The organism is Thalassolituus maritimus (assembly GCF_900156675.1).
GTDB lineage: Bacteria > Pseudomonadota > Gammaproteobacteria > Pseudomonadales > Oceanobacteraceae > Thalassolituus > Thalassolituus maritimus.
This window is the reverse complement of the sequence record NZ_FTOH01000005.1, coordinates 1-115,343: the sequence shown is the minus strand read 5'-3', so window position 1 is coordinate 115,343 and position 115,343 is coordinate 1. Positions and strand designations below refer to the sequence as shown.

Here is a 115,343-nt window from a genome sequence, read left to right as displayed (position 1 = left end):
GAAATGTCGGAAGAAATGCAGGCAATGTGCTTCTTTGCCGGGGCTAACTCCATTTTCTATGGTGAGTGCTTACTGACGACTCCTAACCCGGCTGCTAACAAGGACCAGGACCTGTTCCGTAAACTGGGAATCAACTCAGAGCATCGGGTTACCAAGGCCCCGCAGGAACTTGACGAGATATTGGCGCAACCTGAGCAGAATGCCGATCTTTTTTATGACGCTTCTCAGCAGTCAGCACAAACTCACTGATTTATATAAAAAATCAGTCTAAACGCCATCCTATCCGGGATGGCGTTTTTGTTTCTGCTTTGATTAAATAATGATCAGGAACATTTGTTCAGCAGAGGTCGTTATGAATATAGGATCAACAGCAGGTTCGACGTTCGCCACCGCAGCATATGGTGTCAGTCAGGGAACCGATCAGGTTGCTAAGGCTGCTCAGACCGTCGTTGAAACTACAACCGAGCGTCCCGTTGAGGGGACCGGAGATCTTGCGTCTGCGATGACAGACATGAAGCAGGGTCAGCAGGCTACTGACGCGAACGCGAAAGTACTGCAGGCAGCCGACCGTCAGCTGGGTTCTCTGATCGATACGCAGGCGTAATCCCCTGAGGGCGTTATATGCAGATAGCGTCAGGTGTACTCTTCACCGCTCCTGAGCCCGCTTATTCTTCGCGGGCTGAGAGAAGCCCCCCAAATACCAACATAGGCACTGATGCAACGACAGACGTCGGTGCCGACTCCCCGGTAAATGCCGCTCCCGAAGCGGGGAAGACCGTTGATGGCGCCTCTTCATCCGTTCGCCAGCCTGACGCTGACATGCGTAAGCAGCAGGAGGATGCTGACCTCGTACGGCAACTACAGAGCCGGGATATTGAAGTTCGGAACCATGAAAGAGCCCATCAGGCAATTGGTGGGCAGCTGGCGAGTGCACCGACGTACAGTTTTACCAAAGGCCCTGATGGTCAGCGGTATGCGGTATCGGGGGAAGTCAGTATTGATGTCTCGGACGTGCCGGGAGATCCCTCCGCGACTTACGAGAAGATGGCGCGTGTCCGGCGGGCAGCGCTGGCACCTGCGGAACCATCTGCTCAGGACCGTCAGGTCGCTGCCATGGCGGCACAGAAAATGGCCGAAGCTCAGGCCGATATTGCTCAGCAGCAACGCGAAGACCTGAGCGCAGAAGCAGAATCGAGAGATCAGAAGCGCGATGACATGCGTGCAGAGATCGAAGCGGCGCGACAGGCTCAGTCAGGCTCCGATGAAGACGAAGACGAGGGTTTCGTCTCCGTCGCTGAGCGCTTCGCTGAATACAACGCCAGACTTCGTCAGATCAACGAAACATTGCTGCGCATAAGCTCTCCGAGCCTTCCAACCTCCGGGACTCTCTTCGACGAAGAAGCCTGATTGGCTTAATCGGTCATAACCCTTTCTTTTCAATTTCTATGCGATCAATCCCCGATGTTGCGTTCCTCTCAGGCTTGACAATTCCATTGTGCGAACGTATGTTTCAAACACTTGTTTGAATCTGGATTGTATATCCTGATCGAAATTGCGTCCTGCCAGGCTTTTGGTCTGCGGGAAAATAATCAGGCAGCCTAGCTGCGCTAACAAATAACGGCAACGAGGTCATCCCTATGCCAGAGTATAAAGCTCCCCTCCGTGACATTCAGTTTGTAATGAACGAACTGCTGGATATGCCAGGTCATTACGCAAACATCCCAGCTTATGCTGAGGTTGCAACGCCTGACATGATCGACGCCATTCTGACTGAAGGTGCAAAATTCTGTGAGCAGGAGCTGGCTCCTCTGAATCGTACTGGTGACATCGAAGGTTGTACCCGCCACGATGACGGCTCTGTAACCACGCCAACTGGCTTTAAAGAAGCTTACGCCAAGTACGTTGAAGGCGGCTGGCCTTCACTGGCGCACGAAGAAGACCATGGCGGTCAGGGCCTGCCAGAATCTCTGGGTACTGTTATCTCTGAGATGGTGGGTTCATCTAACTGGTCATGGGGCATGTACCCGGGTCTGTCTCACGGTGCGATGAACACTCTGGACCTGCACGGTACGCCAGAACAGAAACACACCTACCTGAGCAAGCTGGTTTCAGGTGAGTGGACTGGTACCATGTGTCTGACCGAATCACACTGTGGTTCTGACCTCGGTATCCTGAAGACCAAAGCGGAAGCAAACGCTGACGGTTCTTACGCCATCACTGGTTCTAAAATCTTTATCTCTGCTGGCGAACACGACATGGCAGAGAACATCGTACACATTGTACTGGCTCGTCTCCCAGGCGCTCCAGAAGGTACCAAGGGTATCTCTCTGTTCATCGTTCCTAAGTTCCTGCCAAACGAAGATGGCACTCCGGGCGAGCGCAACGGTGTTGTATGTGGTTCTATCGAACACAAAATGGGTATCCACGGCAACGCGACCTGTGTGATGAACTTCGACGGTGCTAAAGGCTGGCTGATCGGACCTGAAAACAAAGGTCTGAACTGCATGTTCACCTTCATGAACACTGCCCGTATCGGTACTGCTCTGCAGGGTGCATCTGCGGCTGAAGCGTCTTTCCAGGGTGCACTGGCGTACGCGAAAGATCGTCTGGCTATGCGCTCTCTGACTGGTGCTAAAGCGCCTGAGAAAGCAGCTGACCCAATCATCGTTCACCCAGACGTACGTCGCATGCTGCTGACTCAGAAGTGTTTCGCAGAAGGTGGTCGTGCGCTGGTTTATCTGGCGGCACAGCAGAACGACATCGTTAAGAAAGCGGAAAGCGAAGAAGAGCGTAAAGCTGCAGACGAACTGCTGGGCTTCCTGACTCCAATTGCGAAAGCTTTCCTGACTGAAGCTGGCTACGAAGCGACTAACCTGGGTGTTCAGGTATTCGGTGGTCACGGCTTCATCGCTGAGTGGGGTATGGAACAGCTGGTACGTGATACTAAGATCGCTTGTATCTATGAAGGTACTACTGGCATCCAGGCGCTCGACCTGCTGGGCCGTAAAGTACTGATGACTCAGGGTGCGTCTCTGCGTAACTTCACTAAGATCGTTCACAAGTTCTGTCAGTCTGTTGAAGGTGACGAACAGATGGCTCAGTTCGCAGCGCCTCTGGCTGAAGTGAACAAAGAGTGGGGCGACCTGACCATGAAGATCGGTATGACTGCTATGAAGAACCGCGAAGAAGTGGGTGCTGCATCGGTTGATTACCTGATGTACTCTGGCTACGCGACTCTGGCATTCCTGTGGGCTCGTATGGCTAAGGTTGCTCAGGATGCAATCGCAGCAGGCACCAGTGAAGAAGACTTCTATAAAGCGAAAATTCAGACCGCTAAGTTCTACTTCGCACGCGTACTGCCACGCGCTAAAGGTCACGCTGCAGCCATGGTTGCCGGCGCTGACAGCATGATGGATCTGGACGCTGAACACTTCGCGTTCTGATGTGTCTGACTAAGAAAAACCGCGCCACGGCGCGGTTTTTCTGCGTTATATACAAAGCTATTTTGATTGAATTTCTGAACGTTCCGGATGTGCGTTCTGTACCAATATAAATGAGGTGAGTCATGCCAGAATATAAAGCTCCGTTACGCGATATGCGCTTTGTTCTGAATGAAGTTTTTGATGCGGGTTCAATGTGGGAATCCCTTGCTGGTCTGCAGGGTGCTGTGGACATGGAAACCGCGGAAGCCATCCTGGAAGAGTGTGGGAAAATCGCAAGCCAGGTTCTGGCACCGATCAACCGTGACGGTGATGAGAACTCATCTACCTGGGAAAACGGTGAAGTGACTGCCGCTCCAGGCTTCAAAGACGCCTACCAGACTTACGTTGAAGCGGGACTGAACGGTCTGGGTGGTAACCCTGACTTTGGCGGTATGGGCATGCCTAAGACTCTGGTTGCCCAAGTTGAAGAGATGGTTCAGGGCTCGAACATGGCGTTCGGTCTGGCGCCAATGCTGACCGCTGGTGCGTGTCTGTCTCTGAATGCTCACGGTTCACAGGAACTGAAAGAAAAGTACCTGCCGAACATGTACTCGGGCGTATGGTCTGGCGCGATGGACCTGACCGAACCTCACGCGGGTACTGACCTGGGTATCATCCGTACCAAAGCTGAGCCAAACGCTGACGGTTCTTACGATATTACTGGCACCAAGATCTTTATCACTTGGGGCGAGCATGACATGGCAGAGAACATTATCCACTTGGTACTGGCGAAACTGCCGGATGCACCAGCTGGCCCTAAGGGTATTTCTCTGTTCCTGGTACCTAAATTCCTGGTGAACGAAGACGGTTCTCTGGGTGAGCGCAATGCAGCTTCTTGTGGTTCGATCGAGCACAAGATGGGTATCAAAGGTTCGGCGACCTGTGTAATGAACTACGACGGTGCAAAAGGCTGGCTCGTAGGCGAAGAAAACAAAGGTCTGGCGTGCATGTTCACCATGATGAACTATGAGCGTCTGGGTGTGGGTATCCAGGGGCTGGGCGTTGCCGAGAACTCTTACCAGAACGCTGTTGCTTATGCTCGTGACCGTATCCAGAGCCGTGCGCCAACTGGTGCAGTCGCGAAAGACAAAGCAGCTGACCCAATCATCGTACACCCTGATGTACGTCGTATGCTGATGACTATGCGTGCGTTCAACGAAGCTGGTCGTGCGTTCTCTACCTACGTAGGTGCGTGGCTGGATACTTCTAAGTACAGCGACAACGCAGATCAGGCGAAGCACGCTGAGCAGATGGTTGCTCTGCTGACGCCGGTTGCGAAAGCATTCATGACTGACGTAGCTCTGGAAAGCGCGATCGCAGGTCAGCAGATCTTCGGTGGTCACGGCTTCATCCGTGAGTGGGGCCAGGAACAGCATGTTCGTGACCTGCGCATCACTCAGATCTACGAAGGCACAAACGGGATTCAGGCGCTCGACCTGATGGGCCGTAAGATTGTTGGTACCAACGGCTCTCTGTACAAAGTATTTGAGCAGGACGTTAACGACTTTGTCGCGTCACAGGCGGGTAACGAAGCTGCGGCTGAGTTCATCGAGCCTCTGAAGGCAGCGATGGAGAATCTGTCTGATCTGACTCAGTGGGTTATCGATCAGGCTCAGAGCAACCCGAACGAGATCGGTGCGGCGTCTGTTGAGTACCTGCACGTATTTGGCTACGCGGCGTACGCTTATATGTGGGCGAAGATGGCGGTTGTTGCTCTGCCTAAGCAGGATGACAGCTTCTACAAGGCGAAAGTGGAGACTGCACGTTTCTACGTTAAGCGTCTGCTGCCTCGATACATAGGTTTGTCAGCAACCGTTAAGGGTGGCTCTGAGTCACTGTACGGTCTGGACGACGAGATGTTCGAGACTGCCTGATACTGACATTGTCAGTATGAGCGTAAAGAAACCGCCTCCGGGCGGTTTTTTTGTGCCCGAAGTGTCAGGCCATCTTCTTCCTGGTGATAAGTTCATGTACACTTGTGCCAATCTGTATATTTATAAGAAAAACTCATCAATCTGTAGGGGGCGCTGTGGCCGCTGCGAAGGAACTGGATAAACGGGTAGAACGATCTCGCCGCCTGTTGGTTAATACACTACTCAAACTGATGGCAGAGAAACCATACTCAAAGCTATCGGTAGCGAACATTTGTGAGCACTCAGGCGTGGCCCGTCCGACATTCTATCTGCACTTCCGGTCGAAGGATGATCTGCTGCGTTATTACATCGAGCAGATGTTCCTGGAGTTTGCCGAGCAGATTGACCCAATTCTCACCCGGTCACCTAACGTCGATCCTGAGATTGCGGTACTGATGTTCCGTCAATGGCAGTTGCATTCTGACGTGGCTAAGTTGCTGGTGGCCGAAGATGTTGAAGCGATCCTGTTAAATGAGTTTAAGACCTATGTCGGGCGCACGATTGAGCGCTACATCGAAGCCCACAAGCTCAACATTGCCAGCAACAGTCGCATTCACTATGTGATTGATTATCTGGCTGGCGCGTCATTTGCGGTCATTGTTCGCTGGATTCGTGAAGACTTTAACGAAAGCCCGGAAGAATTGGCGTCACTGTATTCTGATCTTTCCCGTCCTGGCTTATTGCAGGTGCTTCTTAGCGGCAAGCTCTAGTCCGAGCTTCGTGTTTAAGAAAACCAATGAAATGAAAAGGGGGCCTTATGGCCCCTTTTTGTTTGTACTGTCGTTTTCAACTCTATCGATCAGTGCATTCTGCGCTTGCTGTCGATGCGCTTGTTGTGAATTTTACCTATCTTTCGCTGTGCTTTTTCAAACGCGTCACGCAGAGCAACGTACATATTTTCATGCTCTGATTTATCGTGATGGTCGTGGGTGATGGCAACGGTTTCGCCGGGAAGTCCGACCTCCAGAGAGATATGGGCAATGTTGCCTTTCTGGCTGTGGTTGTGGGGTAAGCCAACAACGGCTCGGATTCCTGTTATTTCATCGTAGCGGGAGGCCAGTTTGCTGGCTTTTTCGCGGATCTGGTACTCAATAGCGTCAGAGTGTTCGATATCACGGAAAGAAATTTCCAAACCTTTCATAGTCGCTCCTTTTCACAGTGGCGAGACGCCGCTTAACTGCGCCGTCTTGATTAAGGATGGGCTATTCACACTACGCCTGTGGTGACTCAGGTCAATCCTGGAAACGTGGCAAAATGTAATTTGTCACATTTCTGAAGTTTCTTTGTGCTCGCGCCTTTACAATCGGGACACTATGGTCAGCGCTGCCGTGTGGTAGTCTGTAGGTCGAAGGAGGACGGAATGAAGGTCTATGATGTCCCGGTCGTTTTCTTTGACCTTGATGACAGCCTGATTAACAAAGACGCCAACAGCTTATGGATTCGCTGGCGCTTCCGCCGTGATCGTTGGGCTATGGTGGAAGGTGTACAGGCATTGTTGTCATTGTACCGCGCCTATAAGAAAGGCCGCGTCACACATACCCGCTTGTCCAATTATTATCGAACCCGCACCCGCGGAATGACCCTTGCCGATTACCAGTCGTCCGTCGAACGTTTCTTCAATGAGCGCGGTCAGCTTCATATTTACCCGCAGGCGGCCTCTCTGTTATTTGCCTATCAACGTCAGGGAACCCGGATCGTGATGATCACCGGCGCTGATGAGGTTGTCGCAGAGGCATACGGCCGCGAGCTGGGCATTGGAGATGTCATCAGTAATCGTCTGGATGTCGCCGAAACTCAGATCAAAGGGCTGCAGAAACCCCTGTGTTACGGGATTGGCAAAGTAGATATGGCGCGACGTTTTTTGAGTGGTTCGGGCTATGGCCTGGATCAGGCAGCCTTCTATTCTGATAGTCATGCTGACCTGCCATTACTTGAGCAGGTCGGGTTTCCGGTGGTTCTGAATCCGACTCAAATTCTTGCCGATGTCGCACGGGAGCGTAGCTGGCCGGTACTGGATTGGCGTGAGACCGTTTCATAGTACGCAAATTCAGGAGAGGTCTTGCTCCTGCGGCGGCCAGCCGTTATATTCAGCCGTATCTCTCAATTATTCTCCGGAGCAAGCGGTGTTCTTCCAATACAGCCGCCCACAACAACAGGGTCAGCACCTGACCCGTCGATGGTGTTAAGCGCCAGAATTTTCTACGTCTTTATTTTTACGCGCTTAACAATCTGAAGGTTTTATATGACTCCGCAATCTTTTGCTGCTTTGGCTGAACAGGGCTATAACCGTATTCCGGTCGCACGTCAGGTACTGGCTGACCTTGATACACCTCTGTCTACGTATCTAAAACTGGCCGACCAGCCATACACCTACTTATTCGAGTCTGTGCAGGGCGGCGAGAAGTGGGGGCGTTATTCCATGATTGGTTTGCCAGCCCGTGAAGTTATCCGGGTATGCGGTTACACCGTGCAGCACCTGCGCGATGGCGAGATCATTGAAGAGCACGAGGTGAATGATCCTCTGGCATTCATCGAGGAATTTCAGGGGCGCTTCCGGGTGCCAGAACTGGAAGGTCTGCCGAAGTTTGATGGTGGTCTGGTGGGGTACTTTGGTTACGACACTATCCGCTATATCGAACCGCGCCTGAAAGACAGTTGCCCTGAGGATGAAATCGGTACGCCGGACATACTCCTGATGGTCTCCGAAGAGGTCGTCGTTTTCGACAACCTCAGCGGCAAACTGCACCTGATTGTGATGGCCGACCCGTCTGTGGAGAAGGCTTTCGAAAAAGCCGAACAGCGCCTGGATGAACTGCGCGAAACTCTGCGTGCGCCTTATCGGGGGGAAGTTGGTCAGCTTCGTACGGCAACGGAAATTACCGAAGAGGATTTTCGCTCGTGTTTTGGTGAGCAAAAATTCATGGATGCCGTCGATCAGATCAAAGAATACGTATTATCTGGCGACATCATGCAGTGCGTGATTTCTCAGCGTATGCGTATTCCTTTTGATGGTAACCCTGTTGATGTATACCGGGCTCTGCGCACGTTAAATCCATCGCCATATATGTATTGCCTGAATCTCGGTGATTTTCATGTGGTGGGGTCATCACCAGAGATTCTCGCCCGGCTTGAAGATGGTGAAGTGACCGTGCGCCCGATCGCTGGCACGCGCAAGCGGGGTCATACCGAGGAAGAAGACAAAGCCTTCGAAGAAGAACTTCTTGCTGACCCGAAAGAAATAGCAGAACACCTGATGCTGATCGATTTAGGCCGCAATGATGTAGGCAGAATTGCAAAATCTGGTCAGGTGAAAGTAACCGATCAGATGGTTGTTGAACGTTACAGCCATGTTATGCATATCGTGTCTAATGTGACGGGTAAAGTAAAAGACGGTATCACGGCAATGGATGTCTTACGGGCAGCTCATCCTGCCGGTACCTTGAGCGGTGCTCCGAAAATTCGTGCGATGGAAATTATCGATGAATTCGAATCCACAAAACGTGGTGTATACGGCGGAGCGGTGGGCTATCTGAGCTGGAATGGCAACATGGATACCGCTATTGCTATCCGCACTGCTGTGATTAAAGACGGCACCCTTAACATTCAGGCTGGTGCCGGCGTCGTTGCGGATTCTGTGCCGCGTCTGGAATGGAAAGAGACGATGAACAAAGGCCGTGCCGTATTCCGTGCAGTCGCAATGGCGGCTGCAGGGCTGGATCAGTAAAGGAGAAATAGCATGCTGGTAATGATCGATAATTATGACTCCTTTACCTACAACGTTGTTCAGTATTTCACTGAGCTCGGAGCCGAAGTAAAGGTATTCCGCAATGATGAAATTACCGTCGAAGAAATCGAAGCGCTGAAACCCGAGCGCCTGGTTATTTCACCGGGGCCCTGCACGCCGAATGAAGCGGGCATATCTATGGAAGCGATCCGCTATTTTGCCGGAAAAATTCCAGTGCTGGGTATTTGCCTCGGGCACCAGAGCATCGGCCAGGTATATGGCGGTGATATCATTCGTGCCGGGCAAGTTATGCACGGCAAAACCTCGGATGTTTATCACGCAGGTCAGGGTGTTTTTTCAGGGTTACCCAATCCTTATAAGGCGACCCGCTACCATTCTCTGGTGATAGATAAGCAGAATCTTCCGGACTGTCTGGAAATTACTGCATGGACTCAGAATCCTGACGGCAGTATGGAAGAAATTATGGGTGTCCGACATAAAGAGCTGGCCGTCGAAGGTGTTCAGTTCCATCCGGAATCTATCTTGACGGAGCATGGGCACGAATTATTGGATAACTTTCTAAAAACGACGCTTAACCGCGACTGACAGGAGAAACTCATGGAAATTAAAGAGGCACTGGCTCGCGTTGTTGAGCGTCAGGACCTGTCTACCAACGAAATGATCGACGTCATGCGTCAGATTATGACGGGTCAGTGTGACGATGCTCAGATCGGTGCTTTTCTGGTTGCGCTGCGTATGAAAAGCGAAAGTATCGATGAAATCGTGGGTGCTGTTACCGTCATGCGCGAACTGGCTACGGGCGTTTCTGTTAAGGCTGAAAATGCGGTTGATATCGTGGGTACCGGCGGTGATGGTGCGAACCTTTTTAACGTATCAACGGCGTCATCGTTTGTTGTCGCGGCGGCTGGTGGCACAGTTGCAAAACACGGTAACCGCGGGGTTTCTTCAAAATCCGGCAGTGCGGATCTGCTGGAAACCGCAGGGGTCAACCTGACGCTTACTGCAGAGCAGGTTGCGCGTTGCATTGATGAGCTCGGTGTTGGCTTCATGTTTGCGCCATCACACCACAGTGCAATGAAGCACGCCATCGGCCCAAGAAAGTCGCTGGGCATGCGTACCATTTTTAATATCCTTGGGCCAATGACCAACCCAGCGGGTGTTGCGAATCAGGTCATTGGTGTTTTCTCACAGGCGCTTGTGCGCCCTGTTGCCGAAGTATTACAGAGAATGGGCGGTGGTCATGTATTAGTCGTGCACTCAAAAGACGGACTTGATGAAATCAGTCTGGCCACTGAGACATACGCCTGTGAATTAAAGAATGGCGAGTTGCGTGAGTTTGTTATTACTCCAGATGAGCTCGGTATTGAGTCTCAGCCACTAAAAGGACTGGACGTTGAAAGTGCTGAGGCGTCCCTGACCTTAATTAAGGATGCCTTAGGAAAGCGTGAAACAGCCGAAGGCCAACGTGCTGCAGATATGCTCGCATTAAATGCAGGCGCCGCGATCTACGTGGCTGGTCTTGCGACAAGCCTGAAAGAGGGCGTCGCCATGGCAGATGATGCTATTTGTTCTGGCCTTGCGCTGGGCAAACTCAATGAACTGGTCAGCTTCTCCGGACTGCTGGCGGAAGACAACGACCGCTGAGCGGCACGAAAGAATTGCTATGAATACTCCGACCATTCTGAAAAAAATCATCGATACCAAAGCCGTAGAAGTGGCTCAGCGCAGTGCGAACCTTCCATTGAATGAGCTCAAAGCTCAGGCACTCGATATGGACAAAGACGCACTGCGTGGTTTTTACCGCTCAATGAAGGCGAAAGTCGACGCTGGCCTGCCAGCAGTGATCGCCGAGATCAAGAAAGCATCGCCATCGAAAGGCGTACTGCGCGAAAACTTTATCCCGCAGGAAATCGCAGAATCCTACGAGAAAGCCGGCGCTGCGTGTTTGTCTGTACTGACTGACCGTGATTATTTCCAGGGCCACGAGGACTTCCTGAAGGCGGCACGCAAAGCCTGCAGCTTGCCGGTGATCCGAAAAGACTTTCTCGTTGACCCTTACCAGATCTACGAAGCTCGCGCTATTAATGCTGATTGTGTGCTGTTGATCGTTTCTGCTCTGAGCAAAATGCAGCTTCAGGACCTTGAAGGCATTGCCCACGAACTGGGTATGGATGTACTGGTTGAAGTTCACGACGGCGAAGAGCTTGAAACTGCGCTGACTATGCAGACACCTCTGGTTGGTATCAACAACCGTAACCTGCACACCTTCGATCTGACGCTTGAAACAACCTTCGGTCTGCTGGACAAAGTACCATCTGATCGCCTGCTGGTTACTGAGAGCGGTATTCTTGGGCCAGAAGACGTTGCTGCCATGCGTGAGCGGGATGTTCATGCGTTTCTGGTTGGTGAAGCCTTTATGCGGGCGGATGATCCGGGCGAGGAGCTCGCCAAGCTGTTTTTCTGACCTGACGGTCGGTTTGTAGCCACCTTCGGTGGGCGGACTTTTTCGGCTGCCCCCGGGCCTTTGTTTTTCTGCAAGGGGCAGGCCCCTTCCGATCCCCTTTTCCGGCGTGATGCCCTGATCCTTGTCTCTTGATACCGATTGGGGCACGCCTGCAGCGGCCATCCATGGCCGCGGGCAGGCTTAACAGGCGTCCTGCCGGTTAGCACCCATCGTTATCTACGATCCTGCGGGGTCATCACAAGCCGGGCTTCATCAGCGCTTCGCGGCGAGGTTGAATAATATTTATGTAGGCCTTTTGGTGGGTAGTACCCACCCTACGGTAGGGTGGGCATTGCGCACCATGAGAAGAGCACGGTTTCGCGGATTCAAATGCGCCTCTGGGGGCGCCGGGATTTACGCCAGCTTTGCAGGTAACGTGAGGCAGGATGCCGAACGAGGCTCCATACGGGCATGGATGCCCGCCGGAGCCGGTTGCCGGAAAAGCCAGTAAATATCGGGTTCACGGCCCAGAAAGCGCGAAAGCAGGGGGATGGGCCGCCCGCCCGGGGGACAAGGTCCCCCAACAAGGGCATAGCAACTCGGCGGCAGCCAAAAGAACCTCTCTGCCGAAGGCAGCTATAAACCTCACATACAAAAACGCCCGGTAAACACCGGGCGCTTTCAAAGAAATCAGTACTCAGCGAGTACCAAACACCACAATCGTCTTACCAGACACGCTGATCAGCCCTTGTTCTTCAAGAGACTTGAGTACGCGCCCAGCCATCTCGCGGGAACAACCAACAATGCGGCCGATTTCCTGACGGGTGATTTTTATCTGCATGCCGTCCGGGTGGGTCATGGCGTCTGGCTGTTTGCACAGGTCCAGCAGGGTGCCTGCGACACGACCGGTTACGTCAAGGAAGGCGAGGTCGCCAGCTTTGCGGGTAGTACGGGTCAGGCGCTCAGCCATCTGGCGGAAGATACGGAATACGAGTTCAGTATCGGAGTCTGCCAGTTCACGGAAGCGGGCATAAGAAATTTCAGCGACTTCGCAGGGGGTTTTGGCGCGGACGCACGCTGTGCGCGGGCTGTTTTCGTCGTCGAACAGGCCCATTTCTCCAAAGAAGTCGCCTTCGTTGAGATAAGCCATGATCATCTCACGGCCTTCGTCGTCCTCAATGGTGACGCTCACAGACCCTTTCATCAGGTAGTACAGGGTGTCGCTTTCTTCACCTGCATGGATGATGGTGGTCCGGGCCGGATAGCGCTTCTTATGACAGTGCGTCAGGAAGTGTTCCAGCGGCGCGTGCATTGATGGAATACGAGGGATGATCATTTGTTATTGTCCTTAATCGAATCTCTTTTGATTATTACGCATCGCCGGCGTGAGTTGAACCCGGCATTGGGGCCATTTATGCCGTTTGCCTTTGTTTTTCAGGCTTTTATTGATTTTTCTCGCTGTCATATTATCGGTCTGGCCCGTCTGTGTTAAGCTCCGCGTTTTTACCAGCCGGAGTGAGCGCAGATGAAAACGCGGGTTAAATGGGTCGATAACGCTATGTTTCTCGGGGAGTCGGGCAGCGGTCACTCGGTGGTGATGGATGGGCCTGAAGATCACGGCGGCCGTAACCTCGGTGTGCGCCCGATGGAGATGTTGCTGCTGGGGCTGGGTGGTTGCACGAGTTTTGATGTCATGAGCATTCTGCGTAAGCAGCGTCTGGATGTGACGGACTGTGTTGCCGATATCGACGCTGAGCGCGCAGATGCCGTTCCTGCTGTATTTACTAAAATCCACGTCCACTTCACTGTGACGGGGAGAAGCCTGAAGGAATCGGCTGTGGAGCGGGCTGTGAAGCTGTCCGCCGAAAAATACTGTTCTGCTTCCATTATGCTGGAACAAGGCGGTGTTGAAATTACTCATAGCTATACTGTCGCCGAAGCTGAATAAATCCTGGCTAGGCATTTGAGGTTACCGATTTGAATAATAAGCTGCGCCTGCATGGCTTTAACAATCTGACGAAGACGCTGAGCTTTAACATCTATGATGTCTGCTATACCAAGACCGAGAAAGAGCGTCTTGAGTACATTGAGTACATCGATGAGCTCTATAGTGCCGACCGATTGACCAAGATTCTGACGGAAGTTGTCGACATTATTGGTGCTCATATTCTGAATATTGCGCGTCAGGACTACGAGCCAGAGGGTGCCAGTGTCACCATGCTGATTGCTGAGCATGAGGTACCACCGCCGGAGGATATGGTTGAAGAGAAGCCAGGCCCTCTGCGTGACTCCGTAGTCGCTCACCTGGATAAGTCTCATGTCACCGTGCATACCTATCCTGAAAGTCACCCGCATGGTGGTATTTCGACTTTCCGGGCAGACATTGATGTGTCTACGTGTGGGCTTATTTCACCGCTGAAGGCGTTGAATTATCTGATCCACTCACTGGATTCGGACATCGTGACCGTTGACTACCGCGTCCGTGGCTTTACTCGTGACGAGGACGGTGTGAAGCATTACATCGATCACGACATTAACTCGATTCAGAACTACATGACCGAAGACACTCGTAATGCCTACGAGATGATTGATGTTAACGTGTATCAGGAGAATCTTTTCCACACAAAGATGATCCTGAAAGATTTTGAGCTGGATAATTATCTGTTTGGAGAGCGCTCCAAAAATATGAGCGCCGAAGAGCGTGCTGAAGTAGAGGCTAAGGTGCGTAAAGAAATGCTCGAAATCTTTTACTCAAGAAATATGCCGTAACCTTGAGGTTGTTGGCCGTCAATGTAAAACGCTGAGCTATGCTCAGCGTTTTCGTATGGGGTAAACGGCGAGAACACGCCCACGGGAATCCTTCGACTGGCGTAATGCACAGGTGAGCAATCCGCCCACAATAATCACTCCGCTGAGAACGGCGTAGGTAAACAACATCTGAAACGTCTCCTGGTCCTTATGGTCAGTGTCTGTTTCAGAGTAGCTGCTTCAGTGGATTATGCGAGTAGCCCTTTCAGCCAAGAGCGTGAAACCATGGATAAGGCCGGGAAAGCTACTCCATGGGAAGTAGCGATCGTAAAAACTACGTCTGATTGGTTATTTTGGGTCAGATGCGCAGATAAGTTTAAAGCCGTTTCTCTGAACCATCACCTCTGCACTTCTGAATGCTTCGCTGGCCCACTCTTCGTAGGCGAGGTGCCGGTTGGCCACAATCCACAACTGTCCGTCGCGTGTCATGTGTTGTCTGGCATCACGGAAAAGTCGTAAGGCGAACTCGTAATCGGTACGCTTTCCCTGATGAAATGGAGGATTACTGAATATGTAATCGAAACGCCCTTCGACACTCTTTAACCCATCGCTGGCTATTGTTTCTGCACTCAGTCCGAGACGGGCGGAGTTCAGTTCTGCACTTCTCAGTGCCATTGCATCAACGTCGCTCAGGGTGACGTCGAGAGCAGGGCTACGTGATTTCATGGTTAGCCCAATGACTCCAGAGCCGCATCCCAGATCCAAGATCTTGCCGTGGGCCGGAGCGGGTACATGTTCCAGCAACAAGGCTGTTCCCTGATCCAGCTTTCCATGACCAAATACGCCCGGCAGTGTCATGAAGCTGAGCTCACCTGACTGAAAAGAGCTGGCGAAGCGTAACCAGTTAGCCGCACCCTCCAATTTTTTCAGACGAATATTCCATAACGAGCAGTGTCGGGCACTGTCCATCTTTGAACTTTCACTGGCGTGGTCTTTGAGGGCATTTCCGATACTTTTACCACCCGCATCATTAGCGGCGACGACATAGCAGCTGTCTAGTTGCTGACTTAGCATGCTGATCAGAGCCTGACCTGCCGCTTTGGCTTTCGGCCAGAGCACAATCACGAGGCGGCCAGATAGCCCAGAAACGTCAGGAACACCGAACTGAATATGTCGAGGTTCTTTCTCTGCCTGATAGGCCTTAGCGGTCAGCCAATCGGCTGTCATAACCTGAACATTATGCTCCTGCACATGCTCAACCCATCCAGCTGGTAAGCGTGCTTCTGAACCAATAATTGTGGTGTTGGCAGTCAGCAGCATCGGGTGGCGCTGCAGCAGTTCGTATACGTTGCTCATTCGTTAACGCCGGTCAGTACATCTCTTACTGTGAGAGCATCCTGTTGTGGGTCGCGGTTCAGTGCCACGAGGCCGCGCTCCCGTAACGTACTCGCCTGAGAGACATTCTGCCCACTGCAGAAAATCAGCTGCCCCGTTTCAGCAGCCAGGTTTCTTAAACTCTGCAGTTGGCCGGGCTCAGGTGAGTCGGCAACACCCAGTACCGCGCCCTGGAGGTTCTGAGTGCGGATTAACTCTGAAATTTCCTGAGGCGTAGATAAGCCAGCCAGACGGATAACCCGTATGCCGAATTGTTTCAGTAGTATGCCCAGCAGAAGGAGTTCCAGGTCGTCACTGTAGACGGTGTTTGCAAGCACCAGAGTTACCTTCATGGACTGCTCTGAAGACTCGCTCAGGCGCATGCTGAGGCGCCCCTGCAGGAAGCCGGCGAAGAACTGCAACCGCGCAGATCCGAGTGGCTCGGTAATCTGTTCTCTCAGTTGCTGGTGCAGTGGCAGTAATAGAAAGCGCAGGGCGATGTCGACTGGAAAGAAGCCGGTTACCTCGTCCATGACCCGCGCAATTTCAACGTCGTCGAAGTCCCGTATCGCGCTAGCGAGGCGGGCTCTGTACTGTGACCATTGCGACGGTTGACTGGTCTGCACATTAATATCGGGCTCAGGCTCACCATTTTCCAGCATCGCCTTAGCTTGAGAAATAGGAATACCACGCTGTAAAAGCGATACAACTTTACGTATAAGTTGTATGTCTGCTTCGGTATACAGACGATGTCCCTTGGCGGTACGTTTAGGAGTAATGAGCCCGTAACGTCGCTCCCACGCACGCAGAGTAATCGCGTTAACACCGGTTTCGTTCGAGACTACCCGTATCGGATAGTAGGCAGCCTGAGATTCAGAGGGGGCGGACATGACGAATTTATTTCCAGAACTATACAAAGCAGTCCAAATTCTATAAGTAGTTGTACATAATGTAAAAGAAACCAAAAGGCTGATACGCTCAGTCTTGATCTGAATGATATGAAAAGCGACTCTGATCACAGTCAGAGAGCCGGCGACAGAGAGTAACAGCGGAGACGATCGATGGTCACAGACCTGAATGATGAGCAGGGCCCTATCAATCTTGAACTTCTGAAGAAGGCAGTTGATGCCTCAAACGACGGCATCGTGATTGCCGAGCAGGAAGGTGACGATAACATTCTGATTTACGTCAATAAGGCGTTTGAGCGCCTGACAGGCTATATCGCTGACGAGATCCTCTATCAGGATTGTCGCTTTCTGCAAACCGGTGACCGTGAGCAGGAGGGATTGAAGGAAGTACGTGCGGCTATCAAAGAAGGGCGCAGTACCCGGGTAGTTCTGAGGAATTATCATAAAGACGGCACAATGTTCTGGAATGAGCTGAGCTTGTCTCCTATACGCAATGATCAGGATCAGCTGACGTATTACATCGGTATCCAGAAAGATGTCACCGCACAGATCGAAGCCGAAGCCCGCGCCCGTGCGGCGGAGGAAGAACTTGCTGCGCTGAAGGCCAGCAAAGCCTGACAGTACTTATAATCAGGCATCAAAAAAGGGAGCTGACAGCTCCCTTTTTTGTTCACGCCAGAATCAGGCGTTTTTATAGGCTTCGGCAGAGTCCAGGATCATCTGACGAGCTTCGTCAGCGTTACCCCAGCCTTTCACTTTCACCCATTTACCTTTCTCGAGGTCTTTGTAGTTCTCGAAGAAGTGACCGATCTGATCGCGCAGCAGCTGCGGAACGTCGTCGATGTCTTTTACATCGTTATACAGCTGGGTCAGCTTCTCGTGTGGAACAGCGACCAGTTTTGCATCTTCACCAGCTTCGTCTTCCATGTTGAGAACGCCAACTGGACGTGCACGGATCACTGAGCCAGGAGCCACTGGGTAAGGAGTTACGACGAGCACATCCAGTGGGTCGCCATCGTCAGCCAGGGTGTCTGAGATGTAACCGTAGTTCGCTGGGTAGAACATCGGCGTCGCCATGAAACGGTCTACCATCAGGCAGTCCATGTCTTTGTCGATTTCGTATTTGATTGGGGCGTGGTTCGCCGGAATTTCAATCACAACGTAAACGTCATTTGGCAGGTCTTTGCCAGCAGTAATCGCGTTATAGCTCATGGTATTTCCTGTAACGTGAGAGTTTTTAACAGATGGCGCGGATTATAGACCTATCTAATGTGTCCTGTCAGTTCCACCAATGGAGAAAGACTCTATAATCGGGACAGTACAGAATGAGAAGAACAGAGAGGGTGCAATGAAGGGCTATTTGGGCTCAATGGTCGCAATTCTGGCCACGGCAATGAATGCAGCAGTTGCAGAAGACTTGTTTCTGCCTGATGCGGGCCTTGACGCGGAATTGTCGGGCTTCACAGTGGTACCGGAAGTGCTGACAGCGACACGGTTGAAGCAGCCCAGGTCGGAGGTGCCGGGCAGCATGACCGTGATCACAGCAGAGAATATCGAACAGTGGGGTGTTCGCACACTTCCCGAGCTTTTCAGGTTTGTCCCGGGCATGTTCGTTAAGCATGGTGACCAGGACTCTATTGCCTATCACGCGTCCAATCCTAATCTGATGCGTCGTATGCAGGTTTTGATCGACGGTCGCTCGGTGTATCGCGCGGGTATCGCCTCTGTGGTCTGGGAAGATATCCCGGTTGCGCTGGAAGACATTCAACGCATTGAAGTGTTCCGTGGACCAAACGCCTCTTCATACGGCGCCAATGCCTTTATGGCAGTCATTAACATCGTGACTTTCCATCCTGCCGATACTCTTGGTACGCGAGCGTTTGCCCGCTCAGGTCACCAGGGAGTACGTGACTACGAGGTCAGTCATTCGGCTGAACTTGGCGAATGGGTGTATCGTGCGACCGTATCCCGCAAGCATGATGATGGCTTCGATGGTAATGAGCGTCTCGGCCAGGAGACTGTTCAGCCAGGGGACAACCTACATGACGGTAGCCGCGATAGCTTTATCAGCCTGAATGCAACGACTCAGTTCTCCGATCAGAGTCGGCTTCTTGTCGAAGCGGCATACAAAGATGGAAAACAGCGTGTCCGTCAGCGTCGTGGGGAAGATGAGATTGCCCCGGTCGACGACAACCAGAGCGGCTTCGTGATGGCTCAGTGGCAGTATGATTTCTCTACAACACACACTTCACAATTGCGAGCCTACTGGCAGAAGGAGAAGCGCCTCACTGAGTTCCGGAAGTGTGCGCCCGCGGTTGTGCTGTCTCCATTATTGGGTCAGTTGTATCGCGAAGACCCTTACTGGGCAAATGTGATCGGGCGCTTTGAGCTGCCCGAAGAATTGTTCTTGCCGATAGCAGGAGGCACTGCGAATCCAGAAGATGTAGAAGCCCTGCTCGAAGAAGAGTTGGACCGCAATTACGATATTTCGCAGTCTGATCTTGATCAGGTACAGACCATATTTGCTCAGGCAGGCTTTGATGCTGTTAATCTGTCGAGTATCACCTGCGGCGAGTACGATCTTGATTTCGACGAGCAGAGAATTGATGTTGAGTTTCAGGATACTGTGCAATGGAATGATATTCTGCGTACCGTTGCTGGGGTTAGCTTCCGCCGAGATCAGGTCACTTCTCAAACCTATTTCGACGGCACTGTCAGTAACGATCTGATGCGTGTGTTTGCGAATGCTGAGATACGTCCACTGGACAAACTGATTTTCAACCTCGGCGGTATGTACGAAGACGAGGATAAAAATAGCGCTGTCTTTTCACCTCGTGTCGCCGCCAACTTTCTTGTTGCTCCTCAGCACAGTCTGCGGCTGGTTTACTCAACGGCCGTACGGTCCCCAGATCTGCTGGAGCAGGAGCCAGATTACAGCCTGCAGATTACGAACCTGACCGAGAACTATCTTGGGTTAAGCGAAGGCACCTTGTACGCGACTCAGACGGGAGCATATGGTGATCTGGACCATGAACGTATTACCAGTTGGGAACTGGGCTATTATGGCCGCTTACCAGTACAAAACCTTGAAATGGATATCAAGGTGTATCGCGATCATCTTTATCAGTTGATTTCGGATCCTATTAACCTGAATACGCCGGACGTAAGTTCAAATTCCACGATGAATCTTCAGGGTGTCGACTGGCAGTTTACGTGGACTCCAGTGAGGGATCATTCCTTCTGGTATTCGGGGGCTTATCTGGATGCCGATGTCCGTGTCGGAGAGTCTCCTAATCTGTCTGACAATGAGGAAAGTAATCTCAAGCGGGTTGAAACTCGTCTCAGTTCTGAGTTCAGCCACAACCTTAGCTGGAGTGCGGCCTTAGGTAGTTGGCGTTTTACCCAATCTTACTTCTGGCACCGCAGCTATAACAACAGTTCTGGCGCGAAGTCTTCTCCGTACCGCCGATATGAAGTTCATTTGAAAAAAGGATGGATCTTTAACAGTTGGGAACTTGAGACGAGTGCCTTCCTGCATCATTTGATTGATGAGAGCCCGATCGCGTACAACACCAACCGCATTGAAGATAAGTATCTCGGATTCCTTCAGGTAGGTGTTAAATTCTGATGCGCATAGCAGGATTTTTCATCCTGCTTTTCGGCGCGGCCCTGGCCCGCGCCGAGGTTCTGCTATTGTCTGAAAACCATTCGCCCGCGCTATTAGCGCTGGCAGAGGGAGTGTCCACTGCGCTCGGAAAGCCCGTACGGCAGGTCCATTCTCAGAGCCAGATAAAGGAGCAGGATCTCGTGATTATCGCGGGAGATGGTATGGTCAGAAACTGGGATGGTAACCAGAAGAGCATTGCCGTGTGGAGCAGGCGTGAGGCTATTGAAGCGAATAGGAGCAATATTGATAGCGCCGTGTTCTCAGAACCTCCTCTACAGCGGCAGTTGGATCTTACACGCCTGCTCTTTCCTGATTCCCGGGTAGCAATTATAGTGTCTGATGAGGTGCCCACATGGGTGGCTGTTGAAATGAATCAACTTCAGGGCGATGACTTTGAGGTATTTACTAACAAGCCGGAAGAGAGTCTGAACCGCACCCTGAAAGCCGCTCTGGCTAAGCACGACGTGCTGTTAGGGACCCTCGACAGAGGGGTATACAACCCATCGACCATCAAGAATATCCTTATCACTGCGTATCGCCAGAATATTCCATTGATTGGGCCTCATCAGGCATACATTCGTGCAGGTGCAATCGCGACGACCTATAGCTCACTTGCTGATACAGTTAAGCGCCTTGTGGAGCTTATTGAAGCTGATGTACTACCTCCACCGGGGTATAACCCTTACTTCTCGGTCACAATGAACGAGCAGGTAGCGCGCTCACTGGATATTCTGTTGCCGTCGGACACTTCAGAACTTACTTCTCAATTGCGATAGTCTGAGCTTTCTTTATCCTGTTCGTTGCGACCCCCGCCTTATTTCTGGTAATCCGATCCGTCCCCGTAATTTTATGCCATTTAGCCGCTGATTCTATTGAGTATTCATTTGTATAGATAACAGCGTTTGATATCAGGAAGCGCTATACTGGACTAAGGACATCATCAAGGCAGAGATACACGCATGGAAGCAGTTGTCAGGACATGTTGGGCGTTATTGCTGTATTGCAGCATGATTGCCGCGCATGCTGATATTGCGATGATTGCGCCTTCCTCAACGGTTCAGGCGCAGAAATTCGCACAGATGTTGGAAGCATCTCTCAAAGATACTTCTGTGTCTGAACAGGTGGACCTTCTGGATCTGAACACAGAGGCTAGCCTGGACAAATACCGCCTGATTATTACTCTCAGTGGCAGTACCTTACGTCAGTTAATTGCTGATAACAGACTCCCCGATAATATTCCTGTTATCGCGTCTTATCTCTCTAAAGCCGAGTATCGTCAATATAGGTCGCATGTTACCAGTGCGATATATTCTGAGGCGCCTCTGCAGCGCCAGCTTGCACTCGCTGAAGCCATATTTGGCGCCAATGAAGTATTTGGCGCTCTGGTTGCCAAAGACGCCAGCGCATTAGTATCAGCAGAAAATCTACGTGTTTATCCCATAGCCGAGTACGACAGTCTCAATCACGCGTTAGTCGAACTCCTGGGATCAAGTAAGGCTCTGGTCGGTGTGTATGATCCGGAGCTCTACAGTGCAGAAAACATCAAGAGTATTCTGATTACCTCCTACCGGCACAACCGCCCATTGATTGGTCCAACACAGGCTTATCTTAAAGCTGGAGCTCTGGCGTCGACCTACAGTACACCCGAAGATGTTGTGAGGCGTCTGTCTGAAGTCGTCACTGAAGGTCTGGGTGCACAGGGAGCCTTTCCGGCTCCTGGCTACAATCCGTATTTCAGTGTTGGCTTTAATCGCCAGGTGGGACGCTCTCTCAACCTTCTGCTTCCTGATCCTGCTGATGTCGCTGAACGTATACGCGCTCAGGAGGTGGACCGATGAGGATAAGCCACTGGTCGATCCGTCGCAGGGCCATTGTGCTTGCGGCTGTGCCGGCATTCCTGACCGTCGTTCTGTTAACAGTAATGCACATGTCGCAGCGCTGGTCTGATGCTGGTGAGAACAGCGAATCCATTGTGCGCCTGATGGTTGAGAGCATCAGTGCATCCGCCGAGTACCCTGTGATATCGGGGAACTACGAGCTACTGGCCCCGCTGATGGATGCTGCGTTGGGGCGCCCCGAGATCGCTGCTGTCAGAGTGTTGGACCCGCTGGGCTTGCCATTAATTGAACGAACTGTCGAAGGCTACACGGACCTGAATTCAGTTAACCTACGGGTATTTCATAGAGAGCTTAATCGTACGGTCATTGATCTTGACCCCGTGGATATGGGCGGTTTGTTGGACGAAGAAACGTCAGAGCGAAGCGTGACATTTGCAGTGATCGAAATAGTGATGACTGACCATTATCTTCACGCCAGAGAAATGGAAATCCTCTACCAGTCGTTAGTCGCCGGGGTGTTGGTGGTGCTACTTGCGGCACTCACTGGTCGCTACATTGCGTTAATGATAGTAAGGCCATTGGAGCGTACCGCTGCTTTTCTGTCATCCCTGTCCAGCGGTGATTACTGGAATCGCATCGAGGAATCAGATGGCGCTGAATTGGGCCGTGTACAAAGCAGCAGTAACCGATTGGCGGAAGCGCTTGAACGGGCTCAGAGTGAGCAACGTGTTTTTACTGCCAGGTTGCTGGAAGAACAGAAAAAAGCGCGTAGCGCGAGTGAATCTAAAAGTCAGTTTCTCGCTATGATGAGTCATGAGCTGAGAACTCCACTCAATGGCGCACTCGGTATGCTCGAGTTGATGAGCCATAAAATGGATCAGAGCGACTTTACGTTGCACAAGGATCAGGCAGAGCAGAGCCTGGTGCAATTGACGCAGCTTCTTGATGACATTATGGTCGTCGCTGATACGGAGCAGAAGTCAGTGTCTGCCGCTCCGGAATACTGTCTGTTGAGTGACTATTTTGAGTCTTTCTTTGATGTTCTCAGATCTCGAGCAATGTCGCAGGGCTTGTCTTTTATCACTGATGTTCAGGGCGAATTGCGCGAGAAGCCAATACTGACGTATCCAGGGCTACTACGGCAGATCCTCAGGCACCTTATCGATAATGCTTTTAAGTTTACTCTTCAGGGCGTTGTCTCAGTGAGCATAGCGACTGAGAAGTCTGGTATTCGCATTACGGTATCTGATACTGGCATTGGTATACCGCCCTCGGAGTACGAATCGATACTTGAGCCTTTTACTCAGCTCGAGTCAGATCTGAACCGACAGTATGAGGGCGCTGGATTAGGCCTGACTATTACGTCTCATGTTGTAAAAGCCTTGGGTGGAGAGTTGCATTTCGGCGAGTCTGAAGGCGGGGGGTGTATTGTGCTGGTCACTTTGCCAGATGTCGTCCTGAGCGGCACTCAGGCGCGTGTGTGTGCGGACGTTGAGCAGAATACCGGCAGGGCTGAAGTCGAGACTGCCAGTTCAGAGGAGAAAGGAAAGCTGCTGATTGTTGAGGATAATGAGGTGAACCTCAAAGTAGCTGAAAAAATGTTAGCGCGGATTCATCCTGATCGTGACGTGATCGCCGTGATGTCTGGGGCCGCCGCGTTAGTCGCCGTCGAAGAACAATCCGTTTCATTGGTGTTGATGGACTGCCAGATGCCGGGAATGGATGGCTTTGAGACGAGTCAGAAGTTGCGTGAGGCAGGGTTTAGTGGGGCTATTATCGCTTGTACCGCGAATACAACCGATCAGGTTGAAGAGCGATGTCTTGCCAGTGGTATGAATGACTATATGGCCAAGCCGATTTCTCTTAAGGGCCTGACTCTGATGACTGAAAGGTGGCTGGAGGGTACAGCCACCTGAATCAGATAACGAAGAGAGGGCGTCCCTTACTTGTGGTAGGAACAGGCTTTCTCAACTTCGTCTGCTGAGCCCATAACGACAGACACACGCTGGTGGATCGCGTCAGGGGCAACTTCCATAATATCTTCAAAGGCGGTACTGGCTTTACCGCCAGCCTGCTCGATCAGCATGCTCATCGGATTGCCTTCGTACATCAGGCGGAGCTTGCCTGGCTTTGAAGGGTCACGATTGTCGAACGGGTACATGAATATACCGCCACGTGTCAGAATTCTGTGTATCTCAGCCACCATAGACGCAATCCAACGCATGTTGTAACGCTTACCCAGAGGGCCTTCTTCGCCTTGCAGGAGGTCTGCGACATAGTTCTGCATCTGTGGTAACCAGAAACGCTGGTTCGACATATTGATGGCGAACTCCTGAGTTTCCGCAGGTACCTGAATATTGTCGCGTTGCAGTACGAACTCACCGATACGAGGGTCCAGGGTGAAGCTGTGGACACCTTCGCCAGTACTGAACACTAATAGGGTCGAAGGGCCGTACAGAACATAGCCTGCAGCTACCTGCTTATTGCCAGCCTGCAGATACGTAGCTTCGTCGCCACCATCAGCCCCCGGGGCTGCTTTCAGTACAGAAAAAATGGTTCCCACAGTGACATTCACATCAATGTTGGATGAACCGTCGAGAGGGTCGAACAGAACCAGATAGTCACCCTCTGGGTTACAGGCAACCGGATCTGGCTCCTCTTCACTGGCGAGACCGCGCACCGCAGGCATCGCTGCGAGACACTCTTTGATGAGGTCGTTAGAGATCACATCCAGCAACTTCTGAGACTCTCCCTGCACGTTTTCCTGTCCGGCGCTGCCAAGTACGCCTGCCAGTGCACCCAGGTGCAGGCGATGTGAAATATCCTTACAGGTAACCGTCAGACCTTCAATAATGTTGGCGACGTCTGAATCCTTACAGTGGTTGTCGAGAAAAGTGCGCAGGCGCTGCATGCTCCGAACCTCATAGTCCTGATTTAAGTAATGGGCGCATACTACCTTAATCTGTGCGGAAATTCAGTGGCTGTTGGGGAGACGGCAGTGGCCGTGTAAACTAACCGCTTTGTAAAATAACTGGTCGACGAATGAAGCTTCACATTCTGGGAATCTGCGGCACCTTCATGGGGTCACTGGCACAGCTGGCAAAAGCATTAGGGCATGATGTCTCAGGATCCGATCACGGTGTCTATCCGCCGATGAGTGATCAGCTGGAGCAGGCGGGCATTGCGTTGACGCAAGGGTTTGATCCAGCGGGGATCCCTGAAGATGTTGATCTTGTTGTTATTGGCAATGCCATGGGACGTTGCAACGCTTCGGTAGAGTATGTGCTGGAGCGGGGTATTCCCTATACCTCAGGCCCTCAATGGTTAGGCGACCACGTGCTTCAGGGCCGCTGGGTGTTAGCGGTTGCAGGGACTCACGGCAAAACCACCACCGCCAGTATGCTGGCGTGGATTCTTGAGTTCGCGGGGATGTCTCCAGGGTATCTTATTGGCGGTGTCCCTGAGAACTTCACATCTTCTGCAACGTTGGGAGATAGTCCTTTCTTTGTTATCGAAGCAGACGAGTACGATACGGCTTTTTTCGATAAGCGGTCAAAGTTCGTGCATTACCGCCCGCGAACCTTTATAGCCAATAACCTTGAGTTTGATCACGCCGATATCTTCCCTGATCTGGCGGCGATTGAACGCCAGTTTCATCATGTCATCCGTACTATTCCTCAAAGCGGGCAGGTCATTCGCCCAGCCGACTGTGAGGCAATTGATCGTGTGATGTCGATGGGCTGCTGGAGTAGTCAGGCGACTTTTTCATCGGCCGGAGCTGACTGGCAATGGACGATGAATGCGCCCGATGGCAGTCAGTTTGAAGTGACTGTCCGTGACGAGGCGTATCCCATCCATTGGAGCTTGTCTGGCGCTCACAACGTCAGTAACGCCGTGGCGGCCATGGCGGCAGCGTTTCATGTGGGCGTCAGCCCGGCTGTTGCGGCGGAGGCACTTGCTGAGTTCCAATCGGTGAAACGGCGCATGGAGCTTGTGAACCCCGAAGGCGCAATTCCTGTATATGATGATTTTGCGCATCATCCAACCGCGATCGCGACCACGCTTCAGGGGGCGAAGGCTCAGCTGACTAACACTGACGGACGTTTGCTTGCGGTTCTGGAGCCACGTTCTAACACCATGAAAGCGGGCGTTCACAAAGGGACACTGGCGGGCTCGGTAAACGATGCTGACGGCACGTATTGGTTTGAACCTGAAAATATCAGCTGGTCATTGTCGGATGTCGTGAGGGCGTGTCGTGCCCCTGCACATTCTTATCAATCGACAGCGGAAATAGTCGATGCGGTCGTCAATGACGCGCGCCCGGGAGACCGTATCCTTGTGATGTCCAACGGAGGCTTTGATAATATGCCCCGACGTTTAGCCAAGGCTCTGGAGGAAAAGTATGGCTGATGCTGGCCGAATCCTTATTGCAGTGACAGGAGCCTCTGGCTCTGCTTATGCGCTGCGACTCGGGCAGGCTTTAATCGCGGCGGGTGTCGGTGCGGACTTCATATTTTCAAAAGCGGCACTGCTTGTATTGGCAACTGAGACTGAGCTGACGCTACCGGCCAAGCCTCAGGCACAGGCGCGGGAATTGCAGAAATACTACGGCTGTGGTGAGGATGATGTCAGGGTATACGGCCGGGAAGACTGGATGGCGCCGTGGGCATCGGGCTCAGGTCAGCCAGGCCCCGTGGTGATCTGTCCTTGCAGTACGGGTACCTTGTCAGCGGTGGCTACCGGGGCAAGCAATAATCTGACTGAGCGTGCGGCAGATGTTGCCCTGAAAGAGCGGCGTAAACTGATTCTTGTGCCTCGCGAAACGCCATTTTCTGAAATACACCTGACGAATATGCTGACCCTGACCCGTATGGGAGCGACGGTCATGCCCGCATGCCCTGGCTTCTACCATGACCCGAAAAGCATCAATGATCTGATCGACTTTATTGTCGCGCGTATACTGAATCAACTCGGCATTGATCACAAGCTGATGCCCTTGTGGGGCGAATCTCCGGAGAAATAAGCATGACTGAAAGTACACCTGAGCAATACAACGAACCGGACAAAGCGAAGTGGAGCTTTATCGGGTTTATTGTTGGTGTCATCGTTACTGTACTGGCCCTCAAACATTACGGTTATATTAAGTTTCCTGAAGAGAAAGACCGGGCTACTGTGGCTGAATTCAAGCTGTTGTCACTGAGCCCCGAGTATTCCGTCAAAGTATCCGAAAAGTCTTCCGGCAAAGAAGCATTCTGTGAGAGTGGCTATCTGTTACTCAGACCACAGAATGATAAAGACGTTGCCGGTATTCTGGTGACTGATAAAAATCGTCCGGTTGAATGCCAGCCTGATCTGGCCAGAACACAGCCTTAGGAATAAAAAGAACTATGTGGCGTACACCACTTGCGCTGGCGATATTAGCGGCGCTGTCACTGCCTGCCCATTCGGCCCTTGATGATCTCGATAATGATGGCATCGCAGATGCTCAGGACCCGGATCGTGATGGTGATGGACTCCCGAACTTTCTCGAGGCGGCTGCCGGTTTTGACCCGGATGTCCCTGACCAGACAGACATCGATGGTGATGGTATTCCTGATTCTATTGATGATGATATGGACAATGATGGAGTGCCGAATCAGAAAGACGCCTTTCCGCAGGACCCGAACGACTGGAAGGATACGGACGCCGATGGTGTAGGCGACAACACGGATCAGGACCTCGACGGTGATGGGGTTGGCAACGAGTACGAGGAAAAGCTTGGCTTTGACCCAACGCGTGCCAGCTCCCGTCCGAAAGACCGCGACAGAGATGGTATACCAGATCTGCTTGACCCTGATATGGATAACGATGGTGTCCCTAACGTCGACGACGCCTTCCCGCTGGATAAAAACGAGTGGTCAGACCTTGACCGCGACGGAACGGGTGACAATACAGACTCCGACCGTGATGGTGATGGCGTAGCCAATAGCTTCGAAGAGGAGGCGGGTACTGATCCGGATGACCGTTTCTCAGCGCCAGCCGATACGGATCGTGACGGCATTCCTGACACCCTTGATGATGACCGTGATGGCGATGGTTTTGCTAACGATGTCGATCTCTACCCGGACAACAGTGCGGCGTGGGCGGATACCGACGGCGATGGTATCCCGGACAACGAAGATCCTGATGCTGATAACGACGGTATTCCGAACGTTTTCGAAATGCATCTTGGCACCGGCGTTCTTGATCCGGATAGCAAGCCGTCGGATGTCGATGGTGATGGCATGCCAGATTACTTCGACTCTGACCTCGATGGTGACGGCGTCGATAACAGTGTCGATGTATTCCCGTCGGATGGCGAAGAGTGGGTAGACACTGACGGTGACGGTATCGGTGATAACCGCGACCCTGACAGGGATAATGATGGCTTCAGCAATGAAGTCGAGCAGACCGCGGGTTCAGACGATTTAGATCCTGAGAGTAAGCCACGTGACCTGGATAAAGACGGCATTGTCGATGTACTGGATGATGACATCGATGGTGACAGCTATCTGAATGAAGATGACGCCTTCCCTGAGGACGGCTCTGAGTGGGCGGATTTTGATGGCGATGGTCTGGGTGACAACTCAGATGAAGACATCGACAACGACGGCATCAATAACGAATTTGAGCTTACCCTGAGCTTTGACCCTTACAATGCTGACAGTGTCCCGAACGACTTTGATGGGGACGGTATTCCGGACGAACTGGATACTGACCTCGACGGTGACACCATTGGCAATGAAATTGACCTCTTTCCGCGTGACCCGTCCGAGTGGTTTGATCTGGATGGTGACGGCATCGGCGATAATCGCGACAGAGACCGCGACGGTGATGGCATCGATAACGTCTACGAGGAACAGGCAGGGACGAATCCTGCAGATGCCAGCTCTGTGCCCCGTGATGCTGATGGCGACGGAATTCCCGACGTTGTTGACCAGGACAGAGATGGTGACGGCTACCTGAATGACGAAGATGCATTCCCTGACAACCCTCTGGAATGGTCTGATCTGGACGGAGACGGTGAAGGTGACAATATCGATCTCGACATCGATGGTGATGGTATCAGCAATGAGTATGAAGTTCGGCTGGGCACAGATCCACGAGACCCTTTAAGTGTCCCTTCAGACATGGACAGGGACGGTATTCCAGATGCCCTGGACAAAGACATTGATGGTGATGAAGTCCCGAACGACAGCGATGTATTCCCACTGAATCGCAAGGAATGGAGCGATACTGACGGGGACGGTGTTGGGGACAACAGTGACCCGGATATTGATGGTGATGGCATCATTAATCGCTATGAGCGCGAACTATCGTATGATCCATACGACAGCACCAGTACACCGCCGGACTCCGATGGTGATGGTATTCCGGATGAGCTGGATGATGACCGAGACAATGACGGATACAGCAATGACGTGGACGCCTTTCCGTCTGATCCGACAGAATGGGCAGATTTTGATGGCGACGGCATCGGGGATAACACGGACGCCGATCTGGACGGCGACGGCTTTAGCAACTCGATTGAAGCGCGGGATGGTACGGACCCTTGGGATAAAGCCGACTATCCGGATTACGATGCCCCGGTGATTGGGAATATAGAATGGCTCGACGAGACGAAGAGCCTATCGGGAATGGCATATGATGATGGCCGTGGTATTGAGTCGGTCTGGCTTGAAAGCGTTATGGGTGACCGTTGTGATGGTTTTGTGTCTTACCCTGGTCACGTTATGGTGCCATGCCAGATCATTGGCAACAGTACTCGCTGGACGCTGGTTGTCGAAGATAAGTTTGGCAACCGTGCTGAGAAGTCGGTGAATTTCGAGTAGTTGCAACTGTGTAAAGGTCGGGGGTTGACCTCACCTCGCATGCGAAACTGGAATCACTGGCTATACTCTCACAAAGAAGGTCAACAACTTCTCCCGAAGGAGAGTTATGTCACTCAATTGTGTGTATTGTAAAAAGCCCGTATTCGGCACCAGTGGTGTTACCGTCCCAGGTAGCGGTCCGGCTCACCAGCATTGTTACCAGGCACAGGCGGCATTAGCGCGTACGTTTCAGGCTCTGGATATCAGCCAGCTTACGGATGATGAGCTGCTGGACCTGCAGGATATGGTGCTTGCCGAAGTCAACGATCGGCGCCGCCGGGACGAGGGTGGCGGTGACAGCGAAATTGAGCTCTTCTGAGGGGCTTTCGGGTGGGGTACACTGGCGACTTTTAAGTCGCCATTTTTGTCTATGATTATTGAAAATTCATCTGATCTGATCCGTGCCTGGAAGCTTCTGACGCTGGTAGACGGTACTCCTGTGGCTGAGGCTGAGCTGGTCAATGGCAATGCTCTTGTCATCAGTCCACAGTCGATCGCTCTATTTCGTCGCCCGGGAGATTGCGTAGATCCCTTGGCTGGAGGCATGATACGCAATGAAGCGCTTGCACAAGGACTAGCGTTACATTCCCCGTTTATTGAAGAGCACAGAGCCGGGTTTGTCGGCCTTACTGGAGGTCTGGCTCTACTTATCGGCCTCAACGACGTTCGCATGTATCCCAACAGAAATGATGCATTACGGAATCAGAATGTGATCTGTGAATTGTCACTGGCCGTCGATTAAATCCCGCGTGCTGTCTAAGGATTGCAGTGGTAACCTTGCTTTTTTGAACTCCATACTCGGAATACGCGCTTGGCTATCAGTAGTTTTCACACCCACGTCATTGGTGCAGACCGCCCAATAGGTCGTTATCTCTGTCGCTTTCTGGCAGAACAGAATCTCATTCATCGCGGCGTGTCTATTGCCAGCACTGAGCGTCCGATGTTGCAGTCCAGTGCCCGACCGGTGTATGTAATTTCGCCAGCGCTGAATGAAACCACCGATTTTGAGTCTGCTAAATTCTGGATTGGCCGGGCCCAGGAAGAGGGTGCTCTGGTGGTGTTGCTCTCCACCTTGCATCGATACCTGGGCAGCAAAGAAGCAGTGAAGGAGCAGTCACCTGCCGACAATACCAGTGAATTGAGTGAGGCTTTTGCTGAGCTGGAAATACTGGTGGCCGAGAATCCTCAGCATATTATTCTTCGAGTTGGGCAGTTGCTAACGCTCGATGGCAGCGACTTTGCCAGTCGTATTCTCAGCGTCATCCGTTCAGAGCCTTCGCTGGCGTTAGATATGCAGCGTGAGTTTGAACCGACCCCCGTCGACGATGTTGCGATCGTGGTGTTGGCGATGCTTCGTCAGATTCATCTCGCAGAGGATCTCTGGGGAACTTATCATTTTTCTGGCGTTGAGCCGGTTTCATCATACACCTTTGCAGAAGCCTTGCTGGCAGAGGCGCGTCAGTTTGAAGATTTGACGGCCGTAGAGCTGACTACTCAGGAGGGGGGGATGACACCGGAGGTGTGGGCACCTGTTGCTGATCACACGTCTCTGTTCCACACGTTTGGGATTAAGAATAAGGCGTGGCGACAAGGGTTAGCGCGCCTGGTTCGGGCCTATTACCACGACCCATCGAAAGAAACCGCCTGAGATTTCAGACTTTTGGTTCAGCTGCCGGTGTTGAAAGTCGCAGACTTCTGGTAGAGATCCATCAGCTTATCTGTGATCAGGCTGCGGATACTTTCACGCTCCAGAGATGACAGCCCAGACAGTTCGCTCAGACGCAGACGATGCAAGTGCAGGCAAGGCAGTTTGTCGTTGAACTCACGTAGGTCACCTTTCATCAATACGGGCAGGAAAGGATCGTCGCTGTTTGTTCGGCGAAGAATCTGACGCATACCTTCCTGGAACGGAATAGGCACCGAACGAACCTTCTTATCCTTGTGAGAAATCACCAGATACAAGCCTTGCTTGCCTATCAGGTTACCCGGAATAACATGCAGGCCTGTGGCACTGACAGCATCAGGGTTCAGGTGGCTGAAGGTATCGTGAAAGGCGTAAGGGTCTGGAAGAATCACCATCTGGCGGTGTGCTTCTTCCGGGAAGAAAATACTGTAATTGGTGTAAAGCTGACGTACGGAAGTTGAGAATACACAGAAGCGGTTTTCGAACTGCTTTACGAAATTCATCGCACGTTTGTGCTGATTGAGTTTCTCAAGATCCCATACGAGATCGCTGTTCTGCTGCTGGGCTACTGTGTTCATTTTAATCTCCATCAGGCACGCGGTTTTGAAACCGCTTATTTTTTTACCGGATTATGAATCCGGTATGACGGCACTGGCTACACTTCCGAAATCTTAATTGCCAAATTCTGTCGATATCATGACGCGTGATTAGTCGTCGTGAGCCATATGGCTGGCAGAGTACAAATTCAGGCTGATTGGATCACTCAGAAGAGTATGGCAGCGGCAATCGGAAAAAAGTGTGACTGAGCTAACGGTTCTTTTCAGGTCAATGTAAAGAGTTTGTCTGCCTGACCTGACAGGATAATGACTATTTGCCCCATTTTGAGCCAAGCGTCGTCGCCGCTGCCCTTGGCGGCCAGGTCTGCCTCTGCCGCAGTGTTCAGTGCTCTGTGGAGATCTTTCATCGACAGACGTTGAAGGGCTGCTTTATAAGGGGCCTGCTGTCTTGGCCAGACGCCCTGAGACCGGAAACCCTCGGAGAGTGCTTGTGCCCCCTGACAAGGCTTTAATGCAATCAGTTGCCTGATCTTCCGGGTCAGTGCGCCCAGCACCATAATCGGCTCGTGCCCCTCAGAACGCAGGTGACCCAGCATACGGTTTGCTTCGCCCAGCTTTCCCATAAGGCAGGCATCTGCCAGCCCGAACGCATCGAAGCGGGAGCTGTCGCCCGCACTCTGCATGATAAGCTCTTCGCTGACGTTAGTTTCGCCCAGCATCCGCAGTTTTTCGATTTCCTGGACTGCGGCCAGTAAGTTGCCCTCTGTCTGGTGAGCAAGTGCAGAAACGGCAGCCTGGTCAGCCTGGAGCCCTGCCATCTGGAAGCGACGTTTCAGCCAGCCAGGGTACTGATTCCGCTCGATGGGCCAGATGGGCAGTACAACACCATGTTTCTCAATCGCTTTATACCAGGCGGTTTTCTGCGTCTTAGCATCGAGTCTTGGGCAGATGATCAGCACAATATTGTCGGGCGACGGATGCTCGGCAAGATCCTTAATCGTCTCCCCTTTGTCGGAAGGCTTACCATTGGGGATGCGTAGTTCCAGCAGGCGACGGCTGGAGAACAGAGACATGGCTGACGCTTCTTCTCTCAGAGTGCGCCATTCGAAACCGGCTTCCGCATGAAACAGTTCGCGCTCATCAATGCCCTGTTGTTTGACGGCTTTGCGTATATCGTCGCAAGCCTCCATGACCAGTAACGGGTCATCGCCTGAAATCAGGTAGCAGGGAGCCAGTTCTTTGGCGAGATGCGGCCCTAACTGATCCTGACGCAATTTCATTACAGACGTTCCAGACGGCGCATCAAGCGACTGAGCAAGTCTGAATCCAGCGCATCGCGCAACTGTCGTTCTTCTTGCTGTGTGGCAACGACGTTGTTGACGTCATTACTAAGAGTGCGCCGGGATTCTGTGACAAATTGATACGTCTCTTCTCCACGGATTACGGTCACATCAAGTAATGCGTTGAACTCGTATTCAGCAATCTGGCCAACGCTATTTACTGTCAGAGTACGCCGCTCTACGGAGTATTCGTTAATTTCAATCTGAGCAGGTGCGTCGAGTGCTCGTTCGGGTACAACAACGTCATTAAACCGAAGGCGCTGCACTAGCTGTTCACGAATGCCCTGAGGGCCACCACTTACGTGAATAATACGGAAGCCTTCCGGTAGTTCCGAAACACCCCTGAGTTGCCAGCCGCAGCTGGCGATCAGAGTGAGTGACAATAAGAAAATCAGGTGGCGCATATTAATTCCGAAAAGTAGAAACCCTGAAGGCTATGTTTTTACCCGCACTCGGTGCTTTGGGAGCGTTAACGAGGCCGCTATAGCAAGGCAAAAACCAGATTGAAAGCGCAGTTTATACGTCATAAATGAGCATTTTAATCTGGTTTTTAACACGGCCAGAGCAACGCAGTTCGCTCCATTAATTAGCAACAATATTCACTAACTTCCCGGGCACAACGATAACTTTTCGTACGGTTTTACCGTCAATCTGGGCTTTAACGCTGTCGTCTGCCATCGCCATGGCTTCGAGTTCGTCTTTGCTGGCGGTAGCGGGCGCTTCCAGTTTGGCACGCACTTTACCGTTTACCTGAACGATCAGCAGGATACTGTCTTTCTCCAGCGCTTTTTTATCGACCACCGGCCAAGGTGCATCCAGAACCAGACCCTCGTTACCAAAGGCTTCCCACAGAGACTGGGCAATGTGCGGAGCAATTGGTGACAGCATGCGCACCACGGCGTCCAGACCTTCGGCGACGACAGCACGAGCACCAGCGCTATCGAGTTTCTGCTTCTGCAGGGTGTTGATCAATTCCATTACTGCAGCAATGCCGGTATTGAAGCTGTAACGACGGCCTACGTCGTCACTCACTTTCTGAATGGTTTCGTGCACTTTGCGGCGTGCGTCTTTTTCATCTTTGTTCAGCTGACCGATGTCACCACGATTTGCTTGTTGCAGCAGCTCATAGCTTAAGCGCCATACACGCTGCAAGAAGCGCTGGGCACCCTGCACGCCAGAATCAGACCACTCGAGTGTTTGTTCCGGCGGCGCGGCAAACATGGTGTACAGACGCACGGTGTCGGCACCGTACTGTTTAATGGCTTCCTGAGGGTCAACGCCGTTGTTTTTCGACTTCGACATTTTGCTCATGCCCGCTGCCGTCAGCTCCAGACCGTCTTCGGTACGCTTTGCGCCGATGACGCGGCCTTTCTCGTCACGCTCAACGGTCACATCGAGTGGGTTAACCCATTCTTTAGCGCCGTTTTCCGTGGTGTAGGAGAAGGCCTCGGCCAGCACCATGCCTTGCGTCAACAGGTTCTTGAATGGCTCGTCGCAGTTCACCAGACCGGCGTCACGCAGCAGCTTGTGGAAGAAGCGCGCGTACAGCAGGTGCAGAATCGCGTGCTCAATACCACCAATGTATTGGTCCACAGGGAGCCAGTAGTTGGCTTCTTTCGGATCGAGCATCTGGGTGTCGTCCTGCGGCGAGCAGTAACGCGCGTAGTACCAGGACGATTCCATAAAGGTATCGAAGGTGTCGGTTTCGCGGAATGCCGGCTGACCTTCGAGTTCGATGTTCTCGAATTCAGGATTGTTCTTGATGGGCGAATTTACGCCGTCCATGACGACGTCGGTCGGGAGAATCACCGGTTGGTGGCTTTCCGGTGCTGGAACTGTGTCGCCGTCCTGTGTGCGGATCACCGGAATAGGTGCGCCCCAGTAACGCTGGCGGCTCACGCCCCAGTCACGCAGGCGGTAGTTAACTTTGATCTCGCCTTTGCCTTCGCTTTTGAGTTTCTCTGCAATGGCATCGAATGCTGCGTCAAAACTCAGACCGTCGAATTCACCAGAATTGATCAGGGTGCCTTTTTCGGTAAAGGCTTCTTTGCTCAGATCAATCTCTTCACCGTTGGCAGGTTCGATGACTTGCTGGATCTCAATACCGTATTTAGTTGCAAACTCCCAGTCGCGCTGGTCGTGCGCAGGCACGGCCATTACGGCACCGGTGCCGAATTCCATCAGTACGAAGTTCGCGACCCAGACAGGGACTTCTTTGCCTGAAATTGGGTGAATGGCAGTGAAACCGGTGGCCAGACCTTTCTTCTCGGCGGTGGCAACGTCGGCTTCGGCGGTACCGGACTTGCTGCACTCGTCGATGAACGCCGCGAGCTCAGGATTGTTCTCGGCGGCTTCTTTCGCCAGAGGGTGGCCCGCCGCGACGGCAACGTAGCTCACGCCCATCAGGGTGTCCGGACGGGTGGTGTAGATCTCAAGGCTGTCTGCTCGATCTTTGAGGCCAAATGCCATCTGGATACCGCGGGATTTGCCGATCCAGTTGCGCTGCATCGCCTTGACCTGATCGGGCCAGCCATCCAGCTGATCCAGATCATTCAGGAGCTCTTCCGCATAATCGGTAATGCGGATAAACCACTGCGGAATTTCTTTGCGCTCAACCACGGTGTCACAGCGCCAGCAGCAGCCATCGATGACCTGTTCGTTCGCCAGTACGGTCTGGTCGTTCGGACACCAGTTCACCGCAGAAACTTTCTTATATGCCAGACCCTTGTCGATCAGAGTGGTGAAGAACCACTGTTCCCAGCGGTAGTATTCAGGGTCGCAGGTGGCCAGTTCACGGTCCCAGTCGTAACCAAAACCCAGCGATTTCAGCTGACCTTTCATGTAGGCGATGTTTTCTTTGGTCCATTTTGCTGGCGCGACCTGATGTTTGATCGCGGCATTTTCAGCGGGCAGACCGAACGCGTCCCAACCCATTGGCTGCATGACGTTCTTGCCTTGCATGCGCTGATAGCGGGAGATCACGTCACCGATGGTGTAGTTGCGCACATGCCCCATGTGTAGACGGCCGCTTGGGTAGGGGAACATGGACAGGCAGTAGAACTTCTCTTTGTTGCTGTCGACGACAGCCTTGTATACCTGATTTTCTTCCCAGTGACTCTGAACGGCAGATTCAATGGCTTGGGGTTGATATGTCTCTTGCATGGTCATGTGCTGTATTGGGCCTGGTTCGTGGCGTGGATTCGCAAATTCTATGGCTCAGGAGTTTACCTGATTGAACGGGGCGATGGGAGTTCTGGCTTCTCTGGAGTAAGACTCTGAAGTAGTTGCTACAGATAGTGCGTTTCAGTGAGTGTATGAAACCTGCAAATGCGATTGTATACAATACTGGAATAGTCTTGTTAGTAATAATCTGTAGCATTTGCTTTTGTATTGTGCATTCGGGTATCTTCCCTGTCGCAATCGAACAACCTGATGAAATTGATGACATTAATTGGGAGATCCCAGATGAAAAAACTCGCTGTGCTTGGCACCGCTATCGCTCTGTCAAACATGACCTTTGCTGCGGATGCTGCAACACAAGCTCAGATTGATGAACTGAAAGCTCAGATTGCTGCGCTGGCAGACACTGTTGACGCACAAGCAGAAGGGCCAGCTAACCCGGTGTATATCGGTGGTTACGGTGAAATGCACCTGAATCTGAACCAAGGAAAAGATAACGAGATCGATTATCACCGTTTTGTTCTTTTCTTCGGTAAAGAATTTACAGATAAAGTACGCTTCTTCTCTGAACTTGAGCTTGAACACAGCCTTGCTGGTGAAGGTAAGCCGGGTGAAGTCGAACTTGAGCAGGCCTACGTAGAAGTGGATGTAACGGAAAACACTCAGGTAAAAACCGGTTTGTTCCTGCTGCCTGTTGGTATTCTGAACGAAACCCATGAGCCTGAAACCTTCTACGGCGTAGAACGTAATAACGTTGAGAAGCGCATCATTCCGACGACATGGTGGGAAGGTGGTGTCATGGTATCTGGTCAAATTGCCGATGGCCTGAGCTACGATGTTGCTATGCACTCAGGTCTGAATGCTGCGGAGTCTGACGCTAATGGTTTGCTGACAGGTGTTGAGTCAGTACGCTCCAGCCGTCAAAAAGTCGCTGAAGCGACGGCAAATAAAGCGGCTTATACCGCTCGCCTGAAGTACACCGCAGTTCCTGGTCTTGAACTGGCAGTTTCTGGTCAGTACCAGGATGACATTCTTCAGGGGGCTGGCGATGACGAAATTGGCGCTGCACTCCTCGAAGCACATGCGGTTTATCAGACCGGTGATTTCGGTATTCGCGCTCTGTATGCTCAATGGAACATCGACTCCGATGTTGAAGATGCTGTAGCAGGTGCGTCCAAGCAAAATGGTTACTACATTGAGCCGTCTTACCGCATCAACGAGCAGGTTGGTGTGTTCTACCGCAACAGCATGTGGGACACCGCCGCAGGCGACAGCGATGATTCTGAGAAAACTCAGAATGACATCGGTGTGAACTACTGGCTGGCTGATACTGCAGTTCTGAAAGCTGATTACTTCCGTCAGGAAACCGCTGGTGAATTGAGCGCCACTGGTTACAATCTGGGTGTAGGTTTCAGCTTCTGAGGTAGACTGGTTTGTTACGCTCGCTTTTTACTTTCTTGCTAATAGTAGGTTTGCCGGTGTCGGCCGGTACAACGTATTACACGCCAGCGCAGATCAGTGCTGAAGTATTCAGCGAGTCTGAACCGGAAAAATCGGCGCTCTGGATGACGCCAGAGCGCCGACAGCAAGCTGAGGCTTTGCTAGGAGACGCGCCTCGTCAGGCACGGCTTCGTTATCTTTCCGCTGAGGGGCGGCATCTCTGGACACTGAGTGAAATCGGTAAAGAGAAGCCTATTACCTTTGGCATAGTCACCGCGTCCGGGCACATCGAGCGCATTGAAGTTATGGTGTTCCGGGAGGTCCGGGGTGATGAAATCCGTCTTCCGCAATACACGCGTCAGTACAAAAATATCGCTTTGACTGATAGCGGAGATCTTTCTCAGCATATCGATGGCATTTCTGGCGCTACCTACTCAGTGCGTACCATGAAGAAAGTCGCTAAACTGGCGCTCTTATTAGATCGCTGGGCGAATGAGGATAATGCCGTCGAACCCTAGACCGCAGCTAAGACGAAGAATCCGCTTTTTTCTGCATCGCTGGCATCGCCGCCTGGGACTGCTGGTATCTTTCCTACTTATTCTTCTCGTGATTACCGGTGTTGCGTTGAATCATACCGGGCAACTTGAGCTGGATAATCATTACCCTCAGAGCCGTGTCCTGCTCTGGCCATATCAATCGGTATTACCGGATAACATTGGCTACCGCGGCCGCTACGGGTTGCTGTACTCTGCTAACGGCATGCTGATGCTAGACGAGGAGGTCATAGCAGATTGTGACCGATTGACGGGGGCTGCAGAGACTCTGGATTATGTGCTCGTCAGCTGCCTCTCTGGCTGGCACTTGCTAACGGGCGATTATCAGCTGATTGAGTCTTTTGATCCTGCTTTTCTTAGTTTGGCCGACGACGCCAGGCCGGCGATTTCAGAGGGGCAGCTGGTTGCTGGATCGCCTGATCATTGGCAGAGGTTGAATACTGATGCACTCACTCTTGAAGAAATTATGCCTCATGCCCGAATTGCCTCGTATGAGGTGCTTCCTTCCGTCAACCAGTCCATCAGTTGGCAGCGTGTGATGCAGGATATGCACAGTGGGCGCTGGTTTGGTCGTTGGGGGATATGGATAGTCGATGCCGCCGCTTTTGCAATGCTTCTTCTGGCATTCAGCGGTATCTGGATGTGGTGGTCGCGCCCTGGTAACAGAAGGTAACCAGAGCAACGTTGCCGCAGCTCGTCCGATTTGTTTCTATAGGCCCAGTAAATAATTTTGCGTCACGGATCCTGACACTGTGTTTGTACCCCCCGCCAGCGATAACCTTAGCGATGTAGAGGCGCGCGTTATTGCGGTTAAGACAACCCGTCCTGAGGCGCCTGCCAGCCATATCGACCGTTCTGATATTCTCATGGCGGCCTTGGCATCTTCGCCTGTGGCAATGCTGTTGGCGCCGGCGGGCTATGGGAAAACGTCGGTGATATCCTCGTCTATCTCTTTACTGCAGATGGACCACACAGTCGTATATTATCAGTGTGACCGTTTTGACGAGTCGTCGCGGTTGATGGTCCGAGCGTGTGAGAAAGAGCTGGGCCTGACCAGTAGCGGTGTTTTGTCGTCACTTTCCGACATGGAAGCGGTGGCAACTTTGCTGGAGCATGTGCGACAGCAAGACACTCAGTATGTATTTATCATCGACAACGTCGAATATCTCGATTTTGAAGAAAGCCGGGCGATTACGACCCTCCTTTTACGGTATAGACCAGCGAACCTGAAACTCGTATTCAGCGGACGTCATTTACCGTTTGCCCGAGGCAGTATTGGATTATTGCCTGATATTGCCTGGCTCACCACTCAACAACTCAGCTTCTCGATATCTGAATTCAACGCGCTGTTAGAGTGTCAACAACTGACTCTACCCTCGGCGGAGGTGCCGTCGTTATTGCGAAAAATGCAGGGTTGGCCTGCGGGGCTGGCTCTCTGGCTCATGGCCTGGCGTTGTGCTGGTATGCCAGAGCGCTGGAGCAGTGATCTGGGTCTGTATGAGGTGTCTGATTATCTTCGTGGCGAGGTCATCCCAAATCTGGCTGTGCCGCTGAGGGATCTCATGTGTTTATGTGCAGTGCTTGGCACCTTTCATGATGATCTGGTTAAAGCTGTCGCTCCTGACCTTTATGCAGCGGGTGATATGCAGGGATTACTGGTGCTGGGTCTGTACTTACAGGAGGTTCCCGGCCGTCCTGAGTGGTTCAGAATGGATCCGATTGTAGCCCAGTGTCTATCGCGGCTACGCCCAGCCGATTGGCGAAGAGATATTCACCTGCGCGCGTTTAACTGGTTTCGGGATCGTAACGATGCCATTGCAGCGTTATTTCATGCTGGGCAGTCTGACCACAGTGTGATTGATTCCGGTTGGATGGCACAACAGTCAGACAGTATCCTCGCTAGTCTGGATACCCAAGGGCTTACTGTCTGGTTTGATCAGCTGAACGAAGACCAGCTGTACACGTCTCCTGATCTGATGCAGATTGCGTGCTGGACGCACCTCCTGACTAACCGACTGGATGCTGCTCAGAGCCTGATCGAGCGCCTGTCTTTGATACCGGGCATAGATGAAGCCGGTCTGATTGCATTAAAAGGGTATATGGCAGGTTCGCGAGGCGAGCTAACCCGGGCGGAACGGCAATGCCGTCAGGCGCTGGAGATGTTACCCGCGGAACGTTTTAGTCTGAGATTTCTTACCGCCTCTATGCTGGCACTGGTATCGCTGGCGCATAGGGATCTTGATGGCTCACGTATCTGGAATCGTTTTGCGCTCGATATCGCCCGGAAATCCCGCCAGAGTGCACTCGAGGGCATGGCACACCTGGATCATGCGCGTATTGAGTTTAATCGCGGTCACGCGTCGCGCTGCTTATCTGTTCTGACTCAGGGCCATGAGGTGTTGGAAGCAAGTCCGCATGGCGGTAACAGTCTGGCGTATGCGAGGCTGCAGATACTGAAAGCAACCGTTGGCTGGATTACGGGTTACAGTGATGAGCCAACGGATACCGCTCTTACTCAGGCATTGCTGCTATGCGAAGAGCGTTCTGACCCGGCAGCAGCCTATGGGTATGCTATCCGGGCGCTTAATCTGATGGGGCAGGGGCAGTACTCCCTGGCTCTGAATGTTCTTGATGATGGCGAGCGTCGCTTACAGGAACAGCAAGTCGATTTTGTTGCGTACGCCTGGTTGCATACAGTGCGTTCGAATATCTGGATCTCACAGAAAAAATTCCGCCGGGCTCATGATTGCCTTGAGGCGTTACTGGCGGATGCTGACAGTGCGGGCGTTGCGCGTTGTGAATACAGCGCGTTGCTACCGGGGTTCAGCACCCTGACGCTCTCAAGACTTCACCTGATGGCTGGGCGCCCAGAGGTATGCCTGGACCTGACTGATCGCTGGTTACGTCATACTCCGGACGGCTTCATGTCGGTGTTTATCCGCATGATTCGCGCTGGGGCCTTGATGACGCTGCAACAACCCGCTGAAGCTATGCGCCAGATCGACGTTGTGAAGAAGACATTTCGTGCAGAAGGCGTAAACCAGCAATTGCAAAGCTGGCTGCCTGGGCTGGTGGCTTTTCTTGATTTGCCAAAGGTAGAACTGAATCCGGCTCATGAGCCAGGGTCTGCGCTCAGTGAGCGCGAGCGTGATGTCCTCAACCTTATGGCTCAGGGAATGTCGAATCAGGCGATCGCAGATAAGCTCTATATTTCGCTGCACACAGTGAAAACTCACGCTCGCAAGATCAATGTGAAGCTGGGCACAGGCAGCCGGACTCAGGCCATTCATAAGGCCAAAGAACTGATGCTTATCTGATTTCAGCTCTCCGATCCGCTCATGTTGAACATCCGGTAGTGTCAATTTACGACCATTTATCTTTTGCAGTATGAATGCATCTACGCGCGATGTAGCGCAGTGTATGTAATTAATAATTTGATAAAGATATCAATAGGATAGCTTTTGTAATCGAATGGTGAATCACGTTGGTAAATTTGCGTTAACTGGACTAAACCTTGTAATACGTCTCACTAGATGCCTTAACGCCTATGGAATACAAGGTCCTCGTTGTTGGCTGCAACGATATAAAAAAGCTCGGGGAAAACCTCGGAGATCAGTTCTCGCTGTTGGCTGTTGCGACTGCGCAGGAAACATTTCACCTGCCTGACCTCGAAGAATACAAGCTTGCTATCGTGCTTGATAAAGAGGCTGACGGAACAGGCGCTCAGGCACAGGTTCGGGCACTCAAACATCACCCGGTAATTTCACCATTACCCGTGGTTGTACTGGCAACAGAAGAGCGCGATCTGGATTCCCGGCTGGGTTTCTATGATGCCGGTTGTGATGATCATATCCAGTTTGGTAACGGCGCAGAGCTGCAGGTTCGCCTGATGAAGGCGATTTTTAACCGCATTGCCAACGAGCAGCTTAAACAGCAACTGGATAAGGCTAATGAGATGGCCTTTATCGCTATGTCGGACACTTCAGACCTTGGAGTAAACATCCAATTTCTTCTGGACATTAATCAGTGTGAGAACCTCGATCAGGCAGGAATGCGCCTGTTTCAGGCACTCAAGAGTTACAGTATCAGCAGCTCGCTTCAGATTCGTAGCCGTTTCGGCGAGAAGAACATGGAAGCGAATGGGATGGCCAAGGACCTGGAATCAACCTTACTGCGGGAATGCAGTGAAATGGGACGCTATGTCGACTTCGGAAAGCGCTCCATTATGAACTATGGTCGTGTTTCCCTTCTGGTCAGGAACATGCCGGTAGACGACTCAAATAAATATGGTGCAATTAAGGATAATGTCTTTTCTCTGCTGCAGGGTCTGGATGCCAGAGTAGGAGCACTCGATAATGTAGAGTCACTGAAGCTGGAAAGTCAGCTGGTTGTGAAGCTGACATCGCGTATGACGCACATCATGGAGGGCATCGATAAAGGCTATCACGACGTGATGGTGCGTATTGCAGATGCAGTGGAAGATATTGCCGATGGCATAGAGCAGGAAATTCAGTTTCTGGGTATGGACGAACAACAGGAGCAGGTAATTCAGAAGGTTCTTGAGAAGGGGATCCTCGAGACCAACCGGGTTTTCAACGAGGGCCTGAAGATGGACAAGAGTCTGACAGGCTACCTCACCGAAGTCGGCAGGGTATTCGCCTCTGATAAAGTAAAGACCGAGGAGTTGATGGCGCTGGTTGAAAAGATCCCTGCGAACGGTTGATGAGCTCACGGCAACCGTTCTTAAGTCACCCTCATTATCTATTAATGACGTTTAAGGTGATCACTGGGGGGCTCGTCAGCTGCAAACATGTCGTCTGAGATATCACCAGACATAAGCTCATCAGTCATGGGTTTCCCTGGAATCGCGTGCCCCTCACTTGCCCACTCGCCAAGGTCGATCAGCTTGCAGCGCTCACTGCAAAAAGGGCGGTACTTCTCTTTTGGGGTCCATTGGACCGTTTTTTCGCACGTTGGACACTTAACTTCCACGAACACCTCAGGTTAATTGCAGGTACGATTGATGAAGCGGTGCAAGCTGACTGTACAAGGCTTCAAGATTGCCTGAATTATCCACTGCATCATCTGCTTTCTGCAACCGCTCTGAGCGAGGCATCTGTGCTGCAATAATGCGACGAATCTGTTCTTCCTCGTTGCCATCACGTGAGCAGGCTCTTTCAACCTGAATCTCTTCTGGAACATCGATCACCAGGGTGCGGGCGACCAGCTCGCTTTGACCGCTCTCATACAAAAGAGGAGATTCGAGAATGGCGTAGGGGGATGTCGCTGCTTTTAATTGCGCAATAATGCTATCCCGTATTCTCGGGTGGGTCTGGCTTTCCAGCCATTTGCGTTCATCAGGTTCAGCAAAGACTTTTGCGCGTAGCCAGGGACGGTTAAGCGTACCATCATCAAGAAGGGCTTCTGCACCGTATCGTTCTTCGATGGCGACTAAGGCAGGCTGGCCTGGCTCAACGACTTCACGAGCGACAATATCGGCGTCGACGACGACAATCCCCTGGTCTCTGAAATACGCGCTGGCAGCGCTTTTACCACTGCCTATGCCACCGGTAAGGCCGAGAATAAACATACTGATTGAGAGCCTGCTTCAAAGAATACTAAAAAGAAAAGAACGAACAGGCCTGAACCTTCGACCTGCAAAAGCGACCTGCAACGGCACCCCGTAAGAGCTATTCGAAGAGCCGCTTATATGACCGAGAAGTACCACTGCGTGATTTCATTACCCCACATGGCTACGATCCAACCTGCCATAGCGAGATAGGGGCCGAAAGGAATGGGAACCTGACGATCACGTCCAAGTACAATCACTCCTGCGATACCAACGACGGCACCGACAACGCTCGACATAATGATAATGGTGAGTAACGACTGAAAGCCGAACCACGCGCCAAGTGCGGCGAGAAGCTTGAAGTCACCGTAGCCCATACCATCTTTGCCCGTGAGCAATTTGAAGACCCAGAAGAATCCCCAAAGCACACCATAGCCCAGTGCCGCCCCAAGAACAGCCGACTGAAGGTCAGTAAACATTCCCTGGGTATTCAGCAGAAGGCCGAGCCAGAGCAAGCCGAGTGTTAATGTGTCCGGCAGGATCTTATGATCAATATCAATCACCGACATCGTAATCAGCAGCCAGGTGAACACCATCATCGCCAGCAGTGGCCAACCCCACTCAAACTTAAGGAGTAAAAGGCCGCTCATGACTGCCGTAGCGATCTCAACCAGTGGATAACGCAAACCAATACGAGTGCCGCACGACGCACATTGGCCACGAAGGAAAATCCAGCTGATCACCGGAATATTCATCCACGGTTTAACCGGTGCTGAACAAGAAGGGCAGTGGGAAGCTGGAGTAACCAGGTTATAGGGCTTGCTCAGGTCCTTAATGGCCGGGTGGTCCGGGAGTTCCTCTTCCATCCCCTGGCATTCTTCTTTCCAGCCTCTGAACATCATGATCGGCATACGCAGAATCACAACATTCAAAAAGCTGCCGATAAGCAGGCTGAGGATAACAATGAACGCGACCAGTACTTCGAAATTTTGTGACAAATAAGTAGCCAGGTCAGCCATCAGATTACATCACCCATCTGGAAGATTGGTAGGTACATAGCCACAATCAAACCTCCGATAACGACACCCAAAAATATCATCATTGCGGGTTCGATCATCGAAGTCATATTATCTACGGCGTTATCGACCTCATCTTCATAGTAATCTGCGGCTTTACCCAGCATATCGTCGAGTGCTCCGGACTCTTCACCAATACTGGTCATCTGCACGACCATATTAGGAAAAATTTTAGCGTCTCTCATCGCCTGATGCATTTGTTGGCCAGATGCCACGTCATCACGAATACGCATTACAGCGTCCCTATATACTGCGTTGCCAACAGCTCCGGAAACAGACTCAAGTGCATCGACCAGTGGTACACCTGCGGCAAACGTTGTCGACAGTACCCGCGAGTATCTTGCAATTGCAGCTTTCTTGATCAGGTCGCCAAATACCGGAACTCCCAGAGCAAAGGCTTCGAAGCGATCGCGAAAATCTTTCGACGTTCGTAACAAGTGAAATAAAGTAGCGCCAATAATCACAATCGCAGCAATTGCATAGAGGTAATATTCCTGAGTAAATTCAGATATTGAGACCACAAATTGGGTGGGCGCAGGGAGTTCTGCTCCAAAACTTTTGAACATGTCCTCGAAAGAAGGAACAACCTTCACTAGCAAAATAAGCGTAACTGCAACCGCGACCAAAAGAGTGATCAATGGATACATTAAAGCCTTTTTAATTTTTGCTTTAAGCGCCTCCGTTTTTTCTTTATATACTGCTACCTTATCAAGCATAGTTTGCAGGGTACCTGCTTGTTCGCCTGACTCAATCAGATTACATGTCAGGTCATCAAAGTGTTTGGGGTAGGTTCGCAGTGCTGTTGCAAAGTCGTTACCGGATGAAACTGAATCACGAACTTCAGAAATAACCCTTTTCATCCCCACGTTGTCAGTGCCATCACTGACAATGTCGAATGCCTGAACAAGTGGAACGCCGGCTTTTATCATCGTCGCCATCTGGCGGGTAAAAAAGGTTATATCAGTAGACTTAACTTTTGCAGTTTGGCTACTCCCGATGCTGAATAATGGCTGGGATGCCTTTCTAACTCTTCGCGGTTCAATGCCTTGCTTTCGCAGTTGGGCTTTTGCGTAGGCCGAGTTAATAGCGCTGATCTCACCTTTAGCCGCCTGGCCACGTCGATTGACGCCTTCCCAGCTGAATGTACTGGTTTTTTGTTGTTTTGATTGCTTAGCCATATTTTGTAGGTCCCGTAACAGGCTCTAATACTGACAGAGGGTCAGTCCATTGTCACACGATTTGCCTCTTCCAGGCTTGTAATGCCCGCCTGTACTTTCTTTAGGGCAGATGTTCGTAAGTCTGCAAATCCTTCCTGACGCGCAACGTCTGAAATTTCAATGGAATTACCACCGGTCATGATGATGCGTGATATAGGGTCGGTGACCTTCACTACTTCATATATCCCCACCCGACCTTTATACCCCTCGTGGCAGTGGCTACAACCCACGGGGCGGTAAAATTCTCCATTCTCAATTTGATCCGCTGTAAATCCGGCGTCTTTCAGTACATTGGCCGGTAGCTCGGCAGGTTCCTTGCACTGAGGGCATAGCCTGCGCGCGAGTCGCTGGGCAATGATCAGGGTAACTGATGTCGCAATATTAAAAGCAGGAACACCCATATTAGCCAGACGTGTCAGCGTCTCAGCGGCACTATTGGTATGGAGGGTCGAAAGCACAAGGTGACCTGTCTGGGCCGCTTTGATAGCAATCTGTGCGGTTTCGATATCCCGGATCTCACCGACCATCACAACGTCTGGATCCTGACGGAGGAAAGAGCGCAGGGCAGCAGCAAAATCCAAACCGACACGGGTATTTACATTGACCTGGTTAATACCCTCAAGATTGATCTCAACAGGGTCTTCGGCTGTAGATATATTGGTACCTTCGACATTCAGAATATTCAGGCCGGTATAAAGAGAAACCGTTTTACCTGAGCCGGTAGGCCCCGTGACCAGAATCATACCCTGAGGGTTAGAGAGTGCATCGAGATAGAGTTTCTTCTGGTCTTCCTCGTAACCGAGCGCATCGATTCCAAGCTTCGCGGATGAGGGGTCCAGAATACGGAGTACGATTTTCTCTCCCCAGAGGGTCGGGAGTGTATTAACACGAAAATCAATGGCCTTGTTCTTCGATATCTTCATCTTGATACGACCATCCTGAGGGATGCGTCGCTCAGATATATCCATCTGAGACATTACTTTCAGTCGCGCCGCAATTTTAGCCGACAGGTTTATGGGAGGCTGTGAGACTTCTTTTAGAACACCGTCTGCACGGTAGCGAACACGGTACCTCTTTTCATAAGGCTCAAAATGTATATCTGATGCACCTATACGTACTGCATCTAATAGCATTTTATTTACAAAGCGAACGATAGGGGCGTCGTCGCCGGGTAGTGCTTCATTCTCTTTTTCATTGTCTCTCTCGTTGGGGTCTTCCAGGTCGACATTATCAAGCGCCCCGTCTAAGTCACCGAACGCATCTTCTAAGCTGGTGTCTGACGCGTTAATAAGTTTATCAACCGCGATGGCGAGTTTGTCCTCTTCTACCAAGACTGACTCGATGGTCATGCCGGTATTGAACTTAATCTCATCTATCGCATGAATCAGTGAAGGATCGCTCTGGGCGACAAACAACCGATTGCCGCGATTGAAAAGTGGAAGTATACGATGCTTCTCAATCAATGAAAGGCTGACAATGTCAGCAGGAATGACGTCAAAGTCGAAGCTACTCAAATCAAGTACTGGTAGGCCAAATTCTTCCGAGGCTATCGCGGAAATACTGCTGGCAATAGCAGGTGCTTTTTGTACAGCTATGGTGACGAACGAACGTTTCTCACTTTTCGCAATCTTGAATATATCTTCGGCGGTATGCTGTTCAATCAGCCCTTGCTCGACCAATCGGCGGGGTAGGCCAGTGAGTGCTGTCATCGTGGTGCCTCATCGTAGAAGAGCTTTGAAATTACCAGAGACTATCTTAAACGGCCAGCTATGCGTCAATGACACGGGAAGGAGATCACAGTCTTAAAGCAATAAAAAAGGGTCCGAAGACCCTTTGAAACTCATATAACTTAAGAATTTTTAAAAATTCAATTAGTTATTATTACGAGTTACTTCTCTTGCAATGATAGCCGCTGTGTCTGCGTCAACTCCAGTACCCGCTGAGTATGCGAAATCCCAAGTTGTCATGACGCCACCCAGAGTTGGTGTAATAGTGATTGAGCTAGCACCTGTACCATCGTCAATACCTGTATCTAGGGTCAAAGTTATTACTGGAGGGTTTGCGGCAGATACAGCAATCGTAGTAACCCCATCTTGAATGTCTTCAGTGGCTAAAGGTGTTTGCAAACCAAGTAGATTCCAAGAGCCCGTACCGGCAGAACCATCTGTCCAACTCAGAGCCGTGCCATTATTCACGTAATTTAGTAAATCACCGGTATCTCTTGAGGCTGAAATTGCATTTTGGATGTTTGTTACCGAGGTCAGTATCGATTGAACTTTCGACCGTAGCACATAGTCTCGATACTGAGGAATTGCAACTGACGCCAGAATACCGATGATCGCCACAACGATCATCAATTCAATAAGGGTAAAACCTTGTTGGGCTTTCATGTTTTTCATAGGGCTTCTCCACTCTCTTTCGAGATTTGTTATTGGGTGACTGCTTTCCGGTCCTTTTGGGGTGGCCCTTCCGGCGGTCTTACCTGTCATTAATAATGACTGTGAGATGGAGTTTGCCAAGCTTCTTTGAGACCAGCAAGCCCTGTTTTCGGGCTTAAGTCACATTTTTTGGCGTCATAAAAATATCTGCTCGAAAAACGCGCAAAAAGTTGGCAAAGAGTGACAATTATCGTCACTCTGGTGGGCATTTACGGGAGATGCGGCGCAAAATGACAGAGGGGCAATGGCTTAGCCAACCATCCTCATCGACAGGTCAATCGCCTTACAGTCTTTGGTGAGTGCACCAATCGAAATATAATCTACGCCGGTTTCTGCATACTGGCGCAAAGTGTCTTTAGTGATGCCACCTGAGGCTTCAAGTTTGATATTGCCTGCGCTTCTTTCTCGTGTGAAAGCGACAGCGACTTTCATATCGGCTGGGCTGAAGTTATCCAGCATGATGATGTCGGTGCCAGCGCTGATCGCTTCTTCCAGTTGCACCATGGTTTCCACTTCGACTTCCACGGGTTTGCCCGGAGCAATGTCATGCGCCTGACGTACAGCGTCTGAAATGCTGCCTGCTGCCATGATGTGGTTTTCTTTGATTAGAAACGCATCATAGAGACCAATGCGGTGATTAAAGCATCCGCCAACGGATACGGCGTACTTCTGTGCGATACGAAGGCCAGGAATGGTTTTACGGGTATCCAGTAGTTTTACACCAGTACCCTCAACAAGAGAGGCGTAGTGTTCACACAGAGTCGCCGTTCCAGACAGGCTCTGCAGGAAGTTTAAAGCACAGCGTTCACCACTCAACAGTGAGCGTGACGAGCCTTTCAGTTCAAACAGTACCTGGTCAGCCTCAACCACGTCTCCGTCTTTGACCTTCCAGTCAACTTCGACCTCGGGGTCAACTTGCCTGAACACTTCAGTCACCCAGGCTTGCCCAGCAATCACTGCATGTTCCCGGGAGATGATACGTGCATGGCTTTTCTGCTCTGCCGGTATTAACTGCGCGGTAATATCACCAGTGCCGATGTCTTCTTTAATGGCGCGGGTAACTGCATTGCGGATGTCTGTCTGATGCTGAGTGAGGTCCATGGCGGGGCTTCGTTCTATGAGTGGGTTCATATCATGAGGGCGCGATTCTACACGAAGTCGCGCCCCAACTGATACTGCCCGACTGGTTTACTACAGGTCTTTCTGGGAACCTTTTTGTAGATACTCCCGGGTAAGGCCGAACACGACAGGGCTGAGCAGAATCAGTGCGACCAGGTTAGGCAGGGCCATCATGGCGTTCAGAGTATCCGCGATGAGCCAGGCGACATTCAGCTCTTGTGTCGCACCAATGGGGATGGCTGCAACCCAGATAAGCCGGAATACCGGAACGGCTTTGATACCAAATAAGTACTCGGTACAGCGTTCGCCGTAAAATGACCAACCGATAATAGTGGTGAAAGCGAATACTGCCAGCCCAAGCGTGACTATGTACTGGCCAATCACCGGGAGCCCGGCGTCAAAGGCAGACGCGGTAAGGCTGGCGCCCGAGGCCCCGGTTTGCCAGGCACCGGATGCAACGATCACCAGGCCAGTAATGGTGCAGATCACAATGGTGTCGATAAATGTACCCAGCATTGCGATTGTACCCTGGCGGACGGGGCTGTCTGTGGTTGCCGTAGCGTGTGCAATAGGAGCGCTACCAAGGCCAGCTTCGTTTGAGAAGACTCCACGGGCGACACCGAACCGAATCGCAGCCCAGACTGTGGCGCCTGCGAAGCCTCCCGCGGCCGAAATAGGTGTGAAGGCGTGTGTAACAATCAGCTCCAGCGCCGCCGGAATTTCATTGGCATAGATCCCGAGCAGAACGACACCGGCAATCACGTAAGTAATCGCCATAAACGGAACCAGCTTGCCCGCGACGTCTGAGATTCTGCGGATGCCTCCGATAAGGACCAGACCCACCAGAGCAGCAACCACCAGACCCGTTACCCATTCGGGAATTCCAGTGCCGTCTGGTGAGATATGCGACATGGCGTCGGCTACCGAGTTGGCCTGTACACCGTTGCCAATGCCGAATCCCGCGAGCATACCGAAGAAAGCAAAGGCGACCGCAAGCCACTTGAACTTAGGCCCAAGGCCGTTGCGGATGTAGTACATGGGCCCACCGACAAAGTGCCCTTGTTCATTCTGTTCGCGAAAACGCACAGCCAGCACGGCTTCAGAATACTTCGTGGCCATACCAATAAGAGCGATGATCCACATCCAGAAAATGGCGCCAGGGCCTCCCATAGCGACAGCCGTTGCGACCCCGGCAATGTTGCCTGTGCCGATCGTTGCCGAGAGTGAGGTCATCAGGGCATTGAAGCCAGAGATTTCTCCCTCACCGTGTTTATGTCTGCCTTGCCATAATTCGACGAATCCGGTTTTCAGATGCCGGATAGGGTAAGCCTTCAGGCCGATAGTCAAAAACAGGCCTGTAAGCGCAATTAAAGCCAGCATTGGCCAGCCCCAGACAATGCCATTGAGAGTATTCAGAAACTCCATTTTATATTCCTGTCATATTCGCTGGTCCCCGGACTATATCGGCCCGCTGTGTTTATGCCAAACTTGAAGAGCTGAAGAACAACATTGATTGCTTTGGAAACTAATGAAGATAACGAATGGTCGCCTGGATTCTGCCCAATGGATTCCATCCCCGAATTTTGGTCCTCGCCCGGACGTCGGAGATATCTCCCTGCTTGTGATTCACAACATCAGTTTGCCACCTGGGCAATTCGGCAGCGGCTGTGTGCAACGCTTTTTCTGCAATCAACTTGATGCGGGGCAACATCCCTATTTTGAGACCATCGCAGACTTGCAGGTGTCCAGTCACCTGTTTATCGAGCGCGACGGTGCGATCACTCAGTTTGTAAGTTTTGATGATCGCGCCTGGCATGCGGGGCAGTCGCAATTTTGTGGCCGCGATAACTGCAACGACTATTCTATAGGCATAGAACTGGAAGGAACCGACACTGCTCCGTACAGCGATGCTCAGTATGAGCAGCTTGCGGCGGTGACTGAGTGTCTTAAGCGGCATTACCGCATGATCACGGATGAGCGAATAACCGGGCATGAAGACATTGCCCCTGGCAGGAAGACGGACCCTGGGCCTGCCTTTGACTGGACGCGTTACCGTGCCTCGCTGGTCACGGGTGACGGGCGTCCTGAGGAGTAGAAATGAAGTTTCTCGTTCTGTTTGTCGTCTTATTATGGCAACAGCGTTTCCCTTTACCGCATCGCAGTACCAGTAGCCGCACCTTCGCCTGGTGGCTGAAGCAGGTAGAAAAGCTGCCACGCTTTATGAACTGGCATCGCCATTTCAGGTACTCGGTTGTCGTGGTTTTACCGGTTGTCACTATTACGGTGGCGATGTTGCTGGCTGACCCCTATGCCTTTGGTCTTCTCAGTGTGTTACTGAAGATTCTTGTCTTGCTCTACGTGCTATCGCATATCAGCATCGGTAAGCATCTCGAAGCCTATCGTAGTGACTTAAAAAAGGGCGATACACAAGGGGCCTACCATTGCGCTGATCAGTATCTTGCTGTGCCTGAGGTGAGAGTAAGCGATGATCTGACCACTATGAATCATCAGGTGATCCGGGCACTTCTGCATCGTTGGTTTGAATTCTTTTTCCTGATGGTCTTCTGGTACATGGTTGCGGATATTGCCGGGATTCTGTTGGCGTGGTTTTCTCTCCAATATGCGCGTGCAACGCATTGCGATGCACAGGGCTGGCGGTATCTGCACTGGATTGAGTGGATTCCCGTTCGGCTTCTCGGGTTAACCTATGCGCTAGCCGGAGACTTTCTGCGCGGATTTCCTGTGCTTCACTCTTACCTTTGGGATCGCACGACGCACAGTGCCGATGTTCTCTACCGTGTAGCAAATGAATCTCTGGCCGGGCAGTCAGTTGCTATGTCGTGCCCGGTTGATGAGAGTGCTGAAGAGGCCGCTGCCGAACTTGATCGTTGGCAGCGCCTGCATATCCGCTCGTTGTCGGTGTGGATGGTTATTATTGCTACCGCGACTGTTGGCGGGTATTTACTCTGACAGGTTGTTGAAAAACTATCTGCGTTGTCATTGCTTCGTTAAAAACAGGCTCATAATGCTCATTTATGACTTATAAACTCCGCTTCTCGCCTGTTTTTGCCTTGCACTGACTGCCTCGAAAACGTGTTTCAACGGCCTGTGCGTAGTCGGTTAGCCAGTGCTGGAATAGTCCGCCTGAGCACCCAGCCAGGCGGCACCGCGCACTCCGCTGGAGTCGCCATGAACCGATTTTTTCAATGGTGTGATCACCGAATCTGAGAATACCCACTCTTGCCAGAGCTGTGGTACCACGTCGTAAACACTGGCAATGTTCGAGACGCCACCACCAAGCACGATAACGTGAGGGTCCATCAGGTTAATTACGGCGGCGAGTGCTTTCGCCAGCCGTCGATGATGTCTGAACAACACGCCCTTAGCTTCTTCGTCACCAGCTTCTGCGGCTGCCACCCAGACTTCTGCAGGTTGGTCTTTACCGGTTTCTTCTCTGGCCTGTAAGCGAATGCCGGTGCCCGAAAGGATTGTCTCCTGGCAGCCGGATAAACCGCAGTAGCAGTTCAGCACCGCATCTGAATCTTCGCGCCACGGAAGAGGGTTGTGCCCCCATTCTCCAGTAATCGCATTTGGCCCGGAGACAAGGCTGCCTCTGACCACCCATCCACCGCCGCATCCAGTACCCACAATCACAGCAAATACGGAAGGAAAGCCAGCACCAGCGCCATCGGTTGCTTCCGACAGGGCCAGGCAATCGGCATCGTTGGTGATGACGACAGGTTGCTTGAGCGCGCGTTCTAAATCGCCTTTGAGATCCTCGCCAATCAAGCAGGTGGTATTTGCATTCTTCACCAGCCCTGTCTGATACGAGAGTGCGCCAGGAATGCCCAATCCCAGTGTGTAGGATTGAGCAAGTTCAGATGCGGCATCGTTCACCAGACTCAGGATGTTGTTAAGAATTGCATCGTAGCTATCGCGGGGGGTAGGTTTACGGCGGCGCAGGAGTTCTTTACCGCTCTGATCTAAAGCGATGATTTCTGTCTTGGTACCACCGAGATCTATGCCAAACTGCAGCATGGCTGTCCTGTCGAGTGAGAATGTCAGGACAGTGTACGACGCTGCTCAGTCGTCGCAATAGTCCTGCATCATTGCGTCGAACATTGCGGACCCTTCGACCAGGCGACAGCCGCTTCCGTAAAGACTGGGGTTCAGCTCTCTGCTCCAGACGATCTCAATACGGCAGGGCGCGGTACGGCGGTCGTTATCCTGAAGGATGTCGACCAGGTCGACGTCAAGCGTCTCGCCTTCTTTTAACGCCTGGTAGCTGGATATCATCAAGCCACTTTTCGACCAGTTAACCAGTAACCCGAGGCAGTCGCTGCCTCCTTTGCGGAACACGCTGACGGTGCTTTTCAGTTGCCAGCGTGGCTCCATACGCATTTCTGCAAATGATTGCGCGCTCATGTTCATACTCCTGAAGATGATTCGGGTAAATTTGTTACCATGTGTTCATAAGTCTAGACACTGACAGCATCTTCGCCGGAGCCCGATAAAGAATGAGCAGTATAGTCACGTTCCTTGACGTTATTCGTCACGGTGAGCCCGAGGGTGGCGAGGTATTTCGTGGCCGCACGGATCATCGCCTGACAGATAATGGGCGTCGTCAATTTCAGCAAAGGCTGGACCGTAATCCCGGCAACTGGCAGCGTGTTGTGTCTTCTCCGTTGAGCCGTTGCAGTGAAAGTGCAGAATTGGTGGCCGGGCAATCTGATTTGCCTTTGCATATCGATGAACGCTGGGCCGAGATTGATTACGGTGACTGGGAGAATGTTCCCATCAAAGAAATCATGTCAGCGGAGCAGACCCATGTACGCCAGCTGTGGGAAGACCCAATGAACTTTTGCGCTCCCGGCGGAGAACCGGTAGGGCAGTTGCAATCGCGGGTGTTGGAGGGGTGGGCGCATATTCTGGAGCAGCATGCAGGACAACATACCCTGATTGTCACTCACGGCGGCGTAATGAGGGTGATGGCTCAGCACCTGCTGTCATTGGCGCCTGAGGCTATGAATCGACTGGGTATCCCATACGCTGGCATGTTGCGTTTGCGTGTGGACACCGACCACGAGAACAAGCACTGGGTCACCATGATCGGCATGGACGGCGCCGAGCTTTGAGCCTGCGTTTGGTTCAGGGTTTTCTGAACTTAAGCGTCATGCGATCACTTTCACCCATCGCCATAAAGCCAGCCCGGTTTACATCGCCACCACGCAGCGTCGGTGGCAGCGACCAGACGCCATGAGGGTGGTCTCGGCTGTCTTTCGGATTAGCGTTAATCTCTGAATGACCGGCCGGAACGAAGCCCGCATTGATTGCCAGCTGTGTCACATAGGATTCAGTCACATAGCCGGTTTCGACCATTTCCTCACGAGAAAATGAGTCAGGAGCACGATGCTCTACAACGCCCAGTATTCCGCCTTGTTTCAGCACCCGGAAGGCCTCGTCAAAGACTGCCTGCTCCTGGCGATTACGCATCCAATTATGAACATTGCGGAAGGTCAGCACGCGATCAGCCTCGCCTGCCTGCGCAATTGTAAGCTTCTGCGGCGGCGCCAGCTCGGTGACATAAATATTGCCATAGAGCTCGGGTTGCAGGAGAAAGCGTTTGTTAAATGCGGCACGGCTCTTCTGGAAAAAACTGATTTCACTGTCCGCGGGGAAATGTGCAGCGATCAGTTGTCCGTTATTTTTAAGGTATGGAGCCAGTATCGCGGTGTACCAACCGCCACCCGGCCACAATTCAACAACGGTATGCGAAGGCTCAACCTGAAAAAACATTAAAGTTTCTGCAGGATGCCTGTACTGATCACGAGCCAGTTCTGCGGCAGAGCGGGTTGGTGCGACCTTGGGTTTTGCCGCAGTGTCATCAGGTGTAGCAGCCTGTTTAGCCGGCAACTTAGCCTTAGCCGCTTCGTCCGTATTGGTGGACTCTGGTGAGCACGCCGCCAACAGGGCGGCTGTGATAATGGTTGCGGTCGTACTCAGCAGAACAGTTTTCATCCCTGAACCTCGTAATTATTATTCGGAGCGTGCAATGTCGTGTCCGACTTCCCACGGTGGGGTAGGGCGGACGGATTCAATAACGAATTCTACGAAACTGCGCACCTTCGCCGAAAGGTGGCGGTTGCTTGGATAGAGTGCATGAATCGGGCTGGCTTCGAAAGGCCATTCGGGCAATACCTGAATGAGTGAGCCTGCGCGAATTGCTGGCGCAGCAATGAGAGTTGGCAGCGGGGCAATTCCGGCACCGGAAAGCGCCAGAGTATAAAGGCTGGCGAAGTCATTCACCTGAATACGAGCATGCACGTTGTGACTGTGCATCTGGCCAGACGGGCCGCACAGCTGCCAGTTCGGCCACTGCGAAAGCGTCATCAGCTCATGCTCGCCCAGTGTGTCCGGGTGCTTGGGCTCACCGTGTTTCTTCACATAGTCACTGCTGACACAAAGGATAGAGCGCACATCGCCGAGGTGTCTGCCAATCAAAGACGAGTCCTCCAGAGTTCCGACGCGGAAGGCTACATCGATACCGTCCTGAACCAGATCCAGTTTCTGATCGCTTAGCACCATATCAACAGTCACCTGAGGGTGTTGATCACAGTAGTCTGCAATCAGCCCAGATAACACGGTGGAGCCAAACAGTACAGGTGCAGTGATGCGAAGAGTCCCCGTAGGTGTGCTCTGCATACGTGTGACCGCAATGTTCGCTTCTTCGATTTCACCAAGGATGCGGGCGCACTGGTTGTAGTAAGCATTACCTGTGTCAGTGAGGCGCAAACTCCGCGTTGTGCGCTGAATCAGGCGTACGCCAAGGCGTTCTTCCAGTTGAGTGATCTTGCGGCTGACAGTCGACTTGGGTAGGCCCAGGTGGCGCGCAGCACCAGTGAAACTGCCCGCTTCCACAACATGAACGAAGATAGCCATTTCGTTGAGATCGAACTCTTCGCGTTTACCTATTTGCATGCTGTCGTATTTCCTTGATGTTTAACTTTGGACAGTATGGCCCTTTATGTATTAATTGAAAAGATAAATGAGACAATTAAACGTATTCTGTATCCAATTTGTAGGGTCAGAAGACCATACGAACCCCAAAGGAAGCAATCGGAGGCAGATCGTTCACGTCCTCGCGTTCACTGTAGTCGGCGTTCAGGTAACGGTAGCCTACGACGTTTTCCCGGGCATAGAGGTTAATCACCTCAAAGTAGAGGTCCATACTCCAGCGACTGAACTGGTAGGCACGGTCTGCTCTGAAGTCGAGGCGGTGGTAGGCTGGAAGCCGCTCAGAGAATGGGTCGCCGTAGATAGGATTGAACAGGCCAGATGTTTCGCTGTCTTCTTCTACGCCTTCAAGTGGAGTGACCAGTTGACCGCTCTCATAGCGCCATTTCAGGCCGAAGGTCCAGCGGTCATTCCAGCGATAATTGCCGACTGCATTTATGACGATGGGTTTATCGTAGGAGTAGCGAAAGTTCTCATCGGTGATGTTGTTACTCCGCTCGGTGCGAGAGAGTGTCATCGATACCCAGCCATACCAACGGTCGCTGTAATCCGCATTCACCAGGGTTTCTACGCCCCATGATTGACCGCTGCCGTCATTGGTATAGCGTGGCAGGGAGTTGTACTCCTCGGTCGTCAGGCTGGGATAGTTATTCTGTGGAGCGCGTGACACGACAATGTCTTTGATGTCTTTGTAGTAAAGCTCTGACGTCAGATTCAGGCCATCTTTGATCTGATACTCGAGGCCTGTTTCGTAGTGTGTCGAACGGGTTTCGTTGATGTCGGGGTTCCCGAATTCTGGCGTGTACTGCCCGGGGTTGCCCGACAAAGCATGATACTCACCAAACCCGAGCGTCCACGTCAATGGCTGTGCTACGCGGACGCGGCTATTGAGGCGAGGTTCCAGATAGCTGTTTTCGGTAAATTCGTTATAGGAGGCAAGCACCCCCGGCGTCAGCTGCCATACTGGGAGAATATCCCATTGGTCAGCAAGGTTCGCATTGAACTCACGAATGGCGAAACTGCCCGCCCCTGTCAATTCCTCAGTCGCAGTCACAAGACGGCAATCGCTCGAAAACTCATCACAAGGCGGCGCGGAAAAGCGACCCTTGTAATTAATGTTCTGTTCAGAATATTCAGCACCAAACTGAAGTTCATGCGACAAAGAAACCGGATAGATAAATTGCGAGCGCAGACCGTAGCGATTGCTTTTTGCGTCGATAAAATTACCTTGTCCGATACTGAACTCGAAGCTTTCTTCCAATTGAGATATGCCGGTTTTCATACTCAGACCTGAAGAAAAGAATCGCTCGTAAACAACGCCCTGACTATTAAAGTACTGTTCGGCCTCCAGCCCACCGCTGAGCGCGGGGTCCTGTTGAACAAAATCAGAGTCTTCGGGGAAATCGAAGCCGGCTTTATCCCGGGCACCAATGGCCTGGAAACGAAGCGCAGACACGGAATCCGGTCGGTATTCCCATGCGCCCTGATAGTCGTAAAATTCAGGCACCGTAGTGAATTCGAAATCCTCGTCATCGACCAGGTTTTCGAGATAGTACTGAAACAGGCTCATACGAGCGCTCAGAAATGCGGCATTGGATTCATTGACGGGAACATCAAACAGAACCCCAGCGCGTAACAAGCTTAAGTCGACGATGGTCTGTTGGTCATCAAAATAAGGGGATCGTGAATCGGCCGTAATTACTGCGCCGGTGGCATTATTAAATTCCGGACCAAAGGCGGCGGGGTAGAGCTCAAAACCCTCGACCAGAGCGTCATTGACAATGCTCGAACCATCGTTATGAAACAGATAACCCACGGGCAGAAAATCGAGGTAGTAGGCGTTATCGTCGGGCGAAGATCCCCGAACCGCTGGAGCGGCTTCGCGCCCATTACCAAAGACGACGCCGGGCAGAGCCTCCAGAGCTCTGAGAGGATCATTACCGGCGCCCGGGATTTTTAATAGCTTTTCTGTAGTAGGGCGGGAAGATTCGACTTCTTCCCCACTGGTGGTCACTTTATCCAGCGTGACCTCTGCATGAAGCTGTACGGCCTGAGCGCTGATGGCAATGATCAGCGGAACTGCAAACGGACGCATCTTCCATTCCTTTTAGTCGTCGTTTAATCCGGGTAAGTGTATCGGATTTCAGCCTTGATGCCCTCTCCGTCCTTATCTCTGATATTCGTAAGGCCACGGTAGGTCAGGAGTCGCTGAGTTTTTTCATCATAGGTCAGCTCAACTGGCTCAAGGAGCCAGGACAGCAGTCTGGAGCTTAATCGCATTTCGACTGTCAGTTTTCCCTCTTTACGCTGCAGAGGAATCAGCCGGAAATTAACCCATTCAAGCCTTGAAGGTACCGCGAACGAAAACCGGACGGTTTTGTCCTTCAGCAACTTTGGCCACACCGAACGTACAAACTCATCGAATCCCGCATCAATCACCGGAGTGTAATCCGGTGATCCCAGTGTCCCTTTTTCTGACTCATCAGGCTCACTGTAACTGACACGCCACTTACCATTGTCATAGGTAACCTTCTCAGAATAACCGTAGCGTGTGTCATTGAGGTTAAAGTCGGGAGCGGCCGGATTTTCACCGTATTGATTCCGCTTTTGTGCGAACTCTTCGGTATCTGACGTCTGATAGCGGGTCTCACGGGCAACGGGCCGGCCGTCTTTAGTGGTTAACTCGTGATATTCCGTATAAAGAAGTTCGCCGCCCTCCAGACTGAATGCATCACCTCGGTAGGATAGAACCGATTCTTCCGCGGCCAGCAGGCTGGATAAAGAAACTAATAAGGCAGTCGTAAGATACTTAATCACGGCTCTTCTCTCTGAGTCGTGGATGAAATCACTGAAGGAAACTGATGCGAAAGTGCAAGTGATGCGATCAGCATCAGGCTGCCCCAAGACGCTGAAATGACCCAAAGGGCGTTGCTGCCAAGGGCGATGGCTCCGAACTCCTGACCTGCGTAGTAGCTGATCGGGGCGGATATCGCAGCCAGAGGCACAATGAGCCAGATTCTGGAGAAAATTACGTATAGCGAATGGAAAAGCGTCGAAGCAAAGGCGAGCCACAACAGCGCGAGCCAGGCTGGAATAACCGGCATGGAGTAGTTCTCAAAGCTGAAGATCCCGAGTTGATACCAGACTGTGTCCAAAGCAATACCACAGAGACTGAGTATCGAGATAAACAGCCATTCTGCTCTGGTCGCGACCTGTCGGTGCCAGATCATAAATGCCAGTACAGCAGGGAGCGCCCACAGGCTGCCGCCCAGTACACACGCAAACCAGCAAAGCTGGAACGCCACGGCATTAATGATCTTCAGCTGAGACGCAGACATCAGAGGTTACCAAGTACCGGTTCACTGCGATTGAGTGGTTTGGCGAACATCAGGTGCACATCACCAATAACCCGCTCAGCGAACCCTCCCTCACAGTAGGCAAAGTAGAAATCCCAGAGACGAATGAAGTCTTCACCGTACCCCTTCGCCATAATCTCATTCTTATTGGCGAGGAAACGTTTTCGCCATGCATCAAGAGTTCTGGCGTAATGAGGAGTTATATCCTCCATGTGAGCCATTTTCATATCGGTACATTGAGTGAATGAGTTCTGAATAGCGGTCACACAAGGAATAAAACTACCTGGGAAGATATAACGCTTAATAAAATCGACGTCTTTTTTCGCTTGCTCGTAACGTTGATCTTCAATTGTGATCGCCTGAATCAGGGCCATGCCTTCAGGCTTCAGTAGTCGGCTTATAGTCGCTGTGTAGGTATCCAGATATTCCCAGCCCACGGCTTCAATCATCTCAATAGAAACCAGCTTATCGAACTCACCTTCGAGTGCGCGGTAGTCCTTTTTGAGTAGGGTGATTTTGTCTTCCAGGCCTTCCGCTTTGACCTTCTCTTCGGCCCATGCGTATTGCTGTTCGGAAATAGTCGTTGTGGTTACCTTACAGCCGTAATGTTTCGCCGCGTGGATGGCCATGCTTCCCCAGCCGGTACCAATTTCCACCAAGTGATCTGTTGGCTGCAGGTCGAGCTTTTTGCAGATACGGTCCAGTTTATACACCGAGGCTTCTTCCATAGTGGCATCTGTGCTTGGGAAAATACCGCTGGAATACATCATGGTCGGGTCAAGAAAGAGTTCAAACATATCATTGCCCAGGTCATAGTGTGCAGCGATATTGCGTCGTGAACCTTTTTCAGTATTGCGGTTGAGTGAGTGCAGCCATTTAAGGGCAAACTTACCCAGATTCGCCAGGCCGCTGTCTATCTGGTCGACGACGTCTTTGTTGCGGGACAGAATCCGGATCAGCATCGGGAGATCTGAGCAGGTCCAGTCACCAGTCATGTAGGATTCACCAGCGCCCACGCTGCCGTTCAGTGCAATGCTGCGGTAAGCCTCACTATCCAGAATCTCGATGCGTGAGTGCATGTCAGACCCGGCTTTACCGAATTGCAATGTGTTATCACCCTCGACAATTTCCAGAGATCCAGTGTGAAGTTTCTGAAGCGTATCGATCAGCCCGTTACGGCAAAACCGATCAATCCAGGGCATGTTTTCGGCGGTCACGGTTAGTGTTTTCATAAGTGCTCCTGTCGTGGGGCGATAGATTTTTTGTGGTCCTGCTCAGGATCATTGTCAGGGTGATCGTAGAAAGGGCTTTTCTTAAGCCACAGGCGCAATGCATTACTGTAGATTCCCCAGACAACCTTCATCGTCATCAGAGGGTACTGAAGTAAAATTCTGCGCATCGTTCCCGATGTCATGGGCTGTCTGTTCATGTTCATTGTGGCATCGAAGTCGAGTCTGCCCTGATTCATCGTCTGCATATGAATCAGGCAGCCGTCCGTCACCTCCGGCATGCTCCAGATATACGTCATATCCAGCGGGTTGAACGGTGATACATGAAAAACTTTATTGAAACGGTAGCGATGTCGCTGGTGGCCATCCGCATGTTGCAGAGTGTGCTCAGGCTTTATTCCACGGGATTTTTCTGTTGAATCGGCACTCGTGTCGGTTGTATGGCTGGCCGCCTGTTGGCTGAGGAGTGTGTAGTGAAATCGCTCATCCCAAGGAGTATTGGTGATCTCGGAAAGAATACCCAGATGTTTTCCATCAGCAGCGTAGGCGTAATAGAAGGTGACAGGGTTAATCAGATAACCGAAATAGCGCAGATTGGTCATCATACAAATATGTTCAGGCTTTATACCTGTTTCACGCCGAAAGGCTTCACTGACGTGCAGCTTCAGGTTATCTGCTGTTGATGAATTTGGCAGGTCAGGAAGCGTGAAGTAATCCTCACGACGAAAGCGTGCAAGAGAAAAGCGGGATTGACCCCAGAGTGCAGAGCGTTGCAGCACATCATCCGCCTCATCCAGATTCAGCCACACCATGAATGCGCTGTAATTCAAAGCGTGTTTAATTGGATGAAAACGTCTGTGACGAACTGTGCCGGTAAATATCGCACTCTGGGTCATGCTCATGGCAGAGGAACTCCCAGTGCTTCAGTCACACGCAGAGCACTTTTCACACCGTCCTCGTGGAAACCGTTAAACCAGTAAGCGCCACAGAAATGCGAGTGGTTTTTGCCGCTGATCTCGCTGTGCCTGTGTTGCGCGGCCATACCTTCCAGAGTAAATACCGGATGCGCGTAGCGGAACTGTCGAATGATTTTATCGGGATCGATCGCTTCTGTTTTATTCAGCGTGACACAAAAATCAACCGGAGCGTCATCGAAGTTCTGCAACCGGTTCATGTAATAGGTCACTGCGACCGAATCCTGACTCTCTTCTCCAATATGATAATTCCAGGAGGCCCACGCCAATCGACGCTTGGGTAAGATGGTTTCGTCTGTGTGCAGGACGACGTCGTTCATTTTGTAAGGAATAGCACCGAGAATATCTTTCTCATCGCTGGTTGCGTCTTTCAGCATCCCCAGTGCCTGATCACTGTGGCAGGCAAAGATAACTTCATCGAAGTGCTCATGCCCCCTGTGGCTGCTGACTATGACTCCGCCTTTAGAGCGGCTGACGCCGTCAATTGGCGTATTCAGATGAACCTGATCTTCGGGCAGATCTTCGAGTATGCGTGTCACATAACTGCGCGAACCGTTCGAAATGACCCGCCACTGCGGGCGTTCATCAACACTCAACATGCCATGGTTATTGAAAAAGCGAAGGAAAAAATAGACCGGGAATTGCATCATCATTTCTTCACTGGCTGACCAGACTGCGGCCCCCATAGGAATGATGTATTTTGTTCTGAAAGCCTCGCCGTAGCCTTTCCGCTGCAGGTAACCGCCGAGCGTTTCAGTCTGGTCGACGCTGTCGTTGGCGAGTTCTTCCCTGGTTTCTTTATTGAATTTCAGGATGTCTCGGATCATGCCCCAGAAAGAAGGCTTCAGGATATTTCTGCGTTGAGCGAACAACGTATTAAGGGTATGGCCATTGTACTCCAGCCCGGACTGCTCGCACTTTACGCTGAAGCTCATGTCCGACTCTTCACTTTTAACACCGAGCAAATCCATAAGGCGGATAAAGTTCGGGTACGTCCAGTCGTTGTATACGATAAACCCGGTGTTCACTGGCCAGGTGGTGCCGTTAACCTCAACGTCTGTCGTTTGAGTATGACCACCGGCATAGTCATTTGCTTCATAAAGAGAGACATCGTACTTCTCTCTTAATAACCAGGCGCAGGTTAATCCTGCGATACCTGAACCAATGATTGCGACGCGTTTATTCATGAATCAGATTCCTGTTGTTTTATCTGTCGTTTTCCCTGTTGCTGCAGCGCCTCATCAGTACGGGACATCTGAGCCGTGACCCTGTGGCGAAGAAAAGCGGGCAATTGTCCGATAAACCAGAGAATACGGGTGAAGCCTTTGGGGAAGTGGATATGCCATTGGCGCTTCTCTACACCTTTCACGATCTCTTCCGCCGCTTGCTCAGCGCTGATACGCATTGGCATAGGAAAGTCGTTTACGTCTGTCAGTGGTGTTTTGACGAAGCCCGGACTGACCAGAGATACATCGATATCCATGGCCTTGAGGTCGGCTTTCATACTTTCCAGAAAATGTGCGACTGCTGCTTTGCTCGCGCCATAAGCTTGTGCGCGTGGCATGGCAAGCATAGAGACACTGCTACCAACGCCGACCAGATAGCCTCGTTTGCTTTTTTGCAGCAAAGGCAGGGCAGCGGCGGTGGTATTCACCAGCCCCATCATGTTGGTTTCAAAAACCCGGCGAAACAGAGCAGTATCAAAATCAGTAACATCGACATACTCACAGGTCCCTGCATTGGCAATCAGGGTGTCGAGCTTGCCATATTTTTTTTCGATGGCAGAGGCCGCTCCCCTGAGACTCTCTTCGTCAGTAATGTCAGCGGTTATGACGGTGACATTGGAGTGTCTGTCAGCCAGTGGCCGCAGTTTGTCTTCAGAGCGGGCGCTGATGAAAAGCGCTTTGCAACGCGGTGCGAGTTCATCTGCTAACGCTTCTCCGATACCCGAGGATGCGCCTGTCAGCCATATCACCTGCTGACTGAGTGGAGGGGCCTGTGTCATGCCATGCGCTCCTTCAACTTATGAATGAGCCAGCCGATGACTGGCAGGTGTTCGTAGAGGAGACTGCCCGCGTCGAAGATATCCTGATGTTGTACAACCAGGTTGCCCTCCCATCGCAGTAGGGTGACGCCATCAACTACGATGTCGTGCTTTCCAGCCTTCAGTCGTGGGTGACGATAGCGCATTGTCCAGTGGACAGAACCTGAGTCGATTTCAACCCAGGCTTTGTGAAACTGAAAATCGATGTACGTGATATTTTCGTACAGGCCTTCAAAGTAGTTTTCCAGCGCATCAATGCCCAGTATGCGGTGCATCGGGTCACTGAAAATGATATCCGGGTGGTAGACCTCCGCCAGGCAACGCCTCAATTTCTGTGTCCCCGCGGTTTCTGGGCCGAGTGTGTTATAGAGCTTGTAAAAAGCAGCGAGCCGGGAGTCTGTGGTGAGTGCTTCCGCAGTCTTACTCGTTGTGGCTGGAATGCGCTTGTTGTCCATTACGCCCCTCCTTCAGAACATGAGCAGGAACAGGATTGAGGCTGTGAACGATCCCGACCCAACTCATTGCTTTGAGTATCATGTAGGTGATATCGATCTCCCACCAGTAGAATCCCTGGCGGGCCGATACTGCCCAGCGGTGGTGGTTGTTGTGCCAGCCTTCGCCCAACGTCAGCAAGGCGAGGACACCGTTATTGCGGCTGTCGTCTTTGGTTTTGAAGCGACGAGAGCCCCAGATATGGCCGAGCGAATTAATGGTCACTGTCGAGTGAAAAAGAATGACGGTGGAGATAACAAAGCCCCAGACCACCATCTGTGCACCGTTGGTATTCATACCCGGCGCAAAAGCCGCCATTAGTTCCCCAGCGATGTACAGGATCACAATCAGCAGTAGTGGTGCAAAGCTGTCAAAACGGTCCAGAAATTTGAGCTCCGGAAAACGCGCAAAATCTTTTATTCGGTGGAGCTGAGTTTTGAAGCTGGCGTCGCAGGTAAACCAACCCATATGACTCCACCAGAATCCACGTTGAACGGGCGAGTGCAGGTCTTCTTCGGTATCTGAGTGCTGATGGTGCGCACGATGATGTGCTGCCCACCAGAGTGGTCCGCGCTGTGCTGACATATTGCCGAGCAAAGCAAATATAAACTGCCAGAAGCGATTGGTTTTGTAGCTGCGATGGGCAAAGTAGCGATGATAAAACGCCGTAATAGCAAACATCCTCAGCCAGAACAGGCCGAGGCAGGTCACCAGGGCGACGGTGCTCACGCCAGTCCAGAATGCAGCAAAGCAAGCCAGGTGAAGGATCAGAAACGGAATGACCCGAACCCAGTTAAATTGCGTACTGGTCATGGGCGCATCGCTGCCTGCGTAGGAATCGAACCAGCGGGCGATGTTCAGTAACCAGGATTTTTTGCGAATGCTCGTCATACCTGTTTTCACCGGGCGTTTGCCTCAGTTCTCCATGCTTTTGAATGTGTCCAGCGCGCGTTGCCGCGCTGCTTTATGCTCTACGATTGCCTCAGGATAAGCACAGGCTTTCCGGGCCTTGTCATCCGGAAAATGTCTGGCTTTGGGTGACAGGCTGTTCAGCTCTGGCAGATAACGGGCAATAAAGTGCCCTTGCTCATCAAACCGTTCAGATTGCGTCACAGGATTAAAAATACGGAAGTACGGGGCACCGTCCGCGCCTGTCGAGGCGCTCCACTGCCAGCCACCGTTGTTCGACGCAAGGTCAGCATCGACCAGGTGTTCGCTGAAGAACTTCTCGCCTTTGTGCCAGTCAATCAACAGATGTTTGGTCAGGAACATAGCGGTCACCATGCGCAGTCGGTTGTGCATCCAGCCCTGATCCAGCAGCTGCTTCATCGCTGCGTCCACGATAGGGTAGCCCGTCTCACCTTTGCACCAGCGCTCGAAATCTCCCGCGCTGTCTCTCCATGGAATATTCTCGTAATCCGGGCGGAAAGCACGGTGCTTGCATAGTTCAGGGTAGGCCACAATCAGGTGACGGTAGAATTCACGCCAGACGAGTTCATTAATCCAATTGTCCAGGCCAGTTTCTCCACCACTGAGTAAGCACCCGTTCGGTTGCCAGGCGGTGTAAATACACTGACGTGGCGATAGCACCCCAAGCGCAAGATAAAAAGAAAGGCGACTGGTCGCATCTAACTCTGGAATATCGCGCTGTTCGTGATACTGAAGACCCTCTTTATCCAGAAACTCTTTGAGCTGTTCGTGAGCCGTGTCCTCAGCTGGATCCCAGAGAGCGTCGTGAATGAAGTCAGGCGCCCAGTTTTTTTCAGCCCAGTAATCGCGTATGTCATGCGAAATGGTGCGCATGTCCTGCTGCGACGGAGCGGCCGAAGGTGCTTCGATATAATCTTTTTTAAGACGCAGCCAGGCTTTGCGGAAAGGTGAATACACACGATATGGATCATCATTCTGGGTTTTCAGATCACCCGGCGGGACGATGCACTGATCGTGGAATTTATTCACCTGCACATCATTCGCTTTGCACCACTGGCCTAGCTCTATATCCCGATGGCGCTCATTTATCTCGTACTCGAGGTTGTAGTTGAGCTCTGAGATATCAAAACGCTCCATTATCTCCAGCAGTGCTTCGCTGCTGTCCTTGAACGTTTCTTTGTTCAGGATGAGTAAAGGGATTCCAAGTCCATCGAGCGATTCCCGGAGGTTACAGGCAGCCTGTTTCATCAGGTTCGTTCTGCGATCTCCCAGATCGTGCTGCTGCCACTGCTTTTCTGTCACAAAGTAGATAGCCAGCGTTGCTTCATCGTCGTCGCGGCGGCTGTGCATCAGTGCCGGATTGTCGAGCACACGTAAGTCGGTTCGGAACCACATGAGGCGGGTCATGAGCGGCCTCCGGCGTGTTGGATGAATGTCTGTATCTGCTTACTCATGGGTTGTTGTAGTGCCTGTGCTTCGTCGATTTCGTCGGGGATGGCGCCCGAAAAGTAAACCGGAATCCGGCATTTCTCTGAAAGGCTTTGCCATAAAGCCTGTTCGTCATGACCCGTCGGGTGAACGTGTGCCCACACCCAGGAGAAATCCAGCATGTCTGACACTATACGTATGTCATCCGGATTCAGATTCACGCCAAAGTACTCAAGTCGGAATCCGGCGGCTCCCAGGGCATACGATGCGGCAAGAAGATGGAGTTCTGCCTGTTCGTGGTTAGTGCACATAAGCAGCCCCGGGCCTTCCGCATGCTTTTGTTGGAGCTGTATCAGTTGTGCGAGTTTGCGCTGCAGCAAATGGGTATAGGCGTTGAGAATCAGAGTGCCGTTGCTGTCTTGTTGAAGTTCAGTAATAACAGGGACGAGACAGCGTTCGTAATAAACGGCCATGGGATAACTTGCCAGACCGTTACTCCATTCATCATCCAGCGCCCGCGAATTAAGATCACGGGCAGCGGCCAGCTGCCGTTTTTTAATGTCATCCCAATCATCAGATGGCGACGATGGATGGGCCGGCGGCTCGTTCAGTAATAGCTTTACCTGACGAATTGGGTAACCCTGATCAAGCCAGTACAGGATCGACTTCACCTGAGTGACATGATCGTCGGTGTAATAGCGGTGACCTTTAGCCGTTCGCAAAGGCTGAATAATGCCGTAGCGGCGTTCCCACGCTCTGAGAGTGACCGGATTGACTCCGGTCAGGCGTGCAAATTCGCGTATCGGATAGCCCGCACACTCTGCGATATTCACAGCGTATTCCTTAGCCCCAGTTCATAAGGATGCGGATTGAGGTAGACCTGCTGCCGTGCGTAGGCGTTCGCTTCCTGGTGGTGGTTCAGATGATGCTTCAGCAAAGTAAGCGGGACGACGAGAGGAATAATCCCGCGACGGTATTCCAGAATAATCCGCGCCAGCTCTTCTTTATCTGCTGCACTGATGAGATTTTTCAGATACCCCTGCAAGTGCATCAGGGTATTGGTGTGGGTTTTACGACTAGCTGGCTTGGCCAGTGCGGTCATAAGAAGAGTGAAATACTCTTCGGCAATCTGATTAATATCACCCGACAGATCACTCAGAAGACGCCCTGTCTCCTTATAATGGACAGTACTGTGCGCCATGATCAGGTACTTGTAGCGGGAATGAAAATCGATCAGTCGCGCGGGGGTAACCGTCGTCTGAGTAAACAACTGCCAATCGCGATAGGTGAACACGCGGACCATAAAGTTTTCGCGCAACGCAGCATCGTTTAAGCGGCCTGCTTCTTCGATGGGCAGAAGCGGGTTCAGGCGGGCAAATTCACTAGCGAAGATACCTGATGCTTTGCCTTCGGGGTGACCGTTCTTCAGGTAGCGTTTTACACCAAACAGTCCGCAGCTCGGACTCTTCTGCATAAAAATAAAACCACAAAGGTCCTGGTTGAGAGCACTGACTTTCACTGCTTCAGAGCGGAGATCATCTGTCACGTCGATATCCGGCGAATCAACGCCGACGGCGCGAACACGCTCATCAGTAGGACTATCACTGACCAGACGGATCGGCTCACGAGGGGTGCCCATGCCGATCGCCACTTCAGGACACATTGGGCGAAGACTGAAATAGTCGCTAAGAACATCCGTGCAGAAACGCGATCGTTTGTGGCTGCCGTTGAAGCGTACTGCTTGTCCGGTCAGGCAGGCACTGATGCCTACGGGGATTTTATTGTCAGACGAATAAACCATGTACAACTCCTGAGAGTTATTTGTATAAGTTCATTCTGCGCTGGCTTTCTTATACAAGTCAATAGAAAATTGTACAATAAGTCCTTCTTTTGTATAACTTGGTGTGCAGCCAGGTCAGCGACCCGGCGCATCGCAGCGCTAAAGCGCTGCTGGAGGTGTGTGCTTACAGGCGGAGGGTCATGCAGAAACGCCAGGATCAGAGTTGACCTGGCGAATTACGATGTTGCGCAGAGCATCGGTCACTTCTGGCTCAAGACCTACAGGCGGGTGCAGCTCAATGGTGACCTCCAGTCCTCGTTCGGTGAGGGTGGTCTGCAGAGCTTCGATCTGACCGGGCACGTCCTTGCGCAGATGGCGCCCGGCAGCAAAAAACAAAGGCATGATGTCAATGTGGCCGAAGCCTTCTTCTGCGAGTTTGATAATCTGTCCTTCCATGGAGGGTTCAGCAAGCTCCATGTATGAAAGCTCTACCCGTTCACCGTCCAGGCCTTTGCGTATGTTCGCCAGAAGGTCAGAAAAAGGCGCAAGCCAGTTAGCGTCGCTGCTGCCATGAGCCAGCAGCAGGGTAGCGGTTTTAGAATCCGTCATGGTTTGTTTCCCGTGATAATGTTCGCGGCGGCACGACCGCTCAGCCAAGCGCCTTCAACTGAAGGTTTATGACACCAGTCGCCACACAATGTCAGATTATGTCGTTCGTCACGCAGGGCGCCAAGCCCCGGCGCATTGCTGGGTAATGAATATAGCCAGCGATGTAGCCAGATATCCGTAGGAGTTATAGTGCAGCCTGTCGCGATAGCGAAGGCTTCTTCCAGTTCTTTCTGAACTTGCTCGCGTGGAGCGTCTTTTTTACGTTCGCTCCATTCGTGATTCGCCTGAATAACCCAGGTCTCGCGAGCATCACGCCCGGGCTTGCTGTTATTTCTGGCGATCCACGAAATAGGACCCGACTTAACGAATGCAGTATCAAAAGCACACGTCAGTGGCTTTTCGAATCCATACAACAGTGTCCAGCAAGGCAGCATGTGAATACACTCTACTTGCTCAGTAAGCGATGACTCTGCTGGCAGCAGGGGCAGTACCTGTTGTGGCGGCGTGTTAATAATGAGTTCGTCGAACGGTCCGAATACTGAGCCATCCTCAGCCACCAGTGACCAGTTGAATTGGTCACTGTTAAAGCGGGATTCTACTATGCGGGTTTGCGTGATGAAGTCATCTGCCGACTCAAGCAGCTTCCGGCTGAGGCCTGTCATACGGGGCATGCCAACATAACGGTCAATATCATCCGGGGAGGCCGTTCTTTGCGTGCCATTGATAATCCAGGGAGTGACATCCCAATGTGCGATCCAGCCGTCGGTTTCCCACAACTTCAGCTGCGCCTTAAATTCTTCGGTGTGCGCACGCATGAATTGCGCTCCCATGTCCCAGCTGGATGCTCCGGATTTCTTGCTCGAGAGACGTCCGCCTGAACCTCGCGATTTGTCGAAAACAGTCACTGAGCAGTCTTGCTGCTTCAGTGCCTGGAGTGCGGTCAGTCCAGCAACGCCTGCGCCTATGATGGCGATCTTCTTCATAACTCTGATCCCGGGTAGCTCATTTAATCTGCGATCTGAAGGTGTAACCCCGCAGCTCTTAACCCGCAGCTCGTAAGTTGTACAAAGCAATCTGGGTTAAGCACTTGGTTATTGTGGCGGTATTTTATCTGTTGTACAAATTTATTCTATTGTGTATAACTAACGTATAACTATTTGATGTTGAGGAAATACCATGACTTATCGTGCTCCACTCCGTGAGATGCAGTTTGTACTTTACGAGGTACTGAACGGCGACACTGTTTTGCCGGAACTTCCGGGATGCGAGGATGCAACGCGAGAAATTATGGATGCGATGCTGACTGAGGGTGCCAAGCTGGCCGAGAACGTACTAGCGCCGCTGAATACGTCAGGTGATCGCGAAGGTTGTCACTACGACACCGAAAGCAAAACGGTCAAAACCCCAGAAGGTTTCCCAGACGCATATCGTCAGTTTGCCGAAGCCGGTTGGACAGCGCTTGCAGGCCCAGTGGAGTACGGCGGTCAGGGCCTGCCGCACACACTGAACACGCTGGCCGAAGAAATGGTCTGCTCAGCTAACCTGTCGCTTGGCATGTACCCAGGCCTGACGCACGGTGCTGTTAACGCTCTGACCAGTTACGGTTCCGATGAGCTAAAGGAAAAGTATCTGCCTAAACTGATCAGCGGTGAATGGTCGGGCACCATGTGTCTGACTGAGCCTCAGTGTGGTACTGACCTCGGTCTGATTCGTACCAAAGCCGAGCCTCAGGCTGACGGCTCCTACGCGATCACAGGTAACAAAATCTGGATTACAGGCGGCGAGCACGACCTCGTGGATAACATCGTTCACCTGGTGCTGGCCAAGCTGCCTGATGCTCCGGGTGGCTCTAAAGGCATTTCTTTGTTCCTGGTGCCTAAATTCCTGGACGACGGCTCACGCAACCCTGCGTTCTGCGGTGGCCTTGAGCACAAGATGGGGATTAAGGCATCCGCGACATGTGTGATGAACTTCGAAGGTGCTAAAGGCTGGCTGATCGGTGAGCCACACAAAGGTTTGCAGGCTATGTTCGTGATGATGAACAGCGCACGCCTGATGGTGGGTCTCCAGGGGCTGGGCATTGCTGAGGCGGCTTATCAGGTATCACGTGATTTCGCTAAAGAACGTTTGCAGTCTCGCTCCCTTGCCGGCCCACAAGCTCCGGAGAAAGCGGCAGATCCAATTATTGTTCACCCTGACGTGCGTCGTATGTTGTTGCGTCAGAAAGCAACCATTGAGGGCGGCCGCGCACTGGCTTACTTTACTTCGATGCAGCTCGATATCGCACACAAAGCAGCGACTGAGGAAGAGCGCCAGCAGGCCGATGATATGGTGCAGCTGCTCACACCTATCGTTAAGGCATTCCTGACGGATGAAGGTTTCTTCTGCGCAAACGATGGCTTGCAGCTTATGGGGGGCTCTGGTTTCACTCAGGATTGGCCAGTAGAGCAGTTCGTACGTGATTCGCGCATTACCCGTATCTACGAGGGCACCAACGGTATCCAGGCACTCGACCTTGTAGGCCGTAAGCTGGGTCACGCCGGTGGCCGTGCAGTGAAGAGCTTCTTCGCTATGCTGGATAACTACATCAAAACTGAAGGCGGAGTACCTTTCGGCGATGAGTTGAAAGCAGCAACGGGTCGCCTGCAGAAAGCAACAATGTGGCTGATGCAGAACGGTATGGGTGACCGCGAGCAGGCAGGCTCTGCTGCAACGCCATACCTGCGTCTGTTTGCACTCACGGCGATTGCTTATTTCTGGAGTCGTATGGTGGCAACCGCAGAGCAGGCACTTGCAGACGGGTCGACCGAGACCGATTTCTATGCTGCTAAGAAAGAGACTGCTGCTTTCTACATGCATAAGCTGTTACCGCAGACTTTGTCATTGCTGGCTGAAATCGAAACGGGTAAAGACAGTCTGATGGGCATGACTGCTGATCAATTCTGATTGGCGGAAACGGTAAATCAGGTGGCCACTGCGGCCGGGAGATTAAAGCTATGAGCAAACGTATCCTGATCACAGGTGGCACCGGATTTATTGGTTCAAAGCTGGTACCCCACTGGCTATCGTACGGGCACAGAATTACCGTTCTGACCCGCGACCCAGCCAGAGGTGCGAGACGTCTCGGTAATGAAATAAATTTTGTCAAAGATTTCTCAGAAGTAACTGACAAAATCGACTGGGTCGTGAATCTTGCAGGGGAAGGCATCGCCGATAAACGTTGGAGTGAGTCACGCAAAGCTGAGCTCAGGGCCAGCCGTGTGACCTTAACCGAAAGTCTTGTGCGTTGGGCGAAGTCTTCAGGGCAGCAGTTTGAGTTGGTGTTGTCAGGTTCTGCAGTCGGTTACTACGGTAGCGTTTCCGGCTCGACGCCTTCATTTAATGAGTCATCTGCGCCTGGCACCGGTTTTTCTGCCAGTCTTTGCATCGACTGGGAGCAGGCTGCCGATGCTCTTCAGGAGATCTCTGAGCGTGTCGTTTGGTTGCGCACCGGCATTGTATTGGGTCAGCACGGCGGCATGTTAAAGCGGATGTGGTTACCCTTCAGTTTAGGGCTGGGAGGTGTTATCGGGTCTGGTGATCAGGTGATTTCATGGATTCACCGGGATGACTACATCCGTGCGCTGGACTTCATTACTGAGCATTCTCTGAGTGGTGCAGTAAATATGACGGCTCCATACCCTGCGACCAACAGAGAGTTCACCCGTGCGCTCGGAAACGCGCTGCATCGTCCGACGTTGTTTCCCATGCCGGCATTTGCCGCAGGCATGGTGTTTGGTGAAATGTCGGAGTTATTGCTGCAAGGGCAGAAGGTACTGCCTACCGCACTGACGACGGGTGGGTTCTCATTCCAATACCCCAATTTAAGCCAGGCATTAGAGGTCGTCGCCGCTGAGTGGTAATCTCAGCCGCGTAACGGGGTGTGAATCAGAACGGATAATTGACACCTGTCATAGGTAGCATTCCTACCTTTACTTTCCCATTTGTTCTCTTCATTCATGCTGAAAACACGGAAAAATGACACCCGGAAGTTTCGTGTAGTTTTCTGTTATCCGCGATGGAAAAGGCGCCCGTCGCCAGCTAAACCTAAGACTGTACACAGACAGAACTGCTACAGGTAATAAGCATCATGAGCATCAGCCGTCAGACACTCGATCAGTACCTTTTTGAATTCGATCAGAGTTATCAGGTGAGTTACGTAAACTTTTCACGTGCATCGGATCTTGCAGATGCTCAGCTGATTCTCACACTGGAACGAGGTTGTGAACGTAAGACGTTTGCTTTCTCACAACCCCATTTTAATGACGTCGACAAAAACCTTGTCGCCAGCAAAGGGTTGTATATTGCAGCGATTAAAAGCTCACCTCTGGCGCCAAATCGGGTCGAGGTGGGAGATATCGATGGTGGATTCGCTTATTTCACCGCGAAGAACGTAAAGAACATCACCCCAATGGCATGAAGCCGGGGTTAAGTTGGCCATGCCACAGCACCAGAAAGCAGCCCTCGGGCTGCTTTTTTTATGCCTTTGATTTGAGCTTACTCAAGGATAACTCTCTGTCCCATCAAGATTGTTGATGAAGTGACTTTTACGACTCAGCAGACTGTTTTACCCTGTGCGGAGACACAGGAGATTCTGCATGACCGATGATATTTTTTATGCCGCCGCCTGGGGCGTTCTTGCTCTGTTAGCGCTCTTTCTGGGTGGGCTTCTACTCGGTACGCTCTGGTTTCTCTGGGCCTATGTATCTGATCGCATTCAGACTCAGCACACGGTGCGCCGGAATTTTCCGGTCATCGGACGCTTCCGTTACAGGTTCGAGCACCTTGGAGAATTCTTTCGCCAGTATTTTTTCGCTATGGACCGCGAAGAAATGCCGTTTAACCGGGCAGATCGTAGCTGGGTGTATCGTGCAGCCAAGAACCTGAGTACGACGGTGGCTTTTGGTTCGACCCGGCGTCTGGATACCGCCGGTACCGTGATGTTCGTTAACAGCCCATTTCCTTCATTAAGCAAAGACCTGAGCGAGTCTCAGGTTCTCACCATAGGTAAAAACTGTCGTAACCCATACAGCACCAGCTCGCTGATAAATATTTCTGGTATGAGCTACGGCGCATTGTCTAAACCAGCGGTACAAGCGCTGTCACGGGGCGCGAAGAAAGCGGGCTGCTGGATGAACACCGGTGAGGGTGGCTTATCGCCGTATCACCTCGAAGGCGATTGCGACATCGTATTTCAGATTGGCACCGCGAAGTACGGAGTACGGAAAGAAGACGGCTCGCTGGACGACGAAAAGCTGATAGAAATCGCACATCGTCCTCAGGTAAAAATGTTTGAAATCAAACTGAGCCAGGGGGCCAAGCCCGGAAAAGGCGGTATTCTGCCCGGCGCCAAAGTCGGCGAAGAGATTGCAGCGATCCGACATATCCCGGTTGGGGAGGACTCAATCAGTCCTAATGGCCAGCCGGAAGTCCGCTCGGTCAGTGATCTGCTCGATATGATTAACCATGTGCGCGACATTACGGGTAAGCCTACTGGGTTTAAAGTCGTACTGGGGGGCAATGATTGGATACGGGACCTGTGTCGTGAGATTCATCTGCGCGGCAAAGACAGTGCGCCTGACTTTATTACCTTAGATGGCGCTGAGGGTGGTACCGGCGCGGCACCCCAATCGTTAATCGATTACATGGGTCTTCCGCTGGCTCAGGCGCTCCCTATGCTGGTGGACACCCTCGATGAATTCGAATTACGTCCACGGATAAAAGTTATAGCCTCAGGCAAACTGATCACGCCCGACCGGGTGGCCTGGGCAATCTGTGTCGGTGCAGACTTTGTAACGTCGGCACGCGGCTTTATGTTCGCACTGGGCTGCATTCAGGCTCTGCAGTGCAATAAAAATACCTGTCCGACCGGTATCACAACCCACGACCCCAGGTTGCAGCGAGGTCTGGTTCCGACAGACAAGGCGGAGCGAGTCGCTCACTTTGCCCGTACTCTTGTTAACGAAGTCGGTGTCATCGCACACAGCTGCGGTGTTGAAGACCCACGCCAGTTACAGCGGCATCATGCGCGTATGGTGCAGCCGAATGGCGAGGCAAGATTGTTGTCAGAGTTATACGGCAAGGAAGGCTTCCACCCACCGACAGAAGGTGTTGCCGAGGCGTCCTGAATACCCTCTTTTCTCCGCGGCAGGGTAAGGCTGCCGCTTGTCCACAACCTGACTTTCGTATAACCCGTATGGATACGCAAACATTTATCTATAAGCTATAGCTTATACTTATAATAAAAAACTATACAGATTAGCTTCTCAGCGTTCGTTGTATCATAGGCACATATTAAGACAGTCAGGGCCACAAGCCCGGCAGTCACTGCGCACACCCGCGCTAATCGGACAATATGATCTTCGCCTACTGGAGAAATCAAGATGGCAACGAATAAAGTAGATGCACTGCTCGTGGGCAGTGGCGTAATGAGCACAACACTGGCGACATTACTAAAGAAACTGGATTCTTCGTTGAATATCCTGATGGTAGAGCGCCTGGATCAGGTTGCAGCCGAAAGTACTGACGGCTGGAATAACGCCGGTACGGGTCACGCGGGCTACTGCGAACTCAATTACACACCTCAGAGTGCCGATGGCGACGTTGCAATCGAACGCGCGCTCACTATCAATGCCAATTACGAGATTTCACAGCAGCTGTGGTCGTCTCTCGTCGAATCTGGCGACTTGCCATCCCCCGATCAATTTATTAATTCAACGCCGCATATCAGCTTTGTCTGGGGCAAAGAGAATGTTGAGTTTCTGCGCAAGCGCTACGAAAAGCTGAAAGACCACCACTTGTTTGCTGACATTGAGTACAGCGAAGATACTCGGACCCTGACTGAGTGGATGCCACTCGTGATGGGTGAGCGCGTTGACGGCGAGCCTGTTGCAGCGACACGCGTTGCTTACGGTGCTGACGTTGATTTCGGTTCTCTTACCCGCAACATGGTCGCCAGCCTGGAAAAGCAAAATGGTTTTGACCTGCGTCTTGGCCATGAAGTTACCGCACTGAAAAAGAACGGCGGCAACAACTGGCACGTTACTATCAAAAATCGCAGCACAGGTAAGAAAGAAGCGATCACGGCAGGATTTGTATTCCTGGGTGCTGGTGGTGGTGCGTTACCGCTGCTGCAGAAGTCAGATATTCCTGAAAGCAAAGGCTACGGCGGCTTTCCTGTATCAGGCCAGTGGCTGGTCTGTCAGAACGAAGACGTTATTAAGCAACACCATGCTAAGGTGTATGGCAAAGCAGCCATTGGAGCACCTCCTATGTCGGTGCCACACCTCGACACACGTATCATTAATGGCAAACCTGCATTGTTGTTCGGGCCATATGCTGGGTTCACAACGCAATTTCTTAAGGCAGGATCACGTCTAGATCTGTTAAAATCCGTCAGCGCTAATAATCTGAAACCCATGATCGACGTAGGCCTGAATAACATGGATCTGACCCGCTATCTGATTAGCGAGGTAATGCAGTCACACAAAGACCGTGTTGCAACACTCCAACAATACCTGCCTTCTGCTAAAGCAGAGGACTGGACGCTGGCACATGCTGGTCAGCGCGTGCAGATTATTAAGAAAGATGAAAAAGGCCGTGGCAAGCTTGAGTTCGGCACCGAACTGGTTGCTGCTGAAGACGGTACTCTGGCTGCGTTACTGGGTGCATCTCCGGGTGCATCCGTGGCTGCCCAGGCTATGATCGAAGTATTAGAGCGCTGTTTCCGTATGCGTATGGACGGTGGTTGGAAATCAAAACTGAAGGCTCTGGTGCCTTCTTACGGTGAATCTTTGGTAGATAACGCACATCTGCTGCAGGATATTCGTCGTCATACTCTGACTACTCTGGGGTTGCAGGCAGTCGCCGGCAAGGAGACCTCAGGCGAAACTCACCACCAGGAACGACAGGAGCAACGCCGTTCCTTTGGCTGACAGACGTTTCATGTAGTTAATTCCATATTTACAAAAAAGCCGCTTATGCAGTCAGTAACCTGACCGCAGGCGGCTCTTGTTTGTTTTAAAAACTTCAGACTTTAAATTTAAATTAACAGGAGTACTAACCATGCTGATTGGTGTACCTAAGGAAATTTATCCTGGGGAAGCCCGGGTTGCCATTATACCTTCGGGTATACAGGCACTACTGGACAAAGGCTTTTCAGTCGTTGTTCAGGAGGGTGCAGGCGATGGCGCACACTTTGGTGACGAAGAATATCGTGCATGCGGTGCAAGCATTGCCCCGTCTGCAGAGTCTCTTTATGAGCAAGCCGATATTATTCTGAAAGTGCGCAACCCTCAGGAAGAAGAGCTGCCTCTGCTGAAAGAAAACAGCACGCTGATCTGCCTGATGGACGCCTGGTTTAATCTGCCAATGGTAGAAAAGCTGGCGGCACAGAAAGTACGCTCTTTCGCTCTGGAATTTATTCCACGTACAACCCGTGCACAGTCTATGGACGTACTCAGCTCGATGGGTGCAATCAGCGGTTACCGTTCTGTACTGACCGGCGCTATGGCTCTGCCTCAGTATTTCCCGATGCTGATGACTGCAGCGGGCACCATCCACCCGGCTAAAGTATTCATCATCGGTGCAGGTGTTGCCGGTCTGATGGCTATTTCTACTGCCCGTCGTCTGGGTGCTGTTGTAGAAGCGTACGATACGCGTGCCGAAGTACGTGAGCAGGTTGAATCTCTGGGCGCTAAATTCGTTGAATTCGACCTTGAAACGGAAGAAGGCAACAGCTCTGGTTACGCTAGCGAGAAATCAGAAGAATTTTATCGTAAGCAGCGTGAGCAGATGACCACCAAGATCTCTCAGGCAGATCTGGTAATTACGACCGCTGCTATTCCAGGTAAGCCATCTCCTCGTCTGATCACCAAAGACATGCTGCACTACATGAAAAAAGGTTCAGTGATTGTCGATCTGGCAGCAGAGCGTGGCGGGAACGTCGAAGGCACTGTGGCGAACGACAAAGTATACCTCGATGGCGTGACGATCATCGGTTATACCGACCACCCGGGTCGTGTTCCTGTGCATGCTTCCCAGCTTCTGACCAAAAACATTTCTACCTTCCTGCTGAACATGGCGGACGAAGGTGAACTGTCTGTAAATATGGAAGACGATATCGTCGCGGCTACCCTGGTAACCGAAGACGGTGAAGTAAAACACGAAGGGCTCAGTGCTCAACTGGCTGGTAACGCGTAAGGAGTAGTCTTATGGAAATGTTTATCCTGAGCCTCACGATTTTTGTGCTGGCTGTATTCGTTGGTGTGGAAGTGATTAACAAAGTACCGCCAACTCTGCACACGCCGCTTATGAGTGGTACTAACGCTATTTCGGGCATTGTTGTTGTGGGTGCCATCATCAGTTCTGGCGGCAGCGAGCACACGACGGTCCTGTCGACGGTTCTGGGTGTTGCAGCGATCGCGCTGGCGACCATCAATATTGTGGCGGGCTTTATGGTTACCGACCGCATGCTCAACATGTTTAAAAAGAAGTAAGGGGCGATTAATTCATGGAAACTGTAATTAACATCGGTTATCTGGTCGCCGCCGTACTCTTTATTCTCGGCATTAAAGGCATGACCAAGCCAAAGACAGCGGTTCGTGGTAACCAGATGTCGGCAACGGGTATGCTGGTGGCGATTATTGCTGCGCTGCTCGACAATAACGTTGTCAGCTACGAATACATCATTATTGGTGTGCTGATCGGCGGTGCAATCGGTGCGTTTATCGCCAAGAAAGTCGCAATGACAGACATGCCTGAACTGGTTGCTGCATTGAACGGTATCGGTGGTGGTGCATCCCTGTTGGTGGCATCGGCTAACTACCTTGAAAGCCAGAAGCTGGCTGAGATGGGTCAGTTTGTTCCTACGTACGATTGGTCTATCGCCGTTATTCTGTCGATTCTGATCGGTGCTGTGACTCTGACCGGTTCTTTTATCGCGGTTGGTAAGCTAAAAGGAAAAATCGGCGACGCTAAGCAGGTCCGCCTGTTCAAGTGGATTGTAAAACTGAGCCTGGCAGCTCTGCTGGCGGGTGCAGCTTACTTTGCTGCGGTTGATCCTGTTAACTCTGATCTGCTGATCGCGGGTCTGATTGTTCTGTGTCTGATTCTGGGTATCTGTCTGGTAATGCCAATTGGTGGCGCTGACATGCCGGTAGTGGTTGCACTGCTGAACTCATACTCAGGTCTTGCGGGTGCAGCTGCGGGTTTCGTACTGGGCAATAATGGCCTGATCATAACCGGTTCTTTAGTAGGCGCGTCCGGTATCATCCTCACTAGCATCATGTGTAAAGCAATGAACCGCTCACTGACGAACGTTCTGTTCGGTGGCTCTATGTCTGAAAGCTCAGGCGTAAGCCGTTCAGAAAACGATGCTTTCTACGAAGGCAAAGTGAAGTTCTCTTCCGCTGACGAACTGGCGATGCTGCTTGATGGCGCTCAGAACGTTGTATTTGTTCCGGGTTACGGTTTGGCGGTTGCACAAGCTCAGCACGCGACACGTGAACTGGCTGGTATGCTGGAGAAGCAGGGTGCGAAAGTTAAATACGCAATTCACCCGGTTGCCGGTCGTATGCCGGGCCACATGAACGTACTGCTGGCGGAAGCGGAAGTACCGTACGATCAGCTGGTAGAAATGGACGCGATCAACCCTGAATTCTCGCAGACTGATGTTGCGATTGTTCTGGGTGCGAACGACGTTGTTAACCCAGCGGCTGCAGAAGATCCGAATTCACCTATCTTCGGTATGCCAATTCTTGATGTACACCATGCTAAGACTGTCGTTGTTGTTAAACGTGGTCTGTCACCTGGCTTTGCAGGTATTCCTAACGAACTCTTCATCCGTGATAACTCACTCATGGTGGCAGGCGATGCTAAGAAGGTTCTGCAGGATACAATTTCGGCGTTGAAGGACCTGTAAAGTTCGCTGTTTAAAACAACGTCATTTGGCCCGCATCGCGGGCCTTTTTTTTGCCTGTCATTCGTCGGCTTGAATTACGCTTTCGCGAGCCATGCTTTTCACCGATTACCTGAGCAGTGGTAAAGAATTCAGAGTCACGAACGGATTTCAGGTCGGCTCTGGCTCGTCGGGTTGCCGCGGCGAAGTCGACCAGAGGAGCAGGGTAGTCTTCGCCAATAATACAGTGTGAATTTTCCTGAATTGCTCGTGGCATTAACCAGGGCTCGAAGATCCATTGATCTGAGACATGCTGTAATTCGGGCACCCAACGACGTACAAACAGACCTTTGGCATCCAGTCGTTGCGCCTGAAGGATAGGGTTGTACATGCGCGGAATATTAATCCCGGTAGTCCCTGCCTGCATCTGCACCTGCGGATAGTGAATGCCCGGCTCATAATCGGTAAACAGAGATGCCAGATAGCGCGACACAGGTTGCCAGGGCAGAGCTAGGGGGTAGGATGCGATCGAAATCAGCATGGCACGCATGCGGAAGTTTACCCAGCCGTTGGCAATTAAGTAGCGCATGGAGGCATCGACCATCGGCCAGCCAGTGTTGCCTGTTTTCCAGGCCTCGAATTTTTCCTCATCGAAAGGGCGGTTGAGCTGCTCTGTCAGTGGATGAAGATTCTGAATTTCCATATCCGGCTGATCTTCGAGCTTCTGAATAAAATGGCAGTGCCACCACAGCCGGGATTCAAATGCCGACAGACTCGCCTTCCAACGCCCTTCCGCTGCTCGCCGCCGGTTTCGAACCGCCTGCACAAGCTCGCGCATACCGATGCAACCCACTGCCAGATAAGGGCTTAACCGTGAGCAGCCATTTTCTGCTGTTAATGGAGAGCTGATTGAGCCACGGTAGTATTCGCCACGTTGGTTCAGAAAGTCCGAGAGTATTTTTACACCTTCTTCACGCCCTCCTTTTTGCGGCTGCTGCACAGAAGGCAGCTGGCAGGAAATACGCTCTGGAAGTTGTTCGGGTTTCAGAAAATTCTCGTTTCGATCAAGGGTCAGGAAATTAATGTGATCGGGTATTGGATATTGCGTCTGCGTCATCCATTGATTCCAGTGGGATGCCCAGTCATCGCGATTACGGTTAGGCCGTCGCACGCCGTTCTGCGGGTATTCTGTCCACGGAATATTGGATTTCTTAAGTAGCTTTTTTAATTTCAGATCACGTGAGAAAGTCCAGAGATTGCCAGTTTCTTCATGGCTGTGAATCCCCTGAATGTTCAGAACTTCTGTCAGCTTATTAAAACGAAGCACCGCATCTCCGCTCATACAGATGAGTTCGCCACCGAGCCTTTTCAGTTGTTGATTCAGATCGATCAGGGCTTCCCGTGTGAATGCCCACTGGCGTTGACTGGTGTCATCCAATTGCCAGTAATCAGGCTCAAAAATATAGAGTGCCAGTACCGTTCCCGATTGCGCAGCGTGCCAGAGTGCAGAGTGATCCTGTAAGCGCAGGTCACGCTTAAACCATACTATTTGCGTCATGATTTAATATCAAAAGCGGGTACGGTAACGACGGGCGGAGGGAAGGACGCGAGAAGTTTTCTTCCTGCCTGATGATCAAGAACGTCCTGCAGACTATTCTCTTCTATTTCCGGGCACCACCGCCTGATATGACTGAGTTCTGGATCATATTGATGAAGCTGTTTGTTCAGGTTGAACTCACGAACGGGTCTTGGGTCGTGACCGACACCTGCAAGGTAGGCCCAATTTCCATAGTTACTGGCAACGTCAAAGTCGCACAGATACATCTCAAACCAGCGGGCACCCAGTCGCCAGTCCAGCTTAAGTTGGTGAATAAAGTAGCTGGCCATATTCTGGCGCAGGCGGTTTGAAACAAAGCCGGTATGTCTTAGCTCGCGCAGTCCTGCATCAATCATAGGGACGCCCGTACTGGCATTACACCAAGCTTGCCAGTGGACACTATTGTCTGAAGCTTCGATTTTCTTTCTCTGGATTCCTGAGCGTGCAAACAATCGGTCGCCATGCACTCGCATTGACCAGTGGAAGTACTCCCGCCAGAGCAGTTCGAATCTGAGCCAGTAGGTATGCTCTGTCTCACCATAGCTGGCTTCAAACTTAAGTATTTCATGCCAGATATAACGCGGCGATAGACAGCCCCAGGCAAGCCACGGACTGAGACGACTACTGAAGTTCTCACCGGTCAGTGCGTTCCTCGTTTCTTTATAATGAGTGATGGCTTTATCGTCCCACACATAACGACTTAGCCACTCTATCCCTGGTCTTTCTCCTCCATGACAGCCGAGTGAAACCGCGTATTCGCTGCCTGGCCAGCTGATAGAGGCACTGGTTCTCAGTGGTTGTTCATGGATGTGAAGGCGGGTTGTTTCTGCGCTTTCAGGGATATAAAAAAGCTCTGGTCTTTTTTCGACCGTTTTTCTGAATTTAGAAAAAGATGCAGGAAAGTCGTTCAGTAAGGTGGCCATTTGTGCCTGACTGAAGAGTGTCTGACTTTCGTAGGTCACCAGATCAATGTCGTATTCTTTAACCGCTTCCAGCCACTCTTGTTCTTCAGGGGCCTGCGCATCCGAGGTGAGCAGCCTTATGTCGCCACACAGCTCATCTCTGAGTCGAGTAATGATGTCGACTGGGTGACCATGATACATATTGAAGTTAATGGTCTGATCTTCAAGCTGTCGATGAAGATCAATCAATGAGGCTCGCAGGAAATGTGCTTTCGCGCTTCCCAGCCTACTCATGCCATCATCATCTGTATTCAGCCAATGCTCAGGTAAAATATAAATGACAGCGAGAGGGGCGCCGTGTTCTACGGCCAGCCGAAACCCCTCATGATCATGGAGGCGCAGATCATTCCGCAGCCATAATACTTGAGTCGTCTTTTGCATCAGAACTCGTCCTCCACACTCGCGCTGGCGCACAGATTTGCAGCGGGTGTTGATTTAGCAGCGCGCTTACAGCGCTGTGAGCAATAGTGCACGTTTTCCCAGTCACGCGCCCATTTTCTCCGCCAGCAAAAAGGGCGTTTGCAATAGGCACAGTTTTTCTCTGGAAGATTTACTTTTTTATGGGGCATATCAAAGCTCGTCCAGTCGACTGAGAAGGTCATCCGCACGGCCAATAATCCGGTCTTTCTTGTCGTCTTTCATTTTGTCCAAGGTCCGGTAAATCATTCCCATACGGTGGTTGTTTTTGAAATCCTCACGGTGACGGTCGATAAAATGCCAGTACAGACTGTTAAAGGGACAACTCTCTTCCTCCACCTGAGTTTTGACTGAGTAATGGCATTGCGAGCAGTAATCCGACATTTTATGAATGTAGTTTCCGGAAGCTGCATAGGGCTTGCTCCCCAGATATCCACCGTCGGCATGCATGACCATGCCAAGTGTGTTGGGAAGCTCAACCCAGTCGTAGGCATCGGCGTATACCGCGAGATACCAGTCACAGATTTCTTCAGGTTTAATTCCGGTAAGTAACGCGAAGTTACCCGTGACCATTAAGCGCTGAATATGATGTGCGTAGGCATGATCAAATGTGTTTTTAAAACAGTCGGCCATGCAGGCCATCTTCGTATCGCCATCCCAGTAATAGCGGGGCAGTGAGCGCTTGTTCTTCAGCGTGTTCTGTTTCGCGTATCGGGGCATGTGAAGCCAGTAAATACCTCGCACGTACTCGCGCCAGCCGATAATCTGGCGAATAAAGCCTTCTACTGCATTCAGGGGGGCACGATCTTCGTCCCAGGCACGTTGGGCAGCATCACATACTTGTTTCGCTGTCAGTAATCCGCAGTTCAGGTAGGGAGAGAGCAGGCTATGAAACAAGGCTTTTTCACCGCGCACCATAGCGTCCTGAAAATCACCGAAATTGCTGAGGCAATGCTGAATAAAAAAGCCTAGCGCGGTTGAAGCCTGGCTTCTTGTAGTCGCCCAGTGAAATTCATCGAGCGAGCCTGGGTGATCTGCGAAGTTCTTTTCGACCAGCTCTATGACTTCACGGTCGATATCATCGCGTTCAAACATAGGAGGGTTAGGAAAGGGAGTTTTGCCATCCCACTTTTTGCGGTTATCGGCGTCGTAATTCCATTGTCCGCCCTCTGGGTTGTCGTCTTTCATCAGGTAACCAGTTTTACGGCGCATTTCCCGATAAAAGTACTCCATACGAAGTTGCTTGCGACCGTCTGCCCAGTCTGCAAACTCTTTTGTCGTGGCGATAAAGCGATCGTCGCCATACACATCGACCGGGATGTTCAGTGATTTTGACCACTCACGATCCATTGCATTCTGTAAGCGGTATTCACCACACTGAGTGAGGACGAGCCTTTCAGCCGAGTACTCGTTTGTATAATGCTTCACTACGTCGAACAGAGACTTGAAGTTTCCCTGACTGTTGTATTCGTAGTAATCCACCTGCCACCCCGCATCTCTCAACTCCTGTGCAAAATGGCGCATGGCGCTGAAGAGCAGAGCGATCTTCTGCTTGTGGTGTTTTACGTAGGTGGCCTCATCGCGGACTTCGGCCATGATCAGCCGGTCCACCTTCGGATCGAGAACGCGAAGGCTTGCGAGGTCGTGTGTCAGCTGGTCGCCGAGAATCAGCCCGAGGTGCATAAGTTATACATTTCTACGTTATTTGGTATAACTAATGTATAACTATATGGCTGGATTTGCCAGTGTGTGAGTCCGCCAACGACGCGGGTTATGACGGCTTGTCCGTCAGATTGCGGTAAATTCCTGCTGTAAAGTGCTGATAAGCCACTCCAGCGCGAGGTCATCGCCCCGCAAGGAAGATGTGATAATGTCGACATCAAACGGTGGTATCGGCAGAGGCAGCGAAGCCAGCGCGATAGGTAGCAGCCCTGCATACTGGTCGGCCATGCGTTTTGGCAGCACTACGACCATATCGTTGCCAATGATGAGATGCGTGGCGCCAAGGTAATTGGGCGTGACAAGAACGATCTCACGCTCAAGGTTGTTATCGTCCAGCCACATATCGACAACCCCCCGGTGTTGCCCACCCGATACCCATATGTGGCGTAAGCCAAGAAATCGTTCCAGATCCAGCCCGGAGGTCAGGTCCAGTTGCTGTGGGTCATAGGCGACAACCAGATCCTCCTTCAGAAATCCTGTGCGGCGAATGCGGGGCGGCAGCTCTCCGAAGCGTCCGATGCACAGGTCTAAGTTGCCATCTTCAAGCGCTTTCGTCGGCGTATCCGGTGGCAGATCAAGAATGTCGAATTCGATTCCGGGCGCCGTTGTGCGCATGTAAGCCAATAAACGTGGCATCAGCGCCAGTTCGGCGTAGTCTGTAGTCGCTATCCGAAAACGGCGGCGGCTGGATTGAGGATCAAATTGATGACCGCCGGACAACGTGGTCTCGATTTGTTGAATGGCCTGACGTATCGGCCCTTCCAATGATAATGCCAGTGCCGTCGGTTGCATGCCCTGTGCGGTGCGGATCAGCAGTTGATCGTCGAGCAGGCTGCGCAGGCGGTTGAGAGCATTGCTGATGGCCGGCTGGCTCAGAGCCAGCTGGTCGGCGACCCGCGATACGTTGCGCTCGCGCATGAGGGCGTCAAAGATGACCAGCAGGTTGAGGTCAAAGTTGCGGATATTCATCATCACAATAAGCTATATCACTATGTTTAATTTCATGTGCTTCTTCAATCTTGGTCAGAATGAGCCCAGAAGCTGATCGAATAAGCATAACAACTCAATAGTAACCCGGATAACAATCCGGACAGGCAAGGTATATGACTCAAGCGAATCTCCCCTCAAGCGTAAACGACATCCAGCAGGTTGCAGTGATTGGTGCGGGCACCATGGGCCGCGGCATTGCTATCTCATTCGCGAATGCAGGCATCAAAGTGACTCTGCTCGACCTGAACGAAGACGTACGGGCGCAAGCTATGAGCTACATCGAAGGCATCTATGCCGGCATGGTAAAGCGTGAGCGTATCACTCAGGCTCAGGCGGACGAGCGCCTGGCCTGCTTCAGCCTGAGCGGAGACTACGCTGACATTGCCGATGTGCAGCTCGCGATTGAAGCGGTCTACGAAAATATCGACCTGAAAAAAACCATCTTCAAGCAGTTGGATGAAACGCTGAATGCGAACGCTATCCTTGCGACCAACACGTCATATCTCGATGTTGATGCCATTGCCGCGGCGACTTCACGCCCAGAGCAGGTACTCGGTCTGCACTTCTTCAGCCCAGCACACATTATGAAGCTGCTTGAGATTGTTCGCGGTGAGAAGACTGCTCCTGCGGTACTGCAGCTGGCTGAAGATCTGGGCCAGCACATTGGCAAAGTCGCCGTTGTCGCAGGTAACTGCCATGGCTTTATCGGTAACCGCATGCTGGAGCCTTATGTGTTTCAGGCGCGCCGACTGCTGTTAGAGGGAGCACTGCCAGCGCAGGTCGATAGCGCATTGCAGAACTTTGGTATGGCGATGGGCCCGTTCCGTATGTACGACGTTGTCGGTATTGATCTTGAGTGGCGCTCGCGTCAGCTCTCGGGAGTGCAGCTCCCTGAAGGCTCTCCTGAAGAACTGAATGTCCGTGTGGACAACCAGCTCTGTGAACAGGAGCGCTTCGGTCAGAAATCAGGTAAAGGATACTACCGCTACGAAAAAGGCAGCCGTGAGGCCATCGTCGACGAATCGGTTGAAGCATTGATAGTCGAAACTTCAGAAAAAGCCGGCTTCACCCGCCGAGATATCAGCGATGAGGAAATCGTTGATCGCTGCATTCTTGCGCTGGTGAACGAAGGCGCGAAAATCCTTGAAGAGGGCATTGCCCGCAACAGTGCCGATATCGATAAGGTCTACCTGAATGGTTACGGCTTCCCGAAAGAGCGCGGCGGCCCTATGGCATACGCCGATGAGTGCGGTTTAAGCGATATTCTTGCTCGTACACAAGCACTGACCGATAAGTTCGATGAGGCATGTGCGCCAGCTCCGTTGCTGAAAAAACTCGCCGAAAGTGGCGGTAAGTTTTCAGATATCGCTAACTGATACCCAGAAAATAATAAATTAAAAACAGGTTACAGATATGACAGCCTATAAAGCCCCTTTGCAGGATATGCGTTTCGTATTGCACGAAGTACTCGACGCTACTTCACATTTTGCCCGCCTCGGTCGTGATGATCTGACGGCAGAAATTGTCGATGCCGTTCTGGAAGAAGGCGCAAAATTTAATGAGGGCGTACTGGCACCGCTGAACCGTAGTGGTGACGAAGAAGGGATTCACTTTGAAAATGGTGAAGTAAAAACACCGGAGGGTTTCCCAGAGGCGTATCAGCAGTTCTGTGAAAACGGCTGGGCCTCGATGACCGGCAGTGAAGAGTTTGGCGGTCAGGGCTTTCCTGTATCGATGGCGGCGCCATTTCAGGAAATGATGATGAGCGCCAATCTGTCGTTCCGTGTGTATACCGGCCTGACGGACGGTGCTGTGTTCGCGCTGAACATGCATGGCAGCGACGAGCTTAAAAATACGTATCTTCCGAAAATGGTCTCCGGCGAATGGACCGGCACCATGTGTCTGACCGAACCTCATGCCGGTACTGACCTTGCCCTGCTGCGCACCAAAGCCGAGCCACAGGCAGACGGCAGTTATGCAATCTCTGGCACCAAGATTTTTATCAGTGGTGGTGAGCAGGACATGACCGACAATATTGTTCATCTTGTACTGGCTCGCCTGCCGGACGCACCACCTGGGGTGAAAGGCATTTCGCTCTTCCTTGTGCCAAAAGTGCTCGAAGACGGCAGCCGCAACCCAGCGGTATGCGGCTCGATAGAGCACAAGATGGGCATCAAAGCCGCAGCAACCTGTGTGATGAATTTTGATAACGCTAAAGGCTGGCTTGTCGGTACAGAAAACCGCGGTCTGGCGTGCATGTTTACCATGATGAACGATGCACGTTTCCAGGTGGGCCTGCAGGGTCTGGGCGTTGCTGAAATGGCGTATCAGGGTGCCGTCGAATACGCTATTGACCGTTTACAGTCGCGTTCGCTTTCTGGTCCGAAAGCACCAGAGAAAGCGGCCGATCCGATTATTGTTCACCCCGATGTACGCCGTATGCTGCTGACTCAGAAAACGTTGGTCGAAGGCTGCCGTATTCTTGCGTACGAAGCGGCTCAGTATCTGGATATGGAGCAACACCATCCTGACGCTGAAGAACGTGAAAAAGCCGCAGTGCGCGCTGCGCTGCTGATCCCGGTTGTGAAATCCTTCCTCACTGATATGAGCGCAGAAGCCGCTAACCTGGGCATGCAAGTGTATGGTGGCCATGGCTTTATTCGCGAATGGGGCATGGAGCAACTGGTACGCGATGGTCGTATCACTCAGATTTATGAGGGCACCAACGGCATTCAGGCACTGGATCTGATGCGTCGCAAAGTGATGGGCGATCAGGGGGCCGAGCTTGCGAAGCTGCAGGACGAAATCGACGCTTTATGTGAAGCCAACGATCTGCATGAATCTTTGCGTGAGCAAGTCGCTGCACTCACTTCGGTGAATGCTCACTGGCGTAAGCTGGCGCAGGACATCATCAAGCGTGCGGCAGATAATCCGGAAGAAATCGGCGCCTGTGCGACCGACTTCCTGAATTTCTCATCGTATGTTCTTCTGGCTTACGGTTGGCTGCGTATGGCACTGACCGCGCAGAAAAATATCGATGAAAAATCCGGCGATCAGGATTTCTACCAAGGCAAACTGGCGTCATCGCGCTTCTATTTTGAGCGTATTCTGCCGCGTGCAGAATTGCATCGCCAGGTACTGCAAACGTCGGCCGATAACCTGTTTGGCCTGACAGCAGAGCAGTTTGTCCGCCACTAAATTATTAGCAGAGAATAATAATGACAGCTTTTACGTTTACAACGACACGCACCATTATCAATGAGCCGGGTTCAGCCCGGCGCCTGGCCAGTATCTGTGAAGAGCAGGGTGCGCGTAGCATCATGCTGGTAACTGACCCGGGCATTATCAGTATTGGCTTGCTTGAGGACGTACTGCCAGCATTTTCAGAATCGGGTATTCAGTTAACACTGTTTAAAGACGTTGAAGCCGACCCGGCTGACAGCACGGTCATCGACGCCGCGAATCAGGCGCGTGCTGCTAAAGCCGATTATGTGGTGGGATTTGGCGGTGGTAGCTCGATGGATGTCGCCAAGCTGGTGGCCTTACTGGCTCACCCAGAGTGCAAACAGCCGTTAAGCGATATGTACGGTGTTGGCAATGCACGTGGTAAACGTCTGCCTTTATTGCAGGTGCCTACTACGGCAGGCACAGGCTCTGAGGTTACTCCCATCGCTATCGTTACCACAGGTGCAACGACTAAGGCGGGCGTGGTTTCTCCCGTTTTACAGCCCGACATTGCTTTATTAGATGCCGAGCTGACCAAAGGCCTGCCAGCGCACGTTACGGCAGCGACCGGCATTGATGCCATGGTGCACGCTATTGAAGCCTATACCTCTGTGCATAAGAAAAACCCTGTGTCCGACATGCTGGCGAAAGAAGGGCTGCGCCTGTTGTCATCGAACCTCATGGCTGCTGTTAACGAAGGGCACAACCTCGAAGCGCGCAGTAATATGTTGCTCGGTGCGCTGTATGCTGGTCAGGCATTTGCCAATGCGCCAGTGGCGGCAGTACATGCACTGGCGTATCCACTGGGTGGCCATTTCCATATTCCGCATGGTCTGAGTAATTCCCTCGTATTGCCGCACGTAATGCGGTTTAACGCAGCGGATAAACAAGCGGCAGCACAGTACGCGGAATTAGCGCCCTATATTATGGGAGCTGATTTCTCAGAAACATCAGCCGGGATCAGCGATGAGGAGGTTACTAACACTCTGATCGCCTGGCTTGAACAGCGGATCAAAGAGACCGGCCTGCCAATGAGGCTGCGGGAATGTGACATCCCGGAAGATGCTGTTCCTATGCTGGCCAGTGAAGCCTTGCTGCAGCAACGTTTGCTAATTAATAACCCACGCGAAGTCACCGAAGCGGATGCGCTGGCTATTTACACCGCCGCTTATTAATTTTGAAAAAAGGATGACCCATGAGCAGTGAAAAACCGCTGTCACGCAGTGACTATAAAAAGTTCGTCCCCATTACTACCCGCTGGATGGATAACGATATCTACGGCCACGTTAACAACGTGACTTACTATTCTTATTTTGATTCGGCAGTTAACCGCCATTTAATCGAAGAGGGTGGGCTGGATATTCATGATGCGCCGATTGTTGGTTTCGTGGTCAATTCACATTGTAATTACCTTGCCCCGATTGCCTACCCAGACGCCATCGAAGTTGGCCTGAGAGTCAACAAGCTGGGCAACAGCTCAGTGACCTATGGTGTCGCTATCTTCAAAGAAGGCGAAGATCAGGCCTGTGCCTTTGGCGACTTTATTCACGTATTTGTGGAACGCGCGGCCAATAAATCCGTCCCAATTCCTGAACCGATACGAAATGCACTCTCGCAACTGGTGATCTGACATGAGTAAGACCTATCCCTACTATCTCGCAGGCGAAGCGGTATACGCCAATACAGACCTGAAAGTTACCGATAAATACAGCGGAGAAGTCGCTTACGAAGTGCCACTGGCGACGCCGGATGTTCTGGATGAAGCCATTGCAGCGGCCGAAGGCGCAGCCGAAGCGATGCGTAAAATGACGGTTTATGAACGTCAGGCTGTTCTTGAGCATTGTGTGAAACGCTTTACCGAGCGCGCTGACGAACTGGCCGAAGCCTTGTGTATTGAAGCCGGTAAACCGATTAACGATGCGAAAGGCGAAGTAGGTCGCTTAATCGACACCTTTAAAATCGCGGCGGAAGAAACACCGCGTATGCTGGGCGAGACTCTGCCATTGGATATCAGTCCGCGCGCCAAAGGCTATCGTGGTATGACTCAGCGCGTGCCTATCGGCCCGTGCGCATTTATCAGCCCGTTTAACTTCCCGTTGAACCTGGCTGCACATAAAGTCGCGCCGGCGATTGCGGCGGGTTGCCCGTTCGTATTGAAACCAGCCAGCATGACGCCGATTGGCGCTCTGGTGATTGGTGAAATTCTCGCAGAAACGGATCTCCCTAAAGGGGCGTTTTCTATTCTGCCGTGTCGCCGTGACAGTGCCGATATGCTTACCGAAGACGACCGCCTGAAGCTTCTGAGCTTTACCGGTTCTCCTGAAGTTGGCTGGGCGCTGAAAGCTCGTGCTGGTAAAAAGCCGGTCGTGCTGGAACTCGGTGGCAACGCTGCGTGTGTTGTCGATAACGACTGGGATCTCGATGATGCGGTTGCCCGTGTCATCATCGGTGCCTTCTACCAGTCAGGTCAGAGCTGCATCGGTGTTCAGCGTTTATATGTTCACAGTGATGTCTATGACACATTCAAAGAAAAGCTGCTGACTAAAACCAAAGCACTGAAAAGCGGTGACCCGAAAGATCCGGGAACCTTTATTGGTCCGATGATTTCTGAAGGCGAAGCGGAACGTCTGCATGGCTGGATTAAAGACGCTCTGGATCGCGGTGCGACCTTACTGTGTGGTGGTGAGCGTGACGGCAATATGCTGCAGGCCTCTCTGCTGGAAAACGTACCAGCGGATTGCGAACTCAGCGCGGAAGAAGCGTTTGGGCCAGTGGCTATTTTAGAGCCGTTTGATGATTACGACGCTGTTCTGAAAAAAGTAAACGACAGCCGTTACGGTCTGCAGGCGGGTATCTTCACCCGTGATCTGTATAAAGCACAGAAAGCTTGGGACGAACTGGAAGTCGGTGGTGTCGTGATTGGTGATGTGCCGAGCTGGCGCGTCGACCATATGCCATACGGCGGTGTAAAAGACTCAGGCATTGGCCGGGAGGGCATTCGCTATGCTCTTGAAGATATGACAGAGTTGCGCCTGATGGTAGTGCGCACGCCGCAGTAACGGAAATGCAGACCAAAAAAAGCGCAGTCGGTTTCCCGACTGCGCTTTTTTATGCATCACGTTCTGATTACAGAGCGACGATGTTCTCAGCCTGAGGGCCTTTCTGACCTTGAGTTACAGTGAACTCAACACGCTGGCCTTCAGCCAGAGTTTTAAAGCCAGAACCGGTGATCGCGCTGAAGTGAGCGAAAACGTCAGGGCCAGATTCCTGCTCGATGAAGCCGAAACCTTTAGATTCGTTGAACCATTTTACTGTGCCAGTTGTTTTATCAGACATAATTTGTACCTTTCGGATTGTATTCAGTGGTGTCCCGCATGACACAAAGCCACACTGAGGACGATAAAGCATGAAATAAGGCTGAACTTAGAAACTACAAACCGAGGTATTACAGCTAACTGACATCGAGATGGAGTATTTAGACAGGAGACTTTCTTTCTTGCCAGATGGACTATGGGCTTGGTTCGGCTGTCTGTCAATATTTATCGGCGAAACAGCACGTTTGGGTAACAAAAAATTCATTTTTCCTGCCAGCCGGGCGGGTCAGAGGGCTGGCAGGGTGAAAATCAGGGGGCTGATCAGTCGATCAGGCCAAAGCTGATGATGTTCCAGAAGCTGCGACGGTCGACATCTGCCAGTCCACTTTCTTCCAGCTGGCCATCCACCAGTTGTGGGTGATCCGGATAGTTCAGCTTCAACAGCGCCAGTGATTTCTCAGCCAGCTCGTCCATTTCCAGCAGCTGGTAAGCCTCCGTCATGATCGCCAGCGCGTCTTTAACATACGGCGTCTTCTGGTAGTGGATCAGAACTTCTTCACAGCGGTTTGCCGCAGCAAGATAAGCATGACGCTTCATATAATACTTAGCGACGTTGATCTGATAGCTGGCCAGACGCTCACGCAGGTAAACCATGCGGGCACGCGCATCGGCGTTGTATTCGCTGTCAGGGAAGCGGCGCAGCAACTCAGAGAAATACGCGAATGAATCCTGCAGGGGCACCGGGTTACGGTACTCTGTTTCATCACTCAGGTAGCGCTCGACAAAGGCAAAACCCAGCTCGTAGGTTGCCAGGCCGCGCATATAGTAAGCGTAATCAACTTTCGGGTGTTGCGGGTGAAGACGGATAAAGCGCTCAGATTTGGCCAGAACACCTTCCATGTCTGACATTTTGAAGCTGACGTAAATCAGCTCAAGCTGAGCTTGCTCTGCGTACTGGCCGAACGGGTACTCGCTTTCGAGTCGCTTCAGGCGGTCTTCCGCGATCAGCATGTTATCGTCGTCGATGGCCTCGCGGGCTTCTTCGTAGTACTCGGCTTCGGTACGTACTTCACGTTCAGGGTTCGAAGAGCAGGCGCTCAGGCCGGCTGAAAGAAAAGACGCTGTGATCAGTGCCAACAGGATGGACTTTATGGAGTGCATTCTCATACATCTATATAATTTCGCGATACGCCGTATTAGAACACACCTGCGCGTCATCATCATCCGTCGCGCACATTAAAGGTTTCCTATGTCTGACCAGATAGACCACACCATTGAAGTTCCCTATGAAGAGGGCAACAAACGCCTTGATCAGGTGGCCGCCAAGCTGTTCCCTGATTACTCACGCTCGCGCCTGCAGCAATGGATCAAAGATGGCCAGCTGCTGGTGAACGGCAAATCTGTCCGGGGGCGCGATAAGGTGGTTGGTGGTGAGACCCTGACCTTAACCGCCGAGCTGGAGGCTGAGGGCGAATGGGAGCCAGAAGATATCCCGCTGGATATCGTCTACGAGGATGATGACATTCTGGTACTGAACAAACCGACCAACCTCGTTGTTCACCCAGCGGCGGGTAATCGCACCGGCACCTTACTCAACGGTTTGCTTTTTCACTGCCCTGATCTGATCAATATTCCGCGCGCGGGCATTGTTCATCGTCTTGATAAGGACACTACGGGCCTGATGGTGGTCGCCAAGACATTACAGGCGCAGACGCACTTAGTCGCTCAGCTGCAGGACCGCAGCATGGGGCGTGAGTACGAGGCAGTAGTGCAGGGGCACATGGTGGCGGGTGGTACGGTCGACGAGCCGATTGGCCGCCACGGCACGCAGCGCACCAAGATGGCCGTTAGCCCCATGGGTAAAGAAGCGGTCACTCACTATCGTGTCTTGCATAAGTTTCCATCGCATACCTATATTCGCTGCAAGCTGGAAACTGGCCGCACGCACCAGATTCGTGTGCACATGTCGCACATCAGCCATCCTCTCGTTGGTGATGCGACGTACGCTGCCCGCACCCGATTAAAGAAAGGCGTCAGCCCAGAATTACGCGAAATGCTGGCGAAATTTCCACGACAGGCACTTCATGCAAAAGCCCTGACGCTGATTCACCCGCGTACCGAAGAAATCATGGAATGGGAAATCGAACTCCCGGATGATTTTGTTGAACTGCTGAATACACTGGCCGACGACGAAGCCCTGCAGGACGACTATTAATGATCGACCTGCACCAACCCGAGTGGTCATTGCCGGAAGGCGTTTACGCTTACTATTCGGGTCGGCGCGGCGGCGTTTCGTTAGCGCCGTATAACGGCTTTAACCTTGGCGATCATGTGGGTGACTTATCCGAATCCGTGGCCGCTAATCGAGCGACGCTACTCGATGCTTTACCCGGCGTTTCCGGCATCCAGTGGCTGAAGCAGGTGCACGGTGTTGAGGTATTTCAGGCAACCGCTGACTCACTCAGAATAATTCCAGAAGCCGATGCGGCTGCCACCACAGAAGCAGGTATCGCCTGCGCTGTGATGACGGCCGACTGTCTGCCTGTGTTGTTCTGTGATCAGAGCGGCGACAAGATCGCGGCTGCCCATGCTGGTTGGCGTGGCCTGGCTTCGGGCGTCTTGCTCAACACTCTTAAAGAGTTCTCTGATGTGTCTCAGGTAAGTGCTTACTTATGCCCGGCGATCGGGTTTGAAGCCTTCGAAGTTGGCCCTGAAGTTAAAGGAGCCTTTCCCGATGCGCCTGAAACCTGCTTCCGCAACGGAGAGGGAGATCGCTGGTATGCAGATCTTTTTGAGCTGGCTCGTTGGCAGCTCATCCGTGCGGGCATTGGCAGTGTGCACGGAGGAGGGATCTGCACTTTCGAAGACGAAAGTGGGTATTTTTCTTATCGTCGTGATGGTGTCACCGGCCGTCAAGTCAGCCTGATCTGGAAAGCGTAAAACCTGCCCCGTTTTCAGACTGGATAATACCGTTGCTGAAACCTTACTGAATACAGTGATAAAAACCGGCCTGAGCCTTGATTTTACAGGGGTTTGGTGGTTCACACATTGATCAAGTACTGATAGAATAAACGCCATAAATGACAGCTCACCCAATGCTACACACCCGGAGCGCGGTGATTGTCATACATGGCCTTTGATGCGGTTACCCTCCGTGTCCGGCCCTGACCCCGGTTTCCTGGACCAGGCACCCGGTATCTGATGACGAACTAAGAGTGACTCATCCAGCCTTTTAAGGGATTGCCCCAACGGTTCCGTTTGAGCTGTTGTTGGTGCAGACCCGACTCGAACATACGTAACTCGTGCTCAACGGTGAGCACAAGAACAGAGGATTTTACGGTGGAATTAATTTCCGGCGGAGACATGCTGGTTCGTGCACTTCACGAAGCAGGTGTTGAATACGTTTATGGTTATCCGGGCGGTTCGCTGCTTCACGTTTACGACTCGCTATACAAGCAGAGCGCAGTGAAGCACGTACTCGTCCGTCATGAGCAGGCCGCTGCTCATATGGCTGATGGTTATGCGCGCGCGACGGGTAAAGCGGGCGTGGTGATGGTTACTTCTGGTCCGGGCGCAACAAACACCATTACGGGTATTGCGACGGCCTTTACAGACTCCATCCCTATGGTCGTTATTTCTGGTCAGGTAATGAGCCACTTAGTGGGAGACGACGCCTTCCAGGAAACCGATATGCTGGGTGTATCGCGTCCTATCGTTAAGCACAGCTTTGCGGTTCGTCGTCCTGAAGACATTCCAGAGATCGTTGCTAAGGCGTTCTACATCGCCAACACCGGTCGCCCTGGTCCGGTTGTGATCGATATTCCGAAAGATATGACGATGCCGAACGAGCGTTACGAGTACGTCTATCCGAAGAAAATTAAAATGCGTTCCTACACGCCGCCACAGCGTGGTCACTCCGGTCAGATTAAAAAGGCCGTTGAGTTGCTGCTGGCTGCTAAGCGTCCGGTAATCTACTCCGGTGGTGGTGTCATCATTGATGGCAGCTCCGACAAACTGCGTGCGCTGGTTGATCGTCTGAACTTCCCATGCACTAACACCCTGATGGGTCTGGGTGCGTATCCGGGTACTGGCGAGCGCTTTATCGGCATGCTGGGCATGCACGGCTCTTACGAAGCCAACATGACCATGCACAACGCAGACGTTGTTATCTGTATTGGTGCGCGTTTTGACGACCGCGTAACCAATGCGACCAGCAAGTTCTGCCCGGATGCAAAAATCATCCACGTCGATATTGACCCATCATCAATCTCTAAAACCATTATCGCTGACGTGCCAATTGTTGGCCCGGTAGGTGCGGTTCTGGACGAAATGATGGCATTGCTCGACGAAGCCAACGAAACACCCGATGCAGAAGCACTGGAAACCTGGTGGAAACAGATCAACGAATGGCGTGAGCGTCATGGCGGTCGTTACGAGAAAAACGACAGCCAGCTGATGAAGCCGCAGGAAGTGATCGAAGCCATGTGGACTGCCACCAAAGGTGATGCCTTCATTACCTCTGACGTAGGTCAGCACCAGATGTTCGCGGCACAGTACTACAAGTTCGACAAGCCGAACCGTTGGATCAACTCCGGTGGTCTGGGCACCATGGGCTTTGGGTTCCCGGCGGCGATGGGCATCAAAATGAACTTCCCGGATGACATGGTGGTATGTGTTACTGGTGAAGGTTCGATTCAGATGAACATCCAGGAATTGTCGACCTGCTTACAGTACGGCATTCCGGTAAAAATTCTGTGTCTGAACAACGGCTCACTGGGCATGGTTCGCCAGTGGCAGGACATGAACTACGAAGGTCGTCACTCGCACTCCTACATGGAGTCACTGCCTGACTTCGTTAAGCTGGTAGAAGCTTACGGACACGTTGGCATTCGCGTGACCGACCGCGATCAGTTACCACAGGCGCTTGAAGACACCTTTGGTAAATACAATGACCGTCTGGTATTCCTCGACGTAGCAGTTGATGAAACCGAACACGTATATCCAATGCAGGTACCGACAGGTTCTATGCGCGATATGTGGCTGAGCAAGACGGAGCGTACCTGATCATGAGACATATTATTTCAATCCTGCTTGAAAACGAGCCGGGCGCGTTGTCCCGCGTTGTTGGATTGTTCGCCCAGCGTGGCTACAACATCGAAACCCTGACCGTGGCACCGACAGAAGACGAGACACTGTCTCGTCTTACCATGACTACCACAGGTGACGAACGCAAGATCGAACAGATCACCAAGCAGCTCAACAAACTGGTAGAAGTGGTTAAGCTCGTTGACCTGTCCGAAGGCCCGCACATTGAGCGCGAGCTGATGCTGATAAAAGTCAAAGCGATTGGTGCACAGCGTGCTGAAATCAAACGTACTGCCGATATCTTCCGCGGCCAGATCGTTGACGTCAGCCCAAGCGTTTACACCATCCAGCTGACTGGAACCAGTGACAAGCTCGAAGCCTTTATCGAATCCATCGGTGCTGGCTGCGTACTCGAAACCGTACGTACTGGTGTCTCTGGTATTGCACGTGGTGAGAAAGTACTGAGTCTGTGATTTTATATCAAACAGCAGAGTGGGCAGTGCCTACCAAGCAATAGCGACTCACATAAAGGGCCTTCGGGCCCTTTTTTGTTGGTCGGTTTTGTTGCCCCTACGCCTGAATATCATCACGTAGGGCAGATGCGCTTGCCCGTCTTTGGGGAGCGTAGTAACTTAACCCAATATCAAATCAGAACTTATGAACTTCGGATGAAGTAATTGAGTAAGCCACCGCCGAAGTAAAAGACGTGCGCGTTTTTCTTGAAGGGAAATTTGAGTTATGGAGGGGTCCTGTGGAAGAACCGACAAATTTGACAAGTTTGCATAAACGACCAATTTATCATCAATTCTGAGGCCCATCGTCACGCCAAAAATGCTGTTTCACATGATCCTCCAATATCCTTGCCATCGCGTCTACATCAATTTTCCCGCTGCTTTTCTTGAAGTTATACCGACCTGTAAATAACGTATGTGTCCAGGCAATCGGTGAAATCCGGATAAATTCATCGATGACCGCTTGAGGCGCGCCGTTGGCCAGCATCCTTTGGTACACGGCATTCAAGATCATGCTGTTGTAGGCCACGATACAGTTGGCGATTAACCTGGCAGCATGGGCACTGACCCGGTTTTCGACGATTCTTTTGCCTTGAAAGATGCCGTTATAAGTCTTCCGGATATTGCTCTGAAGCTGATGGTAGGCCTCTGTGCGATTACGGGCGCTTCGGATTGCTTTCCTGAGCTCCATATCGTCAATCAGATTGAGAACATGGATACTCTTGAAGATGGTATTATATTCAAACAGCGCGGCTTTGAGCCTGGCATAACGGGCATGTGAGTTGAGCTTACGGATGATATTGCTCTGGGTGTTCTCCTGCATGATGAGTGAAAGTAATACCCGCATGACACCTCGACGTTGTGAGCGGATACGATCAACATTGATCACGCCCTTGGGTTTGAGGATTCCGGTGTCATAGTCTAACGGTTCAGCGGTATAGATATCGTCAGCAGCGTCTCGCACATTTTTGATGCTGGGGACATAATCCACGTCGATGGAATCCAGCGTGACAAAATTCAGCTTGTTCAATGAATGGTTATCACCGGTCACCATGTGGATATCAATATCGGTTTTGTTGTTGTAGATCATATCGTACAGCGAATGTCCTTCGTACTCGTTCAGGCCGATATTTTTCGCATTAACTGCCACATAGTTGGCGAGCAGCGTGTAGAGTGAGATACCACGGCCTTTGCCAAGGTGCTTCCTGGAGTAACGGGATTGAATTGTACTGTCTGTGGTCGCAAATTTTTGTCCATCCGCATCCGCTAGTACTTTCTCATCCATCAAATTCCACTGATTAAATATGGGAAGCGAATGAATGTGGTTACTGACAATTTCATTGGCGGCGCATAGCGTATCCACCCGCACGAAATCCTCCCGCATTGCACGTAACTGGCTGATTTCCAGGTCAGACATATCAGCCATTTTCAATGTACCGAACCCAAACGCCTCTGATAACAAGCAGGCGTTGATCGCCAGAGGCAGCGGTTTTTTCCGCTTGGTGTAGCGATCTTTCATGTGGGTAAATGCGCTCCACATTCCAATCCGATCGCCGATGAACATGACAATACTGGCAATGTCCACCTTGGGCAGGTTTTTAAAGAACGCATCATCCAGCTTTTCAACACTGTCATAGAGCAAACTCCAGTGTTGTTGTCCGGTCTTGGTTTCTCGAACACTGAATCCATGATTATTATTCTCACGGATATTGTGAGTCGTTCGCTCCCAGGCGTTGTTCAGCTCCTGAAGCGCCTCCTCAAGTCGCTGATCACAGTAGATGGGTATCTTGGGATAACCAAACTCCGCCGCGATCTTCTCAACATCGTCTACCAGTGCGTCGTCCACCAGATCGGTATCGATATCACAGTAAGAGACACTGTCATTGCAATAGAGACGGCCACGGTCAATCTCATGATAAATTTTCTGGTAAACAAAGAACTCGAACAGGTACGGATCGATGTGCGTGTCATTCGGTTCCCGCTTCAAATATTGATTCATGTTTTTGGGGATGGTAAACCCCAGGTCATCACAAATTTTTAAATCCGATGGACTTTTCCCGCTGGCATAATGCGCTTTCAGTAGATTGATCAATTCGCCGATGTAGCTGTTTTCCTTGTAGTACTCCAGCTTGACTGTTGTAAATATCGGGCGAAGATACAGTGCAAATATGCGAGAAGATTTTCCATAGTACTCCCACAAGGCGGCTTTCTTATCGAAAGATTTGCCTTCCAGAAACTCTGCCATGGCTGAAAACTGCTCTTTGGGCAACATGCTGTAGGCTGCTTCATTCAGTTCATCCTGACTCATGTTGGGGTTTCGATTTGGGAACCACTTCAAAAACTTGGCCAGCTTGGGAAAGTCGGTCACCACCTTGGAGCTGTGCTCCATATGAGCCATTGAGGCGTAGGTCTTGCCGGCGTCCATAATGGCGCGGGTGTGATAGCAAAAACTAACGATCAGATTATCCATAATCTGTTGGTAGCGGTGGTAAACAAAGCACAAAGCATAGAGCCATTTTTGCGGTTTGCTCAGCCGACGTAAGCGGGATGCGGCATACTGTTCGGCAACATCGGCATAGTAGCGAACGGCATTCTTTGACAACCCCAGAGACGGAATAAAACCGTTCGCAAACTCGTACAACTCCTCAATCCGCAGGGTTTTGTCCACTTCCGATTTGACCGCCGTATACTGAAAGTCTTTTTGATCCGCGCGAATGATGTTGAGCGCCGTGATACCATCATCTCGCCGCACCAGCGTCATAAGCTGGCCACTGATTGATGACGGTATGGAAGAGATGGCGTTATTTAACCGCTGTTCCTCGGCGGCAAAGGCGCGGCTGAACATGTCCTGGAACGTTCGATAGGACGGAATGATTAAATTCTGGTGATCGAAAAACGCGAGCAACTGCCGGAAAGCACTGTGCCCTTTGGGGTAATAGCGTAATAACAGACCGATGTGGGATTCTATTTCAGCTCTAAATTGAGGCGACCAGCTTCGGTAGTCGAAAAGTGACAGTATCGCCTGGCGTTGCTTACGCGAATATTCACGAGAGAGGTTTCCGGTGAACTGTGCCGCATCTGCACCGTTGTAATAGGTTGCAACGATATATTCAACATCGGCACTGACCTCATCGAGCGAATAGTTAAAAAACTGCTGCTTGGCCTTGAAATAACCCAATTGCAGGATGAAGTGGATACGGGTCTGGGTATTGCGAAACTGCTCAAGCGCGGCGCGTTCTGTCGGACTTAATGAAAAATACAGGCTTTGTTCATGGGTATTGAATTCTGGGCGAGCATATAACTCTTCGACTTCCGTGCTGGATAACAGCTGAATACGTTCGATATTTTCCATAGCGAGTGCCGATTCAATGCGGCCCGATCGTCAGCCACATTTAAATCACCTCGCGCCCATCCAGGTGATTCACTGGCACCATCCGCTTGTGCAGGACACCAAACACCACCAACTGCTGCGCATGAACCACGTAATAAATGACATGACTGATGTGGGGGAAGCTCAACACGTCCTCCCCTACATCCGGCCTGGGCTTTCCCAGGGACGGGGTTTCAGCCAGCAGGTGAAGGGTTTGTCGGAGTTCGAACAGGTATTTCTTCGACTGCGCTTCTCCCCATCGGTCTAGGGTAAAACGACGAATGTCGATAAGATCGGATTGAGCATCCGGGGTTAAGCGGTAATTTGACATGGCGTATTGGCGGGACTAATGATCCTTGGGAACATCGACAATGCCATCGGCGATCCCCTGTGCCAGCATTTCCATGAGTTTGGCAAAACGATAAAAGCCATCGTATTGCTGACAGATGTAATCCATTTGGATGTGAGAGGTGCTATCCATCACCCGTTTGAACACATCCATGTAGTCGTAGCAGGTTTGCAATAATTGCTCATCCCCGGCTTCGGTAAGAGGAAACCGGAGGGCGTGGTCATGGATGATCTTTACCATCTGAAGTTGTTCTGCATTCAGCTCGACAGCAGACATTTTTCTTCCCCCAGAAATTTTATCGTCTAGTCGTGGTGACCTGATTCCAAATCATTAAAAAATGCTTCACCATCAACGGTGTTACCTGCTTTGATATCAGCTTTGGTCTGAGTGGCCCTCGACTGCAACAATCTCAGCTTGAGCGCTTTAATGCTCTCGTACTCATCCATTGAGATAACCACAGCAACCGGTTTTCCGTTTTTATTGATCTGGATTGGCGCACGTTGCGCTTTTAGCAGCAGGTCACCAAACTGGGTTTTGGCTTCATTGGCAGAAAGTGTGTCCATGGTCTGGTACCTCACCAAATATCGTTCGATTCGTCCATAATATTCGAAACGAGCGATCTACGTCAATGCCTTGCCTCGCCTGTCTACACGGACATAGCCTCGAGCAGTTTCCCTGGAACTGGCCAGAAACTGCGCCATGAGCCCGACCTCAGTGAAAAATCGCCGAACAAGGTGGAATGGGATATCCAGGGTAGACGTGTGACTTCCAATGATCAGAAAACCAATGTTACCGCTTCGGATTCTGACTAGGTGGTCAGATTTTGCAGTATGCCGCACTGCTCCACCGTGCGATCGCTTGAGCAACTGCGGCGCAACGCTTTGAGTTGCCTACGCAATTGCGTCAGCTCGGCAATGCGGTCTTCCACTTGTTGAATATGGGCGTCCATCATCCGATTCACCTTATCACATTGCGCGCCAGGCGAGCGTTTGAGCGCCAATAGTTGACGGATTTCCTTCAAGCTGAGATCCAGACTGCGGCAGTGTTTAATGAACAGCAACAGGTCGACGGCCGCTTTGTCATACAAGCGAAAATTTCCCTCGGTGCGTTGGGTTGAGGGCAGCAGATTTTCTTTTTCATAATAACGGATCGTCTGTATTGAGCAGCCGGTAACGCTCGCCAATTCTCCTATTTTCATAACCACCAATTTCACTCTTGATTCTATAGTGACTATAGAATTTAAACTGCATAACCAGGAAAAAACAAGAGCGTTTTAATATGACTGAGCAATGCTGTGCTAGCTGTAACAGCGATGCACGAGACAACACACCACAGATTTCCGATGGCACAAGCGTCGTCCAAGGCGGCTATGTTAGCGAGTATCATGTCTCCAGGATGGACTGCCCTTCGGAGGAAGGCGTGATCCGCATGGCATTGGATAGTGTGGAACCCAAAGTAACGCTGGAATTTGATACCCCCAATCGCATAGTGCGTATCTTTCATGGGGATAATGCCGATGTGATTGAGGAACGGATGCACTCTGTTGGTTTGGGCGCTACGCTTGAAATCACATCACCCGTAGACAGTGATGCCATCGCCCAAGCACATGAAGATGCACAACAGGAGGCACAAAAAGAATCGGGTATTCTGAAATGGCTACTCGCCATCAACGGCATCATGTTTGTCATTGAAATCACCATCGGCTGGTGGGCGCAATCCACTGGCTTGATCGCCGATTCCCTGGACATGTTCGCTGATGCCGCCGTTTATGGCGTGGCGCTCTATGCCGTTGGGCGCAGCACTCGGTTGAAACTGCGCTCGGCACATTTTTCTGGCTGGTTGCAACTGATGTTGGCGTTTGGCGCTTTGAGTGAAGTTGTGCGGCGGTTTATGTTTGGCAGCGAGCCAGCGTCCGTCCTGATGATGAGTATGGGCCTGGCTGCTTTGGCGGCCAATGTGTTGTGCCTTGTGCTGATCGCCAAAAGCAGGAATCGTGGAGCGCATATGAAAGCCAGCTGGATATTCTCCGCCAACGACGTGATTGCCAATCTGGGGGTTATCCTGGCTGGTGGCCTGGTCGCCTGGACCGGTTCCCGCTATCCGGATCTGGTGATTGGTCTCATTATTGGCGTCGTTGTCCTAAACGGTGCACGACGTATTTTGCAGCTGAAATCCTGACCGGAAACGGTTTTGGTGAACTTTTCTATAATATGATAGTCTATGGCAGCTAGTGTTTTGAACCTGACAACATAAGGGCTCCACATTTCACATGAACATCCGCCATCATTTAACTTGTCTACTGGCTCTACTGATTGCCCTGCAATCCGTGGCTGCCATGGCGGACGTTCACCAGCTTCATCAATTCGGGACGGAGCACTTGGAATTCGACCATTCGCACCAATCCAGTGCCACTGATACCCAAAACGACAATCTGCTCGCCAAGCAGACACCCGATCAGCCCGGACAGTCTGTATATGACTGCCACCATTGCTGCCATTGTCATGGCCACGGCTCTGTCGTTCTGACCGGAGCCGCTTCACACTTGGCCAATTTATTCTCAGAAAACGGACAAGCCGACTATCAGGCCAACCTCACCTCTGGTATTCCCCCCTCTCTGTTTCGCCCTCCAATCGCCTGATCGCGCCTCAAAAGCACGTCATCAGTCGCTGTAGACTTGGGTTACAGCGAACAATTGGTATTTATTTTAGGGTGAAACATCATGAAACAGATCGCTATTGGGCTCGCGCTGAGCCGAGCGCTTGTCAATTCCGCTCAGGCCGAAAACAGCTTGCCTGAAATTGAAGTCGTCAATACCGACAACCAACGCTGGCATTTCCGCCAGGTGACCGTGAACCATACCGCCGCGGAGCTGACCGTCTTCGGACGGATGGATGCTCACCTGCGCTACGGCCTTCCCCGAGGCCATGTAGACATCGCAGCCTGGTCTGCTGATAACGAATTGATTGCGGAAACAACCACTGATTACTCACCGCGCCTTCTCACCAGACGCGCATCACGCAAGGGCGGCGTGCGTTTTTCTGCAAAGCTCCCCGCCTTGCCTGGTGATACCGTAATAAAGGTCGCCTTTCACCGGGATGAACCCCAACAACGGCAAAATCCGGTGCACGACCAAACCGTCGCACGCTGAATTTCAGGAGCATCAATATGAGACGATTTGACTGGCCCAGACGGGCCTTGCTGGGCGCGTGCGTGCTTTTTCTGCCCATGTTTGCTTACGCAGAGACATCGAGTTGGAGCGCCTGGCTCGCCTCCCAGATACAACAACACCCCGAGGTGCTTGCCGCCCGCGAGCAATTGCTGGGCTCCAACGCCAGCGCCGATGCGCTGGAGCAGCCGCTTTACAACCCGGAGCTGTCCACCGATTTGGAGCGTAATGGAGAGGAAGACAACTACCGGGTCGGCGTTCAGCAGACCATCGACTGGTGGGACAGACGGGGTGCAAGACGGCAGCAGGCGGGCTTTATGCGAAGCGCCGCCGAAGCGCTGTACCAGCAACAAGTGTTGGACAAAACCGCCGAGGCGCTTGCCGCACTGGTGGAGTGGCATGCCGCCAACCGCGCCGCCGCCATTGCCCAAGCGCAACAGCAGCAACTTAACGCCTTGCTCGAACAGGTGGATAAGCGCCAGCAGGCAGGTGATCTGGGCAGCATCGATGCCGAACTCACCTTTCTGTCCCTGTCACAGCAGCTGGCTCAGGTTGCCGAGGCCGAAGCCGCGATACAGAAAGCCGAAATCCGGGTTCGCGAGCTGCTGCCCGCATGGGCGCCCACGCGAGGCGGCATTCCTGATGATTTCTGGCCCTCCCAGCCAGACTTGACCTCGGATCAGGAGTTACTGCAACACCCGGCCGTAGCCAGCGCCCACGCCCGCTGGCAGTCGCTGAAGGAGGAAGCTGAAGTGACACGGCGTACCGCCAAGGCGGAGCCCACCTTTGGCGTCAATTCCGGTCGTGATGGTGGAGAGAGCGTTGTCGGGCTGACCTTCTCCATCCCGTTGAATGTCCGCAACAACTTCAGCGCAGAAACTCGCGCCGCTGAACGCATAGCGCTGGAGGCCGAGGCTCGTTTTCAGGCTATCTACCGCAAGCAGCGCTTTGACTGGCAGGCTGCACAGGCCACCTGGCAGCGCTTTGAACAGCAATATCGCCGCTGGCAAGAGGTTGTTCAGGGTCGGGTCGAGAACAGCGCCGAACTGCTGAAACGGCAATGGCGCACGGGTGATCTGTCCACCACTAATTATCTGCTGGCCTTGAATCAACGCACCGAAAGCCTGCTGGCAGGCATTGAGCTGGAAAAGCAGACACGGCTTGCGCTCACCGAAGCACTTCAGCAATCGGGCCACCTGAACAACGCAACAAAGTCATCGACAGCGTCAACGAATTAAACAGGAATGATAAACATGAATAAAACACTGGTAGCCATTTTGGTGGCTGGTCTTGCGACCGCAACCGCCAGCCACGCCAAAGAATCTGAGTCTGAGCATGGGCAGGAAAAAGCGACAACGGCGGCACCCCATAGCGAACAGGATAATCATGACGATCATCGTGAGGAAAACCATAAAGAGCATGATGCGCATAAGCCTGACAGCGAGCACGGCCACGATGATCATGGCGACGAAAATCATGATGAACACAGTGCCCACGACGAGCACAACTCCGGCTCAGAACACGGGCATGAAGAGCATAGCGAGGGCGGTGACCACGATAATCATGGTGGGCATGGAGGTCACGAAGAAGCTACTTCTGCCTCACTGAACCCGGCGCAAATGACCCTGGCCGATATTCAGATCAACCCACTGACTCCCAGAAAGGTCGATTATCAGCTTTACGCACCGGGGGAGATCCTTTCCAACGGCTACACCAGTTACCGGGTATCGCCCCGGGTGCCCTCCGTGGTGCTGCGCCGCCATGTCGCCCTGGGCGATCACGTCGAACAGAGTCAGCCGCTGGTTACTCTGTTCAGTGAAACCGTGGCGCAAGCACAAGCCAATTACCGCACGGCTTGGCCTGAATGGCAGAGAGTACAGGAACTTGGGCGCAAAACCGTGGGTGAGCAGCGTTACATCACGGCCAAAACCAACCTAGAAGCGGCACGGGCGACGCTGCTGGCCTACGGCCTTTCCGCCTCGGACTTGCAAGCGTTGGTCGCTTCTCAGCAATCTGTTGCATTAGGGGAGTATACCCTGCATGCCGAGATTGACGGCGCGGTGCTTAGAGATGATTTCGAGCAGGGGCAGCGCATCGAGGCGGGCGCGCCCTTGATTGCGTTGGCCGATGAAAAGCAACTCTGGGTGGAGGCCCACCTGCCCGCCGATCTCTCCCTGACGCTGGGCGCGGGAACGCGGGCGGAAGTGGTGGCTGGGGATGTCCGTGTAAACGCCAAGGTCACTCAGGAGGCGCACACCATTGATCCCATCTCCCGTACCCGTACCGTGCGCCTGTTGGTCAATAACCCGGAACACCGCCTGCACCCTGGCCAGTTCGCCGAGGTGTATTTCCGATTCCAGACTAAAAGGCCCGTGCTAGCGGTACCCGAAACCGCACTGATGCGCGGCGCAGACGGAGATTGGACGGTGTTCGTGGAAGACCATCCTGGCGAATTCCAGCCAGTGGAGGTGGAGCTGGGTCGAGCGCTCGGGCCGCTACGTGAAATTAGCGGTGTCGGTCCGGGGGCTCGCATCGTCACTCAGGGCGCTTTCTTTGTTGCCTCTCAGATCGCCAAGGGCGGCTTTGACCCCCATAACCACTAAGCAGTAGGAGACCCCATGTTTAACCGAATTATCGATTGGGCGGTCATCAACCGATTGCTGGTGGTGATAGCCCTGATCACACTAACGGTCAGTGCCGTTTTTATTATTCCCAAACTGAATCTGGATGCTTTTCCGGATGTCACCAACGTGCAGGTGTCGGTCAATACCGAAGCACCGGGGCTGGCTGCCGAAGAGGTGGAACAGCTTATTACCTATCCCATCGAAGCCGTGATGTACGCCTTACCGGATGTGGAAGAGGTGCGCTCAATTTCCAAAACCGGCCTGTCCGGCGTTACCGTAGTCTTTAAAGAAGGCACCGATATTTATTTTGCCCGGCAACTGGTATTTGAACGGCTTCAGGCTGCCAAGGAGCTGATCCCCGATGGCGTCGGCACACCGGAAATGGGCCCGAATACTTCCGGCCTGGGTCAGGTCTATCAGTATCTGCTGGTGGCAGAACCCGATGCCGGTTTCGACGCCATGGCTTTGCGTAGCTTGAACGACTGGGTGGTGAAGCTGCTATTGATCCCGGCCGAGGGCGTGACCGATGTGCTCTCCTTTGGCGGTGAGGTGCGTCAGTACCAGGTTAACCTAAACCCGTCCCGACTGTTGGCCTACGAGCTGACCCAGGACGACGTCATGATGGCACTGGAGCGCAACAACACCAACGTCGGCGGTTGGTATATGAACCGGGGCCAGGAGCAACTGGTGATCCGGGGTACGGGTTGGCTGGATCATGGTGAGAAGGGCTTGGAACAGATCCGTCAGGTGCCACTGAAAACCGTGGACGGTACTACGATCACCGTGTCCGACGTGGCGCAAGTGGCCCTGGGCAGTGAGATCCGTCAGGGAGCGGTGACCATGACGCGCAAGAACGCCGACGACAAGGTGGAGAATCTCGGCGAGGTGGTGTCCGGCATCGTGCTCAAGCGCATGGGGGCCAACACCAAGGCCACCATTGATGGAGTCAATGCACGCATTGAGCGTATTAACCAGGCATTACCGGAAGGTGTTCGCTTCGAGGCATTTTACGATCAGGCGGATTTGATCACCCAGGCCGTACAGACCGTGGTCAATGCCCTGCTGCTGGCGTTTATTTTCATCGTCGTGATCCTTGCGCTATTCCTGATGAACCTGCGCGCCACCTTTCTGGTGTTGATGTCCATCCCGATATCTATTGGAATCGCTTTAATGGTGATGGCTTGGTTCGGATTGTCGGCCAATCTGATGTCGCTGGGGGGGATTGCGGTCGCCATTGGCATGTTGGTGGATGGCTCCGTAGTAATGGTGGAGAACATGTTTAAACATCTGACGCACCCGGATGCTGAACATGATACCCAGAGACAATCGCGGGTGGATTCCGATGACGTGGACCCTGTTGATGCGGCCCACGACCGTCATGGTATTGCCTTGCGCCTGCAGGAAGCCGGTAAGGAAGTCGCTCGCCCCATCTTTTTTGCCACGGCCATTATTCTGGTTGTCTTCATGCCACTGTTCAGCTTTGAAGGTGTCGAAGCCAAACTGTTTCAACCCATGGCCATCAGTATCATGCTCGCCATGCTCTCGGCGGTGTTGGTGGCCCTGATCATCGTGCCTGCACTAGCAACCTATCTCTTTCGCAGGGGGGTTCGCCAACGCGAGAGCTTTGTATTAAAGCCGCTCGATCTGCTCTATCGTAAAGGTTTAGCCTGGGCGATGGGACACAGCAAAGTGGTGGTGGGTGTCGCTGCCATTATGGTGGTAGCGGCCGCGTTGGTTCTGCCCCGCTTGGGTACCGAATTCGTGCCTGAACTGGAGGAGGGTACCATTAATCTGCGCGTCACCCTGGCGCCTTCTTCCAGTCTGGATACCGCGCTGGAAGTGGCCCCCAAACTGGAGGCCAAGTTGATGGAGTTCCCAGAGGTAACCTATGCACTGTCACGTATTGGCCGGGCTGAAATCGGCGGCGATCCTGAGCCGGTGAATAACATCGAGATCTATATTGGCCTTAAACCGGTGCCGGAATGGACCAGTGCAGACAACCGTTATGAACTCCAGTCATTGATGGAACAGAAACTGGAGCAACACCCAGGCTTACTGCTCAACTTCTCGCAACCCATCGCAACCCGTGTGGACGAGTTGCTCTCGGGCGTCAAAGCGCAGCTGGCCATCAAGTTGTTTGGTCCCGATCTTGCCGTGCTGGCCGAAAAGGGCCAGGCCATTGAGGCCGCAGTGAAAGAAATCGAAGGGGCGCGCGATGTGGCCATGGAGCAGATCGCCGGTGAATCTCAACTGGTGGTGAAGCCGAACCGCAGAGCTTTGTCCCGTTACGGTCTGGCCGTGGGCGACGTGATGGAGCTGGTACGCGAAGGGCTGGGAGGTGCCAGTGCCGGCCAGATCATCAATGGCAACGAGCGTTACGACATCTACGTGCGGCTCGCCGAGCGGTTTCGCGAAGACCGTGAAACCATTGCCGATCTGCGCTTACAGGCCCCGTCAGGTGCCTGGGTACGCCTAGGGGATGTGGCGGAAGTCAGTATCGCATCTGGACCACCGCAGGTACGTCGTGATGACGTGCAGCGTCGGGTTGTAATTCAGGCCAATGTTCAGGGACGGGACATGGGCAGCGTGGTTGCCGATATTCGTCAGGCGATTGTGGAGCAAGTGGACCTGCCCACCGGCTATTCCGTCGATATCGGTGGCCAGTTTGAAAACCAGCAGAGAGCGCAAAAGCGTTTAGCACTGGTGGTGCCGGTTTCGCTGGGATTAATTGCCTTGTTGCTTTATTTTGCCTTTGCCTCGGTTGGCCAGGCCATGCTGATTCTGGTGAATGTCCCGCTGGCGGTGATTGGTGGCGTGTTTTCACTCTGGATTTCCGGCCAGTATCTGTCGGTACCCAGCTCAGTGGGCTTCATCACCCTGTTCGGGGTCGCTGTACTGAATGGCGTTGTCATGGTGGAAAGCATCAATCAACGGATTGCGGACGGCCTTAAAGTATCGGATGCGGTGTTTGATGGAGCGGTTTCAAGGCTAAGGCCCGTGTTGATGACTGCTATTACCTCGGCACTGGGCCTGATCCCCATGCTGCTGTCGAATGGTGTCGGCGCAGAAATCCAAAAGCCTCTGGCGAGTGTGATCGTGGGCGGGTTGGTAACCGCTACGTTCTTGACGCTGTTTGTATTGCCGGTGCTGTTTGCCTGGTTTTCAAAAGGCAAGTTAAGCGACATGGCATAAACGTTGTGCCTGCCCTTATCGTTACGGTCAGGGCAGGTACATTTATTGTGTAAGGGTTGCTCATGCATCAACACGATCATTCACACCACAAAGATGAAAGTGCAAGCCGCATAGCAATGGCGTTCTTTCTTAACGTGGGCTTTACCATCATCGAATTCATCGGCGGCTGGCTCACCAACAGCACGGCTATCATGGCCGATGCGGTGCACGATCTGGGCGACAGTCTGTCCATTGGCAGCGCCTGGTTCCTGAACCGGCTGGGACGTAAATCCGCCGACACCGAATTCACCTATGGCTACCGGCGGTTGTCCCTGTTCGGCGCCCTGATCAACGGCCTGGTATTGATTGCCGGATCGCTGTGGGTATTAGGCGAAGCAATTCCCCGACTGGCCAATCCAGTGATGCCCGTCACCGAGGGCATGTTAGCGCTGGCGATTCTGGGCGTCACCGTCAACGGTATTGCTGCTTATCGCCTTAGCAAGGGAAATACGCTGAACGAAAAGGTATTGAACTGGCATTTATTGGAAGATGTGCTGGGGTGGGTGGCAGTGCTGATTATTTCAATCGTTTTGCAGTTTGCCGACTGGCCTATTCTCGACCCATTGTTATCGGTGGGGTTTACTCTCTTTATTCTGTTTAATGTGTGTCGGAATCTTTGGGGAACCGGCAAGCTTTTCTTTCAGGCTGTTCCAGATAAGGCGCTTCACGAGGAGATCCGGCGAACACTAATTGGCATTGATGGCATCAGCGGAATTCATCACCAACACCTCTGGTCCCTGGATGGTGAACAGCATGTACTGACGGCCCATATCGTAGTGGATCACGAGGGAGTTTTTGGTCCTGACGAATACTGCGCCATCAAACAATCCATTGCTATGGCGCTCGAACAATACCCGCTGGCTCACACCACAATTGAAATCGAGCTGACCGAAGAAGCTTGCCGGGATCAACCCGTGCCCAGCCAAACGGATCAGCACTAACAAGAGAACTTCGTATGTCCATACTTTCCACGCTCGGTTTGTTCATCATCACCGCTATTGCGGAAATAGTTGGCTGTTATCTTCCATACCTCTGGCTGAAGAAGTCGGCATCCGCATGGGTTTTGCTGCCGGCAGCGTTCAGCCTAGCGCTGTTTGCCTGGCTACTGTCTCTTCATCCAACCGCAGCGGGCCGGGTTTATGCGGCCTATGGCGGCGTCTATGTTTCGGTGGCCATACTGTGGTTGTGGGGTGTGGATGGGATTCGCCCGCATCTGTGGGATTTTGTAGGCGTGGCCATCACCTTGTTAGGGATGGGCATTATCATGTTTGCGCCGAGATGATTTCGATCCTGCGGATTTACTTTCCCTTTTTTAGGGATTCAGCGTTCAGCAACAAGCTCATTTTTTCCATCAGAATGATTGATGCGTTATTATTGAACTGCTGTCCTTCCTCAATGTACTCCCAAACGGTAGCATCACTTTTCCAGCCTCCTTGCTTTTTAATCAGTTCAAAGTCCACGCGCTCCCGTGCCGCCGAGGTAGAGAGGCCGCGACGAAAACTATGACTGCTTAAGTCGGGTGCAAAATCGAACTGGCAGGCCTTGCCCAAGGTTTTGAGAAGATCGTTTACCGCCCCTGGATTCAGCGCTCTTTCCTGAACATGGTCCCAGCGGTTGATGGGCCTGAAGAGGGGGCCCTCATTGATACCAGCTACTCTAATCCATGCTTCGATCGCTGTAGCCGGACAACAACTTTCAGCCCCAAAAGGTAAAGCACGAACCAACCCCGTTGATTGCTGATCGGTTTTGGAGCGAGGCAGCCGAATGATCAAGCCCTCAGGCTCCCACACCAGGTCCGTGACTTGTATTGCGAGCAACTCGCTGCGACGAAACGCCCCGAAGAAGCCCGTTAGCACCAGTGCGATATCCCGATACTTCTTCTTGCTATCTGGTAGTTGCTGGAGATGCTTTACCATCTGTGCGATGTGCTCCAGGCGCAGCGCCTTGGCTTTGCGTTTGGGTTGGCCGTGAGTGCGGCGGATGCCTTCCATCGTTTTGCGCACGAGAGGATCTTTTACTGGATCAGCGACTCCCTGGTAGTAGTGCCATTGGCCGATGGCCGTCAGGTGGAGATCCAGTGTCCGAGGGTTGAGAGATTCAGCTTTGATCAGTAGATAGCGCACGACAGTATCCCTGTCGGTAGGCAGTCGGCCACCCCATTTTTCGAATTGGCGAATGGCCGAGCGATACGCTTTGCGCGTGTTGTCAGAGGTGGCTGCCTGGAGATAGTGACGCAGCGCTTCGGATTCCCGATGGGCAATCTGATATGATCGCTCATTACGTAATGATAAGTCAGTGGTCAATTTGGGTGGTTTGCTGTGCATGAATCGAATTCCTATCGCGGTCGCTCAAAAGGCGGCTATGTACCGGCGTTACAAGTGAAAAAATTATGCCTGATTATCATAACCAACGATAATGGTCATTATCGTTGGTTAGAATTTGAAATTCAATCGTATTTGAAAAACATCAATATAATGTTATTTTACGTGTTACATAATACGTTATTAAATAATCTGAGAGGAATCCACATGGCCCGTGCCGGTGTCACTTACCACGACGTTGCCAAAGCCGCTGAAGCGATCAAAAGTCAGCGCCAAGAACCTACTGTAGACCGGGTGCGTGAACACCTCGGAACCGGCAGCAAAAGCACCATCGCACCACTGCTCAAACGTTGGCGATCAGATAACGGAGAGGCGGCCGATATCGGCGGGCTACCGAACGACTTAATCGAAGTGGTAAAGTCGCTGTATGAGCGGGTACAACAAATGGCCGACCATCGTATCGAGCAGGCCCGTCAGGAATTTGAAGGTTTCAATAACGAGCTTCGTAAAGAGTTGACCGATTCCAAAAACACAATCGCGCAGCTTACTGCTCGACAACAAGATCTTGAAAGCCAGATTGAGCGGCAAAACAAAGAAAAAGGTGAGGAAAAAAAGTTTCTGGAAGGTGCGCGTATCAGCCTGGTTAAAGCCGAGTCCCAACGAGACGAAGCGATTGCGAGGACTACTGAACTGAAGGGAAGCGTTGCTGAACTCAAGCAGGAAAACAAGGATATTCGAGAGCACTTTGAACACTATCAGCAGCGCACAGCGGAAGACCGTCAGCAGGAGCGCGAACAGTTTCGCACTGTTATTCAGGGATTAAAAGATCAGATTCGTGATCTGCAACACCGGCTCACCCAAGCCGAGTCCAAAGCGTCTGAGTTATTTGATGCTAATGCACAGTTACAAAGCAACGCCGGTAAACTTGAACAAGCCAATGCAACGCTAAACAGGGAGCTAAACGGAAAGATAGAAGATATCCAGGGTCTGAAGCGCGAGCTTGAAGACGCCGTGACGAAGTATCGGGATTCCCAGCATAAAAATGAACAAATGGCGGAAAACATGGCAGTGATCACCACCCAAAAAGCAGATGTGAGCAAGGAATTGGCTGTGTCAGCTCAAGTATTGGAGACCACCAAAGCCGAACTAAAAGCCTGCCAGGACAAGATTGCATTTCTGACTGACGAGAACAAGGTAATACTTCAGGAAAAGGCGATGATCCAGGGGCAGTTTAAGCAACTCCAGGGCTCGCTATGATCGTGTTAGAGCCAAACTTGTCAAATTTGTCGGTTCTTCCACAGAACCCCATGGAGGATTCTTCAATGCAATCAATAGGCTACCTAGGAAACCTCGAAAGAGTGTCCTAGGATAAATGCGCACGCACACTAATAAGCTAATGAAATGGACACCCCTCCCTTACACTGAAACTTCAGTTTCTTCGCGGGAGGTGGTTTATGGAACAGCTAAGAGTGATAGGAATCGACC

At 52.0% G+C, this 115,343-nt stretch carries 108 protein-coding genes (1 of these 108 running past the window's edge); 59 read left to right on the top strand and 49 right to left on the bottom strand.

Annotation, left to right across the window (positions count from 1 at the left end):
• The 6 genes from bioB to BW941_RS09130 form a co-directional block, all read left to right on the top strand.
• Positions 1 to 249, top strand: partial view of a biotin synthase BioB gene (gene bioB / locus BW941_RS09155; protein WP_139325806.1) — the 3' portion only. The gene continues 804 nt to the left of window position 1, outside the view; 249 of the gene's 1,053 nt are visible here — the last part of the coding sequence; its start codon lies off the left edge, out of view; the stop codon is at positions 247 to 249.
• A 103-nt stretch (positions 250 to 352) separates the two neighbouring features.
• A complete protein-coding gene (locus BW941_RS09150; RefSeq protein WP_076515412.1) occupies positions 353 to 604 on the top strand; it encodes a flagellar basal body rod C-terminal domain-containing protein in 252 nt (83 codons plus the stop codon).
• Positions 605 to 621: 17 nt separating this feature from the next.
• Positions 622 to 1,407 (top strand): putative metalloprotease CJM1_0395 family protein, encoded by a 786-nt coding sequence (locus BW941_RS09145; RefSeq protein ID WP_076515410.1) that lies wholly within the window; start codon positions 622 to 624, stop codon positions 1,405 to 1,407.
• Positions 1,408 to 1,637: 230 nt separating this feature from the next.
• Positions 1,638 to 3,443 (top strand): acyl-CoA dehydrogenase C-terminal domain-containing protein, encoded by a 1,806-nt coding sequence (locus BW941_RS09140; RefSeq protein ID WP_076515409.1) that lies wholly within the window; start codon positions 1,638 to 1,640, stop codon positions 3,441 to 3,443.
• Positions 3,444 to 3,565: 122 nt separating this feature from the next.
• The gene (locus BW941_RS09135; RefSeq protein ID WP_076515407.1) at positions 3,566 to 5,356 is read left to right on the top strand and encodes an acyl-CoA dehydrogenase C-terminal domain-containing protein; all 1,791 of its coding nucleotides are present in this window, start codon (positions 3,566 to 3,568) and stop codon (positions 5,354 to 5,356) included.
• Between the two features lie 155 nt (positions 5,357 to 5,511).
• Positions 5,512 to 6,105 (top strand): TetR/AcrR family transcriptional regulator, encoded by a 594-nt coding sequence (locus BW941_RS09130; RefSeq protein ID WP_076515405.1) that lies wholly within the window; start codon positions 5,512 to 5,514, stop codon positions 6,103 to 6,105.
• A gap of 89 nt (positions 6,106 to 6,194) precedes the next feature.
• On the opposite strand, the gene BW941_RS09125 is transcribed toward BW941_RS09130, so the two are convergent.
• Complete coding sequence (locus BW941_RS09125; protein WP_076515403.1) at positions 6,195 to 6,536, bottom strand: HPF/RaiA family ribosome-associated protein; 342 nt, start codon at positions 6,534 to 6,536, stop codon at positions 6,195 to 6,197.
• A gap of 219 nt (positions 6,537 to 6,755) precedes the next feature.
• Between BW941_RS09125 and BW941_RS09120 the strand changes: the two genes are divergently transcribed.
• The 5 genes from BW941_RS09120 to trpC all read left to right on the top strand — a co-directional run bounded on the left by BW941_RS09120 (position 6,756) and on the right by trpC (position 11,604).
• Positions 6,756 to 7,433 carry an HAD family hydrolase gene (locus BW941_RS09120; protein WP_076515401.1) on the top strand — a complete coding sequence of 226 codons (678 nt, stop codon included), beginning with the start codon at positions 6,756 to 6,758 and terminating at the stop codon, positions 7,431 to 7,433.
• Positions 7,434 to 7,637: 204 nt separating this feature from the next.
• Positions 7,638 to 9,119, top strand: a complete 1,482-nt coding sequence (gene trpE, locus BW941_RS09115) for an anthranilate synthase component I (RefSeq protein ID WP_076515399.1) — start codon at positions 7,638 to 7,640, stop codon at positions 9,117 to 9,119.
• A 12-nt stretch (positions 9,120 to 9,131) separates the two neighbouring features.
• On the top strand, positions 9,132 to 9,725 hold the full coding sequence (locus BW941_RS09110) for an aminodeoxychorismate/anthranilate synthase component II (RefSeq protein WP_076515397.1): 594 nt from the start codon (positions 9,132 to 9,134) through the stop codon (positions 9,723 to 9,725).
• A 12-nt stretch (positions 9,726 to 9,737) separates the two neighbouring features.
• Positions 9,738 to 10,784 carry an anthranilate phosphoribosyltransferase gene (gene trpD / locus BW941_RS09105; protein WP_076515395.1) on the top strand — a complete coding sequence of 349 codons (1,047 nt, stop codon included), beginning with the start codon at positions 9,738 to 9,740 and terminating at the stop codon, positions 10,782 to 10,784.
• A gap of 19 nt (positions 10,785 to 10,803) precedes the next feature.
• Entirely contained in the window at positions 10,804 to 11,604 is an 801-nt protein-coding gene (gene trpC, locus BW941_RS09100) for an indole-3-glycerol phosphate synthase TrpC (protein ID WP_076515393.1), read from the top strand.
• A 676-nt stretch (positions 11,605 to 12,280) separates the two neighbouring features.
• Here trpC and crp read toward each other — a convergent pair.
• The gene (crp, locus tag BW941_RS09090; protein WP_068439019.1) at positions 12,281 to 12,919 is read right to left on the bottom strand and encodes a cAMP-activated global transcriptional regulator CRP; all 639 of its coding nucleotides are present in this window, start codon (positions 12,917 to 12,919) and stop codon (positions 12,281 to 12,283) included.
• Positions 12,920 to 13,108: 189 nt separating this feature from the next.
• On the opposite strand from crp, the gene BW941_RS09085 reads away from it, so the two are divergent.
• Both BW941_RS09085 and speD read left to right on the top strand, forming a co-directional pair.
• Entirely contained in the window at positions 13,109 to 13,531 is a 423-nt protein-coding gene (locus BW941_RS09085; RefSeq protein WP_068439018.1) for an OsmC family protein, read from the top strand.
• A 29-nt stretch (positions 13,532 to 13,560) separates the two neighbouring features.
• Positions 13,561 to 14,352: an adenosylmethionine decarboxylase gene (gene speD, locus BW941_RS09080; RefSeq protein ID WP_068439016.1), complete on the top strand. Its 792-nt coding sequence runs from the start codon at positions 13,561 to 13,563 to the stop codon at positions 14,350 to 14,352.
• 327 nt (positions 14,353 to 14,679) lie between these two features.
• Here speD and BW941_RS09075 read toward each other — a convergent pair whose 3' ends face one another.
• Both BW941_RS09075 and BW941_RS09070 read right to left on the bottom strand, forming a co-directional pair.
• The gene (locus tag BW941_RS09075) at positions 14,680 to 15,687 is read right to left on the bottom strand and encodes a class I SAM-dependent methyltransferase (RefSeq protein ID WP_076515389.1); all 1,008 of its coding nucleotides are present in this window, start codon (positions 15,685 to 15,687) and stop codon (positions 14,680 to 14,682) included.
• Positions 15,684 to 16,595, bottom strand: a complete 912-nt coding sequence (locus tag BW941_RS09070) for a MerR family transcriptional regulator (RefSeq protein WP_076515387.1) — start codon at positions 16,593 to 16,595, stop codon at positions 15,684 to 15,686. Before BW941_RS09070 ends, BW941_RS09075 begins: the two co-directional genes overlap by 4 nt.
• Before the next feature lie 171 nt (positions 16,596 to 16,766).
• Here BW941_RS09070 and BW941_RS09065 point away from each other — a divergent pair, with 171 nt between their 5' ends.
• The gene (locus tag BW941_RS09065; RefSeq protein WP_076515385.1) at positions 16,767 to 17,231 is read left to right on the top strand and encodes a PAS domain-containing protein; all 465 of its coding nucleotides are present in this window, start codon (positions 16,767 to 16,769) and stop codon (positions 17,229 to 17,231) included.
• Positions 17,232 to 17,294: 63 nt separating this feature from the next.
• Here BW941_RS09065 and ppa read toward each other — a convergent pair whose 3' ends face one another.
• On the bottom strand, positions 17,295 to 17,825 hold the full coding sequence (gene ppa, locus BW941_RS09060; protein WP_068435573.1) for an inorganic diphosphatase: 531 nt from the start codon (positions 17,823 to 17,825) through the stop codon (positions 17,295 to 17,297).
• Positions 17,826 to 17,961: 136 nt separating this feature from the next.
• Here ppa and BW941_RS09055 point away from each other — a divergent pair, with 136 nt between their 5' ends.
• The 4 genes from BW941_RS09055 (at position 17,962) to BW941_RS09040 (ending at position 24,034) form a co-directional block, all read left to right on the top strand.
• Complete coding sequence (locus tag BW941_RS09055) at positions 17,962 to 20,241, top strand: TonB-dependent receptor plug domain-containing protein (RefSeq protein ID WP_076515383.1); 2,280 nt, start codon at positions 17,962 to 17,964, stop codon at positions 20,239 to 20,241.
• Entirely contained in the window at positions 20,241 to 21,056 is an 816-nt protein-coding gene (locus BW941_RS09050; RefSeq protein ID WP_076515381.1) for a hypothetical protein, read from the top strand. Before BW941_RS09055 ends, BW941_RS09050 begins: the two co-directional genes overlap by 1 nt.
• 183 nt (positions 21,057 to 21,239) lie before the next feature.
• A complete protein-coding gene (locus BW941_RS09045; RefSeq protein ID WP_139325805.1) occupies positions 21,240 to 22,118 on the top strand; it encodes a hypothetical protein in 879 nt (292 codons plus the stop codon).
• Positions 22,115 to 24,034 (top strand): hybrid sensor histidine kinase/response regulator, encoded by a 1,920-nt coding sequence (locus tag BW941_RS09040; RefSeq protein ID WP_076515377.1) that lies wholly within the window; start codon positions 22,115 to 22,117, stop codon positions 24,032 to 24,034. The genes BW941_RS09045 and BW941_RS09040 overlap by 4 nt, the downstream gene beginning before the upstream one ends.
• 26 nt (positions 24,035 to 24,060) lie before the next feature.
• On the opposite strand, the gene BW941_RS09035 is transcribed toward BW941_RS09040, so the two are convergent.
• A complete protein-coding gene (locus BW941_RS09035) occupies positions 24,061 to 25,029 on the bottom strand; it encodes a class 1 fructose-bisphosphatase (RefSeq protein ID WP_076515375.1) in 969 nt (322 codons plus the stop codon).
• 131 nt (positions 25,030 to 25,160) lie between these two features.
• Here BW941_RS09035 and mpl point away from each other — a divergent pair, with 131 nt between their 5' ends.
• The 7 genes from mpl (at position 25,161) to BW941_RS09000 (ending at position 31,655) form a co-directional block, all read left to right on the top strand.
• Positions 25,161 to 26,528, top strand: a complete 1,368-nt coding sequence (mpl, locus tag BW941_RS09030) for a UDP-N-acetylmuramate:L-alanyl-gamma-D-glutamyl-meso-diaminopimelate ligase (RefSeq protein ID WP_076515373.1) — start codon at positions 25,161 to 25,163, stop codon at positions 26,526 to 26,528.
• On the top strand, positions 26,521 to 27,141 hold the full coding sequence (locus tag BW941_RS09025) for a flavin prenyltransferase UbiX (protein WP_076515371.1): 621 nt from the start codon (positions 26,521 to 26,523) through the stop codon (positions 27,139 to 27,141). Before mpl ends, BW941_RS09025 begins: the two co-directional genes overlap by 8 nt.
• Before the next feature lie 2 nt (positions 27,142 to 27,143).
• Positions 27,144 to 27,491, top strand: a complete 348-nt coding sequence (locus tag BW941_RS09020; RefSeq protein WP_068438999.1) for a PA3694 family proteiin — start codon at positions 27,144 to 27,146, stop codon at positions 27,489 to 27,491.
• A 14-nt stretch (positions 27,492 to 27,505) separates the two neighbouring features.
• The gene (locus tag BW941_RS09015; RefSeq protein WP_076515369.1) at positions 27,506 to 29,968 is read left to right on the top strand and encodes a thrombospondin type 3 repeat-containing protein; all 2,463 of its coding nucleotides are present in this window, start codon (positions 27,506 to 27,508) and stop codon (positions 29,966 to 29,968) included.
• Between the two features lie 106 nt (positions 29,969 to 30,074).
• On the top strand, positions 30,075 to 30,326 hold the full coding sequence (locus tag BW941_RS09010; RefSeq protein WP_076515367.1) for a DUF2175 domain-containing protein: 252 nt from the start codon (positions 30,075 to 30,077) through the stop codon (positions 30,324 to 30,326).
• Between the two features lie 45 nt (positions 30,327 to 30,371).
• Positions 30,372 to 30,749 (top strand): hypothetical protein, encoded by a 378-nt coding sequence (locus BW941_RS09005; RefSeq protein ID WP_139325804.1) that lies wholly within the window; start codon positions 30,372 to 30,374, stop codon positions 30,747 to 30,749.
• A 69-nt stretch (positions 30,750 to 30,818) separates the two neighbouring features.
• Positions 30,819 to 31,655 (top strand): sugar nucleotide-binding protein, encoded by an 837-nt coding sequence (locus BW941_RS09000; protein WP_076515363.1) that lies wholly within the window; start codon positions 30,819 to 30,821, stop codon positions 31,653 to 31,655.
• Positions 31,656 to 31,672: 17 nt separating this feature from the next.
• Here the strand turns inward: BW941_RS09000 and BW941_RS08995 are convergent, their stop codons facing one another.
• The 4 genes from BW941_RS08995 to leuS all read right to left on the bottom strand — a co-directional run bounded on the left by BW941_RS08995 (position 31,673) and on the right by leuS (position 36,750).
• Positions 31,673 to 32,269 carry a hypothetical protein gene (locus tag BW941_RS08995; protein ID WP_084188794.1) on the bottom strand — a complete coding sequence of 199 codons (597 nt, stop codon included), beginning with the start codon at positions 32,267 to 32,269 and terminating at the stop codon, positions 31,673 to 31,675.
• Between the two features lie 242 nt (positions 32,270 to 32,511).
• Positions 32,512 to 33,528, bottom strand: a complete 1,017-nt coding sequence (gene holA / locus BW941_RS08990) for a DNA polymerase III subunit delta (protein WP_076515359.1) — start codon at positions 33,526 to 33,528, stop codon at positions 32,512 to 32,514.
• A complete protein-coding gene (locus BW941_RS08985) occupies positions 33,528 to 33,992 on the bottom strand; it encodes an LPS-assembly lipoprotein LptE (protein WP_076515358.1) in 465 nt (154 codons plus the stop codon). Before BW941_RS08985 ends, holA begins: the two co-directional genes overlap by 1 nt.
• Before the next feature lie 178 nt (positions 33,993 to 34,170).
• Complete coding sequence (gene leuS, locus BW941_RS08980) at positions 34,171 to 36,750, bottom strand: leucine--tRNA ligase (protein WP_076515750.1); 2,580 nt, start codon at positions 36,748 to 36,750, stop codon at positions 34,171 to 34,173.
• A 303-nt stretch (positions 36,751 to 37,053) separates the two neighbouring features.
• Between leuS and BW941_RS08975 the strand changes: the two genes are divergently transcribed.
• From BW941_RS08975 to BW941_RS08955, 5 genes are all read left to right on the top strand, one after another.
• The gene (locus BW941_RS08975) at positions 37,054 to 38,190 is read left to right on the top strand and encodes a porin family protein (RefSeq protein WP_076515356.1); all 1,137 of its coding nucleotides are present in this window, start codon (positions 37,054 to 37,056) and stop codon (positions 38,188 to 38,190) included.
• A 56-nt stretch (positions 38,191 to 38,246) separates the two neighbouring features.
• Positions 38,247 to 38,726, top strand: a complete 480-nt coding sequence (locus BW941_RS08970) for an FMN-binding protein (protein ID WP_068443356.1) — start codon at positions 38,247 to 38,249, stop codon at positions 38,724 to 38,726.
• Positions 38,710 to 39,435, top strand: a complete 726-nt coding sequence (locus BW941_RS08965; RefSeq protein WP_076515354.1) for a PepSY domain-containing protein — start codon at positions 38,710 to 38,712, stop codon at positions 39,433 to 39,435. The genes BW941_RS08970 and BW941_RS08965 overlap by 17 nt, the downstream gene beginning before the upstream one ends.
• 79 nt (positions 39,436 to 39,514) lie before the next feature.
• Positions 39,515 to 42,079 carry a LuxR C-terminal-related transcriptional regulator gene (locus tag BW941_RS08960; protein ID WP_076515352.1) on the top strand — a complete coding sequence of 855 codons (2,565 nt, stop codon included), beginning with the start codon at positions 39,515 to 39,517 and terminating at the stop codon, positions 42,077 to 42,079.
• Between the two features lie 230 nt (positions 42,080 to 42,309).
• The gene (locus BW941_RS08955) at positions 42,310 to 43,485 is read left to right on the top strand and encodes a response regulator (RefSeq protein ID WP_076515350.1); all 1,176 of its coding nucleotides are present in this window, start codon (positions 42,310 to 42,312) and stop codon (positions 43,483 to 43,485) included.
• A 41-nt stretch (positions 43,486 to 43,526) separates the two neighbouring features.
• On the opposite strand, the gene yacG is transcribed toward BW941_RS08955, so the two are convergent.
• From yacG to BW941_RS08915, 8 genes are all read right to left on the bottom strand, one after another.
• Positions 43,527 to 43,754: a DNA gyrase inhibitor YacG gene (yacG, locus tag BW941_RS08950; protein ID WP_076515348.1), complete on the bottom strand. Its 228-nt coding sequence runs from the start codon at positions 43,752 to 43,754 to the stop codon at positions 43,527 to 43,529.
• A 7-nt stretch (positions 43,755 to 43,761) separates the two neighbouring features.
• Entirely contained in the window at positions 43,762 to 44,352 is a 591-nt protein-coding gene (coaE, locus tag BW941_RS08945; protein ID WP_076515346.1) for a dephospho-CoA kinase, read from the bottom strand.
• A gap of 116 nt (positions 44,353 to 44,468) precedes the next feature.
• Positions 44,469 to 45,350: a prepilin peptidase gene (locus BW941_RS08940; RefSeq protein ID WP_076515343.1), complete on the bottom strand. Its 882-nt coding sequence runs from the start codon at positions 45,348 to 45,350 to the stop codon at positions 44,469 to 44,471.
• Entirely contained in the window at positions 45,350 to 46,585 is a 1,236-nt protein-coding gene (locus tag BW941_RS08935) for a type II secretion system F family protein (RefSeq protein WP_076515341.1), read from the bottom strand. The genes BW941_RS08940 and BW941_RS08935 overlap by 1 nt, the downstream gene beginning before the upstream one ends.
• Before the next feature lie 41 nt (positions 46,586 to 46,626).
• Positions 46,627 to 48,333, bottom strand: a complete 1,707-nt coding sequence (gene pilB / locus BW941_RS08930; RefSeq protein WP_076515339.1) for a type IV-A pilus assembly ATPase PilB — start codon at positions 48,331 to 48,333, stop codon at positions 46,627 to 46,629.
• A 162-nt stretch (positions 48,334 to 48,495) separates the two neighbouring features.
• Positions 48,496 to 49,014, bottom strand: a complete 519-nt coding sequence (locus BW941_RS18040) for a pilin (protein WP_076515748.1) — start codon at positions 49,012 to 49,014, stop codon at positions 48,496 to 48,498.
• A 297-nt stretch (positions 49,015 to 49,311) separates the two neighbouring features.
• Positions 49,312 to 50,193 carry a carboxylating nicotinate-nucleotide diphosphorylase gene (gene nadC, locus BW941_RS08920; protein WP_436286956.1) on the bottom strand — a complete coding sequence of 294 codons (882 nt, stop codon included), beginning with the start codon at positions 50,191 to 50,193 and terminating at the stop codon, positions 49,312 to 49,314.
• 60 nt (positions 50,194 to 50,253) lie between these two features.
• On the bottom strand, positions 50,254 to 51,606 hold the full coding sequence (locus BW941_RS08915) for an alanine/glycine:cation symporter family protein (protein ID WP_076515335.1): 1,353 nt from the start codon (positions 51,604 to 51,606) through the stop codon (positions 50,254 to 50,256).
• Positions 51,607 to 51,709: 103 nt separating this feature from the next.
• Between BW941_RS08915 and ampD the strand changes: the two genes are divergently transcribed.
• Entirely contained in the window at positions 51,710 to 52,276 is a 567-nt protein-coding gene (gene ampD / locus BW941_RS08910) for a 1,6-anhydro-N-acetylmuramyl-L-alanine amidase AmpD (protein WP_076515333.1), read from the top strand.
• Between the two features lie 2 nt (positions 52,277 to 52,278).
• Positions 52,279 to 53,151: a regulatory signaling modulator protein AmpE gene (gene ampE, locus BW941_RS08905; RefSeq protein WP_076515331.1), complete on the top strand. Its 873-nt coding sequence runs from the start codon at positions 52,279 to 52,281 to the stop codon at positions 53,149 to 53,151.
• A gap of 150 nt (positions 53,152 to 53,301) precedes the next feature.
• Here ampE and BW941_RS08900 read toward each other — a convergent pair whose 3' ends face one another.
• A complete protein-coding gene (locus tag BW941_RS08900; protein WP_076515329.1) occupies positions 53,302 to 54,219 on the bottom strand; it encodes an ROK family protein in 918 nt (305 codons plus the stop codon).
• A gap of 45 nt (positions 54,220 to 54,264) precedes the next feature.
• Complete coding sequence (locus BW941_RS08895; RefSeq protein ID WP_076515327.1) at positions 54,265 to 54,606, bottom strand: PilZ domain-containing protein; 342 nt, start codon at positions 54,604 to 54,606, stop codon at positions 54,265 to 54,267.
• A gap of 92 nt (positions 54,607 to 54,698) precedes the next feature.
• Here BW941_RS08895 and BW941_RS08890 point away from each other — a divergent pair, with 92 nt between their 5' ends.
• A complete protein-coding gene (locus BW941_RS08890) occupies positions 54,699 to 55,316 on the top strand; it encodes a histidine phosphatase family protein (RefSeq protein WP_076515324.1) in 618 nt (205 codons plus the stop codon).
• Positions 55,317 to 55,329: 13 nt separating this feature from the next.
• Here BW941_RS08890 and BW941_RS08885 read toward each other — a convergent pair whose 3' ends face one another.
• The 16 genes from BW941_RS08885 to BW941_RS08810 all read right to left on the bottom strand — a co-directional run bounded on the left by BW941_RS08885 (position 55,330) and on the right by BW941_RS08810 (position 71,020).
• Entirely contained in the window at positions 55,330 to 56,199 is an 870-nt protein-coding gene (locus BW941_RS08885) for a class I SAM-dependent methyltransferase (RefSeq protein WP_076515321.1), read from the bottom strand.
• Between the two features lie 18 nt (positions 56,200 to 56,217).
• Positions 56,218 to 57,159: a LysR family transcriptional regulator gene (locus tag BW941_RS08880; protein ID WP_076515319.1), complete on the bottom strand. Its 942-nt coding sequence runs from the start codon at positions 57,157 to 57,159 to the stop codon at positions 56,218 to 56,220.
• A gap of 106 nt (positions 57,160 to 57,265) precedes the next feature.
• Positions 57,266 to 59,290: a TonB-dependent receptor plug domain-containing protein gene (locus BW941_RS08875; RefSeq protein WP_076515316.1), complete on the bottom strand. Its 2,025-nt coding sequence runs from the start codon at positions 59,288 to 59,290 to the stop codon at positions 57,266 to 57,268.
• A 23-nt stretch (positions 59,291 to 59,313) separates the two neighbouring features.
• Positions 59,314 to 60,012 (bottom strand): hypothetical protein, encoded by a 699-nt coding sequence (locus BW941_RS08870; RefSeq protein WP_076515313.1) that lies wholly within the window; start codon positions 60,010 to 60,012, stop codon positions 59,314 to 59,316.
• Positions 60,009 to 60,533: a DUF2878 domain-containing protein gene (locus tag BW941_RS08865; protein ID WP_076515311.1), complete on the bottom strand. Its 525-nt coding sequence runs from the start codon at positions 60,531 to 60,533 to the stop codon at positions 60,009 to 60,011. Before BW941_RS08865 ends, BW941_RS08870 begins: the two co-directional genes overlap by 4 nt.
• Positions 60,533 to 61,783 (bottom strand): SAM-dependent methyltransferase, encoded by a 1,251-nt coding sequence (locus BW941_RS08860; RefSeq protein ID WP_076515308.1) that lies wholly within the window; start codon positions 61,781 to 61,783, stop codon positions 60,533 to 60,535. The genes BW941_RS08865 and BW941_RS08860 overlap by 1 nt, the downstream gene beginning before the upstream one ends.
• A complete protein-coding gene (locus tag BW941_RS08855) occupies positions 61,780 to 62,682 on the bottom strand; it encodes a DUF1365 domain-containing protein (RefSeq protein WP_076515305.1) in 903 nt (300 codons plus the stop codon). The genes BW941_RS08860 and BW941_RS08855 overlap by 4 nt, the downstream gene beginning before the upstream one ends.
• Positions 62,679 to 63,941 (bottom strand): NAD(P)/FAD-dependent oxidoreductase, encoded by a 1,263-nt coding sequence (locus tag BW941_RS08850; protein WP_076515302.1) that lies wholly within the window; start codon positions 63,939 to 63,941, stop codon positions 62,679 to 62,681. The genes BW941_RS08855 and BW941_RS08850 overlap by 4 nt, the downstream gene beginning before the upstream one ends.
• Positions 63,938 to 64,759 carry an SDR family NAD(P)-dependent oxidoreductase gene (locus BW941_RS08845; protein WP_076515299.1) on the bottom strand — a complete coding sequence of 274 codons (822 nt, stop codon included), beginning with the start codon at positions 64,757 to 64,759 and terminating at the stop codon, positions 63,938 to 63,940. Before BW941_RS08845 ends, BW941_RS08850 begins: the two co-directional genes overlap by 4 nt.
• Complete coding sequence (locus tag BW941_RS08840) at positions 64,756 to 65,253, bottom strand: nuclear transport factor 2 family protein (protein ID WP_084188786.1); 498 nt, start codon at positions 65,251 to 65,253, stop codon at positions 64,756 to 64,758. Before BW941_RS08840 ends, BW941_RS08845 begins: the two co-directional genes overlap by 4 nt.
• Positions 65,219 to 66,181, bottom strand: a complete 963-nt coding sequence (locus tag BW941_RS08835) for an acyl-CoA desaturase (protein WP_076515296.1) — start codon at positions 66,179 to 66,181, stop codon at positions 65,219 to 65,221. The genes BW941_RS08840 and BW941_RS08835 overlap by 35 nt, the downstream gene beginning before the upstream one ends.
• 24 nt (positions 66,182 to 66,205) lie before the next feature.
• Positions 66,206 to 67,627, bottom strand: a complete 1,422-nt coding sequence (gene phrB / locus BW941_RS08830) for a deoxyribodipyrimidine photo-lyase (RefSeq protein ID WP_076515293.1) — start codon at positions 67,625 to 67,627, stop codon at positions 66,206 to 66,208.
• Positions 67,624 to 68,481, bottom strand: coding sequence for a MerR family transcriptional regulator (locus tag BW941_RS08825; RefSeq protein WP_076515291.1), 858 nt, complete (start codon positions 68,479 to 68,481; stop codon positions 67,624 to 67,626). The genes phrB and BW941_RS08825 overlap by 4 nt, the downstream gene beginning before the upstream one ends.
• Positions 68,478 to 69,449, bottom strand: coding sequence for a YbgA family protein (locus tag BW941_RS08820; protein ID WP_076515289.1), 972 nt, complete (start codon positions 69,447 to 69,449; stop codon positions 68,478 to 68,480). Before BW941_RS08820 ends, BW941_RS08825 begins: the two co-directional genes overlap by 4 nt.
• Before the next feature lie 177 nt (positions 69,450 to 69,626).
• Positions 69,627 to 70,037 (bottom strand): sirohydrochlorin chelatase, encoded by a 411-nt coding sequence (locus BW941_RS08815; RefSeq protein WP_076515286.1) that lies wholly within the window; start codon positions 70,035 to 70,037, stop codon positions 69,627 to 69,629.
• Positions 70,034 to 71,020 (bottom strand): NAD(P)/FAD-dependent oxidoreductase, encoded by a 987-nt coding sequence (locus tag BW941_RS08810; protein ID WP_076515283.1) that lies wholly within the window; start codon positions 71,018 to 71,020, stop codon positions 70,034 to 70,036. The genes BW941_RS08815 and BW941_RS08810 overlap by 4 nt, the downstream gene beginning before the upstream one ends.
• A gap of 193 nt (positions 71,021 to 71,213) precedes the next feature.
• Here BW941_RS08810 and BW941_RS08805 point away from each other — a divergent pair, with 193 nt between their 5' ends.
• The 8 genes from BW941_RS08805 to BW941_RS08770 all read left to right on the top strand — a co-directional run bounded on the left by BW941_RS08805 (position 71,214) and on the right by BW941_RS08770 (position 80,997).
• Positions 71,214 to 72,983, top strand: coding sequence for an acyl-CoA dehydrogenase C-terminal domain-containing protein (locus BW941_RS08805; RefSeq protein WP_076515280.1), 1,770 nt, complete (start codon positions 71,214 to 71,216; stop codon positions 72,981 to 72,983).
• Positions 72,984 to 73,033: 50 nt separating this feature from the next.
• A complete protein-coding gene (locus BW941_RS08800) occupies positions 73,034 to 73,939 on the top strand; it encodes a TIGR01777 family oxidoreductase (protein WP_076515277.1) in 906 nt (301 codons plus the stop codon).
• A gap of 227 nt (positions 73,940 to 74,166) precedes the next feature.
• Positions 74,167 to 74,496 (top strand): hypothetical protein, encoded by a 330-nt coding sequence (locus BW941_RS08795; protein ID WP_068434966.1) that lies wholly within the window; start codon positions 74,167 to 74,169, stop codon positions 74,494 to 74,496.
• Between the two features lie 178 nt (positions 74,497 to 74,674).
• The gene (locus BW941_RS08790; RefSeq protein WP_076515274.1) at positions 74,675 to 76,204 is read left to right on the top strand and encodes an FMN-binding glutamate synthase family protein; all 1,530 of its coding nucleotides are present in this window, start codon (positions 74,675 to 74,677) and stop codon (positions 76,202 to 76,204) included.
• A 255-nt stretch (positions 76,205 to 76,459) separates the two neighbouring features.
• Positions 76,460 to 78,010 carry a malate dehydrogenase (quinone) gene (gene mqo, locus BW941_RS08785; RefSeq protein WP_076515271.1) on the top strand — a complete coding sequence of 517 codons (1,551 nt, stop codon included), beginning with the start codon at positions 76,460 to 76,462 and terminating at the stop codon, positions 78,008 to 78,010.
• A 130-nt stretch (positions 78,011 to 78,140) separates the two neighbouring features.
• On the top strand, positions 78,141 to 79,277 hold the full coding sequence (locus BW941_RS08780; protein WP_076515268.1) for a Re/Si-specific NAD(P)(+) transhydrogenase subunit alpha: 1,137 nt from the start codon (positions 78,141 to 78,143) through the stop codon (positions 79,275 to 79,277).
• Between the two features lie 11 nt (positions 79,278 to 79,288).
• Complete coding sequence (locus BW941_RS08775) at positions 79,289 to 79,573, top strand: NAD(P) transhydrogenase subunit alpha part 2 (protein ID WP_068438061.1); 285 nt, start codon at positions 79,289 to 79,291, stop codon at positions 79,571 to 79,573.
• 14 nt (positions 79,574 to 79,587) lie between these two features.
• On the top strand, positions 79,588 to 80,997 hold the full coding sequence (locus BW941_RS08770) for an NAD(P)(+) transhydrogenase (Re/Si-specific) subunit beta (RefSeq protein WP_076515265.1): 1,410 nt from the start codon (positions 79,588 to 79,590) through the stop codon (positions 80,995 to 80,997).
• 10 nt (positions 80,998 to 81,007) lie between these two features.
• On the opposite strand, the gene BW941_RS08765 is transcribed toward BW941_RS08770, so the two are convergent.
• The 5 genes from BW941_RS08765 to BW941_RS08745 form a co-directional block, all read right to left on the bottom strand.
• A complete protein-coding gene (locus BW941_RS08765; protein ID WP_076515262.1) occupies positions 81,008 to 82,531 on the bottom strand; it encodes an FAD-binding domain-containing protein in 1,524 nt (507 codons plus the stop codon).
• Positions 82,528 to 83,913 (bottom strand): DASH family cryptochrome, encoded by a 1,386-nt coding sequence (locus tag BW941_RS08760; RefSeq protein WP_076515259.1) that lies wholly within the window; start codon positions 83,911 to 83,913, stop codon positions 82,528 to 82,530. Before BW941_RS08760 ends, BW941_RS08765 begins: the two co-directional genes overlap by 4 nt.
• Positions 83,913 to 84,101: a DUF2256 domain-containing protein gene (locus BW941_RS08755; protein ID WP_076515256.1), complete on the bottom strand. Its 189-nt coding sequence runs from the start codon at positions 84,099 to 84,101 to the stop codon at positions 83,913 to 83,915. The genes BW941_RS08760 and BW941_RS08755 overlap by 1 nt, the downstream gene beginning before the upstream one ends.
• Position 84,102: 1 nt before the next feature.
• Positions 84,103 to 85,632 carry a cryptochrome/photolyase family protein gene (locus tag BW941_RS08750; protein ID WP_076515254.1) on the bottom strand — a complete coding sequence of 510 codons (1,530 nt, stop codon included), beginning with the start codon at positions 85,630 to 85,632 and terminating at the stop codon, positions 84,103 to 84,105.
• A 105-nt stretch (positions 85,633 to 85,737) separates the two neighbouring features.
• Positions 85,738 to 86,640 (bottom strand): LysR family transcriptional regulator, encoded by a 903-nt coding sequence (locus tag BW941_RS08745; protein ID WP_068438821.1) that lies wholly within the window; start codon positions 86,638 to 86,640, stop codon positions 85,738 to 85,740.
• Positions 86,641 to 86,774: 134 nt separating this feature from the next.
• On the opposite strand from BW941_RS08745, the gene BW941_RS08740 reads away from it, so the two are divergent.
• The 5 genes from BW941_RS08740 to BW941_RS08720 are packed head-to-tail and all read left to right on the top strand — an operon-like array spanning position 86,775 to position 92,945.
• On the top strand, positions 86,775 to 88,037 hold the full coding sequence (locus BW941_RS08740) for a 3-hydroxyacyl-CoA dehydrogenase (protein ID WP_076515251.1): 1,263 nt from the start codon (positions 86,775 to 86,777) through the stop codon (positions 88,035 to 88,037).
• 37 nt (positions 88,038 to 88,074) lie between these two features.
• The gene (locus BW941_RS08735) at positions 88,075 to 89,859 is read left to right on the top strand and encodes an acyl-CoA dehydrogenase C-terminal domain-containing protein (protein WP_076515248.1); all 1,785 of its coding nucleotides are present in this window, start codon (positions 88,075 to 88,077) and stop codon (positions 89,857 to 89,859) included.
• Between the two features lie 20 nt (positions 89,860 to 89,879).
• On the top strand, positions 89,880 to 91,061 hold the full coding sequence (locus tag BW941_RS08730) for an iron-containing alcohol dehydrogenase (protein WP_076515246.1): 1,182 nt from the start codon (positions 89,880 to 89,882) through the stop codon (positions 91,059 to 91,061).
• A gap of 20 nt (positions 91,062 to 91,081) precedes the next feature.
• A complete protein-coding gene (locus tag BW941_RS08725; protein ID WP_068440066.1) occupies positions 91,082 to 91,516 on the top strand; it encodes an acyl-CoA thioesterase in 435 nt (144 codons plus the stop codon).
• A gap of 1 nt (position 91,517) precedes the next feature.
• Positions 91,518 to 92,945 carry an aldehyde dehydrogenase family protein gene (locus BW941_RS08720; RefSeq protein ID WP_076515244.1) on the top strand — a complete coding sequence of 476 codons (1,428 nt, stop codon included), beginning with the start codon at positions 91,518 to 91,520 and terminating at the stop codon, positions 92,943 to 92,945.
• A 67-nt stretch (positions 92,946 to 93,012) separates the two neighbouring features.
• Here BW941_RS08720 and BW941_RS08715 read toward each other — a convergent pair whose 3' ends face one another.
• Together BW941_RS08715 and BW941_RS08710 are read right to left on the bottom strand one after the other, a co-directional pair.
• Positions 93,013 to 93,222, bottom strand: coding sequence for a cold-shock protein (locus tag BW941_RS08715; RefSeq protein ID WP_068440070.1), 210 nt, complete (start codon positions 93,220 to 93,222; stop codon positions 93,013 to 93,015).
• 299 nt (positions 93,223 to 93,521) lie between these two features.
• Positions 93,522 to 94,361: an outer membrane protein assembly factor BamD gene (locus BW941_RS08710; RefSeq protein ID WP_139325802.1), complete on the bottom strand. Its 840-nt coding sequence runs from the start codon at positions 94,359 to 94,361 to the stop codon at positions 93,522 to 93,524.
• A gap of 88 nt (positions 94,362 to 94,449) precedes the next feature.
• Between BW941_RS08710 and rluD the strand changes: the two genes are divergently transcribed.
• The 4 genes from rluD to ilvN all read left to right on the top strand — a co-directional run bounded on the left by rluD (position 94,450) and on the right by ilvN (position 98,758).
• Entirely contained in the window at positions 94,450 to 95,415 is a 966-nt protein-coding gene (gene rluD / locus BW941_RS08705) for a 23S rRNA pseudouridine(1911/1915/1917) synthase RluD (protein WP_068440073.1), read from the top strand.
• The gene (gene pgeF / locus BW941_RS08700) at positions 95,415 to 96,140 is read left to right on the top strand and encodes a peptidoglycan editing factor PgeF (protein ID WP_076515241.1); all 726 of its coding nucleotides are present in this window, start codon (positions 95,415 to 95,417) and stop codon (positions 96,138 to 96,140) included. The genes rluD and pgeF overlap by 1 nt, the downstream gene beginning before the upstream one ends.
• Before the next feature lie 399 nt (positions 96,141 to 96,539).
• The gene (locus BW941_RS08695) at positions 96,540 to 98,264 is read left to right on the top strand and encodes an acetolactate synthase 3 large subunit (protein ID WP_068440079.1); all 1,725 of its coding nucleotides are present in this window, start codon (positions 96,540 to 96,542) and stop codon (positions 98,262 to 98,264) included.
• Positions 98,265 to 98,266: 2 nt separating this feature from the next.
• Positions 98,267 to 98,758, top strand: a complete 492-nt coding sequence (gene ilvN / locus BW941_RS08690; protein WP_068440118.1) for an acetolactate synthase small subunit — start codon at positions 98,267 to 98,269, stop codon at positions 98,756 to 98,758.
• Positions 98,759 to 99,086: 328 nt separating this feature from the next.
• On the opposite strand, the gene BW941_RS08685 is transcribed toward ilvN, so the two are convergent.
• From BW941_RS08685 to cadR, 5 genes are all read right to left on the bottom strand, one after another.
• Positions 99,087 to 102,149, bottom strand: coding sequence for a Tn3 family transposase (locus BW941_RS08685; protein WP_076515238.1), 3,063 nt, complete (start codon positions 102,147 to 102,149; stop codon positions 99,087 to 99,089).
• 40 nt (positions 102,150 to 102,189) lie between these two features.
• The gene (locus tag BW941_RS08680; protein WP_068435048.1) at positions 102,190 to 102,498 is read right to left on the bottom strand and encodes a type II toxin-antitoxin system RelE/ParE family toxin; all 309 of its coding nucleotides are present in this window, start codon (positions 102,496 to 102,498) and stop codon (positions 102,190 to 102,192) included.
• Between the two features lie 15 nt (positions 102,499 to 102,513).
• Complete coding sequence (locus BW941_RS08675; protein ID WP_076515235.1) at positions 102,514 to 102,792, bottom strand: arylsulfatase regulator; 279 nt, start codon at positions 102,790 to 102,792, stop codon at positions 102,514 to 102,516.
• 26 nt (positions 102,793 to 102,818) lie between these two features.
• Complete coding sequence (locus tag BW941_RS08670; RefSeq protein ID WP_068435052.1) at positions 102,819 to 103,079, bottom strand: type II toxin-antitoxin system Phd/YefM family antitoxin; 261 nt, start codon at positions 103,077 to 103,079, stop codon at positions 102,819 to 102,821.
• A 245-nt stretch (positions 103,080 to 103,324) separates the two neighbouring features.
• Positions 103,325 to 103,729, bottom strand: a complete 405-nt coding sequence (gene cadR, locus BW941_RS08665) for a Cd(II)/Pb(II)-responsive transcriptional regulator (RefSeq protein ID WP_436286955.1) — start codon at positions 103,727 to 103,729, stop codon at positions 103,325 to 103,327.
• 215 nt (positions 103,730 to 103,944) lie between these two features.
• On the opposite strand from cadR, the gene BW941_RS08660 reads away from it, so the two are divergent.
• The 8 genes from BW941_RS08660 (at position 103,945) to BW941_RS08625 (ending at position 112,819) form a co-directional block, all read left to right on the top strand.
• On the top strand, positions 103,945 to 104,694 hold the full coding sequence (locus tag BW941_RS08660) for a cation efflux transmembrane domain-containing protein (RefSeq protein ID WP_436286957.1): 750 nt from the start codon (positions 103,945 to 103,947) through the stop codon (positions 104,692 to 104,694).
• A gap of 91 nt (positions 104,695 to 104,785) precedes the next feature.
• Positions 104,786 to 105,154, top strand: coding sequence for a hypothetical protein (locus BW941_RS08655; RefSeq protein WP_076515232.1), 369 nt, complete (start codon positions 104,786 to 104,788; stop codon positions 105,152 to 105,154).
• A gap of 81 nt (positions 105,155 to 105,235) precedes the next feature.
• Positions 105,236 to 105,664, top strand: coding sequence for a hypothetical protein (locus tag BW941_RS08650; RefSeq protein WP_008284410.1), 429 nt, complete (start codon positions 105,236 to 105,238; stop codon positions 105,662 to 105,664).
• A gap of 17 nt (positions 105,665 to 105,681) precedes the next feature.
• The gene (locus BW941_RS08645; protein WP_040814230.1) at positions 105,682 to 106,920 is read left to right on the top strand and encodes a TolC family protein; all 1,239 of its coding nucleotides are present in this window, start codon (positions 105,682 to 105,684) and stop codon (positions 106,918 to 106,920) included.
• Between the two features lie 15 nt (positions 106,921 to 106,935).
• The gene (locus BW941_RS08640; protein WP_076515229.1) at positions 106,936 to 108,285 is read left to right on the top strand and encodes an efflux RND transporter periplasmic adaptor subunit; all 1,350 of its coding nucleotides are present in this window, start codon (positions 106,936 to 106,938) and stop codon (positions 108,283 to 108,285) included.
• A gap of 15 nt (positions 108,286 to 108,300) precedes the next feature.
• Entirely contained in the window at positions 108,301 to 111,498 is a 3,198-nt protein-coding gene (locus BW941_RS08635; protein ID WP_076515227.1) for an efflux RND transporter permease subunit, read from the top strand.
• Between the two features lie 62 nt (positions 111,499 to 111,560).
• Entirely contained in the window at positions 111,561 to 112,478 is a 918-nt protein-coding gene (locus BW941_RS08630) for a cation diffusion facilitator family transporter (protein ID WP_076515224.1), read from the top strand.
• A gap of 14 nt (positions 112,479 to 112,492) precedes the next feature.
• Complete coding sequence (locus BW941_RS08625; RefSeq protein ID WP_020743634.1) at positions 112,493 to 112,819, top strand: YnfA family protein; 327 nt, start codon at positions 112,493 to 112,495, stop codon at positions 112,817 to 112,819.
• 16 nt (positions 112,820 to 112,835) lie between these two features.
• Here BW941_RS08625 and BW941_RS08620 read toward each other — a convergent pair whose 3' ends face one another.
• Positions 112,836 to 113,861, bottom strand: coding sequence for a site-specific integrase (locus tag BW941_RS08620; protein WP_076515222.1), 1,026 nt, complete (start codon positions 113,859 to 113,861; stop codon positions 112,836 to 112,838).
• Between BW941_RS08620 and BW941_RS08615 the strand changes: the two genes are divergently transcribed.
• Entirely contained in the window at positions 113,856 to 115,115 is a 1,260-nt protein-coding gene (locus tag BW941_RS08615; RefSeq protein ID WP_245820078.1) for a DNA-binding protein, read from the top strand. The genes BW941_RS08620 and BW941_RS08615 overlap by 6 nt on opposite strands.
• Positions 115,116 to 115,343 lie beyond the last annotated feature (228 nt).

Excerpts from the sequence above, each read along its gene's own strand:
- BW941_RS09150 (WP_076515412.1), top strand. The coding sequence starts at position 353 with ATGAATATAGGATCAACAGCAGGTTCGACGTTCGCCACCGCAGCATAT.
- BW941_RS09145 (WP_076515410.1), top strand. The coding sequence starts at position 622 with ATGCAGATAGCGTCAGGTGTACTCTTCACCGCTCCTGAGCCCGCTTAT.
- BW941_RS09140 (WP_076515409.1), top strand. The coding sequence starts at position 1,638 with ATGCCAGAGTATAAAGCTCCCCTCCGTGACATTCAGTTTGTAATGAAC.
- BW941_RS09135 (WP_076515407.1), top strand. The coding sequence starts at position 3,566 with ATGCCAGAATATAAAGCTCCGTTACGCGATATGCGCTTTGTTCTGAAT.
- BW941_RS09125 (WP_076515403.1), bottom strand. The coding sequence starts at position 6,536 with ATGAAAGGTTTGGAAATTTCTTTCCGTGATATCGAACACTCTGACGCT.
- BW941_RS09120 (WP_076515401.1), top strand. The coding sequence starts at position 6,756 with ATGAAGGTCTATGATGTCCCGGTCGTTTTCTTTGACCTTGATGACAGC.
- trpE (WP_076515399.1), top strand. The coding sequence starts at position 7,638 with ATGACTCCGCAATCTTTTGCTGCTTTGGCTGAACAGGGCTATAACCGT.
- BW941_RS09110 (WP_076515397.1), top strand. The coding sequence starts at position 9,132 with ATGCTGGTAATGATCGATAATTATGACTCCTTTACCTACAACGTTGTT.
- trpD (WP_076515395.1), top strand. The coding sequence starts at position 9,738 with ATGGAAATTAAAGAGGCACTGGCTCGCGTTGTTGAGCGTCAGGACCTG.
- trpC (WP_076515393.1), top strand. The coding sequence starts at position 10,804 with ATGAATACTCCGACCATTCTGAAAAAAATCATCGATACCAAAGCCGTA.
- crp (WP_068439019.1), bottom strand. The coding sequence starts at position 12,919 with ATGATCATCCCTCGTATTCCATCAATGCACGCGCCGCTGGAACACTTC.
- BW941_RS09085 (WP_068439018.1), top strand. The coding sequence starts at position 13,109 with ATGAAAACGCGGGTTAAATGGGTCGATAACGCTATGTTTCTCGGGGAG.
- BW941_RS09075 (WP_076515389.1), bottom strand. The coding sequence starts at position 15,687 with ATGAGCAACGTATACGAACTGCTGCAGCGCCACCCGATGCTGCTGACT.
- BW941_RS09070 (WP_076515387.1), bottom strand. The coding sequence starts at position 16,595 with ATGTCCGCCCCCTCTGAATCTCAGGCTGCCTACTATCCGATACGGGTA.
- BW941_RS09065 (WP_076515385.1), top strand. The coding sequence starts at position 16,767 with ATGGTCACAGACCTGAATGATGAGCAGGGCCCTATCAATCTTGAACTT.
- ppa (WP_068435573.1), bottom strand. The coding sequence starts at position 17,825 with ATGAGCTATAACGCGATTACTGCTGGCAAAGACCTGCCAAATGACGTT.
- BW941_RS09055 (WP_076515383.1), top strand. The coding sequence starts at position 17,962 with ATGAAGGGCTATTTGGGCTCAATGGTCGCAATTCTGGCCACGGCAATG.
- BW941_RS09050 (WP_076515381.1), top strand. The coding sequence starts at position 20,241 with ATGCGCATAGCAGGATTTTTCATCCTGCTTTTCGGCGCGGCCCTGGCC.
- BW941_RS09045 (WP_139325805.1), top strand. The coding sequence starts at position 21,240 with ATGGAAGCAGTTGTCAGGACATGTTGGGCGTTATTGCTGTATTGCAGC.
- BW941_RS09040 (WP_076515377.1), top strand. The coding sequence starts at position 22,115 with ATGAGGATAAGCCACTGGTCGATCCGTCGCAGGGCCATTGTGCTTGCG.
- BW941_RS09035 (WP_076515375.1), bottom strand. The coding sequence starts at position 25,029 with ATGCAGCGCCTGCGCACTTTTCTCGACAACCACTGTAAGGATTCAGAC.
- mpl (WP_076515373.1), top strand. The coding sequence starts at position 25,161 with ATGAAGCTTCACATTCTGGGAATCTGCGGCACCTTCATGGGGTCACTG.
- BW941_RS09025 (WP_076515371.1), top strand. The coding sequence starts at position 26,521 with ATGGCTGATGCTGGCCGAATCCTTATTGCAGTGACAGGAGCCTCTGGC.
- BW941_RS09020 (WP_068438999.1), top strand. The coding sequence starts at position 27,144 with ATGACTGAAAGTACACCTGAGCAATACAACGAACCGGACAAAGCGAAG.
- BW941_RS09015 (WP_076515369.1), top strand. The coding sequence starts at position 27,506 with ATGTGGCGTACACCACTTGCGCTGGCGATATTAGCGGCGCTGTCACTG.
- BW941_RS09010 (WP_076515367.1), top strand. The coding sequence starts at position 30,075 with ATGTCACTCAATTGTGTGTATTGTAAAAAGCCCGTATTCGGCACCAGT.
- BW941_RS08995 (WP_084188794.1), bottom strand. The coding sequence starts at position 32,269 with ATGAACACAGTAGCCCAGCAGCAGAACAGCGATCTCGTATGGGATCTT.
- holA (WP_076515359.1), bottom strand. The coding sequence starts at position 33,528 with ATGAAATTGCGTCAGGATCAGTTAGGGCCGCATCTCGCCAAAGAACTG.
- BW941_RS08985 (WP_076515358.1), bottom strand. The coding sequence starts at position 33,992 with ATGCGCCACCTGATTTTCTTATTGTCACTCACTCTGATCGCCAGCTGC.
- leuS (WP_076515750.1), bottom strand. The coding sequence starts at position 36,750 with ATGCAAGAGACATATCAACCCCAAGCCATTGAATCTGCCGTTCAGAGT.
- BW941_RS08975 (WP_076515356.1), top strand. The coding sequence starts at position 37,054 with ATGAAAAAACTCGCTGTGCTTGGCACCGCTATCGCTCTGTCAAACATG.
- BW941_RS08965 (WP_076515354.1), top strand. The coding sequence starts at position 38,710 with ATGCCGTCGAACCCTAGACCGCAGCTAAGACGAAGAATCCGCTTTTTT.
- BW941_RS08955 (WP_076515350.1), top strand. The coding sequence starts at position 42,310 with ATGGAATACAAGGTCCTCGTTGTTGGCTGCAACGATATAAAAAAGCTC.
- coaE (WP_076515346.1), bottom strand. The coding sequence starts at position 44,352 with ATGTTTATTCTCGGCCTTACCGGTGGCATAGGCAGTGGTAAAAGCGCT.
- BW941_RS08940 (WP_076515343.1), bottom strand. The coding sequence starts at position 45,350 with ATGGCTGACCTGGCTACTTATTTGTCACAAAATTTCGAAGTACTGGTC.
- BW941_RS08935 (WP_076515341.1), bottom strand. The coding sequence starts at position 46,585 with ATGGCTAAGCAATCAAAACAACAAAAAACCAGTACATTCAGCTGGGAA.
- pilB (WP_076515339.1), bottom strand. The coding sequence starts at position 48,333 with ATGACAGCACTCACTGGCCTACCCCGCCGATTGGTCGAGCAAGGGCTG.
- BW941_RS18040 (WP_076515748.1), bottom strand. The coding sequence starts at position 49,014 with ATGAAAGCCCAACAAGGTTTTACCCTTATTGAATTGATGATCGTTGTG.
- nadC (WP_436286956.1), bottom strand. The coding sequence starts at position 50,193 with ATGAACCCACTCATAGAACGAAGCCCCGCCATGGACCTCACTCAGCAT.
- BW941_RS08915 (WP_076515335.1), bottom strand. The coding sequence starts at position 51,606 with ATGGAGTTTCTGAATACTCTCAATGGCATTGTCTGGGGCTGGCCAATG.
- ampD (WP_076515333.1), top strand. The coding sequence starts at position 51,710 with ATGAAGATAACGAATGGTCGCCTGGATTCTGCCCAATGGATTCCATCC.
- ampE (WP_076515331.1), top strand. The coding sequence starts at position 52,279 with ATGAAGTTTCTCGTTCTGTTTGTCGTCTTATTATGGCAACAGCGTTTC.
- BW941_RS08900 (WP_076515329.1), bottom strand. The coding sequence starts at position 54,219 with ATGCTGCAGTTTGGCATAGATCTCGGTGGTACCAAGACAGAAATCATC.
- BW941_RS08895 (WP_076515327.1), bottom strand. The coding sequence starts at position 54,606 with ATGAGCGCGCAATCATTTGCAGAAATGCGTATGGAGCCACGCTGGCAA.
- BW941_RS08890 (WP_076515324.1), top strand. The coding sequence starts at position 54,699 with ATGAGCAGTATAGTCACGTTCCTTGACGTTATTCGTCACGGTGAGCCC.
- BW941_RS08885 (WP_076515321.1), bottom strand. The coding sequence starts at position 56,199 with ATGAAAACTGTTCTGCTGAGTACGACCGCAACCATTATCACAGCCGCC.
- BW941_RS08880 (WP_076515319.1), bottom strand. The coding sequence starts at position 57,159 with ATGCAAATAGGTAAACGCGAAGAGTTCGATCTCAACGAAATGGCTATC.
- BW941_RS08875 (WP_076515316.1), bottom strand. The coding sequence starts at position 59,290 with ATGCGTCCGTTTGCAGTTCCGCTGATCATTGCCATCAGCGCTCAGGCC.
- BW941_RS08865 (WP_076515311.1), bottom strand. The coding sequence starts at position 60,533 with ATGTCTGCGTCTCAGCTGAAGATCATTAATGCCGTGGCGTTCCAGCTT.
- BW941_RS08860 (WP_076515308.1), bottom strand. The coding sequence starts at position 61,783 with ATGAAAACACTAACCGTGACCGCCGAAAACATGCCCTGGATTGATCGG.
- BW941_RS08855 (WP_076515305.1), bottom strand. The coding sequence starts at position 62,682 with ATGAGCATGACCCAGAGTGCGATATTTACCGGCACAGTTCGTCACAGA.
- BW941_RS08850 (WP_076515302.1), bottom strand. The coding sequence starts at position 63,941 with ATGAATAAACGCGTCGCAATCATTGGTTCAGGTATCGCAGGATTAACC.
- BW941_RS08845 (WP_076515299.1), bottom strand. The coding sequence starts at position 64,759 with ATGACACAGGCCCCTCCACTCAGTCAGCAGGTGATATGGCTGACAGGC.
- BW941_RS08840 (WP_084188786.1), bottom strand. The coding sequence starts at position 65,253 with ATGGACAACAAGCGCATTCCAGCCACAACGAGTAAGACTGCGGAAGCA.
- BW941_RS08835 (WP_076515296.1), bottom strand. The coding sequence starts at position 66,181 with ATGACGAGCATTCGCAAAAAATCCTGGTTACTGAACATCGCCCGCTGG.
- phrB (WP_076515293.1), bottom strand. The coding sequence starts at position 67,627 with ATGACCCGCCTCATGTGGTTCCGAACCGACTTACGTGTGCTCGACAAT.
- BW941_RS08820 (WP_076515289.1), bottom strand. The coding sequence starts at position 69,449 with ATGGTTTATTCGTCTGACAATAAAATCCCCGTAGGCATCAGTGCCTGC.
- BW941_RS08815 (WP_076515286.1), bottom strand. The coding sequence starts at position 70,037 with ATGACGGATTCTAAAACCGCTACCCTGCTGCTGGCTCATGGCAGCAGC.
- BW941_RS08810 (WP_076515283.1), bottom strand. The coding sequence starts at position 71,020 with ATGAAGAAGATCGCCATCATAGGCGCAGGCGTTGCTGGACTGACCGCA.
- BW941_RS08805 (WP_076515280.1), top strand. The coding sequence starts at position 71,214 with ATGACTTATCGTGCTCCACTCCGTGAGATGCAGTTTGTACTTTACGAG.
- BW941_RS08800 (WP_076515277.1), top strand. The coding sequence starts at position 73,034 with ATGAGCAAACGTATCCTGATCACAGGTGGCACCGGATTTATTGGTTCA.
- BW941_RS08795 (WP_068434966.1), top strand. The coding sequence starts at position 74,167 with ATGAGCATCAGCCGTCAGACACTCGATCAGTACCTTTTTGAATTCGAT.
- BW941_RS08790 (WP_076515274.1), top strand. The coding sequence starts at position 74,675 with ATGACCGATGATATTTTTTATGCCGCCGCCTGGGGCGTTCTTGCTCTG.
- mqo (WP_076515271.1), top strand. The coding sequence starts at position 76,460 with ATGGCAACGAATAAAGTAGATGCACTGCTCGTGGGCAGTGGCGTAATG.
- BW941_RS08780 (WP_076515268.1), top strand. The coding sequence starts at position 78,141 with ATGCTGATTGGTGTACCTAAGGAAATTTATCCTGGGGAAGCCCGGGTT.
- BW941_RS08775 (WP_068438061.1), top strand. The coding sequence starts at position 79,289 with ATGGAAATGTTTATCCTGAGCCTCACGATTTTTGTGCTGGCTGTATTC.
- BW941_RS08770 (WP_076515265.1), top strand. The coding sequence starts at position 79,588 with ATGGAAACTGTAATTAACATCGGTTATCTGGTCGCCGCCGTACTCTTT.
- BW941_RS08765 (WP_076515262.1), bottom strand. The coding sequence starts at position 82,531 with ATGACGCAAATAGTATGGTTTAAGCGTGACCTGCGCTTACAGGATCAC.
- BW941_RS08760 (WP_076515259.1), bottom strand. The coding sequence starts at position 83,913 with ATGCAAAAGACGACTCAAGTATTATGGCTGCGGAATGATCTGCGCCTC.
- BW941_RS08755 (WP_076515256.1), bottom strand. The coding sequence starts at position 84,101 with ATGCCCCATAAAAAAGTAAATCTTCCAGAGAAAAACTGTGCCTATTGC.
- BW941_RS08750 (WP_076515254.1), bottom strand. The coding sequence starts at position 85,632 with ATGCACCTCGGGCTGATTCTCGGCGACCAGCTGACACACGACCTCGCA.
- BW941_RS08745 (WP_068438821.1), bottom strand. The coding sequence starts at position 86,640 with ATGAATATCCGCAACTTTGACCTCAACCTGCTGGTCATCTTTGACGCC.
- BW941_RS08740 (WP_076515251.1), top strand. The coding sequence starts at position 86,775 with ATGACTCAAGCGAATCTCCCCTCAAGCGTAAACGACATCCAGCAGGTT.
- BW941_RS08735 (WP_076515248.1), top strand. The coding sequence starts at position 88,075 with ATGACAGCCTATAAAGCCCCTTTGCAGGATATGCGTTTCGTATTGCAC.
- BW941_RS08730 (WP_076515246.1), top strand. The coding sequence starts at position 89,880 with ATGACAGCTTTTACGTTTACAACGACACGCACCATTATCAATGAGCCG.
- BW941_RS08725 (WP_068440066.1), top strand. The coding sequence starts at position 91,082 with ATGAGCAGTGAAAAACCGCTGTCACGCAGTGACTATAAAAAGTTCGTC.
- BW941_RS08720 (WP_076515244.1), top strand. The coding sequence starts at position 91,518 with ATGAGTAAGACCTATCCCTACTATCTCGCAGGCGAAGCGGTATACGCC.
- BW941_RS08715 (WP_068440070.1), bottom strand. The coding sequence starts at position 93,222 with ATGTCTGATAAAACAACTGGCACAGTAAAATGGTTCAACGAATCTAAA.
- BW941_RS08710 (WP_139325802.1), bottom strand. The coding sequence starts at position 94,361 with ATGCACTCCATAAAGTCCATCCTGTTGGCACTGATCACAGCGTCTTTT.
- rluD (WP_068440073.1), top strand. The coding sequence starts at position 94,450 with ATGTCTGACCAGATAGACCACACCATTGAAGTTCCCTATGAAGAGGGC.
- pgeF (WP_076515241.1), top strand. The coding sequence starts at position 95,415 with ATGATCGACCTGCACCAACCCGAGTGGTCATTGCCGGAAGGCGTTTAC.
- ilvN (WP_068440118.1), top strand. The coding sequence starts at position 98,267 with ATGAGACATATTATTTCAATCCTGCTTGAAAACGAGCCGGGCGCGTTG.
- BW941_RS08685 (WP_076515238.1), bottom strand. The coding sequence starts at position 102,149 with ATGGAAAATATCGAACGTATTCAGCTGTTATCCAGCACGGAAGTCGAA.
- BW941_RS08680 (WP_068435048.1), bottom strand. The coding sequence starts at position 102,498 with ATGTCAAATTACCGCTTAACCCCGGATGCTCAATCCGATCTTATCGAC.
- BW941_RS08675 (WP_076515235.1), bottom strand. The coding sequence starts at position 102,792 with ATGTCTGCTGTCGAGCTGAATGCAGAACAACTTCAGATGGTAAAGATC.
- BW941_RS08670 (WP_068435052.1), bottom strand. The coding sequence starts at position 103,079 with ATGGACACACTTTCTGCCAATGAAGCCAAAACCCAGTTTGGTGACCTG.
- BW941_RS08660 (WP_436286957.1), top strand. The coding sequence starts at position 103,945 with ATGGCATTGGATAGTGTGGAACCCAAAGTAACGCTGGAATTTGATACC.
- BW941_RS08655 (WP_076515232.1), top strand. The coding sequence starts at position 104,786 with ATGAACATCCGCCATCATTTAACTTGTCTACTGGCTCTACTGATTGCC.
- BW941_RS08650 (WP_008284410.1), top strand. The coding sequence starts at position 105,236 with ATGAAACAGATCGCTATTGGGCTCGCGCTGAGCCGAGCGCTTGTCAAT.
- BW941_RS08645 (WP_040814230.1), top strand. The coding sequence starts at position 105,682 with ATGAGACGATTTGACTGGCCCAGACGGGCCTTGCTGGGCGCGTGCGTG.
- BW941_RS08640 (WP_076515229.1), top strand. The coding sequence starts at position 106,936 with ATGAATAAAACACTGGTAGCCATTTTGGTGGCTGGTCTTGCGACCGCA.
- BW941_RS08635 (WP_076515227.1), top strand. The coding sequence starts at position 108,301 with ATGTTTAACCGAATTATCGATTGGGCGGTCATCAACCGATTGCTGGTG.
- BW941_RS08630 (WP_076515224.1), top strand. The coding sequence starts at position 111,561 with ATGCATCAACACGATCATTCACACCACAAAGATGAAAGTGCAAGCCGC.
- BW941_RS08625 (WP_020743634.1), top strand. The coding sequence starts at position 112,493 with ATGTCCATACTTTCCACGCTCGGTTTGTTCATCATCACCGCTATTGCG.
- BW941_RS08620 (WP_076515222.1), bottom strand. The coding sequence starts at position 113,861 with ATGCACAGCAAACCACCCAAATTGACCACTGACTTATCATTACGTAAT.